This is a genomic window from Bradyrhizobium sp. CCBAU 25360 (genome assembly GCF_028128695.1).
Lineage (GTDB): Bacteria > Pseudomonadota > Alphaproteobacteria > Rhizobiales > Xanthobacteraceae > Bradyrhizobium > Bradyrhizobium ottawaense.
The window spans coordinates 1-115,343 of sequence record NZ_LBJA01000044.1 but is presented as its reverse complement, the minus strand read 5'-3'; the positions used below and the strand labels follow the sequence as shown (position 1 = coordinate 115,343).

General features: G+C 57.8%; 78 protein-coding genes, 7 pseudogenes and 1 other annotated feature (1 of these 86 running past the window's edge). Of the genes and pseudogenes, 56 read left to right on the top strand and 29 right to left on the bottom strand.

Features of this window, described 5'->3' with window-relative positions:
* Together XH81_RS31000 and XH81_RS30995 are read left to right on the top strand one after the other, a co-directional pair.
* A protein-coding gene (locus XH81_RS31000; protein WP_271596586.1) for a prolyl oligopeptidase family serine peptidase crosses the window boundary here: on the top strand, window positions 1-1,550 show its 3' portion. Its footprint begins 574 nt before the window's first position; only the last 1,550 of its 2,124 coding nucleotides appear in the window; its start codon lies beyond the left edge, outside the window; the stop codon is at window positions 1,548-1,550.
* Window positions 1,551-3,576: 2,026 nt separating this feature from the next.
* Complete coding sequence (locus XH81_RS30995) at window positions 3,577-7,011, top strand: Ulp1 family isopeptidase (protein ID WP_271596585.1); 3,435 nt, start codon at window positions 3,577-3,579, stop codon at window positions 7,009-7,011.
* A gap of 171 nt (window positions 7,012-7,182) precedes the next feature.
* Here the strand turns inward: XH81_RS30995 and XH81_RS30990 are convergent.
* From XH81_RS30990 to XH81_RS30980, 3 genes and pseudogenes are all read right to left on the bottom strand, one after another.
* Window positions 7,183-7,613 (bottom strand): annotated as a pseudogene (locus XH81_RS30990) (IS66 family transposase); the annotation flags it as partial.
* A gap of 471 nt (window positions 7,614-8,084) precedes the next feature.
* Window positions 8,085-8,504: an SET domain-containing protein gene (locus XH81_RS30985; protein ID WP_271596584.1), complete on the bottom strand. Its 420-nt coding sequence runs from the start codon at window positions 8,502-8,504 to the stop codon at window positions 8,085-8,087.
* A gap of 1,172 nt (window positions 8,505-9,676) precedes the next feature.
* Window positions 9,677-11,050, bottom strand: a complete 1,374-nt coding sequence (locus XH81_RS30980; protein ID WP_271596583.1) for a hypothetical protein — start codon at window positions 11,048-11,050, stop codon at window positions 9,677-9,679.
* Between the two features lie 1,451 nt (window positions 11,051-12,501).
* On the opposite strand from XH81_RS30980, the gene XH81_RS30975 reads away from it, so the two are divergent.
* From XH81_RS30975 to rpoN, 3 genes are all read left to right on the top strand, one after another.
* On the top strand, window positions 12,502-13,125 hold the full coding sequence (locus XH81_RS30975; protein ID WP_271596582.1) for a J domain-containing protein: 624 nt from the start codon (window positions 12,502-12,504) through the stop codon (window positions 13,123-13,125).
* Window positions 13,126-14,265: 1,140 nt separating this feature from the next.
* Window positions 14,266-15,051 carry a helix-turn-helix transcriptional regulator gene (locus XH81_RS30970; RefSeq protein WP_271596581.1) on the top strand — a complete coding sequence of 262 codons (786 nt, stop codon included), beginning with the start codon at window positions 14,266-14,268 and terminating at the stop codon, window positions 15,049-15,051.
* 2,025 nt (window positions 15,052-17,076) lie between these two features.
* On the top strand, window positions 17,077-18,528 hold the full coding sequence (gene rpoN / locus XH81_RS30965) for an RNA polymerase factor sigma-54 (protein ID WP_271596580.1): 1,452 nt from the start codon (window positions 17,077-17,079) through the stop codon (window positions 18,526-18,528).
* A gap of 397 nt (window positions 18,529-18,925) precedes the next feature.
* Here rpoN and XH81_RS30960 read toward each other — a convergent pair whose 3' ends face one another.
* The 3 genes from XH81_RS30960 to XH81_RS30950 all read right to left on the bottom strand — a co-directional run bounded on the left by XH81_RS30960 (window position 18,926) and on the right by XH81_RS30950 (window position 25,958).
* Complete coding sequence (locus tag XH81_RS30960; RefSeq protein WP_271596579.1) at window positions 18,926-21,181, bottom strand: di-heme-cytochrome C peroxidase; 2,256 nt, start codon at window positions 21,179-21,181, stop codon at window positions 18,926-18,928.
* 72 nt (window positions 21,182-21,253) lie between these two features.
* Entirely contained in the window at window positions 21,254-22,663 is a 1,410-nt protein-coding gene (locus XH81_RS30955) for a hypothetical protein (RefSeq protein ID WP_271596578.1), read from the bottom strand.
* A 70-nt stretch (window positions 22,664-22,733) separates the two neighbouring features.
* The gene (locus XH81_RS30950; RefSeq protein ID WP_271596577.1) at window positions 22,734-25,958 is read right to left on the bottom strand and encodes a hypothetical protein; all 3,225 of its coding nucleotides are present in this window, start codon (window positions 25,956-25,958) and stop codon (window positions 22,734-22,736) included.
* Between the two features lie 720 nt (window positions 25,959-26,678).
* Here XH81_RS30950 and XH81_RS30945 point away from each other — a divergent pair.
* Window positions 26,679-29,846 carry a metallophosphoesterase family protein gene (locus XH81_RS30945; protein ID WP_271596576.1) on the top strand — a complete coding sequence of 1,056 codons (3,168 nt, stop codon included), beginning with the start codon at window positions 26,679-26,681 and terminating at the stop codon, window positions 29,844-29,846.
* Between the two features lie 1,118 nt (window positions 29,847-30,964).
* On the opposite strand, the gene XH81_RS30940 is transcribed toward XH81_RS30945, so the two are convergent.
* The 3 genes from XH81_RS30940 to XH81_RS30930 all read right to left on the bottom strand — a co-directional run bounded on the left by XH81_RS30940 (window position 30,965) and on the right by XH81_RS30930 (window position 32,636).
* Window positions 30,965-31,492, bottom strand: coding sequence for a hypothetical protein (locus tag XH81_RS30940; RefSeq protein WP_271596575.1), 528 nt, complete (start codon window positions 31,490-31,492; stop codon window positions 30,965-30,967).
* Between the two features lie 309 nt (window positions 31,493-31,801).
* The gene (locus XH81_RS30935; protein WP_271596574.1) at window positions 31,802-32,050 is read right to left on the bottom strand and encodes a hypothetical protein; all 249 of its coding nucleotides are present in this window, start codon (window positions 32,048-32,050) and stop codon (window positions 31,802-31,804) included.
* A 196-nt stretch (window positions 32,051-32,246) separates the two neighbouring features.
* Window positions 32,247-32,636 carry a hypothetical protein gene (locus XH81_RS30930; RefSeq protein WP_271596573.1) on the bottom strand — a complete coding sequence of 130 codons (390 nt, stop codon included), beginning with the start codon at window positions 32,634-32,636 and terminating at the stop codon, window positions 32,247-32,249.
* 672 nt (window positions 32,637-33,308) lie between these two features.
* Between XH81_RS30930 and XH81_RS30925 the strand changes: the two genes are divergently transcribed.
* The 8 genes from XH81_RS30925 (at window position 33,309) to XH81_RS30890 (ending at window position 42,046) form a co-directional block, all read left to right on the top strand.
* The gene (locus XH81_RS30925) at window positions 33,309-34,694 is read left to right on the top strand and encodes an ABC transporter substrate-binding protein (RefSeq protein WP_271596572.1); all 1,386 of its coding nucleotides are present in this window, start codon (window positions 33,309-33,311) and stop codon (window positions 34,692-34,694) included.
* A gap of 68 nt (window positions 34,695-34,762) precedes the next feature.
* Window positions 34,763-35,725 carry a carbohydrate ABC transporter permease gene (locus tag XH81_RS30920; RefSeq protein ID WP_271596571.1) on the top strand — a complete coding sequence of 321 codons (963 nt, stop codon included), beginning with the start codon at window positions 34,763-34,765 and terminating at the stop codon, window positions 35,723-35,725.
* Between the two features lie 12 nt (window positions 35,726-35,737).
* A complete protein-coding gene (locus XH81_RS30915; RefSeq protein WP_271596570.1) occupies window positions 35,738-36,598 on the top strand; it encodes a carbohydrate ABC transporter permease in 861 nt (286 codons plus the stop codon).
* Entirely contained in the window at window positions 36,595-37,536 is a 942-nt protein-coding gene (locus tag XH81_RS30910; protein ID WP_271596569.1) for a ribokinase, read from the top strand. The genes XH81_RS30915 and XH81_RS30910 overlap by 4 nt, the downstream gene beginning before the upstream one ends.
* The gene (locus XH81_RS30905; protein ID WP_271596568.1) at window positions 37,533-38,303 is read left to right on the top strand and encodes an SDR family NAD(P)-dependent oxidoreductase; all 771 of its coding nucleotides are present in this window, start codon (window positions 37,533-37,535) and stop codon (window positions 38,301-38,303) included. Before XH81_RS30910 ends, XH81_RS30905 begins: the two co-directional genes overlap by 4 nt.
* Window positions 38,296-39,123 carry an HAD-IIA family hydrolase gene (locus tag XH81_RS30900; protein ID WP_271596567.1) on the top strand — a complete coding sequence of 276 codons (828 nt, stop codon included), beginning with the start codon at window positions 38,296-38,298 and terminating at the stop codon, window positions 39,121-39,123. The genes XH81_RS30905 and XH81_RS30900 overlap by 8 nt, the downstream gene beginning before the upstream one ends.
* Window positions 39,123-40,235, top strand: a complete 1,113-nt coding sequence (locus XH81_RS30895; protein WP_271596566.1) for an ABC transporter ATP-binding protein — start codon at window positions 39,123-39,125, stop codon at window positions 40,233-40,235. Before XH81_RS30900 ends, XH81_RS30895 begins: the two co-directional genes overlap by 1 nt.
* Before the next feature lie 131 nt (window positions 40,236-40,366).
* Entirely contained in the window at window positions 40,367-42,046 is a 1,680-nt protein-coding gene (locus XH81_RS30890) for a phosphoenolpyruvate hydrolase family protein (RefSeq protein WP_271596565.1), read from the top strand.
* Window position 42,047: 1 nt separating this feature from the next.
* On the opposite strand, the gene XH81_RS30885 is transcribed toward XH81_RS30890, so the two are convergent.
* From XH81_RS30885 to XH81_RS30860, 6 genes are all read right to left on the bottom strand, one after another.
* Window positions 42,048-42,668, bottom strand: coding sequence for a hypothetical protein (locus tag XH81_RS30885; RefSeq protein ID WP_271596564.1), 621 nt, complete (start codon window positions 42,666-42,668; stop codon window positions 42,048-42,050).
* 415 nt (window positions 42,669-43,083) lie between these two features.
* Window positions 43,084-43,989, bottom strand: a complete 906-nt coding sequence (locus XH81_RS30880) for an NAD(P)-dependent oxidoreductase (protein WP_271596563.1) — start codon at window positions 43,987-43,989, stop codon at window positions 43,084-43,086.
* Window positions 43,986-44,669 (bottom strand): HAD family hydrolase, encoded by a 684-nt coding sequence (locus XH81_RS30875; protein WP_271596562.1) that lies wholly within the window; start codon window positions 44,667-44,669, stop codon window positions 43,986-43,988. The genes XH81_RS30880 and XH81_RS30875 overlap by 4 nt, the downstream gene beginning before the upstream one ends.
* The gene (locus XH81_RS30870; protein WP_271596561.1) at window positions 44,669-46,243 is read right to left on the bottom strand and encodes a hypothetical protein; all 1,575 of its coding nucleotides are present in this window, start codon (window positions 46,241-46,243) and stop codon (window positions 44,669-44,671) included. Before XH81_RS30870 ends, XH81_RS30875 begins: the two co-directional genes overlap by 1 nt.
* Window positions 46,244-47,345: 1,102 nt before the next feature.
* The gene (gene nodU / locus XH81_RS30865; RefSeq protein WP_271596560.1) at window positions 47,346-49,055 is read right to left on the bottom strand and encodes a nodulation protein NodU; all 1,710 of its coding nucleotides are present in this window, start codon (window positions 49,053-49,055) and stop codon (window positions 47,346-47,348) included.
* A gap of 513 nt (window positions 49,056-49,568) precedes the next feature.
* Window positions 49,569-50,435, bottom strand: coding sequence for a hypothetical protein (locus XH81_RS30860; RefSeq protein ID WP_271596559.1), 867 nt, complete (start codon window positions 50,433-50,435; stop codon window positions 49,569-49,571).
* A gap of 686 nt (window positions 50,436-51,121) precedes the next feature.
* Here XH81_RS30860 and XH81_RS30855 point away from each other — a divergent pair.
* The 3 genes from XH81_RS30855 to XH81_RS30845 all read left to right on the top strand — a co-directional run bounded on the left by XH81_RS30855 (window position 51,122) and on the right by XH81_RS30845 (window position 54,786).
* On the top strand, window positions 51,122-52,273 hold the full coding sequence (locus tag XH81_RS30855; protein ID WP_271596558.1) for a hypothetical protein: 1,152 nt from the start codon (window positions 51,122-51,124) through the stop codon (window positions 52,271-52,273).
* A gap of 10 nt (window positions 52,274-52,283) precedes the next feature.
* Complete coding sequence (gene araD1, locus XH81_RS30850) at window positions 52,284-53,276, top strand: AraD1 family protein (RefSeq protein WP_271596557.1); 993 nt, start codon at window positions 52,284-52,286, stop codon at window positions 53,274-53,276.
* 157 nt (window positions 53,277-53,433) lie between these two features.
* Window positions 53,434-54,786: an aminotransferase-like domain-containing protein gene (locus XH81_RS30845; protein ID WP_271596556.1), complete on the top strand. Its 1,353-nt coding sequence runs from the start codon at window positions 53,434-53,436 to the stop codon at window positions 54,784-54,786.
* A gap of 55 nt (window positions 54,787-54,841) precedes the next feature.
* Here XH81_RS30845 and XH81_RS30840 read toward each other — a convergent pair whose 3' ends face one another.
* The gene (locus XH81_RS30840; RefSeq protein ID WP_271596555.1) at window positions 54,842-56,287 is read right to left on the bottom strand and encodes an aldehyde dehydrogenase family protein; all 1,446 of its coding nucleotides are present in this window, start codon (window positions 56,285-56,287) and stop codon (window positions 54,842-54,844) included.
* Window positions 56,288-56,495: 208 nt separating this feature from the next.
* Between XH81_RS30840 and XH81_RS30835 the strand changes: the two genes are divergently transcribed.
* From XH81_RS30835 to XH81_RS30825, 3 genes are all read left to right on the top strand, one after another.
* The gene (locus XH81_RS30835; RefSeq protein WP_271596554.1) at window positions 56,496-57,707 is read left to right on the top strand and encodes a CaiB/BaiF CoA transferase family protein; all 1,212 of its coding nucleotides are present in this window, start codon (window positions 56,496-56,498) and stop codon (window positions 57,705-57,707) included.
* A gap of 62 nt (window positions 57,708-57,769) precedes the next feature.
* Window positions 57,770-58,549: an enoyl-CoA hydratase-related protein gene (locus tag XH81_RS30830; RefSeq protein WP_271596553.1), complete on the top strand. Its 780-nt coding sequence runs from the start codon at window positions 57,770-57,772 to the stop codon at window positions 58,547-58,549.
* Between the two features lie 948 nt (window positions 58,550-59,497).
* Window positions 59,498-60,838, top strand: coding sequence for an MFS transporter (locus XH81_RS30825; RefSeq protein ID WP_271596552.1), 1,341 nt, complete (start codon window positions 59,498-59,500; stop codon window positions 60,836-60,838).
* A gap of 391 nt (window positions 60,839-61,229) precedes the next feature.
* Here the strand turns inward: XH81_RS30825 and XH81_RS30820 are convergent, their stop codons facing one another.
* From XH81_RS30820 to XH81_RS30795, 6 genes are all read right to left on the bottom strand, one after another.
* Entirely contained in the window at window positions 61,230-62,465 is a 1,236-nt protein-coding gene (locus tag XH81_RS30820) for an NAD(P)/FAD-dependent oxidoreductase (protein ID WP_271596551.1), read from the bottom strand.
* The gene (locus tag XH81_RS30815; protein WP_271596550.1) at window positions 62,462-63,337 is read right to left on the bottom strand and encodes a sugar phosphate isomerase/epimerase family protein; all 876 of its coding nucleotides are present in this window, start codon (window positions 63,335-63,337) and stop codon (window positions 62,462-62,464) included. The genes XH81_RS30820 and XH81_RS30815 overlap by 4 nt, the downstream gene beginning before the upstream one ends.
* 29 nt (window positions 63,338-63,366) lie before the next feature.
* Window positions 63,367-63,690, bottom strand: coding sequence for a MocE family 2Fe-2S type ferredoxin (locus XH81_RS30810; RefSeq protein WP_271596549.1), 324 nt, complete (start codon window positions 63,688-63,690; stop codon window positions 63,367-63,369).
* A 63-nt stretch (window positions 63,691-63,753) separates the two neighbouring features.
* A complete protein-coding gene (locus tag XH81_RS30805) occupies window positions 63,754-64,755 on the bottom strand; it encodes a sterol desaturase family protein (RefSeq protein ID WP_271596548.1) in 1,002 nt (333 codons plus the stop codon).
* A 65-nt stretch (window positions 64,756-64,820) separates the two neighbouring features.
* Entirely contained in the window at window positions 64,821-65,651 is an 831-nt protein-coding gene (locus tag XH81_RS30800; RefSeq protein ID WP_271596547.1) for a 3-methyl-2-oxobutanoate hydroxymethyltransferase, read from the bottom strand.
* Window positions 65,652-65,807: 156 nt separating this feature from the next.
* Window positions 65,808-66,743: a ribokinase gene (locus tag XH81_RS30795; protein WP_271596546.1), complete on the bottom strand. Its 936-nt coding sequence runs from the start codon at window positions 66,741-66,743 to the stop codon at window positions 65,808-65,810.
* 274 nt (window positions 66,744-67,017) lie between these two features.
* Here XH81_RS30795 and XH81_RS30790 point away from each other — a divergent pair, with 274 nt between their 5' ends.
* The 15 genes from XH81_RS30790 to XH81_RS30720 all read left to right on the top strand — a co-directional run bounded on the left by XH81_RS30790 (window position 67,018) and on the right by XH81_RS30720 (window position 88,245).
* Complete coding sequence (locus XH81_RS30790) at window positions 67,018-67,869, top strand: AraC family transcriptional regulator (protein WP_271596545.1); 852 nt, start codon at window positions 67,018-67,020, stop codon at window positions 67,867-67,869.
* Between the two features lie 434 nt (window positions 67,870-68,303).
* Window positions 68,304-69,818: an amidase gene (locus tag XH81_RS30785; RefSeq protein ID WP_271596544.1), complete on the top strand. Its 1,515-nt coding sequence runs from the start codon at window positions 68,304-68,306 to the stop codon at window positions 69,816-69,818.
* Window positions 69,819-69,850: 32 nt separating this feature from the next.
* Window positions 69,851-70,708, top strand: coding sequence for a branched-chain amino acid ABC transporter permease (locus tag XH81_RS30780; protein WP_271596543.1), 858 nt, complete (start codon window positions 69,851-69,853; stop codon window positions 70,706-70,708).
* Between the two features lie 7 nt (window positions 70,709-70,715).
* Window positions 70,716-71,933 (top strand): substrate-binding protein, encoded by a 1,218-nt coding sequence (locus XH81_RS30775; RefSeq protein WP_271596776.1) that lies wholly within the window; start codon window positions 70,716-70,718, stop codon window positions 71,931-71,933.
* An 18-nt stretch (window positions 71,934-71,951) separates the two neighbouring features.
* Entirely contained in the window at window positions 71,952-73,046 is a 1,095-nt protein-coding gene (locus tag XH81_RS30770; RefSeq protein WP_271596542.1) for a branched-chain amino acid ABC transporter permease, read from the top strand.
* Window positions 73,033-73,767, top strand: a complete 735-nt coding sequence (locus tag XH81_RS30765) for an ABC transporter ATP-binding protein (protein ID WP_271596541.1) — start codon at window positions 73,033-73,035, stop codon at window positions 73,765-73,767. Before XH81_RS30770 ends, XH81_RS30765 begins: the two co-directional genes overlap by 14 nt.
* A complete protein-coding gene (locus tag XH81_RS30760; protein WP_271596540.1) occupies window positions 73,760-74,461 on the top strand; it encodes a branched-chain amino acid ABC transporter ATP-binding protein in 702 nt (233 codons plus the stop codon). The genes XH81_RS30765 and XH81_RS30760 overlap by 8 nt, the downstream gene beginning before the upstream one ends.
* Window positions 74,462-75,181: 720 nt before the next feature.
* Window positions 75,182-76,354, top strand: a complete 1,173-nt coding sequence (locus tag XH81_RS30755) for a Tm-1-like ATP-binding domain-containing protein (RefSeq protein WP_271596539.1) — start codon at window positions 75,182-75,184, stop codon at window positions 76,352-76,354.
* Window positions 76,341-77,186 carry a phosphoenolpyruvate hydrolase family protein gene (locus XH81_RS30750; RefSeq protein ID WP_271596538.1) on the top strand — a complete coding sequence of 282 codons (846 nt, stop codon included), beginning with the start codon at window positions 76,341-76,343 and terminating at the stop codon, window positions 77,184-77,186. Before XH81_RS30755 ends, XH81_RS30750 begins: the two co-directional genes overlap by 14 nt.
* Window positions 77,170-78,969: an FAD-dependent oxidoreductase gene (locus XH81_RS30745; RefSeq protein WP_271596537.1), complete on the top strand. Its 1,800-nt coding sequence runs from the start codon at window positions 77,170-77,172 to the stop codon at window positions 78,967-78,969. The genes XH81_RS30750 and XH81_RS30745 overlap by 17 nt, the downstream gene beginning before the upstream one ends.
* Window positions 78,970-79,503: 534 nt before the next feature.
* Entirely contained in the window at window positions 79,504-79,872 is a 369-nt protein-coding gene (locus XH81_RS30740; protein WP_271596536.1) for a nuclear transport factor 2 family protein, read from the top strand.
* A gap of 1,558 nt (window positions 79,873-81,430) precedes the next feature.
* Window positions 81,431-81,955 (top strand): hypothetical protein, encoded by a 525-nt coding sequence (locus XH81_RS30735; RefSeq protein WP_271596535.1) that lies wholly within the window; start codon window positions 81,431-81,433, stop codon window positions 81,953-81,955.
* Window positions 81,952-82,569 carry a hypothetical protein gene (locus XH81_RS30730; RefSeq protein ID WP_271596534.1) on the top strand — a complete coding sequence of 206 codons (618 nt, stop codon included), beginning with the start codon at window positions 81,952-81,954 and terminating at the stop codon, window positions 82,567-82,569. Before XH81_RS30735 ends, XH81_RS30730 begins: the two co-directional genes overlap by 4 nt.
* Before the next feature lie 2,110 nt (window positions 82,570-84,679).
* Window positions 84,680-85,894 (top strand): EAL domain-containing response regulator, encoded by a 1,215-nt coding sequence (locus XH81_RS30725; protein ID WP_271596775.1) that lies wholly within the window; start codon window positions 84,680-84,682, stop codon window positions 85,892-85,894.
* A gap of 1,475 nt (window positions 85,895-87,369) precedes the next feature.
* A complete protein-coding gene (locus XH81_RS30720) occupies window positions 87,370-88,245 on the top strand; it encodes a TauD/TfdA dioxygenase family protein (protein ID WP_271596533.1) in 876 nt (291 codons plus the stop codon).
* A gap of 891 nt (window positions 88,246-89,136) precedes the next feature.
* On the opposite strand, the gene XH81_RS30715 is transcribed toward XH81_RS30720, so the two are convergent.
* Window positions 89,137-89,418: a helix-turn-helix domain-containing protein gene (locus XH81_RS30715; RefSeq protein ID WP_271519284.1), complete on the bottom strand. Its 282-nt coding sequence runs from the start codon at window positions 89,416-89,418 to the stop codon at window positions 89,137-89,139.
* Window positions 89,419-90,036: 618 nt separating this feature from the next.
* On the opposite strand from XH81_RS30715, the gene XH81_RS30710 reads away from it, so the two are divergent.
* From XH81_RS30710 to XH81_RS30700, 3 genes are all read left to right on the top strand, one after another.
* A complete protein-coding gene (locus XH81_RS30710; RefSeq protein ID WP_271596532.1) occupies window positions 90,037-90,309 on the top strand; it encodes a DNA -binding domain-containing protein in 273 nt (90 codons plus the stop codon).
* 163 nt (window positions 90,310-90,472) lie between these two features.
* On the top strand, window positions 90,473-90,667 hold the full coding sequence (locus tag XH81_RS30705; RefSeq protein ID WP_271596531.1) for a transcriptional regulator domain-containing protein: 195 nt from the start codon (window positions 90,473-90,475) through the stop codon (window positions 90,665-90,667).
* Window positions 90,615-91,250 (top strand): DUF2285 domain-containing protein, encoded by a 636-nt coding sequence (locus XH81_RS30700; RefSeq protein ID WP_271596530.1) that lies wholly within the window; start codon window positions 90,615-90,617, stop codon window positions 91,248-91,250. The genes XH81_RS30705 and XH81_RS30700 overlap by 53 nt, the downstream gene beginning before the upstream one ends.
* A gap of 246 nt (window positions 91,251-91,496) precedes the next feature.
* Here the strand turns inward: XH81_RS30700 and XH81_RS30695 are convergent, their stop codons facing one another.
* A complete protein-coding gene (locus XH81_RS30695; RefSeq protein ID WP_271596529.1) occupies window positions 91,497-92,405 on the bottom strand; it encodes a LysR family transcriptional regulator in 909 nt (302 codons plus the stop codon).
* Between the two features lie 152 nt (window positions 92,406-92,557).
* Complete coding sequence (locus XH81_RS30690; RefSeq protein ID WP_271596528.1) at window positions 92,558-92,845, bottom strand: helix-turn-helix domain-containing protein; 288 nt, start codon at window positions 92,843-92,845, stop codon at window positions 92,558-92,560.
* A gap of 2,515 nt (window positions 92,846-95,360) precedes the next feature.
* Here XH81_RS30690 and XH81_RS38800 point away from each other — a divergent pair.
* From XH81_RS38800 to XH81_RS30680, 6 genes and pseudogenes are all read left to right on the top strand, one after another.
* A pseudogene (locus XH81_RS38800) lies at window positions 95,361-95,696 on the top strand (AMP-binding protein); the annotation flags it as partial.
* 18 nt (window positions 95,697-95,714) lie between these two features.
* A pseudogene (locus XH81_RS38795) lies at window positions 95,715-96,446 on the top strand (AMP-binding protein); the annotation flags it as partial.
* 195 nt (window positions 96,447-96,641) lie between these two features.
* The gene (locus XH81_RS38790) at window positions 96,642-96,737 is read left to right on the top strand and encodes a phosphopantetheine-binding protein (RefSeq protein WP_442868211.1); all 96 of its coding nucleotides are present in this window, start codon (window positions 96,642-96,644) and stop codon (window positions 96,735-96,737) included.
* Between the two features lie 356 nt (window positions 96,738-97,093).
* Window positions 97,094-97,483: an E2/UBC family protein gene (locus XH81_RS38785; protein WP_442868210.1), complete on the top strand. Its 390-nt coding sequence runs from the start codon at window positions 97,094-97,096 to the stop codon at window positions 97,481-97,483.
* 169 nt (window positions 97,484-97,652) lie between these two features.
* Window positions 97,653-98,546 (top strand): HesA/MoeB/ThiF family protein, encoded by an 894-nt coding sequence (locus tag XH81_RS30685; RefSeq protein WP_271596527.1) that lies wholly within the window; start codon window positions 97,653-97,655, stop codon window positions 98,544-98,546.
* A 338-nt stretch (window positions 98,547-98,884) separates the two neighbouring features.
* Complete coding sequence (locus tag XH81_RS30680) at window positions 98,885-99,256, top strand: DUF6527 family protein (RefSeq protein WP_271596526.1); 372 nt, start codon at window positions 98,885-98,887, stop codon at window positions 99,254-99,256.
* A gap of 2,909 nt (window positions 99,257-102,165) precedes the next feature.
* On the opposite strand, the pseudogene istB reads toward XH81_RS30680, so the two are convergent.
* From istB to XH81_RS30655, 3 genes and pseudogenes are all read right to left on the bottom strand, one after another.
* Window positions 102,166-103,079: pseudogene (gene istB, locus XH81_RS30670) on the bottom strand (IS21-like element helper ATPase IstB).
* A pseudogene (istA, locus tag XH81_RS38780) lies at window positions 103,079-104,385 on the bottom strand (IS21 family transposase). Before istA ends, istB begins: the two co-directional pseudogenes overlap by 1 nt.
* A gap of 351 nt (window positions 104,386-104,736) precedes the next feature.
* On the bottom strand, window positions 104,737-104,973 hold the full coding sequence (locus XH81_RS30655) for a hypothetical protein (RefSeq protein WP_271596523.1): 237 nt from the start codon (window positions 104,971-104,973) through the stop codon (window positions 104,737-104,739).
* On the opposite strand from XH81_RS30655, the gene XH81_RS38775 reads away from it, so the two are divergent.
* Window positions 104,869-105,255, top strand: a complete 387-nt coding sequence (locus XH81_RS38775; protein WP_442868217.1) for an SET domain-containing protein-lysine N-methyltransferase — start codon at window positions 104,869-104,871, stop codon at window positions 105,253-105,255. The genes XH81_RS30655 and XH81_RS38775 overlap by 105 nt on opposite strands.
* Before the next feature lie 334 nt (window positions 105,256-105,589).
* Window positions 105,590-105,705: a sequence feature (AL1L pseudoknot), on the top strand.
* A 118-nt stretch (window positions 105,706-105,823) separates the two neighbouring features.
* On the opposite strand, the gene XH81_RS30650 is transcribed toward XH81_RS38775, so the two are convergent.
* Window positions 105,824-105,889: a hypothetical protein gene (locus tag XH81_RS30650; protein ID WP_271596774.1), complete on the bottom strand. Its 66-nt coding sequence runs from the start codon at window positions 105,887-105,889 to the stop codon at window positions 105,824-105,826.
* A gap of 955 nt (window positions 105,890-106,844) precedes the next feature.
* On the opposite strand from XH81_RS30650, the gene XH81_RS30645 reads away from it, so the two are divergent.
* The 11 genes and pseudogenes from XH81_RS30645 (at window position 106,845) to XH81_RS30600 (ending at window position 115,233) form a co-directional block, all read left to right on the top strand.
* A complete protein-coding gene (locus XH81_RS30645; protein WP_271596522.1) occupies window positions 106,845-108,719 on the top strand; it encodes an IucA/IucC family protein in 1,875 nt (624 codons plus the stop codon).
* Between the two features lie 785 nt (window positions 108,720-109,504).
* A pseudogene (locus tag XH81_RS38770) lies at window positions 109,505-109,761 on the top strand (DUF736 family protein).
* Window positions 109,762-110,448: 687 nt separating this feature from the next.
* On the top strand, window positions 110,449-110,904 hold the full coding sequence (locus XH81_RS38765) for a CoA-binding protein (RefSeq protein ID WP_442868209.1): 456 nt from the start codon (window positions 110,449-110,451) through the stop codon (window positions 110,902-110,904).
* A 121-nt stretch (window positions 110,905-111,025) separates the two neighbouring features.
* Window positions 111,026-111,169, top strand: a complete 144-nt coding sequence (locus tag XH81_RS30640; protein ID WP_271596773.1) for a hypothetical protein — start codon at window positions 111,026-111,028, stop codon at window positions 111,167-111,169.
* Window positions 111,150-111,314 carry a hypothetical protein gene (locus XH81_RS30635; protein ID WP_333913880.1) on the top strand — a complete coding sequence of 55 codons (165 nt, stop codon included), beginning with the start codon at window positions 111,150-111,152 and terminating at the stop codon, window positions 111,312-111,314. Before XH81_RS30640 ends, XH81_RS30635 begins: the two co-directional genes overlap by 20 nt.
* 38 nt (window positions 111,315-111,352) lie before the next feature.
* Window positions 111,353-111,598 carry a hypothetical protein gene (locus XH81_RS30630; protein WP_271596521.1) on the top strand — a complete coding sequence of 82 codons (246 nt, stop codon included), beginning with the start codon at window positions 111,353-111,355 and terminating at the stop codon, window positions 111,596-111,598.
* Between the two features lie 282 nt (window positions 111,599-111,880).
* Window positions 111,881-112,184, top strand: a pseudogene (locus tag XH81_RS30620) (transposase); the annotation flags it as partial.
* Between the two features lie 310 nt (window positions 112,185-112,494).
* On the top strand, window positions 112,495-112,920 hold the full coding sequence (tnpA, locus tag XH81_RS30615) for an IS66-like element accessory protein TnpA (protein WP_271596519.1): 426 nt from the start codon (window positions 112,495-112,497) through the stop codon (window positions 112,918-112,920).
* The gene (tnpB, locus tag XH81_RS30610; protein WP_271596518.1) at window positions 112,917-113,264 is read left to right on the top strand and encodes an IS66 family insertion sequence element accessory protein TnpB; all 348 of its coding nucleotides are present in this window, start codon (window positions 112,917-112,919) and stop codon (window positions 113,262-113,264) included. Before tnpA ends, tnpB begins: the two co-directional genes overlap by 4 nt.
* A gap of 71 nt (window positions 113,265-113,335) precedes the next feature.
* Entirely contained in the window at window positions 113,336-114,985 is a 1,650-nt protein-coding gene (gene tnpC / locus XH81_RS30605; protein WP_271596517.1) for an IS66 family transposase, read from the top strand.
* Window positions 114,982-115,233 (top strand): hypothetical protein, encoded by a 252-nt coding sequence (locus XH81_RS30600; protein ID WP_271596516.1) that lies wholly within the window; start codon window positions 114,982-114,984, stop codon window positions 115,231-115,233. The genes tnpC and XH81_RS30600 overlap by 4 nt, the downstream gene beginning before the upstream one ends.
* Window positions 115,234-115,343: the final 110 nt, after the last annotated feature.

The window sequence follows — 115,343 nt, the reverse complement described above, 5'->3', positions numbered from 1 at the left end:
AGGTCACTTGGGTCAATAGCGACACGGTCCTGGTTACACGAGATTGGGGCGAAGGGACCATGACACAAGCCGGTTACCCTTTCGTTGTGAAGGAGCTCAAGCGCGCTCAGTCGCTGGCGGAAGCGCACGAGGTCTTCCGTGGCGAGCCGACCGATGTCGAGGCTACACCATTCGTGCTGCGCGACAGTGAAGGTACGGTCCATGCGACCGGCGCCGACCGCCGCATCAGTTCGTTCGAGCATGAGTATGTTCTCTTTGGGTCCAAGCCGATTAAGCTCAATCTGCCAAAGAAGTCGACCATCGGAGGCATCGCGAGTGGTCGCCTGCTGGTGACGCTAAACGAAGACTGGATGCCGCCGTCCGGAGACACGCCCTTCTCAGCGGGCTCAATCATCTCGTATGACCTGACCGAATGGAAGCAGGATCCGCTGCGCGCCATGCCAACCCTCGTGTTTAAGCCTGGGCCTCGACAAGCGATCAGCGGATTCACCGCCACAAGAAACTTGTTAATCCTAACGATTCTCGACAATGTTCAGAGTAGGGCGTTCGTCTACAAGTACCATCAAGGCGCCTGGCAGGCCACGCCGATCCCGCTTCCAGACAATGCGAGTGTCGGTGTAGCTGCGGCATCGGGTCAAACCGACGAGGCGATGTTCACCGTCTCCAGCTTTTTTAGCCCGACGATGCTCTGGTACTTCGACGCCGCAACCGGTCGCCTTGAGACCCTGAAGACGACACCTCCTCGGTTCGACCCCTCGAGACATGTCGTCGAACAGTTCGAGGCAATCTCGCGCGATGGCACCCGCATTCCTTACTTTTTGCTACGACCTAAGAGCGCCCGGTTTGATGGATCAACTCCAACACTTCTCTACGGCTATGGTGGGTTTCAGATTCCGCTCATCCCCGCTTACGCCGGCCTCACCGGACGACTCTGGCTCGAGCAGGGCAACGCGTATGTTGTCGCGAACCTGCGCGGCGGCGGTGAGTTCGGGCCCCTATGGCACCAGACTGCCCAAGGAGCAACGAAGCAGCGGACATGGGATGATTTTATCGCCGTCGCGGAGGACTTGATTCGGCGCAAAATCACTTCTCCCCGCCGGCTAGGCGTGGTCGGCGGTAGCCAAGGTGGCCTCCTGGTAGGGACCGCAATCACCCAACGAACCGACCTCTTCAATGCGGCCATCTTACGGGTTCCGCTGTTCGATATGGTTCGGTTCACGAAGCTGGGCGCCGGGGCCTCCTGGATCAGCGAGTATGGCGATCCCAGCATTCCCGATCAGCTCAAGTGGCTCGAGGCTTACTCGCCCTATCAGAGGTTGGTGCCAGGCAAGACCTACCCGGCCCCCTTCATTCTCACGTCCACCAAGGACGACCGCGTCCATCCAGCGCATGGCCGCAAGGCAGCGGCAAGGCTCGCTGCATTGGGCCAACCGTACTTCTACTATGAGAATACCGACGGGGGGCATAGCGCCGCCGCCAATCTAATTGAACAGGCACGCCGGATCGCTTTGGAATATACGTACCTATCCCAGCGGCTTGTCGATGAGTGATGGCGAGGACTAAGATCTACTTCAATGATGACGCTTGACGGACGACGTTATCGGCAGCGGCGTCAGCAAGCCGGTCTTTGCTCATTCTCGGCGGGAGATGGTATCTCGCTGGCGATGAATGCGACCGATCAGCTACGTCCGCCGTCTATCAGTCCCTGTCGGTCACTCAAGGCCGGGTTCTCGTTAACACCCACGAGGCATTTCCTGTGAACAGCCCTCAGGGCAAAGCCGGCGCTAGCCTCTCAATCCCGTGGCCAACTTCAATGGGCGGATACAGATAGGGATAGCGCCTTTCTCATGAAGTCGTGACAGAACAGCACTGAGCGGTTGCAGGAACTACCGTGGCAGATTGAGCCGGTATTGATAGGCCACGCTTCCATTGACCGATTGCGGAAAGGCCTGTCAGCTTGCGGTAAGCTATCACAGATACAGAGCCCTTGGGGTTAACGGGATGTGGCAGGGACAGCGCTTTTGCTCCAGACGCGATCCGCGCCGAGTCACCTTTCCGCTAGTCTCAACGGCAGTGCGGATGTGGTAGGGACTAGTTGGCCTGGTTTCACGCCCGGGTCGGTTAGTACCGAGCCGCACCCGCACTGTTTTACATCTCGCTGTCGACGGAAGATAGCCGACGCCTTGCATCCCACGAGCAATTTGGGATCCGAGGCTCGCCTCGGCATGGGCGCAGCCACGCATCGAACGGCGCGGCGGCAGCAGGGGGGTAGGCTGGGTGCTTGCGGAGTCGGACATTAACAACAGAACGCGACGGCGGCGCAAGTCCGGTTCTAAGCAATCTCGTTTTGGGTTTGTTGCAATCGAGCGCTCGTGACTCGCACATAACACGCTTGCGCGAGCACTCCCGAGGGAGGCGAGACGGCGTACATAAGCTATTGCAGCGCAGCCGGTTTTGCGAGCCGGACTATAGTGTGCCAAGTGGGGGCTTCTCGTTCTGGGTACGGCTTATCGCGGGTACGGATCCGGAGAGGTTTATTGACGCTGCAAGCCGCGAGCACGATGTGCACCTTACAAATGGTCGGAACTATGGCCCACGAAGTGGCGGTCACATGCGCCTGTGTTTCAGCGATCTTCCAATATCTCTCGTTGAGCAGGGGCTGGAGCGCTTAGGGTAATTTGCATGCTAAACTCTAGATGCATGTGGTATGTTTCAGCAGAGTTTCCCAATCTGACGCGGGGTCGCAACTCCAGCGTCAAGCGCCGACACTTCTGAAGAACGGGTTTACGCGGACACACGAGTCGCTGTCCTGCTTTGTTGCCCGCCGGCAAGGTCGCCTTGGTGCGCTCTAATCGACCCTCCCATCACTCGTCCGAAGTTCGAAGAAATGTTCGAACTATAAGGGGGCGTCGTTCCCATGCACTGGAAGCAAAAGTATACGATCCCGATTTGGAGCAAGAACGGCTCGCGACGAGCCGCTTACTGAAGAGCCGGTCAGGGGCGTCCCATACCACAATCAGTGCAGCGCGAATGGAAGCTCCATACGTCCGGCTTGGCCGCCGCGGTACGGCCGATCCCGATGCCCGTCCACTGACAGTGGTCGGATCGCGTGCTTACGATCTCATCTTGACGGTGCAAAGCTCGTCCAGGATTCATCTCTTATCGCGCCGACCGATGACGCTCGGCCAGGGCTGATGTGATCTCGCACTTTGCGCGCATGCTGATCGTCCCTGCCGTAACGGCCACACCCGTGCGTGCACCTGCGGCGCCGCCGGATGCCGTTTGCGATCCAAAAAATGATGAGTCGTCGGCTCCCATGCCGCCGCAAGACTTCATCGGCCGGGAGGAGGGCGGGTCCTGAAGCCCAAGAAGCCCAGTGACGATCAAGAGCCGCGGGGCCATTTCGTTCTGCAGATGTCGCGATGCATTGCCTCACGAAGCGACGGCCTCGTCAGCTTCTGGAAAGCCTATCCGCAATAGGATCAGCTCAATTGATGTCTTGGACGTGAGGCTAGCGTGGACCCGTACAATTCCGATCCATTCAATCCAACAGCTTGGTCCCAGGTGCAACACGCCATGTTGGAAGAGGACCAGGGGGGCCATGCCAGCCAAGAGGGTTTTGAGCAGCACTTGGCCGAGGCGCGCCCGCCAGATCCGGGTCCTGTCTCCGGTGGCGGCCGCAGCGGCCGCAACTACCATCCCCATCTCTCTGCAGAACATCGGGACATTATCGACAAAGCGATTGCCCAATATGTGGCTCAGAAAAACCCACAACGGAAGACGGTTAACCGCTATACGCAGGCGCTTCGCCGACTTGGAAATGATCTTGGCGCTAATCGAATTACGATTGATTTGGGGGACCACCAGTCCCTGGTCCGTTACGTCAAGACTTACTTCCCGAAGGACGAAGACATGAAGAAAGGGTTGGGTGTCCTTCGTGCGTATCATGATCCGAGCTATGTAACTTCTGGCGGGCGGCCGCGCACGATCCCTTCAGCGGAAGACGCGCCCCTCTCAGAGCGGCTTAGTGCCAGTGGCATGAAGCCGGGCAGTGCTGCTCGTCATGATCGTAGTCTTCGCAGATTTTCTAACGCGCTTAATCTTGCGGGCTACTCGATATCCGGGCTAGACCACGCTACGCGCATTGAATTCGCTCAGAAGTTGTTCCCAAAGGATGAGCATCTATTGTTCGCGTTGGGCAAGGTGCGCGATGACGAGGACGTTTCCGGCGCGGGTGCGTCTCGGGAGCCCAGCGGTTATGCTGTCCCGTCGCCCACATCGCATCTTTATCCCGATGACGCCCGCATCATTGATGGCCTGGAAAAGGCAGAGCTGAGCATGCTCAAACCCGAGGATACTAGCCGGAAAAAAGTTGCTCAAAATCTGGCCCGCAACCAACGAAGATTCGGTGCTTGGCTCCAAAGGGAGGGGCGGGGGAGCATAGTGAGCCGACTCACCGGCACCAGTGAGCAGCAAAAGTCGTTGAACGACGATTACAAGGACTTTAAAAAATCCAGTCGAAGCGCGGACATGGGCTTCGATCGTGTTCGGAACTATTTATTAATCGTCGAGGCGAACGCTGCGCTGGGCGTCTCCCCTGAACAGGCAGGCGGGGAGCCGCGGCGCGGCGGGTCGAACTCAACGTGGTCGCCGCACCTGCCGCATGATTTTGAGGGGCCGGCGGCGGAAGCGGTGCCAGATGGGTCGTCGGCGATCTACCAAGGTCTCGACTCCTTCGTTGATCTGCCATACACGCCGCAGGCGGTGAGAGACGATGCTCAGTCCGCGCCGGTGAGTGGGGCAGCCGCCAGACCGCCTCTCTTCAACGGACCATCGGACGCGCCTGCTCAATCGTCGGACATTTTCCGCGGTCTTCAGTCTTTCGTTGATCTGCCGTACACACCGCAGCAGATGCGAGACGATGCTCAGTCGCGGGCGGTGAGTGGGGCTGCCGCCAAACCGCCGCTCTCCACCGGACCATCGGACGCGCCAGCTCAGTCCTCAGACATGTACCGCGGTCTCAACTCTTTCGTTGATCTGCCGTACACACCGCAGCAGATGCGAGATGATGCTCAGTCGGCGCCGGTGGGTTCGGCTGCCGCCAGACCGCCGCTCTTCACCGCACCATCAGACGTGCCAGCTCAGTCGTCAGACATCTACCGCGGTCTCAACTCTTTCGTTGATCTTCCGTACACACCGCAGCAGATGCGAGATGATGCTCAGTCAGCGCCGATGGGTGGGGCTGGTGCCAGACCGCCGCTCTTCACCGAACCATCAGACGCGCCAGCTCAGTCGTCAGACATATACCGCGGTCTCGACTCTTTCGTTGATCTGCCGTACACACCGCAGCAGATGCGAGATGATGCTCAGTCAGCGCCGGTGGGTTCGGCTGCCAGACCGCCGCTCTTCACCGCACCATCAGACGTGCCAGCTCAGTCGTCAGACATCTACCGCGGTCTCAACTCTTTCGTTGATCTGCCGTACACACCGCAGCAGATGCGAGATGATGCTCAGTCAGCGCCGATGGGTGGGGCTGGTGCCAGACCGCCGCTCTTCACCGAACCATCAGACGCGCCAGCTCAGTCGTCAGACATATACCGCGGTCTCGACTCTTTCGTTGATCTGCCGTACACACCGCAGCAGATGCGAGATGATGCTCAGTCAGCGCCGGTGGGTTCGGCTGCCAGACCGCCGCTCTTCACCGCACCATCAGACGTGCCAGCTCAGTCGTCAGACATCTACCGCGGTCTCAACTCTTTCGTTGATCTGCCGTACACACCGCAGCAGATGCGAGATGATGCTCAGTCAGCGCCGATGGGTGGGGCTGGTGCCAGACCGCCGCTCTTCACCGAACCATCAGACGCGCCAGCTCAGTCGTCAGACATATACCGCGGTCTCGACTCTTTCGTTGATCTGCCGTACACACCGCAGCAGATGCGAGATGATGCTCAGTCAGCGCCGATGGGTGGGGCTGGTGCCAGACCGCCGCTCTTCACCGAACCATCAGACGCGCCAGCTCAGTCGTCCGACATCTACCGCGGTCTCGACTCTTTCGTTGATCTGCCGTACACACCGCAGCAGATGCGAGACGATGCTCAGTCAGCGCAGGTGCTCAGCCCTGCCGGTGAACCCACGTTCTTCGTCGGGCGGTCGGGCGTACTTCAAGAGCTTGAGCACATCGGATACCGAATCCACGAGGATCGGCAGGATGGCTCCCAGCCGGTGTCGGATTTATTACTCGATGTTCTGAACAACATCGGGGTCCTGCCGGCCAAGTTCAGCGGCCCAACCCAAGTCCCCATCAGCGGTGAGACCTACTCGATCACATTGGGACCGCGAGGACGCTCCGGTGCGCAATTCATCGATCATCCTCGCCCGTCTCCTGTCCCGGCTGCTCAGATCGCCTCCTTGGCTACCGTTGCCTCTTCCGGCCACCGCAGCGGACCCGTGTTGGGGCCCACGCAGTGGCTGGGTGACAAGCATATCCAGTGGGACTATCAGCTCCTGGCGCAGGAGTTGCAGCAGAACAATCCAGATCTCGCCGCCCGGACGCGGTTCGTGGATCCCCTGATAGCCCAAATGTTGCGATCTCCCTCCAAGGAAGTCGCCGAACGAGCATTAGGGTGGGTTCGCCATGATACAGCCGACTTCCTATTCTTGCCGGTAAGCGATGCCAGCGCTACGGATAGACATCAGCGCGGCAGTCACTGGTCGCTGCTGCTGGTTGATCGTCGCGATCGTGGTCGGCCGGTCGCCTATCACTATGACTCCACCCAGGGATACAATGACAGGCCCGCAGCGGAGATCGCAGGACGGCTCGACGCTTACGTGCAACAGGCCCCGATAAGACAGCAGCAGAACGGTTACGACTGCGGCGTCTTTGTCGTGGACGGCACCCGGGAACTGGTTAGGCGATTGGCAGCAAGACGACCGGACCTGAACCTCAACAATCTTGTCATCAGTCGGCAGGATCTGCGGGATCGACTAGGCGCTGATGTCGGCTTCAACTGAACAGGTTGCGCGACCGAGTGAAATGCTGTTCTGGCTGATCGAAGATTCGCAATCTGTGTGTTTGCAGACCATCATAGTGTCTCACGTGAGGAGCTGAGTACGCACGACGAAGACCGCCTGATTGACGCATGCGCGCGGGCACAGCGAGCTCTATGATCGGCCGGGTGAAGGTCAGTGGCGTGCTGACCCGGCGCGCTTGTCGGTCTGGCGCAGGAGCTTCCATTCCAAGGCCAGCAGTTCGTGCAGGCGCGACGCGGGACGATCGGCGATCGCGGCCAGGACCTTGCGGAGCCAGCCTTTGGGATCAACGTCGTTGGGGTGACGGGTCGTGATCATTGTCAGCATGATGGCGGCACGGTCGGCGCCACGCTCGCTACCAGCGAAGGTCTAGTCTTGCCTTCCCTGCCTCTCAATGCGCGCTCAGCGCATTGGTCAAGCAGATCTTGCCATCGTCGAGGAAGCGGGCGAAGTCGTCCCAGCGCCTGGGCATGTAGTTCATAGGCTTCAGGACGTCGGAGGGAGCGCGGGAGGGTTTCGCGCTCGCGCAACAACCAGGCGTGCATGTCCTCGAGAAGCGGCTTGCTTTTTTGTCTGCGGTGCGCGCGGACGTAAATCGAGGGGCAAAGATCGAGCCGCAAGCGATCTCATCAAGTGCGTTTGTGAGCAGCACATCTGCGACTCTGACGTTGCGCAATCAGCGCATGCTAATGATACTTATCAGGCTCAGCTCCTGCGCCATCTCAGCAAGAGATTGGGAACTGATCGAGCGTCGTCAGATTCTGAAGTAAGTGCGAGATCAGGGGCATCTGCGGAGATCTTGCCTAGGGTAAGCTCTACAGATGTTGGGAACTCCACGTCGCGGCTACGTCATCGAAGGCACGTTCCGGCCGCGGGCCACCGCACTCCGTGCGCCAGGGATGTCGAACAAGGCTGCGCTCGCAATATCCTTCAGGCTCGAGGAGGCAGCCGCAAAAAGCTGGGTCGGTCGATGGCTGCAATTAGTTCGGCGAAACTCTTCCGTAAATTTCGCCGCCGAATTAAGTCGTCAGAGCGCGAATTCAATCCACTGCCGCCTAGCCCGTTGGGGCATCAACATTCACCGATGGTTCTTTAGCCCACGATAAGTCACACGTCGGATCAAAAAACAAGTAATTGCAAGTCAGTTCTTCACCAGGTTGTACGTCACGCGCGGTTAAAATTCGGCAATGATCGTCCTGATATGTGTTTGGCTGACTGCTGTGGTTCATGAAGCGGGCATTGTCAGCATTGTACTCTATAACACCATCATTAGACTTGTAGTCTCTTGGATAGGCATGCTTATCGAGTAGAGCTCGAAATGTTGGAGCTAAAGCTTCGTACTGCTCAGGCGTCACCGCGATGTCAACGATTGGGTTATGAATCCAAATCAGCGAACCTTTAGGCAAAAGGGCAGCGGAGAAAAGTCCAATACCGCCAAACTGGTCTGGCTTTAAAACAGTTTCGATAATCAACATTGAAGAAGTCTCCCTAACACGCAGCAAACTAACCGACTTGAGCCCCGAAATCTCCTGCACAAATCGGTAGGGTCGTCTAATCGCGCCTCCGTCCCAAATTGGATTTTTTTCGCATTCGTTGCGGCAGCCGCTGGCGGATCGCCTTTCGCGGTACCGCGATCTTGGCGGTGCTGGAAGGGGGCTGCAAGTCAGTGGGATTGCGAGCAAAGATCCGCGTCGATCAAGGCGGCGAGTTCATGTCGCGCGATCGTGACCGGTAAGCCTATCAACGCGGCGATACGCTTACTTTCTATCAGCCGGACAGAGGTCGCTGCTGCTTGATGAGCTTCATCCGGCGCTCAAACTCCTTGAGGCGAGAGGTCATCTCAGGTCGTCGTCTTCGATGGGCAGAGTAGTGCCCAAGGCAGCCCACGCTGAACCGAACTGTCGTCCCGAAGGACGCGGCTCTCATCAAAGCGTCCAAAACTGGAGTAGCGACAGATACGGCACGGTCTATGCATTGCTCTTACAGGTTTCAGCGGCCATCTACGCCGAGAAATGGAAACGGCATTGCTGACCGGCTTTCCGCGGGGACGTTGAGTGCACATGTCGATAGTATAACCAGGACGAGGGCGTTGGCAGCAGCGTCGAGATAGCACTGTGTGACGGAACACGCCAAGCGATGAAGATCGCGCACGGTATCCCGGACCATTGCTGACCCCTGAGATATGTACTGAAAGGCTCGAGGCGGATCGACGAGGTGCTGGGCAGCGCCTCGTTGGCCAGAGGAGCTTTCTGCGGAACGCCACGACCAGGATGTGCATCTGGGACTGATGGACGACCACACCCATCTGCAGCCAGCCAAGCTCAGCCGACGCGTGTTCGATGGGGGCAGGAAGCAGCCTCTTTACTCCGACGATGCTTTCCTGTCTTGGGGCCGCGGCCCCAATCAATGGCAATGCTGTAAAACGCAACGGCGATAACACCGTAGGTGTTCTTCGCAGCTTTGGCGTTCGGAAGATCAAAGAAGATCGCTGTGCGGCTCAACGAGGAGCCGCACAGCGATGATGCGCGCAAGTTAATCGGGCGGGTAGCGCTCACCCGGCCCCCCGGAACCGCGCCAAGCTCGCTGGAGCAAGCTACGCTAGCTTAGCAAGTCCAATACCGGAGCTATGTGGTCGGGTTCCTAATTCTTAGCCTGGGGATTGTCTCTCGGCATCTACATTGCTTGTGTCATGGATGAGCCGAACGTCATTGGGGCCTCCAGGCCCCAAGAGGGCGGTGTAACGTTCGCCGCGAATGTCGTAGTTTATTGCCGGCTGCGCCTCGTTCGGCACCTGGCCCCAGCGGCGGAGCTTCGAGAGCATCGTGTCCGGGGCTGGTTGGTCGCCGTGCGAAAAATTCTCGGGAACGGCGAATGATGCAGCATAAATTTCGCGGGGCGCGGGGGACGTCCCCTCAGCCCTGGAGGAGGACGCCGGAGCGGCTTGCTCGATCGACCGTCCAAGCCGCGATGATGAGGCTCGGTTCGCTGGTTGCGCGCTGGGCTGCGGAGCGTTTTCCAGTCGAAATTGAGGAATGGCAGCGCCTGACGGATTGAGTGGGGTGCTTCGCCTTATCGTTGCCGCGGGCACGAACAGCGCCGTGTAGCGGTCATTGTGAACGATAAAACTGTTGGGTCGGCTGTCCTGGCTCGGCGGGACGTTGCTACGGTCAAGCGCAGCGGACGCGTGCTGGTCGCCCTGCCGGAAATTGAAGGGAATGACGGCCGGTTCTGAACCCAGGCCGTGGTGATGACCCTCGGTTGGCTCGAGAGACGCCGATGGGCCGGCGTTTCCCACCATCGCCCACAGCAGATCCTGATCGTAGCCATCAGGAAGGACGAGCCGATCGCTGGCCTGAAACGGTGCGCCGGCGTCTTCCATCGGCTCGCGAACGACTGAACTGCCGGGCTCGCTCACCTGGCGTTCGATAGCATCCCCTTCCGTATGGCTTAGTGTTCTTTGCCTCTTCGCAGGCCTCAACTCCCCGGTGTAATCCTCACCCGTGAGGACCTCGTGACTTGAAGAGGGAGACCGCCCGGTCAGCTCGTTCCGAGCCGGTTGGTAGCCGTCGCTCCAGTTGAACTGGCGAACGGCTTTTCCGCGATCCGGTCCCTGGTGATCGCGCACGGTTGGGAGAGCCGATGACAGGGCGGGTTCGCCCATCATTCCCCGCAGCGGGTTCTGATCGTGCTCTTCCGCAGGTGGCTCTTTCGGCAAAGTCCAAGCTTCCCGCGGCGCGCTGTGCCAGGCAGCGGTGTCCCCGAGGTGTCTGGTGAGGGCGTCTTCGGGATGAGGACCGTGGGCCCCCTGGTGCCCAAGTTCCAAGGCCTCGATGAGGCTACGCTCTTCCTCAGACAGAGGAAAATAGTAGGGATCTGAAGAAGCAGGAATGTCTGCAACGGCGGGGGCATCAAGCTGCGGCACTCCATCCAAGTACGGCTCAAACTCCGCTTGCTGCTCTTGCGGTTGTGACACTGCGGCGTGGTCACGGTCGAATGGGTTGATGGTGTTAAATGGGTCCATTTCAACTCCAGGTGCTTGAGCGATTCGCAATGCCGAGCCGATAGTGACGCTCTCTCTCGTTCTATTGAGATCAGCTGTCGAAAAGCTGACGCGTTTAGACTTACGGATTGCGATCTCAGATCAATCATTTCGCCGCTCTTGACCACGACTCGTGACGGAACCGAGCAGGCGGCATGGCTTTGCGTCTTCGGGACGAGCACAATCGCGTCGGCACTCTGACGCCGCGACGATCTCGGCAACTGATTGTGGTTCTTCAGTCAACGCAGCGTTTCGACGCCCCCATCAGCTTGCACCATCAATCTTATGGCTTGTGGCGACAACGCTTCCTTGGCTCGCAGGCTCGTGTGCTGCACCGCGGCGGATGCTCTCGATTGGATTGCAGTTCTCAGCTGGCTCTGGTGCTCGGCGGGAAAGTTATAGAAAGCCAATGGGCTCTAGATTGGCCATCCTTGTCCGGTAATCAAGGTCACGCGCATGTTTGGCGCGGCTTTCGACGAAGGTATCAAGTGCATGCTCGGCTTGGCGCCATTGAAATCCTGTATAGCCTTCTTGCCACTCCAAACCAGTTCGGGATGTCCTTGAGCATGTTGACGGTCTTGTGCTGCCGGCGCTCGTATTCGCCCTGCGATTGGTCATTCAGGCCCGAAATCATCGAAGGCGAAAGGTTCGGTGCATCCCCTCCAGCATGGCCGAGAGCGCCTCCTGGATCGCCTGTCGACATAGCGCGCAGCTAAGGGGCGGGCAGCAGAGGATCGAGGCTCCTAGTTCGCCGCGCTCAGACTGCAAAATCATCGAGGTGAAGCCGATCCAACGCGAGCCGCTCGCGCGCCGGTCCTCACGTTGAGCCTGGCAATCTGGATTGCGCCGATATCCGTTGCGATGTTGCGCGCCGGGCCATGGCCGTGCCGCACGGCCCGGCGCGACCATCCGCGCCGGCTTCAGCTCGCCGGCGTCTCCGAAAGGCGGCAATTCCGTCTGGACGGCTCCGACGAACACATCATGCGCTATGTTGCGGAGAATTTGTAGCAGTGCATGATCAACCGCAGACGGCTGACCAAAGGGCAGGATTTTGATCGCCCCGTTCGGGCCGCATCGGCTCCTTGAAGAAGTTCTCGCAGGTTCGCCATCCGCCCTGGATACGCTGACTCTCTGAGCGCGTTATCACCCAGATTGCAGCGAAGCTCCCGCATTCTTCGTATTCACCGCCGGTTCCGTTCAAGACCTCTATGTGCAGAACCCGACAGCAAATGGCAGTTGAGTCGATCTGAATCGCAAAGAGATGCTTGCCTGAACCAAGCTCGCAGTCCTGGCACGTCGATTGCTAAGAACCGCCTGCTACATCATGCCAATAACTAGACGCAAAGCCCGAGACAGATCCAACTCGCCGTCCAAACCAATTCTCTAGCAGACAAGCGGCGCTGTTAACTACCGCTCCGCTAACGGAGCCAGTCATGCTGATCGACGCCTCCAGAATCTTCGATTCCATTCGCATCAACAAGAAGGAAGCGCGCGAGCGCCAGACCGCGGCGCTATGTGAATGGCCTGGTTGCCAGAACAAGGCTACCCATCCCGCGCCCAAGGGCCGCGACAACGCGCGCGAATACTGGCAGTTTTGCATCGACCATGTTCGCGAATACAATGAGTCCTACAATTTCTTCTCGGGAATGGACGCGGAAGCGGTCGCGCGCTACCAGAACGAGGCGCTGACCGGCCATCGCCCGACCTGGAAGATGGGCGAGAACATCAGCGCCCGCAAAATGGCCGGCAGCGCGGCCGATTTCGAGGATGACTGGCATGCCTTCTGCACGCAACTCGAGCTGAACGGACGCGCCGGTGCCCGCCCCCGCGCGGAGGCCAAGCCTGAGGCGCGCAAGATTTTAAATGCCGAGCGTAAAGCGTTGCAGGTGATGGGCCTGAATGCCAATGCGACGCTCGGCGATATCAAGGCGAAGTACAAGGCGATGGTTAAGCAGCACCATCCCGATGCCAATGGCGGCGACCGCTCTACGGAGGATCGCCTGGTCGAGATCATCAAGGCCTACCATTACCTGAAGAACGTGGTGCGGGAGAGCTAGGCCGGCCACGATTTGAACGGCTTCACCCCACTCGCCGCCACGTAGCCCTTCATCGTGTGAAGGCTGCATCCGAGCTGGCGTGTAATCCGCTTCAGACCGCCACGCCTACGCCCGCGAGGCGCAGCATCTCCGCCACGTCAGCCAGAGTCTTTATCAACAGCGCGCCCCGGATCAATCCACGACGAGCCTTCCGTGATTCTTTCCTCTTTTCATTCGCTCGCTCCGCGGCGTTGCAAGGAGAAGGCAAGTCCTCACGACGCCGAAGGGGCGGTTCGCAAAGGCGCGCCACAGCGAAACGCCGAAAGCGCCGGTCCTCATCTGCTCAAAGACGCCGCTAGATCAAACTGCTGCTCCGCTGCTCGAATTCAAGGACGGAAAGGTCCTTACTCGATTTGGCTTGCGCCTTAGGACCGCACTCACAGGCAGCGCTCATCCGCGCTCCGCGTCGATGCAGGTGAGGCAACCGGCCTTTAATCACGCTCTTGATCTATATCAATTCGATGTCGCGCCTGAGACGTTGTCGCATGTTTGATGTATGTCGCATCCGCTCGAAACACCTCAGATGAGACCGTCTTTCTCTGAGTGCCTCTCTCTTAAGGGGAATTTTGCCAAATCGGAAGGTGGTACGAGAATTGCTGTGCCCACCATGCTGGTTCTTGGAAGTCCTGAGGATCGCATGCACGCTGTCGTCCTTATCAAGCAGCTCGTTGTCAATGTCCGCGAGTGGCGGCCCAACATGCGCAAGCGCCTGAGAGGGGCTGCACCGGTCCGTGACCTTAGGTGTGCCGAGCTGCGCGAAGAGTTCCGTGCCGAGCGCACTTCTTTACGTCGGCGCTGGAGACGTTGGTGTGTTCTTACGAGAAGTGCTGACCTTGTCCGCCGCAACCGTTGCTTCATTTGCCAGCCATTCTTTCGAGAGGTCTGGATACGCACGCGACGATTCGGCAGCTCGGACAGCAACCGGACCGGCCGGCAACGAACGAAGACAGCTCCGCCTTGGTTCAACCTGGGGGCGACGCGCATCGGTTTGCCCCACCTATCTGATCGGTGCGCGCCGGGACCGCGTCAAACATTTCGGGCCCGGCGCTTGAGCCGCAAGAAGCAGAGCCAACATCTGCAAAAGTAAAATGGGAAATAGAAATGGATGACCAATCGCACGGCGCAATGCCACTCTCCTCAATCAGACGGGAAAGCCGCGGGCCAGAAATATTCAGCTTCGTCGAATGTGCTACACAGACCAGATCAATCAAAGCGCTGTTCGATCTTCTTGTGAATTGCGCGAGCAATGAAGGCTTTAATAAAGTCGCGTACGGAGCACTCACCTGCTCGAATGAGCGTCGTCTGCTGGACTATCTGCCGCCGCCGCCAACTATAAACTTCCCGTCTGATTGGTGCCAACGCTATGCTGAGCAAGAGTATCGAGCGATCGACCCGGTAGTCCGGCGGACAGCAATGCTGCCAAGGCCCTTTCTTTGGGATGAACTAACCCTTCGATATGAACTTCAGCCCCGTGAGCTGCGCGTCTTACGCGAGGCCAGAGAAGCAGGTCTTAAGCATGGGATAAGCGTGCCATTTTTTGGATCGCAAGGCCGATTGGCTTTCGTTTCGTTTGCCTCTCCCTTCGACGATGCCGATCCACGGGATCGCATGGCTCATCTCACGACATTGGCGTCGGCATTTCACAACGCTGTCGCGCAGATTACACAGCCGCTTGATGAAGATTGCGAGACAGACATTCCGCTAACAGAGCGAGAAATGGAGTGCCTATACTGGGTCGCAGAAGGAAAGTCAGCCTGGGTAATCGGGAGAATTGTGAAGGTCAGCGAGAATACCGTCAACTTTCACATGAAGAACGTCGTCAGAAAGCTAGGGGCGGCGAACCGGACAAATGCTGTACACAAAGCAACCCGACGCCGCCTGATTTAACTCCGCCCCCGTTCAAAGGCACGATCAAAGGCCCCTCCTCGGGCGGGCTCTTCCGTTATTGCCGCCGATCGGGACAACCGATCTCAAGTGGCCTCGACGATGTACTTCAACGGAAGCGGCTCAAACCAGATAGCTGGACAGGCAAGCGCCATCAGGCGCGCGTATGCGGTGGTCCCTCAACACGCGGTGTGGACTTGAGGCGTCGTCGTTGCAGGCAAGTCTCGTTGCGTCAGACTCAATCCGCCTCTCAAGCGATCTAGTGTCGCTAAACAGGCGGCTCAACGAGACGGCGGAAGACGCCGACATGATCTTCATTCTCTCCAGCAACTGTCCCGAGGCGATCGAGACCGCGCCAGCCGTCCCGGCCTTATCGATCAGGCAATCGAGGTGTCGCTGCCTGATGCGATTCGCCGAGGCAAGGTGGTTCGCCGTATGGCAGCGGCTTGCCGGTGGACGAAGCCATGTCGCGAAGCCGTGCGCTACCGCGGGGGGCAGCGCCGCCTTACAATTGTGGCGCGATTTCCATCAACGTGAAGCCACCTGCTCGTGCAGCGAGGTCAATCGCCTATCTAGGCATTGTGGTAAGGGTTCTCCAGCGCAACGACCTTGCCGCATGTTCATCTAGCAGGAGGTGAGCAGCCCAGGACAATATTGCCGTGGCGGCCGCTGATGACAAACGGTCTGATCTTGATCCGCCGCTTGAACTTTTCGTTTGGCCGCTCAATGGTGTTAGTAACCGGTATGAGATCTGCCGGTGTCAACGTTCCGCTGCGGTGTTCTACCAGCGCTGGTGTATGTAGTACCATCGGCGCAGAGGCACGAATTGCGGGTCCGGCGATACAGGCAATGAGCCGGGAGTTCGAGTTGGGGGCTGGCCACCTCTGCGACTCACTGCGTTGTGGCAAGAGCCCTAACTCGCACTTGTCCTCTCGCCGCAGCTCAGATGCCGATGAGACGAGTGATTGGACTCGGCATCCACCGAAGCTTCGGCGGGATGTTTGGGGTGGCGGCAGGCTCCGCCGGCAGCACTGATATGACGCGGAGTGCGTCAAAGCGCTGGCAAGACTCTGCTGGCCAGCGACGAGGTGGTGCTCGAGGTCATAGGCAACAGCATGGCGGTCTACGCGCGTGCGGACGCCTTTCACCCCGTGTGATTGTCGGCAGTCTGCTGCAAGCGAAGCAACTCGCGCAGGCTCTCGACGAACCGACAAGATCGTACCGGTCACGCCGGCCAATTTGGAGGAGAAAGGTATCCTTCCCAGATCCAGATGCGTGAGAGGCCCAGAAGCGACATCGCGAATACGTTGGACGCTTCGCCAGGATAAGCCGAAGCGCAGGCACAATAATGTCCGCTGTTGGATCTTCCGCCGAGGCCTCAGCAACTTGAGGAAGGGACTTGTTTTTGACGCACATGGGGCAGGCGCTGCGCTAACAAGCGGCGGGCTTTAGGCAGCCGAACGCGACGTAACCTCGCAATCTCTTTTGGCGCAAGGCCGATCTCGCGGCCAGTTCAACCCGCCACCTCAACTGTTTTGACTGGCAGCCTTAGTGTCAATCCGTTTGGGCGACGGTCTTTCGTAATTGGCTTCAAAGTTCGTGCCAATTCCGAGCGTGCAGCAAGGCTCTTTGTTAATGGTCTATCAGAGTGGCGGGCAGGCACCGATCCTAAGCCCAGCGCACCTTTTGCCGGTGGTCGTACGGGATGGTGTAGGATCGCGGCTACTCTCAGAAGTCACCGAAACTGCCGCGGACCGCCCAGTCCTTCATCGGAGTGTCGCACAGTGAAACTGTCCTGTTGGTTCATGTCCTCGGGTCAAAGTGCCACCTCCTAATCTCTGGTTCTCTAGTCTCACGGACAACGGAACTTCACGAAGGAGTTTCGCAAGTGTTTCGGTGTCCAGCTGTTGGCTGCCTTCATTAAATATCTCACCTCGCATCTACTTTTGCGCGACATCAAATACGCGTGGATCAGCTCCTGACTAGATGAGCAAAACGCGGGCCAACTTCAGTAAAGGTTCTTGCTTCATGGCGCTCACGCAGAGATTAGAGTTCCGGCAGTCGCAGTCGCTCATCATGACGCCGCAGCTGATGCAGGCGATCAAGCTGCTGCAATTGTCCAATCTCGATCTCACGACCTTCGTGGAAGAGGAGCTCGAGCGAAACCCGCTGCTCGAGCGAGCCAATGAGCATGTAGCTGGCGCCGAGGCCCCGACCGAAATCGATCAGGTCAGCGGCGAACAGCTGGCCGAGGCAGCTTCGCGGAACGCCCAGGATGCCGCGCCGACCACTTATACCGAATGGGGCGGCGGCGCCTCCGGTGACGAAGACTACAATCTCGAAGCTTTTGTCGCGGCCGAGACAACGTTGTCGGATCATCTTGCCGAGCAGCTCTCGGTCGCCTTCACCGGGCCCGCGCAGCGCATGATCGGCCAGTACCTGATCGACCTCGTCGACGAGGCCGGCTATCTGCCACCCGACCTCGGCCAGGCCGCCGAGCGTCTTGGCGCGTCGCAGGCCGAGGTCGAAAACGTCCTCGCCGTGCTGCAAAAATTCGATCCGCCCGGCGTCTGCGCGCGGTCTTTGAGCGAGTGCCTGGCGATCCAGCTGCGCGAGCTCGACCGCTACGACCCCGCGATGCAGGCGCTGGTCGAGCATCTCGATCTGCTCGCCAAGCGCGACGTCGCCGCTCTTCGCAAGATCTGCGGCGTCGACGACGAAGACATCGCCGACATGATCGGCGAGATCCGCCGCCTCAATCCCAAGCCCGGCATGAAGTTCGGCTCGGCGCGCCTGCAGACCATGGTGCCCGACGTCTATGTCCGTCCGGGTCCCGACGGCGGCTGGCATGTCGAGCTCAACAGCGACACCTTGCCGCGCGTGCTGGTCAACCAGACCTATTATTCCGAGCTGTCGAAGAAGATCGGCAAGGACGGCGACAAGTCCTATTTCACCGACGCGCTGCAGAACGCGACCTGGCTCGTGCGCGCTCTCGACCAGCGCGCCCGCACCATACTGAAAGTGGCGACCGAGATCGTGCGCCAGCAGGACGGGTTCTTCACCCATGGCGTCGCGCATTTGCGCCCGCTCAATCTGAAGGCCGTCGCCGACGCCATCCAGATGCATGAATCTACGGTGTCGCGCGTCACCGCCAACAAATACATGGCGACCAACCGCGGCACGTTCGAGCTGAAATATTTCTTCACGGCCTCGATCGCCTCGGCCGACGGCGGCGAAGCGCATTCGGCGGAAGCGGTGCGTCACCACATCAAGCAGCTGATCGATTCGGAGGAGCCCTCCGCGATCCTGTCGGACGACACCATCGTGGAACGCTTGCGCGCCTCGGGCATTGATATTGCCCGCCGCACGGTCGCGAAGTACCGCGAAGCCATGCGCATACCCTGCTCGGTGCAACGCCGCCGCGACAAGCAGTGGTCAATGATCAACAGTCGAGCATCGGCAGGAACTGGCCAGGCGTGACGGTGCACACAGTGCGACACAGTTTTGCGACCCATCTTCTAGAGTGGCCGACATTCGTGTGATCCATTGTTGGTGCGGTCTGCGCCGCAATCGGCCAGGCACTCGACGCCTCCGATGGTTTGACCGTTGCATGGGCCAGCCGACCAGGCACCGGATCTCGCTGGTCGTTGGGAAGCCGAATTCTGCGTCGACGTTCTGAGCGGCAATCGAGCTCTAGGATAGGCGAGGGGCGGCGTCATCCGAAGCCTCGAAATGCTCGGAGTCGATCCAAGCGAAGTCGGCATCGACCTCCTCGCTCTCGCGGCGATGGTGCACGCCGCCGACAGAGGGATGAATCGGTTCGGCGGAAGATCCAACGTAGCTGTGCCGACGTACAGGTCGGCGGGCAACGCCTTGCTCATAGAGTCTTGAGATACTCGACAAGCGCTCGCCGTTCGGCGTCGGTCAATTCTGGTCCGATCACGCCAGGCGGGAGCTTCCTTAAGTCGGTTTCCTTGCCCTCGAAGGAATGTCCACGATTGCTATTCCCAAGCAGCGAAACGTCGAAGTTCGTCAAGCCGGCCGCACAGCTGTCGGCCGACTGTGCTTTCGTAAGAAGTCCAACATTGACCGGGTCGAACGCGCGGCTGCCGACGCAAAACGACGGCGGCCGCTGGCCCTGCGGTGCCAACATGTCTCTCAGCGTCGGAACGGACCCGTTGTGCAGATAAGGAGCCGTCGCCCACACACCGTCCAACGGACGCGCCCGGTACTGAGGTTCAAGAGCGAGAACAACTTCGTCCTTGCCGTTGCGGCTTGCGCGCGCCCCGACATAGACTCGCTGGTTTTGGCAGTTCTTTCTCGGGCCCCACATTTGATGCTTGGTTTCTTCAGAAGTGCCGTTCGCAGTCATCCATTGGTCAATCGTCTTGCCGACCACGTCCATGAGCGCGAGTACAAACAGAGGATCTGCCCCTTTATCTGCCGGAAGGCCACAACCTCCGGCTTTGTTGAGGTCATCTGCAGGATTTAATCCGAGTGACTCGGGTAGGTGTACGCGCCGCGTCGTGAGGACGCTGGATTGTTGGGGGTCGGTGCCGATCGCGGTGATCGGCATCTGGACCACGTTGAAATAATGCCGTCCGCCGATCTCCACCCAATTCTTCTCGTTCTTGGATGAGCGATCGGGGTTTTCTGGGCTCCAGAACGAATCTTCCGGCCACTTCTTGTCGAAGGCGGTATCGTTGACCGGGCCTCGGTGACATTCAAAGCAGTGAGCGCGATAAAGATCGCGACCTTGTTCGACGAGCGTTTCATCAATCGCCCAGGCCGGGTCACCGCGGAATTTCTCCTGCGCGTCCTTCCATTGGGGGGCCACGAGCCCGGTAAATTTTCTGCGGCCTGCATCGCCCGTCGAAAAGGGATCGGCGCCGCGAAGAAGCTCTTCGAACCGCGCGATTTCGGATAGATGTATCGACGAGGCAAAAAGCGGCCGTCCGGGCGCGGCCGCTGTCATATTGATTTTCGCGCTGACACCGAGCGCCTCGCCGGAATTGCGAACCAGTTCGTTGAGAACAGAGGCGTCATACTGTGCCCAAAGGAAATACGGCGTGTCCCAGATTGGCGGAAAGCTCACGGGCGCATCGTGCCGCGCGAAATTGCCCTTGAGGAGTGGATCCCGGAGTTCGCCAGTCACGGGATCCAGTAGGTTCGTATAGAAAACCTGGTTCCCGATACGGTTCAGCGCATCAAGTCGACCGAACCCTTCGTCGAGATCCGCCACTCCCTGTCCCGTCAAAAGTCTGTCGGTCGCCGCCTTTTGATTCTTGATCTTTTGAAGTGCAAGCTCCAGATCAGCTCGAATCTGCTTTCGATCGACGCTTTGCCCTTTGATCCGCTCCAGCTTGCTGGCGAAACGCTCAAATCGCCATGGCAACATCAGCGTGTAGCCGATCGATAGCCCAATGACTCTTTCAACTTCGCCGAGATTGACCATCGCCGGCCCACCGTCGAACCGTATGCTGACATTCTTGTATTCGAGATGCCCCGTATGGCAGGCGGCGCAGGTTAGTCCGATCTGATCTTCATATGGGGCGCCCGTCGTCGGATCGACACCGCCCTTGAGGATGGCAAAACCGACCGGCAAACCGTTCGGATTGTCGGGCGCGCTTGGAGCCCAACCGGACGTCGCGGTACCCCCATTCGGTGCATCGTCGTGATAACCATATGAGGGCGCAGTACCGGCAAAGCCCTTTGAGCCAGGACTCGGGATGAAGCCCAGGCGGCGCAGATAGTCCTCGTCGCTCAAGCTCGTGTAAGAAAAGGACAGCTCCGGGCGTTCCAGGGCCAAGAACCACTGATAGGGGACAGGAATGGTCGCGGTCCCCTGGGACGTGTGGTGAAACCAGTAACGCTGACGGGAGCTCCAGTTTTGCGGCAGCCAATAAGCGCTTTCGATTTTTGATGGCTCCGGCAGGGTCGCAGGCAATAATTGAGCGACCAGATTTGCGTCGTTCTTGATTTTAAGGGCTGCATCTCGAACCTTCTCCGGCGCGAAATACACCAGGCTGGCCGCCACCATCACGACCACAACGATTGCCAACAACAGCCCGGTGATATGAGGCCAGCGCATCACCCGGGAATAAAAACGAGAGCCAAATGAAGGTCTCCCCATAACAAGCACTCCATCAATCTTTTCGTGCGTCGAGCCGAGCCGGCAGACTGCCGCAAACGGCCACGGCGTCTGTTACTTGTTCAGCAGTCGGCTGTTGATGAAGGCGACCACGTCGGCCGTCTCCGCTGCCGTGCGCCGGGTTATTGTCGCCGCCGCCGGGCCCCCATGCAAGAACGACGGGAACCAACCGAAATTGCGAACATTCCAATCTTCTTTCGGCCAGACCGCGCGGTTCACGCCAAGCACTGCGAAGTTTGCAATCTTCCTGGCGAGTGGCTGCGCTGTCTCGGTGTGACAGCTGACGCAATCGGTATTGAAGAAGTGGCTCTTGTTCGGATCGGCAATGGTATTGACGATCTCGATGATGCGGCTGTTGGGCACGTTGCCATCGATAAACTCGGAGGTCGAAACACCCTTGCGATCAGCGGCGGGCAAGGGCGGGTTTTGCAACGCCGCGTGTCGACAGGTGATCGGATTTTGATTGTTCGTACCCGGTTGCGGGAGGACGTGTTTTCCGCCGATGATGCTGAACATCTGTGCTGCGTGCAGGCCATCAAGCGTCGGGCCGGGCACAGGTATCAGGCCTGCTTGCGGGACCCTTAACATCGACACGAAAATCCAGGGCTCGGGCGGTGCGATGCCCATGACCGCCATGGTGTTGAGGCGCTGCGGCGAGAGATGCTTCTCAAGTAAGGTCTTGAGCGCATCGCGAAACGCCTTCGCCGATGCTCCTACAAGACCCGGATGCACGTTCAGATCACCGGAAGTCGAGACTTTGACTTTACCAAAATGTCCGGCTGCAAGCTGATCGCGCAAGGTCGCGACGTCACGAACGATCGCCTTGAAGGCCTCGTCGTCCGGTTGAAATCGCGGGAACGGCGCGCAACCGTCCAGAGGCGGATCCGCCTCGAGAGTGAAACTGAAGATAAGGTGGCCCGCGGTGTCGTGAACTTTGAAGCCGTCCTGCCCATTGGTCACCGGCTGAATGATGAGGCGGATTTGCGGTTGCCGGCCAAATTGGGCGATGACATCCGGCGCCAATCCCGGCGCGCCCGGATCGATACGGATGCCAGCCACGAACCAGGCGTCGATCTTTTTCACTGCATCGGGCAACTGAATGTGACGTACACCCGAATCAGGCACGCCCGGACGCTCCGGATTTTCGGCGTTGGCTATAAATCGCGCGAAATCCGCGTCGGAAAACAGCCGTTGGGGGGATCCCGAGGGGCCGGCGAGATCGGACACCGCGATCAGATTGGCGAGGTCGCCCGCTGACTTCGGCGGAGGGAAGAGAATGGACACATCATTAGGCGCAAGCTGCTTTGATGCGGCTTGCGCCGGCGCGGTTGCTACATCCAAAGCCGATGCGAACATCACTCCCGCCGCAAACAATCGTGCAAGCCGCCGACGAAGCATCGGTCTGTGCATTTCACCCCTCGCCACCATTGGAAGTCCCCCTGTAAGACCAAAAACTTCAAACATCAGCTGTCAAAAGCGGCGGTCCGCCGCTACGCTCTCCGCCACGGCAATGCGAGCTACGGGATCAAACTCCTCATTCCTCACCGTAGAATTGGCTTTGCAAGGTCTTGAGCTTCGTCGGATGCAAGGCCTCCTCGATACAGCCGAGGAACATCTCACTTCTTGTATTGACCCGCGCTCTGTCGACCGGCGCATGTGCCATGTCCGTTTGCAACGCGCGCACGGCCGTCCAGTCGTTCGCACGATCCTTGAGCAGCTCGAACAGTGTTCGGCGATTGTTGGGCGGAGATAATTGGTCGTCCCTATACCGGTGCAATCGGAAGTGGGCGAAAGTGACCTTGGCCGAGATGTTGGCATCCCTGAGCGCGTCGGGAAGCGTCAGCAGATCGAACCCTTCGAGCTCGCCTAGCTGCTGCATTTGATCCTGGGCTTCCTGATATTGCTCGCGGCCGACCAGTTGATACATTCCTCGCGGGCGAAACAGCCAACCGTCATCCGTTCCGGGTTGGTTGCCGAACAGATTGCCGTCGTAGCCAAGGACGAAGTTGGCCAATTCCTTGGGATGGTTGAGTAGTGAACTAATGTCGACCGCGGGCTTGTTTGCGGCCGCAAGCTTTGCGTTATTCTGGTCGATGCGATCGCGCCATTTCTGTGGGAGTTGTGAACCCGCGCTGTACGAGAAATTCTCGCTGCTGCGCGTAAAGTCGGCGCTGTCGTAGGACACCGACCCAAGAATATAGGCCAGGATACGAGAATCCGTCTCCTCGACGCGATCCCATTCCTGCAACAAGGCCTTCACCTGCTCGGCCTGATAATAGGCCATGTAGCTCTTACGATATGGCGGAACAGGTGGAGGAGCCGGTGAATGGTCCTTGCTCGATTCGGCCAGCTGGTGCTCGTAGGCGGCGAGTTTTTCCTGATAGTTTTCATAACCGCGCTTCTGCAGCCAATTGCTCTCATAGCAGGCAAGCAACGGCTGCGGCTTGATCTTTGGAGATGGTTGATATTCCTTCGCTAACTCGCCGGCGTAGGCAGCCCGTGCGAGCTTGGCGTCCTTAAGCGTTTCAAATGCGGACGCGACCGATCCATTCAGAAGATGGAATAACTTTACCTGCAGGCAATCAGCGTTGCTCTGCCTGTCGCGGGACTGATCGAAGTCGTCCTTCGGCACGCAATCCCAAAAGCGACCGCTGCTCAATGAGATGATATCCTCGGTCTTCTGGGACAACGTCCAGCCGAGTGGAAGGCTGTAAAACAGGCCTGTTATGTCCGTCCGGCCGAAAGTCGGAAAGCGCTGCACACTGGGAGTTACTTCGACCTCGGGACGACGATCAATGCTGGTGGCATGATTGAGCGCGACATAGGTTCGGGAGGTTCGCGTGCTCAGAAGCGCGCGTACCGGCTCCATGAGCTCACCGAACAGGAATGACCCATGATCACCGAATTGCCCGCTGACGAGCGACAGCAGGTAAATCCTGAATTTCGGCGCATCGGAGGTACCCTTGATGGTGTTAAGCTTCTCAATCAGGTCGAGAGCGGTCTCAATGCCAGAGTTTTCCACGTATCCGCCGTCCACCAGGCGCGCCTGCGGATGAGAAGTTATGCAGTCATTCTTGACCGAGACGCTCGCCGCCGGCGTCACCCACGGAAATCGGGCGCTCGTGAAAGCGGCTGTGCTGAGCGGAATACGAAGCGAGTGGCTCTTGACCGTTTGGTCGGCCCCGGTGCCAGCGCGTTCAACCGCTGCAAGAACACACAGGTCCGTGTCTTTCGGATGCAGCGGATCGAAATCGAAGGGCGAGATGACAGCCCGTTTGCCGCTTCCGGCATCTGTCGTGTTGAACAAGAGGGCCGGCATGTTGTTGCCGGGCGCCCAATGGGACTGATAGTCGGCTTTTAGCAGATTGGATCGATCGTCCCCGCTGTTGCGGCTGCCAAGCATTCTGTCACCGGCGTTCTCCAAGGTGTGTTCGAGAAAGCGCGCGCGATCGAATGCGGGGATCGCGACCGGTGAAAACATTTGAGTGAAATCAGTAAACAGAAGGCCGGCGACCAAAGGCGACAGAAAATCCGTGGTCAAGACGCTTGCAACGCGCTGCTCGACGGGGCCGGGAGCATCAATATCTTGGACCCGCCCAACCCCGGCAAGGAAATCTGCGATTTTGGGGCATGTCTTTCCGTCGACGGCATTCGAATCAAGGGACGCATTTTCGGCGTGGAGCGCAGCGGCAAAGATTGCCGAACCGACGCTGCCGCCGGACACGCCGCTTATCGCAAACAGATGTTGGCGAAATGCCGGACAGAGATCCTGCAGCCGCGCAAGGAACCGCGCCGCATTATTGGCGGCGTAGATCCCTCCGCCTTGAGTCGCCACAATGAAGACGGGATATTCGCCGAGCCTCTTGGTTTCCTCCACCCGCGGTTTTTGTAAAAGCCACTCGCGGAATGCGGCGGCAGCAGACATGCGCACTTTCTCCGGCGGGCTGTTTGCTTCAGAGACGGTACGCAGTTCGTGGTTGTCACCTCCAAATAAGGAGGCAAGCAGAAACAGGCCGCCAAAGACAACCGGAATAAACGGAAACGCAAATCTGATGGTCAAGAGAGAAAAATGGACCGCCAGACCAAAGACGCAAACCGCAAAGAGAGCGATCACGCCGAACGATCCGAGAAATTGTGCAAGCCTATCCGGCAGCAGGACGAATGCTGCTGTCAATAGCACGATGCCGCCGATCGAGAGCGCGAGAAACCTGTAGCGGATGAAGTAAGCGTTGTTGGCGCGGCTCGCGATATCAATCGAGCGATCTCTTGACCCTATTCGCCAAGTAAATGCCACGAAACAGGCGAGCATGATCAGGATGGCAATCGCGAGGATGAGCAGCATGTTCCGCTCAAACGCGAGCGCCTGGTCCTGAATGCGGAAGATACTGCCGACTTCCTCGACCTCGCCAATCTTTCGCGCCGGTCGCGAGGCGAGTTGACCTGCTGTGGCGGCGATGATCGGCAGTGCTCCAAGCAGGACGGGAGCGAGTCTTATATAGAAGGCGAGGCGCCCTGAGGGCTTAGGGATTTGCGGCAGGGATGCAGTTGTGAGCTGAAACGCACCTGCCCAAATGGCGATGGCAATCACACCTAAGGCAGCGAACTCCTTGAACGTCACCCAGCCAAGGTCGTCCGCGGCTATCCGATAGAGCTCCTGAATCTGATCTGGCAGATAGAGCAACACTGAGATAGCTGCGGACAGAACAATTATCCATCGAAGGTTGCGCAATAGGGTAAACAGCTGCTCGCGCACACTCATCGCGTCATCTCCCTCACATACTTATGGAGCTTGCTGGCAAGCCACTGAAATAGGCTCTGGTGCTAGGCATTCGCGCCAACTCTCGTCGAAATTGTTCAGCCCGTAGCGTACGGGCGGCTTGAAAGAGATTGACTTTTAGGACGCGCTCTTAAGTAGCGCGTCAATTATTGTGCACGTCCCTACAGGAGTGTGCCAGGTTTGTCGATATGTTCTGCGTGGCGATCGCAGAGTTTTCCTCCGGCTGGCGGTTCATCGTCGGGCAAATCGCTTTCCTATGACTCCTCTTGAGAGGGGTGGCGCAGCCTTATCACAGGCGCTGAGCACAAACCGCACCGTTGGCTGTAGGAAGTTACGCGCTTGCCAGGCACAGGGTGCCAGATGGCCCGCGAAGACGCTGCGGTGGAATGGCCTGCGATGGCGACGTCTTGCTGCTTGAAAGAAAGGCCTGACGCTCTTGTTCAGCATGACTCCGGGCGGAAACGCAAAAAAGCGGCGACGCCGCTGCTGTAGTCTGTGAGGCTACGAAGTCCCGGAGTGTGGGTGCTGCTGCGCGCCCTGCCGACGCTACCAGGAGCGATGCCAACCAAGGATTGAGGAGTGCCTGCTGCGACCCGTAGGCCGCAGAGAAATGGCTGACGCTATCGAAAGGCTGTAACTTTCCTCCGGCGTTCCGCGCATAGCTCGCTCCACCCACTCGTGATCGACGGAACCCGCACTGCTATGAAAGTGTTGCACCTTTCTGACCTTCATCTTTCGGCGAAACACCAGCACGACGAGGAAATTGTCCTACAGGCTGCAATAGAAGCAATCGAAGCTCGCCGGGACGAGGCTGGTGCTTTCGATGTTGTAATCTTTTCGGGCGATCTCGTGAATCGCGGCGGGGATGAAAACGTTTTTCAAGCGGCCAGATCCACGTTCATCAAGCGCTTTCTGAACGCTGCCGGCGCTTCTGAAAGCCAATTTGTTATATGTCCCGGCAATCATGACATCGACCGTGATGTCGTCCGAAAAGTCGGCTACATCGAAGCCGGCCTTCTCAAGACACTTACTAATCGGAGTGAAATCAACAAGTTCGTCGACGATCATTGGTCTCACCCGATTTCCTCCGCTCCCCCTCCATTTGCACGGTTGTCAGGATTCTACCGTGATGTTTGGGCAGCCGCTTCAGATAGCTGCATATCGACCAATCTTTTCTTGAAAGCCTACATCATCAAACAAAAAGATGGCGACATAGGTATCGCCTGCTTCAACACGGCATGGCGCTGCACGGGCGAAGCGGGCGACGTTGACAAGGGAAACCTGATTCTTGGCGAAAGAGTCGTCGATCATGCTATCGAACTCTTGCGTTCGGCTCGCATAAAGATCGGCGTCTTCCACCATCCCCTCTATTGGTTAAATGAATCTGACCAAGTAGCTGTCGAAGGGCGGCTCCAAGCTGCGTTTGACTTACTCGCCTGCGGTCACATTCATCGTCCAGGACCCGAATTGCGTAAAACGACGATGGGCGATGCGATACTTTCACAGGCCGGCTGCCTGTATGGAAGCCGTGAGTGGTTCAACGGCTACAGCATTGTGGAGACCGACAGCAGCGACACTGCAATTGTTCGCTTATACGAATTTTCAGATCAACGTCGAAAATTCCTGCCAGCCACGCGAGTTGTAGACGAGGGCATTGTCAGATACCCATTTTCCTCCTCTGGAGGCACCTCTACAAACACACTTTCAACAATACTGCGCAAAGCCCGCCCAAATATCCGAAGGTTAGCAAATGACCAGATAGCACTCGCGGGCATTGCAGAACAAAGTAGAGAGATTGACGAACACTTTGTTTGCCCGCCGCTAAACAGGCTTTCACAGGCAATCCCCACCTCAAAGGTCAATGATTCTCCAGAGAATGACCGCGAGAACTTGTTGGGCATTCTGAAAAGCAAAGAAAACGTCACCATCGTGGGTCGGTCAGAGCTTGGGAAAACGACCGTTGCTCACTATATCGCCGTTAAGGTTTCAGAAGGCTTTGGCGATCAAGCGCGCTTTCCTTTGATTGGAAAGTTTGCTGAGTTCGACTCGAAGGATGGCAGTCTGTGGAGACTTTTCCGCAGTTATGCAAATGAAGTGTCAGATGGTGCCGCGACGAGAGCCTTTGTTGAAACCAATCCGGTATTCGCAATTGTTGACGACGTAGATTTGTTTGACGAGCCCCGCGTCAAGGCTCTCGGCTTGCTGATCACGAAACACAAGAATGTCCGTTGGTGCATATTTGTCCGGGCAGCAGCCGGCACGGAGTCTCTTTCGGCGGCTTCCGGCAATGCCTTTCCAAACACCGAGCAGTACGTCATCGGAGAGTTACGTCGGGGAGCGATCAGAGCCCTGTCTGATACCTACTTCGTAAGTAAAGACGAACAAGATCGGCGCTATCAGAGCCTGATGGAGCAGTTGCAGCGTATCGGCCTTCCCAGAAGCGGCTATGTCGTTTCGCTTATCCTTTGGGCGTTGAAGAATAGGTCCCAGGGCGAACTGCTAAACGAAGCCGTTTTGTTACAGAATTTGATCGATCACATCTTAGGTCGCATGGATTACACGGGAGCGCTTCGTCGTGAATTTGACTTCACCATGAAGTCGCTAGTCCTTCAGAACCTAGCTTTCCACTTTAAGACGACTAATGAAGTCCAATCCAAAAACGACGTGGTCGAGTTTGTGATCGGCCTGCTCAAACGTAAAGGACTTAGATATGACGCAGCCGAAATTATTCGCGCGTTTATCAAGTGCGGCGTTTTGTACGAGGTCTCTGAAACCCTCTCATTCCGCTACCGACGCTTTCAGGATTTTTTCTTTGCTGGGTATCTCCGAGATAACCCTGCTGATATCCAAGATATCTGCAAAGGGGAACGCTGGCTAGAGTACACAAAGGAGCTTGATATCTACACGGCGCGATTTCGTCACGAGAAGCAGTTTCTCGCGTTTGGGCGACAGATAATCGAAGGCATCAACCGCCCCGAGCCGCCTCTCTCCGTTGAGCAGCTCGAAGACTACCTTTCCGAAGGCCAGAACCTCGACTTTACGCAGGCGCAGCTCAGCAAAATGCGCAAAGAACGCATGACGGCCGAGAAAATCGACGAGCTGATGGATAAGACCGACCAGCGCATCGCCGAAAAGCGCGAGAAAGAGGCGCGTGACAAAGCCAAGACTGGGCTCGAAATCCGAAGCAATCGCGTAATCAAATTTTCTATGGCAGTGGAGATGTACAGTGAGTTCATTCGAAATCTTGAGTTTGTCGATAAGGAAGTAAAGACAGCTCATCTGGAACATTGCTTGACGTGCTGGGAAACAATTCTCCGTGGCTTTCTTTCCGGCCTCAAAGAGGCAATCGATGATCTAGTTCACGATATACATAATGGAGGCGAAGTCGCCGCCAAAGTGAGCAAGAAAGGAAGCACGCTCTCCCCTGAAAAGCTGTCCCAGCTATTTAGGTTCATCGAGGGTACGATCAAGCATGTCATGCCGACCATCGTTGCTGAGATCGCTTATCAAAACCTTGGAAGCGAAAAGCTGGTTGATTTTATCGATGAGCAGATACGCAGCGAAAAGACATCTGCAATTCGCACGCTGCTCTGCTCTTTCATGTTGCTCGAGATCGACTCGTCCCTAGCTATAACCAGGATAAGTGAGTTTTACGGATCGGAAGATACGCCACGGTGGGTGACAGCTGTGATAACGGAGCGCCTGTACAGCTATTATCGGCAACGACCTCTGGCGGGCGCAACACGCAAAAAATTTGAGGAACTTGTTGTGACGCTAGAAATGCGCTTGGCCGGTGAATCTCGGCCAAGAGTTCGAGGAAATTATTTATCCGCCTTGAAGAAGAAGGCATTCAAAGAACCAAAGTCCTAAACTCTTATTCAGGATGAAGCGCCACCTACAGTCAAAGATCGAGCCATGTACGCTGGACTTGCGGCGGGATTTGGGGCGGCGGACTCGATCGTGGCCATGGATCACCTCAAGCGTCGCGCATGGCAACCGAAAGGCTACCATACGGCGCCCAGCTGACAATCGTTAGGGTCGCCGATCATGGTTCGATGAACGCCGCTGCGGCCGGATACGTCCCCGCCTGCCTTGACCAGATCGAACCGCCGCTTCAGGTGCGGATGCGCGCACCAGTCGATCCGTCGTTGATCGACCGGGGGCGGGCCCGCGGGTCATATCAGCTATTTGATCATCTGATTCAGCGTCCGGAACGGGCCTCGACGGCGTCCGTCGGCCTCAAGGGTCCCGAGCGCGGCGCGTTCACGCCGAGTATTGCTGCACGATCGCTTTGCCGCGCGCCGAGATTCCGTCCAGCATGGTGTCAAGCACCGGTTCCGTGTCAGGCCCTCGCCGTCGCCTCCTTCACGACCTCGCTGAGCACGTCGGGAATCTTCTCCTCGAGCCCCAAGAATCGCGTGATCGTCTCGTCGGGTTCCATTTTCATCAGTTCCGCCTGGCGTCTCCAGTGCCGCGGCAGGACTTCTGAGAACTAATTGCGCAACCCTGTTTGAGACTGATTTTATTGCGTTTTTCGGTCCGGCGATCCGTTTTTTGTGTCACTCTGGGGGGCGGCGCCCCACGTTCACAGGCTACCAACCAGGATTTTGGGTCATCCTTCCAGCGATGGGGAGCGGATGAACTCGTGCGGGTTCCCGTGAACATAAGGGATGAGTCGGCATCGTTAACGAGAGGTTCGAGCCTTGCGCACCTTAATCCAAGTGTCCATGTGATGGTGGTCGCATAGGGGGTGGTTCCGGGTAGATTTCCAGCCGGAACCCCTGAACCCGAAGCCGAGAAAAGCGTTGCCAAAGGACCGGGGAAGTTGTAATTTCCTCGGAGATCGCTGGATATAGGGCGTGAGCATAACCAGCCCCGCCTAGGGTAAAACTAGGACCATCCGAACGGATGGGCAGCCCTCACGGGTCAAGAGGTTCGCCCCGAGACACTTAGGTGTCGAGCAGGCCCGAAAGGGCCTGTTTCTATTTCTACCATGGCGTTCTGCGCTTTTGATCGTAGATGCGTGGGGGCAGCTTCCCCTTGAGGATCAGCCCGACCAGATTGACGAAGCGGACCTCGCCGTAAGTGGCAACATGCTTGTCGTCGGTCCGGTGGAAACCGGTACGAACCCGCATCAGCAATTTCGCATCTGCCCGGCCCTTCAACTTCTCCAAGCTCAGCGCGATGATGTAGTGCGCGTTACCCAAGTCCACGGTGAGCACTAGATAGCGGTCGCGCTCTCCCATCCACACACGGCCCCGCATCGCGCGCTCGATGTGCCCCCACATCTCCAACGACGCGGCGTACCGTTTTGTGCAGAAGCGACCATCAGTGCGGCTGCATCCGGGGAACACAGGTCGCTCATCGTTCGGCTTTGGGTCTTCCGTGAAGCAGTGATCAGAGAAGGTCACCAAGATAGGAACTTCAACGCCGCCGACCGTAACTGCAGCAATGCGGTCGTCGAGATGGCTTAGGTCGAATGTCTGGCCTCCGGTTTGGAAAGCGCCCCACGGCACCGGTATCGATCCTTCAAATGTTTCAGTTGCGTGAGCTCAGTTGCTAGTCGCAATTATCACGGTCCGCAACCAATCATCTTGACCAGATGATGCGTGGGTCTCACGGTATCGGCCGCTTCTGCAGTTCCTGGCTCGACCATTTGGGGAAGGCGCAAGAATGCCGACTGAGCCAGGTAACGGGCGCCGCGTCATCGAAGATGTGATCACATCCACGGTCCGCGTTGTCCTGCTCCGCTGGCTCCAAATATCGGCGCCCGCCATCGCCCCTGATCCGCGACTGATGGCCTATCCCGAGTGATGTAGGTGCTCTTATTTCAAAGGCTCGAAGTTGTGCCGCAGAGGACCGCAATTCCCATCCGGCGCAAGCGCATCTTCAGCGGACACATCCAGAATAAAACACCACGGCTGATTCTTGTGCTCACTGGCGAATCTGCAACCATCGCACGGATAGGGATCCTCTAGCCATGCCGGACCAGGTGTGTCATCGGCGGGCTCTTCGCGTTTGTCGCGATGCAACCGCCCATGGCATTCGTCGCACACGGCGATCAGCTCAAACAAGAACTCCCGCAAGACGTGCTTGTAGGTCAGATGGTGAACCTGGATCGCCTTTCGCTCTAGGCATCCTTCGCAAAGCCATTCGCTCGTTTGAGTACTCTAGTCCGCTTTTCGCGCCACTCGGGGCTGTCAAGATAGCGATCGTATTCACGCCGAAACCCTTCCTCGTCATTTTTCTGTATACGAACGTGCTTCTGAATTAGGTCGCTATATTCATCACCGCGCGCGCGGTGAAACGTGTTTTCAAGGTCGTCTTGCCAAGGTGGCGACGAGGCAGTTCTGGCACTTTCCTTAGGGCAGAACCGATCGACTTTCCGCAGGTCAGGCACTGGCAGTAGAAATGCATGGCGCCTTCACCGTCCCGCCGTTGCCGAACTTCAGAACTGGAGTGCTCGCAATGACCGCCATGGTATGCTGCTAGATCGGCCTTCAATTCCGGCGTCATGTCCAGGTAATACTGCTTGCCAGTGTCGCGGTCCGTGACGTGCATCTCTGCTGCCGCTTCGAGAATCAATAGCCTCGCATTGCGTGCCCTTCTTTCCACACCAGGCTGAAGATTTTGGCCAACGATCCGGAAGAATGATTCCAAAGATCAGGACGTTCGCTCCCATGTAGGAGCATCACGCGGGGCGGCAGGTAGGCGTCCGACGGCCACGGCCCCTGGTGGTGAGAGATCAGAGTGTCATTAGGTATCTTCATTGCAGCCAGCGCCGCAATTTGATCCGGGCAATGACTGAGGTGATTGCGCAAGCGTGGAGCAAAGCCGCGGCCCCGATGGACAAGCACCGAATAACGAGGCCTACCCGGCCGGACGAGCTAGCAACTGATCGCGAAGTCCACGGTCATCAAAGGTCGGGGTGGTAAATCCGGCGGGCGTGCGGTGGAAGACGGTCGATCTTACCTCGCGAGGTCTGCGCCGTGTCGCGGCAACGGGACTGAGGCCGTAAGGCGACCTGACCGAGGCGCAGAAGTCAGCCGAGGGCATAGTAGGTGGCGGCGCCCGCCGAAGGCCCGAACGATGGAAGTGGTCAGTGGGTGATCTCGCGCGAGCCATGAACGTGGGCCTGCATTGATCATCTCCACCATGTCTTTTGCAACGGGCTGCTGTAACGCTGTTTTCTTGACTTACCCAAAAATACCCAACTTCGATCTGAATGGGTGCATAAGGGCGGAAAATCACGGCTAGCGTTACCAACACTCGCGGCCCTGGAAGACGACAGGCACGTGAATTTGAGGGCCGAAGAGCCCAGAGGAGGGACCAATGCCAAGGACGCTAGCCGCACCGCGCGGCCATTCTTACCGTTTCGTCAAAGCCGCTCTGATTTGCTCAACTCTCTTGTCCGGTGCTGCCGCATCTTTTGGCCAGGCCAAAGCGGAGGATATCAACTGGCGCCAGTTCGAGGGCGCTTCGATCGTGTGGGCTTACGACATCCATCCATATGCTGACGCGGTTGCAGCACAGCTTCCCGAGTTCGAGAAGTTGACGGGCATCAAGGTGACGCCCGAGCTTTATCCGGACGATGCCTATTGGAATAAGCTGACCATCCAGCTGAGCACAAAATCGCCCTCGTGGGACGTCGTCGGCACAGGAATTCAGCCGGCTTGGGATCTTGCGCCCGGTCAACTGCTTGAGCCGCTCGACCGCTATCTGAACGACCCTAAGCTCACATCGGCAAGCTATGACTACAAGGACTTCTTCCCCGCATTGCGTGAAGCGCTGACTTGGCAAGTCAATGGCGGGCAGATCGAACCGGGCCGGGGTCAGGTGTGGGCCATCCCGCACGGGTTCGAAAACATCCAATTGTTCTACCGTAAGGATATCCTTGACAAACACGGTATCAAGGTTCCGACAACCCCGCCGGAAATGTCGGCGGCATGCGAAAAGCTAAAATCTGCCGATCCCGCGATCACGCCCCTGGGTGTGAGAGGAGTGCGCTTTTGGAGCAGCATCCACACGGCCGCGATTTCAATCGCCAAGTCCTATGGTGTACACGACTTCGTCCTCAAGGACGGCAAGTTGGAAACCGGTCTGGATTCTCCCGAGTCGATCGCCTTCCACAAAGACTACGTGGAGATGATCAACAAGTGTGCTGCCCCATCCTTTGCCAACGACAACTGGTACCAAGTGGTCGATGGCATCAATTCGGGTCGGACAGCGATGGCGATCGATTCCAACATGTTCGGGTTCTGGAACGATGTTGCTGGCAAGCCCGCTTCGGGCAAGATTGCCTTCGCTCCGCCACCGCGAGCTCCGAACGGCAAGACTTTCGAATCGAACATCTGGATCTGGTCCCTGGCCATGAATGCTGCTTCCCAGAAAAAGGGTGCGGCCTGGTTCTTCATTCAGTGGGCGACGTCAAAGCAGGTCGAGCTGAACGGTGCCATCGCCGGCAAGCTCGTCAACTCGCCGCGCTCTTCGACGTGGAGCGACAAGGTTTGGCTCGACTATGCGGCTAAACCGGAATTCACAAATTTCGTGGACACCTTCAAGAGTGTTCAGGACAGGGCTGCGCTCGCCTTTACGCCGCGCGTAGGATTTGCCGAGGCCATGAACGCCTGGGCAGTTGCCATGCAGAAAATGGTCAATGGTGCGGACGTGAAGGCGACCTTGGCCGACCTCGCCACCGAGATCCGCTCCTCCATGTAAGGCAACCGGGGAGCGGCATCACCGGATTGCCGCCTCCCTACCACCGCGTATCTTTCGAGAAGTGAGCGATGAACCTTCGAGGCATCGACGCAACCGTGACGCTACAATCATCGGTAGGCCAACTGGCACCGCCTAAAAAAGAGCAGGTGCAAAACGCCGGGCAGCATGCTTTTGACTGGTGGAGCCTTGCTGCGATTGCTCCCGCGATCATCATACTGCTCGGATTTCTTTTTCTGTTTGTCTACGGCGTCTTCCAATCGCTGACCGATCTCAAGTTTGGCCGTCCCCTGGTTCGCTTCATTGGCGTCACCAACTATGAAGTGGCAATCAAGACCCAAGATTTCTGGAACAGCGTGCGGGCGACCACGGTGTATGCCTGCTCCGCGGTCCTCGCGGAAGCGTTCTCTGGGCTTGCGCTCGCTAAATTGTTCGCAAGCCGTGTGTTTCTTGCACAACTGATGCGGCCTGTCATTCTCCTTCCGTTGGTATTGCCGCCAATGAGCGTTGCCTTGATGTGGACCACAATGATGGATCCACAAAACGGGATTCTGAACTATTTGCTTTCGCTCGTCGGGATCGGCCGCTTCGCATGGATTTCGGACGCCGGTACGGCGATGTTCTCGCTAGTTCTCATCGACATATGGACTTACACACCATTTTTTGCGCTCATCATCTTCGCCGGTTTGCAGGGCATTAACGAGGAGATCAGAGAAGCCGCGCGGATCAATGGCGCTAAGGGTTGGGCGACGTTCCTCCATATTGAGCTTCCGCTCATTGCACCGTATATCCTGATCGCCGCAGTCTTTCGGCTGATCGAGTCGCTCAATCAGTTCGATATCATCTTCGGAACAACCCAGGGCGGTCCAGGTGACAGTACCTCCGTGCTCTCGGTTCGCGCCTACATCACGGCCTTTCAAAACCTCTCCTTTGGGCGTGGTGCCGCGCTCATGGTTGTCAACTGGTTGATCGTGCTTCTCGGGACCTTGGCCATGGTAAAATTGTGGCGGTTGGTTCGGCAGCGCGTAAGCTAGAGGAGGCTGGCAATGCGCTTCAATCGCTCAACGCCAGCAAGCGTGTTCCTTAATGGACTGGTTGTTGTCTGTACGCTCATCCTGACATTTCCGCTGGTCTGGATCGTGATGATGTCGCTGAAGCATCAGGCCGAGGTCATGACCTGGCCGCCGCGCTTTGTCTTCACTCCAACATTTGAAAACTTCCGCGTTTTGTTCGATGCTGCTCAGGCCGGGGCGACAAGCTACGGCACCATCAAGGTTGATTTCCTGACGCCGGTTGCCAATAGCGTCGTGATATCGCTTGGCGCGGTGCTCGTATCGCTGATCGCCGGCGTGCCCGCAGGCTACGTCTTGGCAAGGCGTGATATCCCTAGGAAGGAGGACATCGCGTTCTTCATTCTGGGCTTCCGCTTCGCGCCGGCTCTCCTTGTCGTCATACCACTGTTCAGCGTGTTCCAAACAGTTGGCCTTTATGACACCTATTTCGGCATGATCTGGGTTTATCAGGTCGTCACGCTGCCAATGATCATCTGGCTAAGCCGATCATATATCGAGGACATCCCAAAGGACATTGAGGAGGCGGCGGCCATGGATGGTGCAAAGCCGTTCCGTGTAGTCTGGCACATCGTTCTTCCGCTTCTAAAGCCCGGCCTAATTGGCGCTTCATTGCTCATTTTCTTGCTTGCCTGGCACAATTTCGCTCTCGGCCTGATCCTCAGTTCGACGAAAGCGCCGGTCACCGTCGCCCTGCTCAAGCTGCTTAATCCAGGCGTTCAGTTCTATCCGGTCATGGCTGCGGGTTTGGTGGTGACCATGATTGTGCCGGTCGTCCTGATTATCCTTGGCCAGCGTCATCTCGAACGTGGCCTTACCTTCGGGGCCGTGAAATGAGCCCCAGACCATTGATGTTCTTCGGAACGACCAATCTTGACCTCTGCTTCAACGTCGAGCGGCTTCCAACGGCGGGTGAAAGCCTGATGGGAAGCTTAAAGCAGAATGCGGGAGGCAAGGGCGCAAACCAGGCAGTCGCCGCCGCTCGATTGGGGCTTCGGCCGAGCTTCTACACCCGGCTTGGCGATGATGATGCTGGCCGATCGTTGCTGCAAGCGCTGCGTGAGGCAGGTGTCCGCCTTGATGCCATTGAGGTATGCCCGGGGGAGATATCCGGTTCTGCTCTTGTCCTCGTCGGCGACGACGGCTCCAACATGATTGTCATAGACCCGGGCGCCAATGCAAATGTCACTCCGAGCATGGTCGAGAAGGCGGCCGAATTCATTGAGCGGGACGCAATCGTCGTTGCCGAAATGGGCATGCCGGTCCCCGCGCTCAATCACCTTTTTGCGTTGAAGAGCGTCAAGGAATTCGATCTCATTTTCAATCCGGCCCCCGTGAGGGCGGGCCTGTCGCCCGCGGCGTGGAGGAGTGTCGATTTCGTCACACCAAACCAGACGGAAGCTTTCGAACTCACCGGCGTCGAGGTGCATGACTTCGACGGCGCCGCTCATGCGGCTGGAAAGCTTCTCGATCTCGGGCCGAAAGCAGCGCTGATCACGCTAGGTGCGCAGGGAGCCTACTACGCCGATGCCAGCGCGACTTTCGCGCTCCGGGCATTTCCTGTGAAGGTCGTTGATACGACCGCCGCGGGAGATGCTTTTAATGGAGCTTTCGCAGCCTCTCTTGCTCATCGGTTGCCGATACGAGAAGCGATCAAAAAGGCGCTCGCGGTTGCCGCCTTATGTGTGACGCGACGCGGCGCCCAAAGATCGATGCCTAGCAGTTGGGCCGTCGACGAATTTCTGAATTCTCAATCGATCTTGGAGTTGGAATGACCGAACAGTTCTCAGTTGCAGACAGGACCGTGCTTGTGACCGGTGCAGGTGGAGGCATTGGCTCAGCCATAGCTAATGCTTTCCGTCAAGGCGGTGCGAACGTCCTGGCAACCGACGCGAATTTGGAAAACTTGCGAGTCATTCTGACTCGTTTGCCGCACGGCAATGGCATCCTACCAATGAGCATGGATGTGTCACGAGAAGATGATGTCGGCAGGGTGCTTGATGAGATCGCCAAGCGCTTCGGCAGGCTCGATGTCCTGATCAACAACGCCGGCATAAAATCGGCTCAGGCGCTTCTGACCGGAAATGCCGATCGAATCGAAAAAACCATCCAGATCAATTCCGTCGCAGTGCTTCGTTGCGCGAAGCTGGCGATTGAGCGCTTCATGAAGAGCAAGGGCGGCCGCATCGTCAATGTCGGGTCCTCGTTGTCATCTCAAGGTGCTGTTTTCAACTACCAGGCTGGCGGCGCCGACTATTGCTTGTCAAAAGCCATCGTGCACGATGTGACAAAGCTGCTCGCTTATGAATGTGCTCCGTTCAAGATCAACGTCAACGCGATTGCTCCCGGGATTATCGATACACCCATGCACGGGCGTCCGCGGGAGGAAACCGAAGCGCGCCATAGTGGCCGAATTCCGCTGGGCCGGGTCGGACTGCCGGAAGATATAGCAGGGTTTGCGGTGTTCCTGGCCAGCCCCGCAGCTTCCTACATGACCGGGCAGATTGTCCATGTGAACGGTGGGATGCTGATGAATGGTTAGCGTCAGCTCTAATATCAACTGGCCGCCGATTGAAGGGATTATTTCCGATCTGGATGGCGTCGTTTATCGTGGCGGCACCGCAATAGCGGATGCCATAGAAGCCTTTACGAGATGGCAGAAAGCAGGCGTGCCATTCTGCTTTGCGACGAACAATTCAACGCATACCCCGGAGGACGTCGTCGGCAGGCTGAGAGGATCTGGTCTTTCGATCGCACCGTCTCAGGTCGTTACAAGCGCTATCACCGCCGCAGGCCTCGTTCGAACCAATTATCCGCACCTAACACGAATCTATGTCATCGGAGCTCCCTCGCTTGTGACGGCCATGCGGGATGTTGGGCTGGAGGTCACTGACCGAGCGCCTGAAGCCGTTGTGATGGGGCTTGACCGGGATATCACGCATGAGAAGCTGCGAATCGCGGTTGAGTCAATCCTCAATGGAGCGGTGTTCATAGGAACCAATCCCGATCTTCTGCTGCCGACGGCCAGCGGGTTCGAACCTGGCGCTGGTGCGACCATTGCAGCTGTGGCCGCTGCTACGCAAGTGCAGCCTTCGATCGTTGGAAAGCCGCAAGTGCCGATGATCGAGACAGCGCTCTCGCGCCTCGGTACGAAACGCGGGTCGACCATCATGATCGGAGATCAAGTTCCTACTGATATTCAAGCCGGAAAGAGGGCGGGTCTTGCCACCGTGCTTGTTACAACCGGCGTGCCAACGCGTCAGGATCCATCCTTGATGGCTCCCGACTTCATCGTATCGAGCTTGCGCGAGATCGAGGTAAGTGCTGCTCGCGCGGCTCAACCGCGACAGAGGAGGGCATAATGGCCGACGTTCGCCTGGAGGGCCTCAAGAAGACGTTTGGGACAATCGAGATCCTGCGTAACATCGACCTGACTATCGATCACGGCGAATTTGTCGTCTTCGTTGGTCCGTCCGGGTCGGGCAAATCGACGCTTCTGCGCATGATTGGCGGGCTCGAGCCCATCAGCGGTGGGCGGCTCCTCATCGACAATGAGCTCGTCAATGACATCGATGCGGCCGATCGCAACCTCGGCATGGTCTTTCAAAGCTACGCTCTCTATCCGCATATGACGGTGAAAGAGAACCTGGCCTTTCCCCTGCGCATGGCCAAAGCCGCGAAAGCCGAGATCGCCGCGAAGATAGCCAAAACAGCATCGCTATTGCAGATCGACCATCTATTGGAGCGCAAGCCTCGACAACTTTCAGGAGGGCAACGCCAGCGCGTCGCAATCGGGCGCGCCATCATGCGAGAACCAAAAGTGTTCCTGTTTGATGAGCCCCTGTCCAACTTGGACACCGAGTTGCGCGTGCAAATGCGTGTTCAGATCGCCAAGCTCCACAACCAGCTCGGAAATACCATGATCTATGTGACGCATGACCAGGTCGAGGCGATGACCATGGCCGACAAGATCGTCGTCCTCAGGGACGGCAACATCGAACAGGTCGGCAGCCCCCACGATCTTTATCACAATCCGGCCTCGCGCTTTGTGGCGGGATTCATCGGCTCCCCGAAGATGAACTTCCTGGACGGCAAGGTCGAGGCAGCTCACGAAAATGGCCTAGACGTGCGACTGGAGGCCGGTTCTACAATCTTCGTTCCGGTCAAGCCAGACCAAGGCCTGGTTGGCAAGCCGGTCACCGTTGGAATTCGCCCGGATGACTTCTGCTCGCCGGCACCCAGGCAGCAAGAGATCTCTATTGGGCTCGAGGTGGATTTCGTTGAGCATCTCGGTAACGTCACGTACATCTACGGTGGTGCTGGACATGAAACCGTCGTTGCCAGGGCGCCACAATCCGGCTCGCGCAATCGCGCCGGAAAGCTCACTCTCTCAGCTGCTCCAGCCGATTGCCACCTGTTCATGAGCAATGGAAAGGCGGTACGGCGGTTGCAAGCGCCTGCGACTTGGAGCTAGTCTTGACGTCAGCCGTGCAATGAGGCCGGCTCAGGATCGATACTCGGACGGCTGAGGTGAAGGGAGCCGGCATCAGGCAGTTCTTCCGGAATTCCCGCTCGTTTGTGCTTGGAGCAGGAATAGGGTCGGGCATGACCGCCAGGGCCGCCGAACGCGCAGGCGCAGACTTCGTGCTCGCGCTCAATGCTGGCCGTTTTCGCGCGATGGGCGGCTCTTCGCCCGCCTCAATTCTTCCGATACGAAACACGAACGAGTTCGTAGCTAGTTTTGGTCGAACCGAGATCCTCCCGAGCACGAAATTGCCGGTGTTTTTCGGCGCCTGTACCTTCGATCCGCAGCTCGATATCGACCGCTTTCTCGATCGCATCATCGGCTGGGGCTTTTCCGGCGTAACCAACTTCCCTTCCATTATCCATATCGATGACGTCAGAAGAGCACTTCTCGAGAAGTGTGGGCTCGGCTATGAGCGGGAAATCGAACTTCTGGTGAAGGCGGCAAGACGTGGCCTCATGACGGTCGCCTACACCCGCACTCAGTCCGAAGCACGACGTATGGTTGAAGCGGGAGCTGAGGCGATCTGCATCAACTTCAATCTCAATCGGGAGTACGAAGGCGGGACCGACCCATCCATTAGCCTATCGGAGCTGGCTGCGCGGACAAGCGCGGTCGTGCGCGCGGCTCAATCTATCGACAAGGGCGTGATCTGTTTGCTTGGCGGCGGACCGATTACGAAGCCGGATGAATTGCTGGACATATGTCGAGAAACGGGTGTTAAGGGATTCATCGGCGGCTCATCGCTCGATCGCGTCCCACTGGAGATGTCGGTCCTTGAGGTTACCTCCGGGTTCAAGACCATCCACTTGCTGCGCGAGAAAGTTGATCTGCTCGAGCGCCAGCTTCAGTTGAGCGGCTTCACCCACGGCATCGTTGCACAGTCCTCGAGCATGAAGCGTGTGCTAGAGACTGCAAGGCGCTTGGCTGGTAACACCAATCCTGTGCTGGTGTGGGGCGAAGCGGGATCAGGCAAGCGACGCATAGCCAGCCTCATTCATGCCTTCAGCGACCGAAAGCGCACGAAGCCGGCGCTGTTTCAGTGTCGCCGCGGTCCGGCGATCGATACGATTGGTGCGCTGTTGGGTTCCGAGGGCCATGCGAACAGGAAACGACAACTATCGCTTCTGGAAGCCGCGAGCAATTCTACGGTTTTGCTGATGCATGTCGATCAGTTGACCTCGGATGGGCAAGAGCGCCTGGCCGACTATCTCGAGACGGGTAGTTTCACGCCCCTGGACGGCGTATCCGTTCTAAGATCGAATGCCCGCATTGTTGCAACCGCGACTGTAGCTCGCGGAGCCGGCTTGGAGAGTGTTCTATCTCGACGCCTTCTTTCACTCTTTGTTGGGTTAGACATAGAGCTTCCCGCTTTGCCGAACCGGCTGGAGGACCTTCCGCAGCTCATTCAGCATTTTACCGTAGAGGCCAAGGGGGATTCGAACGCTCAGATTTTGGCGATAGAAAAATCTGCGTTCTTAGCGCTGGCAGGGCATCATTGGCCCGGAAACTTGAGAGAATTGCGCCAGATCGTCAATCAACTTGTCGCACAGAAAGATGCTCACATAGTCGCGGAGGTACTCAAGCCGTTATTGAGTAGTGGAGTACACCCCAAGCCGACATCGGCGTTCTCGGAGCGCGAGTGGATCATCGATGGCCTGAAAAGAAACAGGCTGCATCGCGGAAAGACTGCGGATTTTCTAGGACTTTCGAGAAAGACACTTTACAACAAGATGAAGAAATTGCGGATCTTAGAGTAGCCTATTCTCGCTTTTTGCGTCCAGTTTCTTTCGAACTCGTCGCACCCGAGAGCGAGAATTGTGGTGTCGATAATTCCTGTTGGCCACCGCTGACCAATTCCATCTCGTCCTCAATCCTCATCGCAAGATCCTCTTCCCGCACATGCAATATACCTTGCAGACTGGAACTTAGTCGCCTCTCGGCCACCGTAATTTCGGATTCCGTAGTAGCAGCGAACATCGTTTTGAAGTTTAGGCTTGCGAACCATTCCATACGCCGAAGTTCGATCTCCCGGCCTGGACTTAATGGCATGCCAACCGGCGGCCACTCAATGATCGATGCAGGTGGGAAATTAACCACTCCGGAAATTCCCGCACCTTTCAATAAGTCCCGAAAATCTTCCCAGCAGGCGAAAGGGTCTATCATGACCATCGCCGCATAAACGTGAACGCATCCTTTGTCGGACAGGGCTCGCAAGTCTCGCAAAAGGCAGTCGTTCCAGTCAATGACAGGCAACGTTGCCATCACAAGCAACGATCCTTCTGGCAGGCTTCGCAAGGAAGGAGCGTAGATCCGCGGCGGCGAGCCATTGACTGCTGTCGAAACAGCGGTGGCGAGCCTGGAGACAAGTTTAGCCTTCACGGTGTTATCCGATCTGCTCAATTCGGAATTGTACCCCTTCTATAGACGATTTTCGATCTAGTGTAGACTAGCGTTGATCCGAGCGGGAACGGATCGTTTTCGATACTAAGCGCGGCGGGCAACTCAGGCCCTACGCCCGCCGGTGAGTCATTCTTAAGAAAGGCCACAGAGACGCGGCCGCCGGGCGGTGATACAATGACGGCCAGATCCGAAGATGAAATAGTCGCCCAGGATTGCTCTACAGGGCGGGCGATGCCGCGCAATCCTTCGCAAAAAGGAGAGGCTTGCTTTACAAAGACGCGATCGCGCCGGCGCGCCAATCGCTACGAGACGGCGTCTTGAATGTACTCTCGCCAGCCTCCAACCAGAAGCATATGGACAGCGACCTTGCCTCGGGCCCCAGAGGTCTAAGAGTTTATCTGTGAGACAAATGAGGTAACGTCAGTTCGGCTTTTCCGTCCGAGACCGCAGCATTTAAGCTGGCGGCAGCAGCAGACAGGACTGGCACCGAAACTGAACTTTCGTTTGCTAGGCGTACTGCACACTCAATATCCTTTGCAGCATTCGCGATGGAGATCGCCAGTACATCCGGTTTCTCGCCCAACAAGAAGGCAGCGAAGGCTTGGAATATTCCGCTATTGGTGGAGCCACGACTAACCAAAGAGCGAAGCGTCACAAGATCGATGTCGAGACCATTTGCGAATTGGCAGACCTCTCCTGCTACCGCCGCTATTCCCATCGTCATGCTGTTATAAACAAGCTTGAGCTTGTGACCTTGTCCAACATCTCCGACATGGAATACGCTCTCACAAAATGCACTGAGAATGCCTTCAGCAACCGGAAAAACAGCGTCAGTCGATCCAACGATCGCGTTGAGAAGGCCAAACTCCGCTTGCTCGGGGCTGCGAGTTACTGGGGCGTCTATGAAGTGCAGGCCACCTTTTTGAGCCTGCTGGGCTAGAGCGATTGTCGAAGCAGGATAGGAGGTGGTGCAGTCAATTATCAAATCGCCTCGAGACATATGAACAAAAAGCCCATCTTGCGCAAGGCACACTTTCTCAACTTCGCGGCTCGACGGCAAAGACAACACCACAGCACTTACCTGCCGCGCCAACTCAGCGATGGAGGAATGTTCACGGGCACCCGCGCTGGCCAAGCGATCCGCACCGGCACGATTCTTGTTGGCTTTGATATGCAACTCGACGTGCCGACGCAATAGGCTCAGCCCAATTCCGGTGCCCATACGCCCGACCCCGACAAGCCCGACTTTTTGCTTCGCCGTTCTAGCGCCGGCGTTCGGTGGTGGTTCTTCGCCAATCATGATTCACCCTGAAAAAACCCGTGACTTTGTAAGATGGGTAACAATTCATGATAATTGGTAATCGTGTAGTCTGGACGCGCCGCGCGCAAGCGCGCGTCCGAAACAAATCCTCCTGTAATGGATATGCTCTTCAGCCCGAGATCGCGTGCAATGTCCATTTCGACGGGCATGTCGCCGATGATGAAGGTACAGCCAGGGTCTAGTCTGTTCTTCTGCAGGTACAAACGAAGTCGTTCTCCCTTGCTCATGGATTTGTACTGAGTGGCGCGACTTTCAAAAGCCAGCACATCCTTGATGTAGTCGCTGATCCCGAGTCTTATCAATTGGGCCCGAAGGGGGGCAACTATATGATTGCTCACGATTATGGGTAGAGCGGCTTCGCGGTGCGCTAGCTCCAACATTCTGCGCGCGCCTTCGCGCAGAGCGGCCTTTTCCGCAAGAGGTTCGTAGGTGTCATGAAAGACAGCACTCCCATTGCGGCCCACAGCCGCAATCTCTTGCTGCGACATCCCGAGACTACGATAAAGAATAGACAACGGAACGTCGCAGTGTTCCCGAAGCGTGGCCATGTCGATCGTTGCATGGCCAAAGTGGGCGAGAATAGCGTTGGTGGTTTGGAGCAGCGCGGAGGCATCATCTAGCAATGTTCCATTCCAATCGAAAGCGAGGACTGGTTTCACTATTCAACCTCTCGCTCGATTGAGTTCAGACAGCTGCCGACCAATGCTCGCAAATTCCTGTCTGCTCGTTGCTGTCCCGCAGGAGTAGGCATCTTGAATGTAAAGGGAGACAAATCGAAGCCCTCCAATCTGTGGGCTAGTAACGATACCAGGAGGTGGAAGGGCAGATAGGACAGCGTGGCTGCGTTGATGGATGCCGCCATACAATCCTCGATGCTTCTCAGAACTTCGGGCTTCATCCGGTGAAAGCGGAGGCTTTGCGCGCGCTTTTCAGGCGGCAGGCGCTTCCATGTCTGCCAAAATACGAGCTCTTCTAGTGTGTCGATACCGATGCCGTAGTAGTTCGGAGCTACGATTGGTGGCGAACCGATTGCCCAATGTACGGCCGTGGCTCCAGCGGCAAGGAGCATTCGCGTAACGGCTCGGCTCGTATCGCCGCGAATGAGAGCCTCGTCGACCATTATTATTGTTTTTCTAGAGAGGTTAGGCTCCGACACTCGGTACTTTTGAGCAATGCGAGACTGTCGTTCCTCCAGCGTGCCGATAAGGGTTCGTTCAACAAATCGCGTTGCAATGACTTCGCGACGTTCGGCGAAAACGTTGTGTCCAGCGAGCGATGCAAACAGCCCGTCCGCGTACGGGCCCCCCGTACGCGGCATGGAGGACACGATTATAGGCGTTGAGTATGATTTTGTTTGCAGTCGCTGCGAAACAGGTCCGCCCAAGGCGACGCCGATGTTGTAGCGGGTTTTGAAATGTGACTGGCCTTGGATCGTCGTGTCTGAACGTCCCAAATAGAGGGTTTCGTATACGCAGAGTTTGGCCGTGTATCGCCCAGTGCTTACGGAATGATCCTTGCTGCGTCCGGTTTGACCGTCTACATACTGTATGTGGCCGGGCGAGAGTTGCTGCGTCGTACCTTCAAAAGCAGTAAATGCGGAATTTTCGGAGGCAAATAGCAAATACCCGTCACTTGTTCGCATGGTCTCCAAAGGGCGCAGACCGCTTTGACTGCGGTATGCGACAAGGTTTCCTTCGTGGTCCAGAACGAGCGCGCTAATGGCGCCATCAATACGCCCATCAAGCTCGCGAAAGACGGCTTCGTAATTGGTGGGGAGGCCGTGGCGCCAATACGTTTGTTCACAGGAACGTTCAATCCATTGGAGCAGGATCTCAGCGTCGCTATCAGGAACTAACGGTTGCCCTTGACCAAACAATTCTCCTCGGAGTTCTGCGGCATTGACTAAAGCTCCATCCAGAGAGATTGCTAAATGGTGGCTGACGTTGACATTGCTTCTAATTAGGCGAAGGTTGCCGGGTCGGGCATGGATCTGGGCAATTGCGACATGTGGGCGAAAACTCGAGTCCTGTTCAATGGGCTCTATACGCACTGAGGCGCGCAATGAAGGAAGCGCTGTCGCATATCGAATGCCACGCTTGTACATGAACGCAGCAATTCCGACGCCGGCCTGTCCACGAAGTGTCAGTTTCGAAACAATGTGTTCGAGACGTTCGTAGACGGTCGCACTGGAAATTCTTGGCGGACATAAAAACGCACCCGCGACACCGGACATTCACGTTTCCTCTTGGTAGAACTGCCTCGTTGCCCGCAAACGGGCCGACGCATCTGGTCTAAACGGGGCTGGCTCGCCTTAAGCAATCATCGTACCAACGGTTGCGAGCTCGGCGGACACGCCACCGGAGCAATGGGACTGAAAGTTCGTGGAGTGTTTTCCCTGGCGGGATGAGGTTTGTTGTCTGTATCCCGACACTCGTGTCCTGACTGCGACGAGTTAGTGCGAACAGCACAAAGCCAACCAGATGGTGTCGCCGTTAGCGCAGTCTACGGCTAGCTTGCGTGCGGCTTACTTGCGAGGGCGTGAACAAATCCAGCGCGGCCGTGCTCGTGCAAGGCCTGCCTCAGTACTTGGCCGGAATCAGCTACCGACATCATTGATTGATCAAGGCGTGTTGCTGGCAATGATCGGCGGGCGATCGGTGCGGTCAAGCCTATCTGGGAATAGTCGAGCGTACAGAGCGTTGACTCTTGCGGCGTCAATAGACCTGCGGAGGCAGCGCACGCTTGGGGCAGAGTTATCGATTGTATCAATTGCGAAAGCAGCTTCGCAAAGCGGAGCATTGGCAAGACTCACTCCACGTGCCCGGGATGAAGAGACGTCCTTCCGAACGGCCGTGAAACTCTAAGACCGAGTCATTTGTTGCTCAGCCCAATCTCCTGCATCCCTGCGAGGACGACGTCCCGCGCCGCTGGCGTCATCATTTTGGCTGCGACCGGCAGAGCCAGGCAACGAGACGGCGTATACCGAAATCTCGATCTTGAGTCACAGCGACAGTCAGACTGCGTGGTTGTCCGAAGCCGGCTTTGTTGTATGACCGCCCATTTGAGCCGGCTAACGTTGCCGATCTCATCGACCCACCGCATCCAGCCTTTGGCTGTACTGATCGCCCCAGACTGCTCGGCTGCCTGATTACGGGACGTCCCGCCCTCAATTGCGGCCACGAGACACTTGCGCAGGTGGAGAGAATACGGGTTGTCCGTCCAAGTCGACGTCCTATCCTACCAACATAGTGAGCCAAAAATGCAAAGGAGTTCAACTAATCTCCTCCCGCTTACGTCGTCGAAAGATGCCGTAGCGAGCTGGACCGGCATCTCGCTTACGCAGTTTTCGTCCACAAGACGCCGTCAGACCACACGTGCTCTACACGTCCCCACTCGCAGGAGGCCGCCACATGCGGGAAGAATCCACGTCCGTTGTGGTTGGCACTCGTATTGCAAAGCAGCGGAATGCCCGTGAGCTTTTCGTATTCGACGAGAAGTTCGGCGACCCGGTGCTGAGAGTTTCTGCAAACTGTCTGCAGTCGAGCTGACCCATCGAGATGTACAACAGCAGGGATTTTGTCTCGCCATTCTGCGCGCGTCTCGTGATCGAACAACATGTGGGGGTCCGGCGTTCCCGGGTTGAAAATATCAGGCGCGCGATCCTCAAGACATATCGGCGCCACCGGCCGGAAGTGCTCGCGAAGCTTGATATCGTTCAGATGATCCTTCATTTGGGATGAGGTCGCGGCCGCGAGAATGCTTCTGCTACCCAATGCCCGAGGTCCCAGTTCGGCGCGGCCGGCAAGGAAAACGACGGGCTTGTTGCGGGTGAGCATGGTCGCAAGTTCATGCATACTACACGGCGAGGCTTCCCAGTCGGGTGGCACGTCGCTCTTTTGTAGCATTGGACCGCTATATACCGACCATTCCAGCGGCCCAAAGCCGTTGTCGGCCGCCATTGCGCAGCACGCTGCTCCGATTGCCGAGCCGCTGTCATTCGGGAACGGGGGCACCCAGACGGTATCGAACAGGCCTGTCGCACGTAATGCGCTGTTCCACTTGATATTGAGGCCGCAGCCCCCGGCTATGCACAAATGCGCCGTCAAGTGCGAATGCCGCTGCAAAGCAATGGCTAATTCGCGGACGAGCAGACGTTCGAGGAAGCAATGAAAAGATGCGAGCACATCTTGGGGACGTGCGGTCGCCAAGTGTTGCGCGCTCGCGTCAAAAAAATCATGCAAATTAGACAGCGCCGATTCCATACTCTCGATGTCGGTCCGAAAGCTGGCAAGCGTCGTATCGGCCGCAAAGCGCTCCTGGTAGACGTCTTGAAAGATCTTGATGATTTCTTCGTCGACAGACCCGAGCGCGATATAGGCCATTAATTTGCCGGCAACACCCAGGTTGAGCTTGCCGGCACCACCAGGGTCCACTTCGCCAGGGTCACCCAGGTCCCAGTTTGAGCGCTTGATCTGCCTATACGGGCCAAAGTGAAGCCCCGCGACGGCATAGACGTGCCCAACCATCGGGAATAGGCATTCGATGAATCGGGCGCTTCTGCGATCTACATAATAGAGACGTGGAAAGGTGCCGCCGTCCCAGACGAGGCAAAATGCAGGCTCTCCAACTTTGGCGAAGGGGCTGGTACAGTATGCCGACGCCACATGGCTAGCGACATGCGGAAAGCTTCTATAAGGAAAATCTCTGCCGTTGAGCCTCAGGCCAACGGCGTCCCGCGAGGTGAGAAGTCCTTCTGGACGACACTCGACATACGGCCCGCCTTTTAGAGTGACGGGTGCAGTGCCGCTGAAGACCCGGAACTGCGACTTCACTCTTCCCGCCCAACCATCGACTACAAACTTGTCAACTTCCTTTGGATCCAGACCATGCTCCGCCAAGGCATCGACAATCGCATCAAGGTTGTCGATCGTTTGATATCGCGGATTATTGTTGCGCTTCTCCTGCTCGACGCAAAAAATAAGCCGGTCGTCCTGAATCAGAGCAACTGCTCCGTCATGCGACAGCTTGATACCGCAAATGCGCATAATGTCTTCCTATTTGCGCGACATGAGCTGAAAATCGAGCTGGACGCGGAGAGCCTGGAAGCAGGCGCTTTTCACAGTCGATTCCATCTCTTGGCACGCTTTGCTTGTGTTCGACTTCGGTTACTGTTCATGCCGTAACTCGTCTCGATAAGCGTTTCCGGATTGGCGCCCAGCCTCTACCACGGGAGTCCGATCGTAGATGCCGGGCGAGCAGTGCACGATTGAAGTCAATACAAGTGGGAGCAAGTCAGCAGCAGACAGCCGCAGCATGTCGCGGATTTCGGGTTCATTCCTCTGCTGCCGTTGCCCCGGCTCGTCGCAAGGAGCGAAGCCCGTCACCCAAATGTGTGACAGCCGCCGTGATGCCCTCCACAGGCCAGACGCGATCGGTGGGCGAGACGGTAGCGATTGGTCGAAATGCCAGGTCGGGCTTCGTTCGGTTGAGAGTTTGTTACCACACCCTGTGCTAACACCAGATCGCTACTTGATCGTCGGAAAAGCTCAGTTGAGCTTTCAATGCTTCTCAAATCCGACCATTTTCATAGTCCAGCGGTTGACGCCTCCCTTATCGTTGCGATGAACGAACATCTTCCTGATCGTTGTCTCGAGAGTTCTGCGTTCGATTCCGGATAGGAACGGGATGTCAAGCTGACGGGTCTGAGTGAATTTCTCCACGACTGTCTCGGTTGAATCGCAGGGCGGGAGCTGTGAGGCAATCCCGTGCGTGGTGTGGAGATCCTCGATAAAGTAGAACCCTCCCGGCTCGACGATCGGAAACAGCTTCGCTAGAGCAAGCTGCTGATGATAAGCAGCGTGTGAAGCATCATCGATAATGATCTTTACTGGAGGGAGCGAATTCGCAAGGTGTTCCAGGGCTACAGCATCGCCCATATCAAGGCGTTCGAAGCGGAAGCGATCCATTTTGAAGGCGCTGAAATCTGCGATGTCGCAGCCGACGATCTCGGCGTTGGGAAAGAACTCCAACCACATCTTGATAGATGGAATATCGTCAACCTTGCGACCGACCATTATATTAGGATCGAGAGAACCGTTCCCGTGCTGCAATCCAATCTCGACCATCGTGAAGGGTTCGTGCCGGAATTCCTCGAACAAAAAAGAGTAGAAGCTGGTGTAGCCATGGGCGTCGCCAATTTCATCCCCCTTATCGGTTCCTAGGGTATTTGCTCGTTTGGTCAAATTTGGAAAGCTCATTGCAACACTCACCTGGATCATTTCGGCCGGATAGCTTGTTCGTTTCAAATAGAGTGCCAAAAGAGCAGTACTGATTTCGATGGCCAATTTCCATTTGGGAGCTGTCGCAAGCGGGACAAACGGGCGCAAATCCGACAACCTGTTGTAGTCATGATGAAGCTGCGCCATCACCCATCTCTGCGCGATGAACGAATGCGCCAGAGACATGCGAATTAGAAAGTTGCAGTCTCTTGGCCTTCCGCCTTCCGTTTTGACTCAAAAAGCGTTGCTGGCATGCGTATGCGCCATCCTGGATCTGATCGAGACGGGTCTAGTGCATCGCCAAGCGCAGCTCGGGCTTGCTACGTCCTGCGAACTCCCGAACTGCACGATCGATACAAAGAGGCAGGAGCGGCACGGAGTGCGTTCGCACAACCGTGGCCATACCGATCCGCAGCTGGGCCAAAGACTACTCTTGAGCTGTCTCTAGGAAAATTACCGCAGTCGGCCGCCTCTTCATCCAACTTGATCCCGTCTCAACACTGCGGAGCCCAAGCATGTCCTGCCGAGTCTATGCCGATTTCTAAGAATTGAGGTCGGTGCCATCAGCCGCAAGATGGACGAACACTGTCGAGGGGCGGACTGCCGATCAACCTCAACGCCTAAACATCCCCTCTTGCCGCTTGGTGAGGCGGGCGTTCGTGCGCCGGACAAGCCTCAACGGACGGGTCTCTCAAAATCGTTGCTAGCGAAATTTCCCGTCGCCAACGCGATGGGCTATCTCAATTGTGATTGAACTAGCGCAAGACATTGTGCAAGGTGGGATTGCCGTGTGGGCTCCCTTAAGGCCTGGGCAGACAATCAAGAGGACGCAAATGCAAAGAAGCTGGGATGAGGCCGTCAACCTGATGAGAGAACGCATCGAGGGGACGATCAGGCAAGTAAACGAGGGTTTCCCGCACTGGGCCGATCCCCATACCGGGATATGGCGGACGACCGAAAATGGTGACTGGACGGGTGGTTATTGGCTCGGGATGCTATGGCTGGTTTCCCGGGAGGAGGGCGGGGCGCGATATCGCCGTCTAGCTGAGACGGTTTGCGCGCGCCTGGCTCCGCGAATTACCGACGATACGGCCTTCAAAGGGGCGACTTTCTATTACGGTGCAGGACTGGGTTCCCTGCTTGCGGGAAGCGAGTCAGCTCGCGCATTGGGGCTCGCCGCGGCGTCCGACCTCAAGCGACGTTTCAATCCGTCGCTCGGTTTGGTTCCCTTGGGAGCCAAGGCAGAAGAGGGCTCGCACGTCGGCCAGACCGCGAGCAGCATCGACAGCCTCGTAGTTTCCCTGTTGCTGTTCTGGGCGGCGCAGCAATCCGGTGACCTTGAGACCAAGGATATTGCTAAGCGTCACACAGCAAGGGTGCTCGCGCTTCATCAACGCGAGGACGGCGCCTTCATCCAATCCTCAAAACTGGACCCGAAAACCGGAGAACTTCTGGAGCGCTACACTCATAAGGGTTACAGCGCGAACAGCGTCTGGGCGAGGGCACAGGCATGGGGCGTCTTGGGAGCCACGATTAGTTGCCTTTCGGGCGGCATTGACGAAGGCTTCCTTGCCGCGGCGGTGAAGGGAGCGGATTGGTGGATCGACCACGCCCCCGCCGACGGCGTTTCGTACTGGGATTTTGACGATCCGGCGGCTCCCAACACCGAGCGTGACACTGCTGCTACCGCGTTCATGACATCGACTTTGCTGAAATTGAGCTCAATCGTGCCGTCCGAGGGTCAGCGTCGGAAATACCGAGACGCTGCGGAGAAGGCAGCGGCCGCGCTAGTGGGCGGCTTTCTGACGCCGGTGCGCCCTGAAGACAGAAGGCCCGTCGGCATGTTGGTGGAGGGCTGCTTCAACAAAAGAGAAGATTCCCGCCGCGAGGATTTCATCAACAACGCCGAACTTATCTTCGGCAGCTACTACCTGTTCGAGGCGCTGCTCATCCTTAGCGGCCGCCTGCAGCCGTCCGATGTCTAGGAGCCCGGTCATGAGGTTGATTCAATTTAAGACTGCTGAGGGACGTCGGCAGGTGGGCGCCATCCTTGAGAATGGCGCCCCGCCGCTTGTGGTCAGGAATGCAGCGAGCGTCCGCGAACTCGCTCTCGAAGCCGCGCGCGGGAGTGCGTCTTTGGAGCATCTTGTTTTGGCACGCGGGTTTGATGGAGAAGTCGACTACGATGCACTGATCGCCGATCAGAGATTGTTGCTGCCGCTCGATCATGTGGAGCCTTCCCGCTGCCTCATTTCGGTGACGGGCCTTACCCATCTCGGAAGCGCCGAGTCGCGGGATGCCATGCACGCGAAATTGGCTGCGACCGATCTCTCCGATACGATGCGGATGTTCAAGCTCGGCCTTGATGGCGGCAAGCCGAGCTCCGGCACCATCGGGGTACAGCCCGAGTGGGCGTACAAGGGCGACGGATCATGGGCGGTGCCTCCTGAACATGCGTTAGGACTGCCGTCGTGGGCTGAAGATGGTGGAGACGAAGCGGAGATCGTGGGCCTCTACATCATCGGAGATCAAGGAGAGGTGTTGCGCGTCGGCTTCAGTCTCGGCAACGAGTATTCCGATCACGTCATGGAGCAGCGCAACTACCTCTATCTTGCCCATTCGAAGTTGCGGCAGTGCTCGTACGGCCCTGAGGTCCTACTCGGTCCGCTGCCGAATGAAGTGAATGGTAGCGTCCGCGTGAAGCGGTCTGGCTCGACAGTTTGGTCCGGGCGATTCGTCTCTGGGGAGGAGAACATGTCCCACTCGATAGGCAACCTGGAGCATCATCACTTCAAATATCATCAGTTCCGTCGTCCCGGCGATGTCCATGTGCACTTCTTCGGCGCGAGCGTCTTGAGTTTCGCTTCGGGAGTGATACCGCAGAGCGGCGACATCTTCGAGGTGGAAGCTGAGGCGTTCGGTCGCCCGCTGCGCAATCGGATGATCGCCGACGAAAAGACCGAACTCGTTTCGGTTAAGGTCTTGTAGGGGGTATGGTGGGGCGATCGGACGTGCCTGCCACTTCAATCGGGATGCGCCGGTGGGCCGGTTGTCGCAAACCTGTTGAAAATCAATGGTTTCTCGTCCAAATCCGGATTGCGGGCTGGCCTTGCGACGTCGAAGTGCCCTAGGATGACAGACTATAATGCAAAAATGGTACCCCGAAATACAACCCGGCAAGGCCCCAGCCTTTCTCCGTCTGCTTGAGGCGATCGAAAAGGACATTTCGTCGGGGAGCCTTGCGAGCGGGACGAAGCTTCCGACGCAACGCGACTTGGCCGAGCGTCTCGGTCTCAGCGTGGGTACCGTGATCAAGGCATATGCGGAGGGGCAACGAAGGAGTTTGCTGATTGGTCACGTAGGCCGAGGGACGTTCGTCGCGGAACAACGACAAAACTCTCAGTCGCGCGGGCGGGTCGTCGACCTCAGTCTGAACATACCGGGTCCTTCTATCCTGCCGAAGGTCCTTGCCGGCAGCACTTGGACCTTTCCGAACGAAATTTCGGATTACGTCGGCTACCTTTCGCAATCAGGCGTTCTAGACCACCGCATTCAATTTGCCCGGTTGTTGCGCGAGACCGGCTTCGAGACGTCGCCTGATAATCTTGTTATCACCAACGGCGCGCTGCACGGTATCTCTCTTACTCTGAGCGCTATCTGCCAGCCCGGAGACAAGGTATTCGTCGAGGCAACCACCTATCACGGCATGAAGTCCTACGCTCATTTCGCGAGGCTCGATCTCGTCGGGCTTCCTATGGATGAGGAGGGTCTCGTTCCGGACGCATTCGAGAAGGCAGCAGCATCCGGCGCCGCGCGCGTGCTGTTTACGATGCCGACCGTGCAGAGCTCGACCGCCGCGATCATGGGGCCAGCGCGTCGGCAGGAGATCGTTCGGATCGCGCGCAAGCACGATATCCTTATCATCGAAGATGATGCCTATGGCTTTCTCGACCAGGCTAGCGTTCCGCTTGCGTCTCTGGCGCCGGAGCGGACATTCTACGTCAATACGCTATCCAAATGCCTCGCCCCCGGCCTCAGGCTCGGCATGCTGATCGTCCCGGAGCAATACATTCCTCGCATTCATCAGGCCATGCGGGCGACTTGCTGGATGGCTTCTCCGATCTCCTCCATGATCGCTTCGGAGTGGATCGAAAACGGCACGGCAGCGAAGGTTCGTCAGTCCCTGATCCAGGAAGCGAAAAAGCGGGTCAAGCTTGCCTCGCAGATTCTGCGCCCGTACGTCCGTGCCGGTCACCCGACAAGCTTCCATGTCTGGCTCGATCTTCCCAGCGGATCCGTCGAACAAGTCTCCGCACGGGCGCTGCAGCGTGGCGTGATCACCACACCCACGTCCGCTCTCCTGGTCGATCCGACGCTGATCTCCGGTTTGCGGATCTCTATTGGCGTTCCGGACCGGCTCGAAGAGCTCGAATGGGCCTTGCGGCAGTTGGCCGGTGCGCTTGAGGTCAGCCACGAAGCGGATATGTCCATCATCTGAAACCGGAATGCGAGGGCGCATCCCGGTCCGATCGCTTTGTCGCGATCGCGATGGTTCAGGCGGTCTCCTCGAAGGAATAGGACGTCTTCACGGTCGTATAGAATTCAGCGGCGTAGCGCCCTTGCTCGCGCGGTCCAGAGGATGAGCCCTTTCTGCCGCCGAACGGTACGTGATAATCAACGCCCGCTGTCGGCAGGTTCACCATGATCATCCCAGCCTGAGCATTGCGCTTGAAATGGCTCGCATATTTCAAGCTTGTCGTACAGATGCCGGACGACAGCCCGAACGGTGTATCGTTTGCGATTTCGAGAGCTTCTTCATAGTTTTTAGCACGGATCACCGTCGCCACCGGCCCGAAGATCTCCTCGCGAGCGATACGCATTCGGTTGTCAACTTCCGTGAAGAGCGCGGGAGACAAGTAGAAGCCGGGCGTCTCCCGTTTCAGTAACTCGCCTCCGGTGACCAGCCTGGCCCCTTCATCCTGACCAAGGCGGATGTAGCGTAGATCTTGGTCAAGTTGGCGTTGATCGACGACCGGACCGATATGCGTCCCGACCTTACATGCGTCATCCACGACCAGAGATGTCATGCGTTTCGTCATGGCAGCAACAAAAGCGTCGCGGATGCCGTCGGTTACGATCAGGCGAGAGGAGGCGGTGCAACGCTGGCCGGTCGAGAAGAAGGAGCTGTTCACCGCACATTCGACGGCAACGTCGATTTCGGCGTCGTCCAGCACGATCATGGGATTCTTGCCGCCCATCTCGAGTTGAACTTTCTTCATTGGATCGGAGGCCGTGCATGCTTGGGCGACGTGCTTTCCTGTCGCGACCGAACCCGTGAATGAGATGGCCGCGATCTCAGAACTTTTCAGCATCGCCTCGCCGATAATCGAGCCACGCCCCATCACGAGGTTGAATACTCCTGAGGGGATTCCTGAGTGTGCGATGATTTCGGCCAACTTATGCGCCGATCCCGGCACTAGTTCCGCGGGCTTGAATATGACCGTGTTTCCGTAAGCCAGAGCAGGAGCGATTTTCCAGGCAGGAATTGCGATCGGGAAATTCCAAGGCGTGATGAGCCCGATCACGCCCAACGGCTCCCGCGTAATTTCGATGTCCACGCCGGCGCGGATCGAGGGTACTTTCTCGCCTGCCAGGCGCAGACATTCACCGGCGAAGAACTGGAATATCTGTCCGGCACGCGTGACTTCTCCTACTCCCTCCAGCAGCGTCTTGCCTTCCTCACGAGAGAGCAGACGCCCGAGCTCTTCCTTGCGCGAGAGGATCTCAGTCGCGATCGCGTTCAGGCAGTCGTGCCTGGTTTGGATGCTCGAGCGTGACCAGTTGCGAAACGCTCTGGATGCGGCGTCGATGGCTCGTTCAGTGTCGAGGAGCGAGGCATGTGCATAGTCCCCAAGAATGTCGTTCGTGTCTGAGGGATTCACGTTGGGTACAGCATCCGCTGCGGCGGTCCATTCACCGGCGATGTAATTCAAAGTCATCTGATTGGGATCCATGTCGTAGGAGGGGCATTGCGAGAGGGGCCTCGGGCGGTAGTCACATTCACCTTGCAATTCTGATTTCATACAAATTGAGATGTATCAATGCGTAATTGAGATGCACTAATTATTGACTGGTTCGGAGATGTGCAGTAGCGTTGCGGACAGCCAGCAAGATGCCAAAGAACCCGTCCTAAGAGAGGATCCCACAGTGAATGCTCAACCCAATGGCAGACCGGTCACCGCCAAGGTGGGTGCCCTGAATGGCATCGTCGTGCTGGAAGTGGGGATGGTGATGCAGGTTCCGCTTGCCTGCCAGGTTCTGGGTGATCTCGGAGCAGACGTCATCAAAGTGGAGCGGCCGCAGGGCGACATCACCCGCGGTCTCGACTTCGAGGCCACGCGGGTGGGCGGCATGAGTTCTTACTATGCTGCGATGGGGCGCAATAAGCGGCTGCTGTCGTTGGATCTTAAGAACCCGGTCGCGAAGGAGATTCTGCTTCAGTTGGTCGATAAGGCCGATGTGCTCCTGCATAACTTCCGGCCGGGTGTCATGGAGCGCCTGGGCCTAGGCTACGCCGAACTGAGCGCCCGCAATCCGGGATTGGTGTACGCCGCGGGCTTCGGCTTCGGCGAGACTGGACCTCTGGCCGATAGACCAGGACAGGATATGTTGGCTCAGGCTTTCAGCGGAATGGCGCGCGGCGGGCTGGAAGAGAACGACCCGCCTCACCTGACCAATTCGCCCATCGTCGACTACGGCGCGGCCATGTCTCTTGTACAGGGAGTGCTCGCTGCTCTCATCGAGCGGCAGACTTCCGGCCGCGGCCAGGTCGTCTCGACCTGCCTGTACGACGTGGCGCTCGCGATGCAGCTTTGCGAGATAGCGAGCGAGAGCATCTACGGCACGAAGACCAATTGGATCAAGCAATCGATCTTCTTCAGGACATTCGATGGTTGGGTGTCCGTGGTCATGTTGTTTCGGGATAACCCGCTGGGCCTCATGTGCAAGGCTCTCGGACTGCCGGACATCAGCATGCGGCCGGAGCTTTCGACTCTGAGTGGACAGGTTGAGCATCTTTCGGTCGTCAAGGCACATTGTGAAGAGGCGATTGCGGCGCTCACGACGGAAGAAGTGGTACGAAAGCTGTCGGAAGTCGATCTGCTCTGCATGCCCGTCAATGAAATTGCCGACGCGATCGCTCAGGAGCAGACCGCGCACAACGGTATCATGTGGGACGTAGACGTGCCGGGCCGCGGGACCGTGCCTCTCGTCGGCCTTCCAGTGCGTCTGTCGCGAACTCCGCCCGGGGTGCGCATTCATCCGGCGCCGATTGGCGCCGCCACTGACGAGATTCTCTCCTCGTTCGGGTTCAGTGTTGAGGCCATCGCAGAGGCGCGCAGAAAAAAGGCCTTTGGTTGATCCTGGCGGGTCCTTTCAGTACGGCCCCAAATAAAAGTTCAATCGGAGTCCGAGTACGCCAAATGACCATCTCCGACCTCGTCATCGCGACAACGCCGTCTCCGCATGTGCGACAGTTGAAAATGAATCGACCCGCGAAGCGCAACGCACTGAGCAACGAGCTCATCGCCGCGATCGCGGGCGCTTGCCGAGCCGCAGTCGCCGATGAGGACATCCGTTGTATCGTTCTTACGGGCGGCGAGGCGTTCTTCTGCGCCGGTGCTGACATCAAGGAGATGCAGCAGCGCGGATTCGATGCCATCAACAATCCGGCCAGGCGAAACGACTGGAGGGACATCACGAATTGCGTCAAGCCGATCATAGCGGCTGTCGAGGGCATTTGCTTCGGGGGCGGGAACGAACTCGCAATGCTCGCCGACATCATTGTGGCGGGCGATGGCGCTCGGTTCGGACAACCGGAGGTCAACATTGGCGTCATTCCGGGCGACGGAGGAACGCAGCGCCTGACACGCGTGGCGGGAAAATCTTTGGCGATGTTGATGGTCCTCAGCGGCCAACCCATCTCGGCCCAAACCGCGCTGCTGGCCGGGCTCGTTGCGGACATCGTACCAACCGGTTTGGCGACGGCGAGGGCGGTCGAGATTGCCGGTATGATCGCGGAAAAGCCGCCACGTTCGGTCGAGCTCGCGAAAGCGGCGGTGCTGGCTGCCTACCAGACACCTCTGGAGGCTGGCCTGGAGTTCGAGCGCCAAGCCATCCGGGTCGCCTTCACGACCGCCGATCAGCAGGAAGGGATGGACGCATTCTTCGAGAAGCGTTCGCCGAACTATCGGGGACAATAAGCGCTTCAGTGGGCTGCCCTGCGTTCGAGCGCCGAGCTCCCCGTCTTGTCCGCGAAATGGACGATATGCCCGCTGGCCCCAGTAACTCTCGCACACCATCCTGATCTGTACCCTCCGGCTCGCAGTTTGACTTCTCGTTCATCGGCTTCGCGAACGTGTACTTGCCGAGACGGTCTCGCCGACTTCGCAACTCCGCTCACGCCATCGACCGACCAGCACCGCGGCCCGCGAGGACGCGACTGCCCGTCCGTGGCAAGACATACGATCGTTTGAGATGGAGCGGGTGCTAGTCCAGCGGATGTGAGCGAACGCGATCATGTCGTTGCCTGGAAGGGGAGCACTTTTCCGGAAACAGGCGTGCGCAGCGCCGGTGATACCTCAGACAGCCAGACACCCGCTCGGCGCTCAAGCAATTCGCGACTTAGCCCAATAAAATCAGAGCCTTGTACGTTGCGTCGAGCATTTTGTCCCGCTATTCGCCGATAAGAGAGATGGGATGTCTCAATTTCATATTGGTATATTTCAATATTGACATTGGGCTATATGCGTGGTGTGCTCGGACATCGATTGGTCGGCAATGGATCGCACGGCCCTCGAAGACCGTGAGAGCGAACTCCGTTCCCGGATTTCCTACAGCGGACGTGCAGCAGACGCTGCAAGGGGCCGCCAACAAAAAATAAGGCGACGCGACGCGCAAAGCGCGTGAGTAGAGGGAGAGGAACAATGACTTTGGGCGAGGGGCCTGCAGCAGCCCATGCTTTTTGGATTTCCGAATGCGCCTTGATCGCGCTGGAAACTTCTAAAAATTGTCAGGAGCGATGGTACGGCGCGCGGAATGCGCCTCCGGCCGGCCATAGCAAACGTCGCCGACGCTCGATGACCGCTCGGCTCGCATCCGGCTCTTCAATGAGCGTTTTCAATTCATTCTGACAACTGGAAGCAGCATCGATGCAAGCCTCTATACAAGCTTTCGATTATAGCGCCAACGATAACGCCATTGAACTGGAAAAGCCCGTTGCAACAAGGTCGATGACGATTGGCCTTGGCGGCGGCGTCGCTCTCGAGTTCTATGATTGGCAACTATACGGCTTCATGGCGGCGTTCCTGTCTCCGCACTTCTTCCCGGCTACCGATCCAGTCGTATCTCTGCTCGCAGGGCTCGCAGTTTTCGGAGCAGGCTTCGCAGCTCGTCCTATCGGTGCAGCAATTCTCGGTCCCATCGCGGATCGCATCAGTCATAAGACGGTGATGATGGTCGCCGTGTCGGCGATGGCGCTTTCTTCGCTCCTGATCGCACTGCTGCCCAGCTACAAAGACCTTGGTATCACCGCCACGATCATACTGGTCACTCTCCGATTGGTCCAAGGCTTGGCCGTCGGCGCAGAGGCTGGCGTCGCAAATGCGATCGCGATCGAATTGGCTCCGCCCGGCCAGGAGGGGCGATACCTCGGTTTGATCAACGGTACTTTTATCATGGTAGGCTCAATTGGAGCGAGCTTAGTCGCCTTCCTCGTGAGCGCTGCCGTCAGTCCTGAAGTCATGAAGGATTGGGCTTGGCGAGTTCCGTTCGGCGTTGGTGGCGTTCTCGGTTTGCTGATCATCTATCTTCGCCAGAACCTTCCGGAAACCCTGATTGCCCGTGCCATGCATCATGCGGACGAAGGCTCGCGTATTCAGGATACGACCGGAGGAGTTTGGAGGGCGCTCTGGAAGGCGCGCCTGTCGCTGCTCGCGGCAATTCTGGTTGTCGGAAGCGTGCAACTCGCCAACTACACGTACAACTTCGGCCTGCCCAACATCGCTAACGGCGTTTTCAAGGAGAACAGCACCTACGTGTACGGCATCGTGACTCTCATGGGGGCTATCTGGATGATTTTCTCGCCAGCGATCGGTGCCTTCGCGGATAAGATCCGGCCCTCCCGCGCTTTTGTCATGATGCGGCTACTGCTCATCCCCTCGTTCTTCTTGCCGCTGCTCTACGTCGAGAAGAACATTGTGGTCTATTCCGCTATCATGCTTGTGGGCGGCACGCTGGTCGGCTGCAACATGGCGCTATACAATTTCATTGCCACAACCTTGATGCCGAGAACCGTTCGGACAACCGGCGTTGCCTTAGGTTACGCTGCCGGAGCGACGATTTTCGGCGGTACAACGCCATTCCTGCTGCTATGGCTTCAGCGCTCCAATCTCTCTTGGATGTTTCCGGTCTACGGCACGGCCGTCGCACTGCTCAGCATCGCGGTGTATGTGATAGCTAAGAAGCGGGGCGGCGTCTACGTCGGGGACTAGGCGCTTCGAATGAAGCGGGCGCGCCGCACCATCGCGGCGCGCTAGGGCGGTTCGCCTTTGGCCGATCGTCCCAAATTCACATTTGTCTATGAGATCATCAAGTGCGAACAGGACCAACCTGCCCTGAATTCCTCAGAAGAGCCAAGGCTGGGAGCCTGTTGCGCATCTGCGCGGCAGGGAGCTGAATTTGCGCCCGCTATCGTTGCCCATTTCTTCCGCATTTGCGCAACATTCGAGGCCAAAGCAGGATTGGTTTTCGTCCGATGCGACTATCTTCAGCGTGGTGGGCTCCGAAGCGCCGCCGCTTCCTCGCAAGGCAAGCGCTTCCGGGCGTCGACTTCCTTCTGGGATCCTCAGGATTAACTCTTATGCCGTGCCGAACGCTGAATTCCTAGACCACCAGAGTCTTCAGGCTTATGGCGGGGTCCGCGAGAGCCTCTACCGCGGGGCTAAGCCGCCTGCTGATCATCATCTCGGCGAAGCGTATCTCTCTCGCTACGGAGCTCAGGCTGCCAAATCCGCACGCGGCCACGAGGCGTCTGTCGGCGGCTAGGTAAAACGCGATCTGGCCATTTGGGCCGAGATCTCTGATGACTGGCGCTTCTCCCTCAGGAGAGAGGCCGACGATTTGCAGTGTCTCGCCGTATTGATCTGACCAAAACCAGGGGACGTCTTCGTAAGGGCGGTTCTCGCCCATCATGTTTGCCGCGGCCGCCGCGCCTTGCCGCTGGGCATTGCGCCATGCCTCCAGCCTGACCCGCTTTCGGTAGAGGCGATGTGGAAACGAACAGCAATCCCCCGCCGCGAAAACGCTCGGATCCGAACTTGCGAGCGTCTCGTCCACCAAGATCCCATCGTCGACCGCCAGTCCGGCAGCTTGCGCAAGGTCGACATTCGGCGTTGCTCCGATCCCTACGATCACCAAGTCAGCCTCATAGGAGCGACCACCGGCCATCACCACGTTGGACCTTCCTTCGCTGAAATCGATGCGCTCGACAGTGGCACTTGTCTCGATGCGTACGCCAGCTCGCTCATGCTTGGCTCTGATCATTTCGGCCATCGGAGCCGGCACAGCCCGTGTCAGCAGCCGCGGTCCTGCTTCAAGTATCGTGACCAACGCACCTCTTAAGACCGCGCTCACGGCAACCTCAAGCCCGATGAATCCGCCGCCGATCACGACAACCTTGCATCCCTGACCGATCGCCCGGCGGATGCGCGCGGCGTCTTCATACGTCCGCAATGTCGCCACCTTCACTCCTTCGGCGACAGGGACCAGCAGTTTTCGAGGTCGGGCTCCCGTCGCCAGCAGGAGCCGGTGGTACGCTATCCCTGATCCGTCTGAGAGCCCGACCATGTTCGCCGCGCGATCAATTGAAACCGCTTCACTCCCCTGGCGATAGTCGATCTCTAGCTCGGCAAACCGTTCCGATGTCACAATCAACTTTGGCCCAGGGTTGATCTCGTCGATCAGGACCCCCTTCGATAAAGGTGGGCGCTCATACGGAAGCATTGTTTCATTGCCGACAAGGACCACCATGCCTCGCCAGCCTGCCTGCCGCAGAGCGACAGCAGCGGCCGTTCCGGCCTCACCCGCCCCAACGATCACGATTGCCGATTGATCACTCACGCGACTAATCCATTTCCGGCCGGCGGCCGCTCACCGTTTATCGCTTCCTCAAAAAGATTGCGCACCAGTGATTTGAGTAGGAGAGTTTCCTGCCAACGGTCCGTGGTGTCTTTACCATCGCGATCGGTGATTGCATAAGGCTGCGGGCCAAGTTCGCATGTGAAAGACAGACAGGCGTCCGCATGAGCGCGCCGTTGCCAGCTCTTAAATCCGTATTTCCACCACCGAAGGAACAGATCGAGCCACATCTTGTGTTGGGGAAATGTAATCTCGACCTGTATCTGCTCGCGGGACGCAACGCGGCCATGAAATGCCCAGGTGCGGTCGAGTACTTGGCGCACCAGGGCTTCGTCTTCGTCTGAGATCGGATACCAGAATTCGCGGCCCACCAAGAAGTGCGAGAGATCAGCAAGCAATCGCATCTCTGGGACCAGATCCAGCAGGTCGAGCGTAAAGAGAAGATCCGTCGTCATCCTGTTGCGATGCGTTTCGAAGTAGATTGGCATCCCCGCATCCTGCGCCACCCTGATCCAGCCCTCCAGCAGCGGGATACAGTCGGCGAGACGGCGCGGGCGGATGTCCGGTTGGACGTTGAGATGCAGGACGTCGAGATCCCGAGCCAGATCAATGGCGTTTTTCAAGTGGTCGATCGTCTGCGGAAAGCACACGCCCTCGACGGCAAGCCCCGAGCCGGCCAAGGCGCGCGCAACCAGGGCAACCTGCGCAGGATCGGTACAGGAGGTGCTGATGCCATCGAACCCGGCCTCCTGGATCATCGCGATGTTATGGTCGATCGAACGCTCGATTCCGTCGGGCTGGCGCCGTTCCATTGCCCAGAGTGACTGGAGTATGAGCAAACTCCGCTTTGACATCGTCCCGCATTCCCGCGTATTTGGTCCGCTTAGATTTTGACGAAAACGGTGCCGTTCTCGACCTTCACCTCGTAGCTGCGCAGGTCGATGCAAGCTGGAAGCGTCCGGGCCGCACCGGTCCGGTAGTCAAAGGTCCCGAAGTGCTTGGGGCATTCGATAATATTTCCATCGACGATGCCATCCGCCAGGTGGATCTTCTCATGGGTGCAGTGACCGTCGATCGCAAAGTAGGCTCCGTCGGGCGACCGAACGATCGCAAAACTCGCACCTGCATGGTCCCAACGGAGCGCCTCTTCCGGCCGCACCGCCTCGGCCGGACAAGCCGCCACCCATTCACCTGTGGTCGTCACCATGTCTTTTCCCCTATTCCTGAACTTAGAGTGGAGGGCAAATCGCGGTTCTCCCATTCGCTACCCTTATCCACGGGCCCACTTCTTGGCCTTGATACGCTTGGTGAGAGCCTCGTCGGCCTCTGGCGAGCCGTCATGGAAAGTACCAAACCACTCGTCCAGAGGGATGCGCTTCTCGCCGTAGTTCACCTCGAAGTACTTGTGATGCAAGTAGTGATAGTAGTTGTCGGTATCGACGGCATGTTCGTCGTCGAGATACATGCGGTCAAAGCCAACATGGGATTTCGCGGGTGATAATCCGGCGTGTATGAGCTGGAACATTGAATGCAGCGGGTGTGATGGCACGACCAGATGGATCAATACTCCCGTGAAGTAAAATAGAGATTCGACCGGGTGCATGGACAGGCCAGACCAGGGCCCCGGATTGACGTTGTTGTGGTGAATCTTATGGATCCAGTGGTAAAGAGGCCCCATGTGGAGCAGGCGATGGATGAGGTAGAAATGCAGTTCTCGCCAAGCTGGAACAAGCATGAGAAGCACGATGAAGTAGACGGGATGGGTGGCAAACGCGACCCATGGCATGTAGCCATTCGCGTATCCCCACCACGTCACCGCTTCAACGGCAGACCAGATCGGCACCCCGGCGCCCAGCGTGTAGAAAACGTTCTCGGCGGTCTGGTTACCGAACAAGAACGTCGGATTTTCGATGTCGGGCCATTTGGCATTGTATTTGAACTGCTTCTGTTGCCGACGCTGGATGTAGAGGACAGTGTGGAATCCGCCGTAGAGCAGGACCGTCAGTCCTGCGTTCCGGAGGAAGATGAGAGCGATCCACTGCCAACGGAAATCCCGCATTGTCTCGAGCGCGGGCGTGAGATAGAGCCACGAGATAGCGGCGACCGCGCAATAAAGTGCGTTCCAAGGCCAAAGGTATCCCGGATAGCCAAATAAGAATCGTAGAAGCTTCAGCGGTTGCGTAGGCCATACAAAGAGCGGCGCTCGCTTCAGCTTCTTGTTGGGTGTCCAGTGTCCGCGCTTGTCCCTCTTACCGAACAGGGCGTCATCCACAGATGCCTCCTTAGAAGAGATATTTCAGAGCTTAGAACGAACAGTTGGGCTAGCGAAGGGAGGCCCTACCGGGGCGTCTCCTCGAGTGCCGTCATGAATGCCCCGTACTCGTCGTCTCCAATCGTGGCGACCTCGGAAGATCCGGGGAACGAGTTCGCTTCAACGTCCGTCCGAAAGGCGCGAAGGGCGTTGACGCGATCCTGCTTGATGCGCTGCCGTAGCGCGCGAAGATCTCCGTAGGCCCTCGCATGCCGAGGGCGCCGCTCTTCTTCGCCGCAGATGTCGGCGGTGAACAGAAAGATGACGTCCGCACTCGGTCCAGAACCCAGCGAAACCGTGACTAGGCCCGTCCGTGGCTGGATTGCGGCCATGACACGCGCAGGAACGAGCTCGCATTCCACCGCGAACGCACCGGCGTCCTCAAGACGGCGGAAGCGACTGAAAAGCTCCAACGCTTCGTCCGCGTTCTTGCCGAAAGCGCGAAGCTTTCCCACCCAGGTCGATTTCCTTGGAACAAGCCCCAGGTGACCCATCACCGGAATGTCCTCCGCCGCCAGCATGGCGACAGTCGCCATGCCGCGTGCGGTGATCACCGCATCTGCACCGTCGGTCAGCGCCTTCAATGCGGTGCGTAAGATATCGTCCTGTGTTGCGGCATCGGTAAAGCCGAGCGCTGCGGTGATGAAAAGTCGCTTCGAGCCGGCGCGCACGGCCGCCACGTTGGGGGCGCGGGTCACCAGCATCTCGATACCGGCTTCTTCCGCCGCCGCCGCCTCGTCCGCCGTATCAGCGGTTACTTGCGTGTAGCGTTTGCCCGCTTTTCGGGCCGTGCGGAGGTCGGCCACCGTCACTGTGCGCTCAGCCTCGCGCGCCGTCCAATCGTAAATTCGCGGCATCTTGCTAATCAACTCGCTAGGTTCTTGCAAAAGGGATGGTACCCGGCGTTCCGCATCTGCTTTGCTACCGCTTCGAACTTCGCGATTGCCGACGCTTACGATGGTCGAAGCCAACAGGGCAGTCGGAAGCTGTCTGATCAGCCATCCGGCTCCTCATCAACGCGTGGCGAAAATTTTGCGGTACATGTCCTCGACAGCCCTGCGCGTCGCCATACCGGGAATAACCCCGAGTTTGGTGCAGACGAGAGCGCCGCAGCAAATCCCAAAACGTGCGGCCTCGATCACGTCCTTGCCTTCAGCCAGAGCCACAGCGAAGCCTGAGTTAAACGCATCGCCAGCGCCGGTCGTATCCACGACCTCGACTTCGGCGGCCGGGATTGCTGTGTCGATCGTGTCAGTGACAATGAGCACGCCGCGGTCGCCAAGTGTTACAACTACATTGGAGGCGCCCCGCTTGCGCAGCAACTCGACGAGCTCCCGCGAAGGCCGCGGATCGTCCGGCCTGAGGCCTAACAAAATACGAAGTTCGCTCTCATTTGGCGTAAGATAGTCGATGAACTTGAAAATCTCATCCGGAAGCGGCGCCGCAGGAGCTGGATTAAGAATAGTTTTCTTGCCGTGCTTTCGGCCCAGCTCCATGGCGCGCATTGCGACGTCGACCGGAGGCTCGAGGACCGCCATCACGACGTCGCTTTCCCGAATGCGGCTCTCGGCACGATCCACAAAATCCGGATCCATAGCGTTCGTGGCACCATAGTCCATGATGATAAAGTTCTCGCCCCGGTCGTTGAGGATGATGAAGCCAACAGCCGTGGGACTTTCGTCGATTTGCTTGACATAGGCGGCGTCGACGCCCTCGGACTTGTAGAGGTCTGTCGCGATATCGGCGAACTTGTCTTTGCCAATGATGGCGACCAATGATGACTCTGCGCCTAATCGCGCAGTCGCAACTGCTTGATTCGATCCTTTGCCGCCAGGACCCATATCGAAACTGCTGCCCAGCATCGTGACGCCGAAGACCGGAATGTTTGGAGCGCGAATGGTAAGCCCCACTGCGAAGCTGCCGACGACGGTGATTCTTGGCTTTGTCATCAAGTCCTCCCCTAAAATGATGCTTGAAGTCAGCGCTCAAACGTCGGCGCCGTATGAGCTCGGGAATATCAGAAGCTCATCGTGCCGGCGCAGTTTGGGGCCGGTGAGTGTCAGCACCGTCTCCTCCGTGAATCCTCGCAGCGAACTTAAAAGGATACAAAACGTGCGTCCAGGAATGCGGCTGCGAGTTCTTGTTCTTCGTTATTAGCCAGGCTAAATGTGAAATTCGCCGGCGGAAATGGACAAAGTACGCTTGAATTTATATAAAACGCGCATGTCAAAGTTGTTGCAGCGCACGCTTTTTCCTGAGAGCCATCAGTACGTCGTTCCTGACGTCGCGTGGATTCGCTGCGCTTTTACGGTGCTACGAGCTGGTAAAGCTATCACTGCCCCGGACCATCGTATCGCGCGAGATAGCTATCCGGGCCAAGACATTCTGTTCTGCAAAGCGGGTCGTGGTTTCGTATCCAGCGAGGGGAGGACATTAAGTGTTGGCCGCAATCAGTTGATGTGGATCGCCAACGAGACCCCGCATGCGCACTGGCCAGATGAGAGCGATCCCTGGACCGTTCTATGGGTGCGGATCGATGGACCCAATTGTGCGGCCATTCGGCGCAAGGTGTTCGGCGACGGCCCAACCCTCACGACGATCTTGAAGCCGAGCGAGATTGAACGATGGTTCGATGAGTTGTTTGATGTCTTGCGCGCGAGAGATGATAACGTCGATATGGCTCTCAATCACATAGTGTCGGAGCTGTTGCACTTGATAGCAGCGCCTTCACCCAGGCACGGTGAATCTCGTCTTCCCGCCCCATTGCGCGCCATCGTCTCAGAGATGCAGCACGCGCCAGAGCGACCTTGGCATGCCGATGAGCTGGCCTCCGTCACCGGTCTCAGCCCCGGACAAACGCGGCGCCTATTCCAAAAGTATTTGCAGATCAACCCGAGGCGCTGGCTGATCCGAGAGCGTATTATGATGGCACAAAGGCTACTCTTGGAAACTGATGCACGCCTCGGGACTATCGCTGAACGCTGCGGCTTCTGCGACGTCTATCACTTCAGTCGCGAGTTCAAGCGTAGCACCGGCACCGCCCCCCGCACTTGGAGGCGGGCCGAAGGGACTTGAATAAATATCTTTCTGCTTGCCACATTTACTCACCCTTTGGAGCACATCGGGTTCTTCCTGCGGTGGAGCTTGTTAGTCAAGGTCAACGAGCCGGGGTGGGGAGCTTGGGAGTGCATTGGGCTCTGTCAGATGGCTGCCACACTGCAACTCTAAGCTGATCGCGCTGGCTTGCTCGTCCGGCCGCTCGATCGAAAAACAAGACGCTCGCGCTAACCGAGACAGGAAGCGGCAAGGCTTGACGGCCCGGCAGCTCCGCAATGCTCTGCACGAGCAATAGATGAGTGCGAGCTGCTTTACCCAATATTACTCACATCCCTTTGCGCGCCCTCTTTGTGGCGGATGCACTTGCTCCTCAGAATGGCGGGGACGCGGCCATCGTAGAATAATCAATAGGCGGCACGTCTAAATACCAGGATAAATTTTTAGGAAAGCCCATGTCAGTCGCCCTTCCAACCCCCATCCAGCTTCGCAGCATCGCCCAACAGTGTGGTCTCTCGCTGACCGATGAAGACGTTGCCTCCTTCCGGGGGCTGATGCAGGGCACGCTCGAATCGTACAATCTCGTCGCTGCGATGCCCGACGAATTGCCGGCGGTCAAATATCCACGGACCCCTGGCTATAGGCCATCTTCGGACGAAAATCCGCGCAACGCTTGGTACCGCAAGACCACCATCCAGGGGGCCGCCAGCGGAAAGTTGAAAGGCAAGACGGTTGCCTTGAAGGACAACATCATGTTGGCCGGGGTGCCTATGATGAATGGCTGTGCCACCCTTGAAGGCTACGTACCCGATTTCGATGCCACGATCGTGACGCGCATGCTCGATGCTGGCGCGGAAATCGCCGGGAAGGTCCACTGCGAGGCGTTTTGTCTCTCCGGCGGTAGCCACACCAACGCAACCGGCCCGGTACACAACCCACACAAGAAGGGCTATTCGGCCGGCGGTTCCTCCTCCGGAAGTGGGGTTGTGGTCGCGCTCGGCGAGGTCGACATGGCGATCGGCGGCGACCAAGGCGGCTCGATCCGCATGCCGTCTTCGTTTTGCGGCACATACGGTATGAAGCCGACCTGGGGTCTCGTTCCCTACACGGGAATCATGCCGATTGAGGTCTTTATCGATCACACCGGACCGATCACGGCGACAGTAGCCGATAACGCGCTGCTGCTGGAGGTGATTGCCGGCGACGACGGCTACGATTCGCGCATCAAGGCACCAAAGGTGGATGAATACACCAAAGCGTTGGGTGCCGGCATCAAAGGAATGAGGATCGGCATCCTTAAGGAAGGATTCGAGCAGCCTTCGGCGGAGGCTTCTGTCAATGAGTGCGTGCGGGAGGCGGCCAAGCGGTTTAAGGATCTCGGTGCGACCGTTGAGACCGTCTCGATTCCGATGCATCTGTTGGGAGCGGCGATCTGGACGCCGATCGGAACTGAGGGCGCGGTCCAGACCATGATGTACGGCGACGGCTATGGTGTCAGCCGAGGCGATCTGTATCCAACGTCGCTCATGGATTTCCATCGCGGTTGGCGGCGGCAGGCGGATTCGTTGTCCGAGACGACCAAGCTGTTCCTGCTGCTCGGCACCTATATCAACAACACCTTTGGATCCCGCTTTTACGGCAAGGCGCTCAACATCTCACGCCGGCTCGCTGCAGCATACGACAAGGCCCTCGAGAGTTACGATCTCCTGCTCATGCCGACGACACCGATGAAGGCAACGCCGCTGCCGCCTTCCAATGCCAGCCGCGAGGATTACTTCACTCGCGCGATCGAAATGTTCACCAATACCGCGCCGTTCGACATTACGCATCATCCAGCCATGTCACTGCCCTGCGGAATGGTCGACGGATTGCCAGTCGGCCTGATGCTCGTCGGTCGTTACTTCGAGGAATCCACGATCTACCGTGCCGCCCATGCCTTCGAACAAATAGGTGACTGGAAGAAGATGTAAGGCGAGCTGCGCTGGCGCGCGGATGGATCTATATGACTAACACATTCATGGCGGCATTCGACATTCTGAGCTTCAGCGCGATCATGGTCCTGATCGTGCTGGGCCTCGGAGTCATCGCGAGCATGATGGGCATCTTCAATTTTGCCCAAGGCGAGTTCGTGTTGCTCGGTGCCTACATTACTTATCTCGCCTATCATCATGGTCTGCCGGTGTGGGTCGGTATGGCTGCCGCACCTATTCTCGTCGGATTGCTGGGCTTTATGCTCGAAGCGCTCATGATCCGCCGGTTCTATGCGGCACCCATCGTGGCGATGCTCGGCACTTATGCGCTCGGCCTCGTCATCCGAGAAACGGTGCGTGGCCTCATTGGCGGCTTGTATCTGACGGTTCCGGAGCCAATTGGCGGATCTATCGGTATCGCCACCATGCACATCTCGGCCTGGCGCTTTACGATCCTCGTGATCACGGGCTTGGTGTTGGGAGCCTGCTATCTGCTGCTGTCGCGCACGAGCTTCGGCCTCCGCGTTCGGGCGACACTTGAAAACCCGGCTCTGGCGCGCGCATCTGGCGTTTCGACGACGTTCATCTATGGCGCTACTTTTGCCTTCGGTGCAGCGCTAGCGGGGCTCGCCGGTGCGCTTATTGTGCCCGTTTTCGATCTATTTGCCGATCTTGGAGTTCGTTTTCTGATCCAGGGATTTGTTGCGGTCATGGTTGGTGGGGTCGGCTCCTTCATCGGACCAGTAGCAGGCGCTGGCATCATCGGCGCTGTCAGCGCGGCGCTGCCATGGGCTGTGGCACCGGTCGTCGCCGATGTGCTCGTCTTCGTACTTGCTATTATTTTCGTCAAGTGTCGGCCGCAAGGCCTCATCGCTCAAAGGGGAGTGTAATCATATGATTGTGGATCGCGTCCAACTTACACGCCGTCGTTTCCTTTCGAACTTCGCTTTCACGGCTGGTGCGATCGCTACAGGAGCCGGCAGCTGGGTGATCCGGCCCGATTGGGCCAACGCCGCCGAAGGTCCGGTCAAGGTCGGCATCGCGATCGATCTCACCGGCCCGATCGGCTTCGCCGGAAAGGCGGATGCCAATGTTGCCAAGATGGTGATCAAGGAGATCAACAATTCCGGCGGACTGCTGGGCCGACCGATCGAGCTCTATATCGAAGACACCGCCTCCAATGAATCGATCGCGGTGGGTAATGTGCGCAAGCTGATCCAGCGCGACAAGGTGGACATGGTCCTCGGCGGCCTCGCCAGCTCAATGCGCAACGCCATCAAGGATGTCATCGTTTCACGGGGCAAGACGCTCTATATTTATCCGCAATTCTATGAAGGTCAGGAATGCACACCATACCTGTTCTGTACCGGCGCCACCCCGGCGCAGCAATGCGACACATTTATACCTTGGCTAATCAAAAACGGCGGCAAGAAGTTTGCCCTTCCAGGCTCAAACTATATCTGGCCGCGCAACCTGAACGCATATGCTCGTAAACTGATCGAAGCCAATGGCGGGGAGGTCGTGTTCGAGGAGTATTATCCTCTCGACCAGATCGATTTCTCCGCTACCGTCCACGCAATTATCTCGAACAAAGCTGATACCGTCTTCAATACCGTCATTCCTCCAGGCGTCGGTCCCTTATTCAAGCAGCTTTCCGAAGCGGGATATCTCAAGAACGGCGGACGGCTTGCTGCCGTGAATGAGGATGAAAATTATCTCAGCCTCCATGCTGCCAATGAGATGGAGGGGCTTGCAAGTTGTCTCGACTATTACAAAGCAGTCGCAAAGGATGATCCGGTCTCCGCCAGAATTCACGCGGCCTATGAGAAGGAATATCCTGGAGAGTCCTTGTTTGCAGCGAGCAGTGCCGCGCCCAGTACCTACCGCGGGCTGAAGCTTTGGGAGGCCGCCGTCAAGGAAGCTGGAAAGGTCGATCGCGAGTCAGTCGCTGCAACGCTCGATCACGCCAAGATCGCGGAAGGTCCGGGCGGACCGGCCGAGATGGTTCCCGGCAAACGTCACTGTAGGATGAACATGTACACTGCGGTCTGCAAGAGCGGGAAGTTTGAAATCGTGCAACGCAGCAACGGGCTTGTCGAGCCCAGAGAATGCTGACGAACCACCAATAAAGCCATGAGCGCGGTAGAAAGGCCCTCGGTGCCCACACTAGAAGTCAATCTTGCAGCGGCCGAAATCGGTGAAACAGCCTTTGCAGGACGGGTTAGACCCGCGCGACGAGTCCTGCTCATCATCGAAGGGCTAGTGCTTATTGGAGCAATAGTGCTCCCGATGATGCTCCACGACTATCTTACGGTGTTTGCGACCCGCGTCCTGATCTTGGCGCTCTTCGCTCTCTCATTCGATCTAGTGTGGGGGTATGCCGGGATCATGAGTTTCGGGCAGGCCCTCTTCTTCGGCTCGGCAGGCTACGCCGTTGCGTTGCTTGCACGCGACCTCGACATCACCTCGATCCTTCTGGTGCTGCCCGCAGGCACACTGATCGGTCTCGTCTTCGCGTTGCTGCTCGGTGGTTTTCTCCTCCTCGGCAGGCATCCGGCCAGCGTGATCTTCGTTTCGCTCGGGACTCTTACCGGTGCCTATGCCGCCGATCGTCTCGCTCGCGGCTGGTACTACCTCGGTGGCCAGAACGGCATTCCCTCGATTCCGCCGATGACGCTCGGCACTTACGAATTCTCGGAAGGGCCGGTGTTTTACTATCTTGCACTGGGGCTTCTCGTCACTGTCTACCTGGCATGCCGCTTTCTGGTGCGCTCGCAGTTCGGACTCGCGCTCGCCGGCCTGCGCGAGAACGAGCAGCGCATCGCTTTCTTCGGATACAAGACACAACATTTGAAAGTCATAGTGTTCGCGATCGGCGGCGCCATCGCAGGCTTGGCCGGCAGCCTCTACGCTTCCCAGGAGGGTTTTGTCTGGCCCAATATGGTCGGCGTTGTTGTCTCCACCCAAGTCGTGCTCTACGTGCTGTTCGGCGGCTCGGGTACGCTGATCGGCGCGGTGATCGGAACGGCTATTGTCGAAGGCCTATCCTTTTGGCTGTCGGGCAATTACCGGGACATTTGGCCGATCATTTTGGGCCTGCTTCTGCTCGGCGTGATCCTATTCCGGCCCCTCGGACTTATCAGCATGATGCTCACGGAGCGCGAGCGCGTGGGCAGCTTCGCCGCGAAAGCGCAAAAGAAGAAGGCACAGCACCATGCCGCTTCTTGAAGCCGCAGGCATTCGCAAGATCTTCGGAAAACTTACAGCACTCGAGGGGGCGGCGCTCACCGTCGGCGAGAACGAGTTCCACGGATTGATCGGGCCAAATGGCTCGGGCAAGAGCACGTTGATGAAGTGCATAGCGGGGGCGGAGGTGCCAACGCAGGGCAAGGTCAGCTTCATCAATACAGATATTACTGCATTCACGCCCAGCGAGCGCTCCCGAGCTGGCATGAGCCTGAAGTTTCAAATCACATCGGTACTGCCAACCCTCACGCTCTACGACAATATCCTCCTCGCGCTGCAAGGGCATTGCTCGCTGCTTGATCTTGTCTTGTCGCGCAGCCGCAGACAGCTCCACGATCAGGTCATGATGATGTTGACCCAGTTCCGTCTCGCCGATCGTGCGTTCGATGCCGCCGCAACGCTTTCCCATGGCCAGCAGCAATGGCTAGAGATTGCGATGGCGCTCGCCGGCAAGCCACAGCTCCTGCTGTTGGACGAGCCTACCGGAGGCATGAGCCTTGAGGAGCGCCGCGTCACCGGCGAACTCTTGCGGCCCATCAAACAGCATTGCTCCATCGTCATCGTGGAGCACGATCTCGATTTCATCCGCGACATCTGCGACCGCCTCACGGTCCTTGACCAAGGTAGGGTGCTGGCGACAGGGAGCGTGGCCGAGATCCAGGCCAACAAAAGTGTCCAGGAGATCTACTTACGCCGTGCTTAAGAAACAGTTCCTCGACATAAGGCATCTTGACGCTGGGTACGGGCGCAGCCAAGTGCTGTTTGATCTGACCATCGGCATTCCCTGGCGAGGCGGTGTCGCCGTACTTGGCCGTAACGGTGCAGGAAAGACCACGTTGATGAAAGCCATTGTCGGCGAGCTACCAAGCTGGAGAGGCGAGGTGGTCTTTGATGGCCAGGCATTCAACCGTCTTCGAACTGAGCAGCGTGTGCGCGCCGGCATTGGCTATGTGCCGCAAGAGCACTCGGTGTTCGCACGCCTCTCGGTGCGGGATAATCTCGCGGTGGGATCACTCTTTAACACCAACGCTTCAGCGATTGACCGCGTCCTGACGATGTTTCCTAAGCTCGGCCACCGCCTTGATCAGGCAGCGGGCACACTTTCGGGTGGCGAGCGTAAGATGCTAGCGATCGGGCGCGCCCTACTGGGAGACCCAAAACTATTGCTGCTAGATGAGCCGACCGAGGGAGTTTGGATCGGGGTGATCGAGGAGATCACCGAACGCTTGACGGAACTCGCGAAGGAGATCGCGGTCATCATTGTCGAGCAGCACCTCGATCTCGCATTGCGGGTCGCGGACCACGCATACATACTCGATCGTGGCCGCATCGCGCTGCAGGGCGCAGCAGGGGACGTCCGCGGTAATCCCGAACTTCTGCGGTACCTCGCGCCGTAAGTGTCTAACCTCAGTCCTGGATAGAGCCACTTCCAGCCTTTCGCTACGCGACCTGACTGCGCAAGGCCTCGCAGTTCGGGACCGGCCCAAGCGCTGTCCGAGCAAGGCGAGAGTGCCCGCGGAACCCATTGCGGCATCTTACGGCAGCAGCCGAGGTACCCCTCAACCTGCTTGTATCCAATCCATAGGTCGGATGCCTGATTGATTCGCTGATCACGGCCATAGTGAGCACTGTTCTGACGAACCTGGTGCTCAGCAAAGAGTCTCAATTGGTTAGTTGGCTCAAGAGTTGCCAATCGGCGGATCGGCACGATCGCAAGCTCTGCTCCGGCCGCGCTGACTTTTCGCTTGTCTGGAAAGGACAAGCAATGATGTCTGCCAACCGAGCAAATTTTCGCGCTCATCAGCACCGACTTCGCATTGTTCGAGAATGACGACGCAGAAGTAGTGAGGTGCATGGGGGAGCCTGAACGGCTCGCATAGACGCCGCGCCGTGGTCTCGGCAAGGCACTTAGACCTTCGGTGATCTCCAACTGATGCATCTACCCAACTTTACCCAACTCCGCCCGCCTCCGTTCTTATGCTCCGTTTTCAGTCATCCTAGACCACGAGAGATTAGAATGGTCCGGGAGAAAGATCGTGTCTCACCATCGCGCGGACGACCAAGAGGCAGTCCGGGATGGTAACCTATCCAAAAGTCCTGCTTCTGCATCGCCGGCAGTGGCGATTGTCGCCACGCTGGACACCAAGGGTCGCGAGGCCTCTTTTCTATCCGACATAATCCAAAAATTCGGTCGAAAGACCGTCCTGATCGATATCGGCACATCGTCGGGAGGCAAGGCTATCGATTCTGCGAGGCGCTCGCTTTCACCTGCTGAGCTCCTGACACAGATCGCCGCGTCGACCCGTGCGAAGGTGGCTGAGCTTGGAGGCAATGGCATAATCGACGCCATTGTGGCCGTTGCGGGAGGGAAGGGGAGCGCCGCCTTCGGCGAGATCGTCTCCGATTTGCCGTACGGCTTTCCAAAGCTGCTGGTGACAAGTGCGCGGCCTGCGCTTCTCGCTGAACTGGCAACCCATCACGACATCATATTGTACCCGACGCTGGTCGATCTCTTTGGTGTCAATGCCTTCACGGCAAAAGTGCTGGAGAATGCAGGGCGGGCGATCTCCGCCATGCACTATCAATCCAACAATAGCAAACGCGAGCGGAAGATCGTTGCGATCACAGCCTTTGGCGTGACGACGCCTGCGGCAGATCAGTGCGTGTCCCTACTTGCCGATGCCGGTCTGCACGCGATCGTGTTTCCAGCCAACGGAGCCGGTGGCCGGAAGATGGAGCAGCTGATCGCTGCCGGCGAATTTGATGCAGTGATCGACCTGACTACGACGGAGTTGGCCGATGAACTCGTGGGAGGCACGGCCAGTGCGGGCCCCGATCGGCTCAAGGCGGCTGCGCACCAACAGATCCCGCAAGTGATCGCGCCCGGCGCCGTTGACATGGTTAACTTCGGTCCGCCCTCCAGCGTACCCGATAGATTCCGAAACCGGCGCTTCTACTCCCATACGCCCTACACAACTCTCATGCGTACGACGCCGGCCGAGAACACTGATATCGGCGCGCTTACGGCCGAGCGGCTGTCGCAGGCTAAGGGGCCTGCCATTGTGCTTTGGCCGGCTAAAGGTGTGTCGGACTACGACCGGGAGGGTGGCGTATTTCGAGACGCGGAAGCCGACCACGCTTGGCTTGAGGCAATCAAGACCAATGTCCGGCCAGAGATCACAGTCCGCGAGCTCAGCTGCCACATCAACGACCGTGAATTTGCCGAGACCGCCGTGACGTGGATCGTCGAGCAGCTCGGACTCGGAGGCTTTTCTCGTGCAAATATTTGATCGCGCGGAAATTCTTTCGAGGATCGCAGCCCAAGTTGCGGACCGAAAGGCGATCCTTGCCGCGGCCAGCAGCTGTGGGTTGGTCGCCAAATGCGCCGCGCTCGGGGGAGCCGATATGCTGGTCGTCTACAGCACAGGTCTGTCGCGGCTCATGGGCCTTCCCACCAGTCGCATCGGCGATTCCAATGCCCGTACGCTTGAGCTCGCTGCGGAAATTCGAAACGTCGTATCTTCTGTGCCTGTGATTGGGGGCGTTGAAGCCTGGGATCCTCTCCGGCTTGATCTTGATGCCCTTCTAGACAAGTTCTCCGCTGCCGGCTTCTCCGGCGTCATCAACTACCCGACCATCTCCACCATGGGGGAAAAATGGCGTGACCGCCGCGGCCGTGTCGGGCTCGGCTTCGAGCGCGAGCTTGAGTTGATTGCGACTGCTCGCAAGAAGAACATCTTCTCGCTCGCCTACGTCGCAAGCCCAGAAGACGCCAAGCTCATGGCGAGCAGAGGAGCGGACTGCATTGTCCCTCATGTCGGCGCTACCCGCGGCGGTCTGGCGGGCCACGAGGATGGACAGCCGATCCAGGAGGCGATCAGGAGCATCAACGAGATCAACGCGGCAGCCAAGGCGGTTCGGTCAGACATCATTCTTCTCTGCCACGGCGGCGCAATCGCCGAGCCGCAGGACACGTATGAAGTTTATCGGTCGACCGATTGTGTCGGCTTCGTTGGCGCCTCCTCCATCGAACGGATCCCAATCGAACGTGCAGTGAAGACGGCGGCAGAGGAATTTAAGGCCGTTCCTCTGCCCCGGCAAACTGATGTTCATCGCAAATAAAGAAGAAACCGGGATGAAAAAGCCAATCAGCCAATCAGGCATGGAAACCAGGACAGCGCTTCCCCCAGCGGGCAGATCGCCGGAGTATCGCGAAACTGATCTCCTCGTGATCGGTAGCGGTGCGGCCGGTCTGTCCGCCGCTCTCTATGCGGCGAAAGCTGGACTACGGGTGATCGTCTGCGAAAAATCGCCGCGCCTCGGCGGAACGACAGCTCTTTCTAACGGCATGATCTGGGTGCCCTGCTCGGTTCAAGCGCGGTCCGCGAAAATCGACGACTCACTCGCCAAGGCTCGGACCTATCTTCAGCATGAGCTTGGCAATCACTACCGGCCGGACTTTATCGAAGCCTATTTAGAGGACGGTCCAACCGCGCTTGCTTCGCTTGAGCACGGGAGTGAGGTCAAGTTCACGCTGGCCCCAGCGCCCGACTATCACTCCAGCCAAATCGGTGGCGCAGACAAGGGTAGGGCGCTCAGCCCTGCGCCCTATGATGCGCGCCTTCTCGGCAAAGACTTCGATCTCATCGGAGATCCCATTCGGGTTGTACTCGGAGGGATGATGATCTCGTCCGGTGAAGTCCGAAGCTTTCTCAATCCGTTTCAATCCATCTCGTCCCTCAAGCACGTCTTGCGTCGCGTGAGCCGCTACGCACGCGATCGGCTGAGCTACAGGCGCGGTACGGAATTCAGTGGAGGCAACGCGTTGATCGCACGCTTGCTGGTGAGCTTGCGCAAGCTCGATGTCGAAATATGGCCGACGTCTCCTCTTCTTGAACTCATCAAGGAGGATGGGCGAGTCACAGGTGGAATCGTGAAACATGCCGGTTCCGAGGTACGCGTGCGTGCTTCCCATGGCGTCATCCTCGCAACGGGTGGCTTCGCCCGCAACGCACAGCTGAGAGCGGAGCTGAGCGGACCACATCAGCATGACGATACGCTGGCTCATCCCGATGTCATGGGCGATGGCATTGAGCTTGCAAAGAAGGTCGGAGCCGCAGTCGACAAGGATGTCGCGTCCGCAGGCTTCTGGACACCGGTATCGATTCTCAAGACGGGCAGCACCTCACGGGTGGTCCCGTATGGTTGGCTCGATCGCGGACGTCCCGGCGTCATTGCAGTCGCGCCGAACGGGCGCCGGTTCGTAAATGAGTCCAACTCTTACCATGACATCTGCCTGGCGATGTTCGCTAACGGATACCCCACAGACAAGCGGTTCTATTTCGTCTGTGATTCCGATTTCGTTCGCCTCAGAGGCATGGGGCATCTGTTGCCGTGGCCATGGACGATAAGCATCGGCAAATACGCTCGGCTTGGATATATCAAGGTGGGCCGAACAATCCCAGAGCTCGCCCGAGAAATCGGGCTCCCCCCCGACGTGCTCGAGAGGACGATCGAGGAGCACAACACCCATGCCGTCATAGGGATCGATCCACTCTTCAAACGCGGCGAGTCGACCTTCAACCGCACGCTTGGAGATCCAAGGGTCGGAACCAAGAACCCAAATCTAGGACGGATCCGAAAGGGCCCCTTCGTGGCGCTGCCGATTGTTCCGGCAACGCTGGGCACTGCGTTGGGCCTCGCGACTGATAGCTGCGGCAAAGTTCTCGATGGTCAACGCAGGCCGATCCAGGGTCTCTACGCCTGCGGCAACGATATGACATCGCCAATGCGCGGAATCTACCCCGGAGCAGGGATTACAATCGGTCCTGCGATCGTCTTCAGCTACCGCGCCGTGGCGGATATACTCGCCGCCTCAAGCACGAAGAATCGCGTAGCATCCTAAATGAAGGAATGCGATTGCTGTCCTAGCTTCTCTCGAGGTTGTATATGCTCGGTGTCTCGTTCAAGCTGGATGGCTGATGTGGGCAAGGAGCGCCATTGTTAGCCTCTCTGGCTTGATGCCAGGGCGCCAAACAACGAGAGGCCGCCGCGCGCATGGGAATCTCTCGAGTGTTATGTTCTCCGCGCGACTTGGTCTTGGTCGACGAGTGATGATAAAGAGCCGCGACGATCCGCCTCCTCTTCCAATTACCGATGATGCCTGACCTCGGCGCGGCCTGCACACACAATCGGACGATACATTTCTGCATGGCCAGCATCCGCTCCGACACACGCAGCTCGCCACGCGCCGCGGCTACTATCTGGAAGAGACGCGTGCAGCTATGACCGCGGCGACATTGCCGGCTCTTCGGGTGGAAGACCGGCAAAAAAGCTGGCGATTCGGAAAAGGAATTTAACCGTCTGTGGACTACGTCGGGCGAACAACCGGCGCGCTGCGCAACCTGAATGTCTTCCATTTGGGGGGGGCTGTTTGAATATGAACGATGTGACGCCTGACGTGCGCGCATTCTTGGTGCTCTGGGCGCAAGCCTTCAACGCTCACGACATCGAGAAGCTGGCAGCCTTATACGCACCTAGCGCCGTGCTCTACGGTACAACGAGCCCGGAGCTCCATTCGGGGGCAGAAGAGATTCGCACCTATTTCCGTAACACGGATTCGGTGAGTTTTGAGACGTGGCGTTCCGTCAGATTAGGGGATGGCCTCGTTCTGGTTGTGGGCAATTACGTCTTTTCGCAATCTTCGAAAGACGACGTTGGGACGATACCGGCGCGCTTTACCCTCGTACTCTGCCACAAAGACAGCTCGTGCCAGATCTTGCATCATCATTCGTCCCGCAGACCCTGATGGTTCGCTCTGGCGACTTTGCCCCAACCGAAGGGCATGGGATAGTACGTCCAAGCCTTCCCACTACCTGTGATCGCTTGAAATACGGGCGTAAACCCTCTTCGCACCACAATTGTTACTCTGCCTCGAAGGTCAGAATTCTTCCGTGACCGTGGCGTGTTTCGCGACGATCTTAGCCCCGATCGCGGCTGGTTCGATGGCTTCTGGCATGTAGCCTCGGAAAAGCGCTTACGGAATTGGCAAACAATTGTCGTCCCTCATGGTTGGTGCTTGTCCTCGTCAGAGCTATCGTTGTCGCTCACTCACTCTCACTCTCTCTCTCTCTTTCTCTCTCTCTCTCTTTCTCGTTGAGAAATCCTTCCCCGGCGGCCAGGCAGCGTTGCATCGTCGCCCAGCGACAGCAACACGTATTTTGAAACGGGTGGGTGTCCGGCTTCTCCATGGCTGGTTTGGCGGATCACGACGGCCAATTCTTTTGGTGAGCCTTGTGATCCCATTGTTGTGCCATTGAGGGCGAGAAACGCACGATGACCGCAAAGTGCTCTCAGTTCTGGGTGCGGAATCCAAAATGTGTATCCGCCGGTCGGCAAAGCCGAAAGTCCCACCTCGAGGCTGAAACCTCTGCCGCGTAGGCGGCGGATCTTACGAAATTGGCTCTGATCGCTGAGGTCGCTCGTCCGACTTACCCAAGCTTACCCCGATGCTCGCCTCAAGCCCGTGACCCAGGCGAGATCGTCTGGAACAATGGCGACTAGAAGCAAAGACTTCATCCCATGGCTCTAACCATGTTCTAGTCCGCGAACGCGATTCATTCTCCAGACGCGATCGGAAATGAGTCGGCAGTATCAAAAGGGGCGATGACGAGATTCTGTTTAGTTCTTCCGCTCCGCTGGCAGGCCGGTCGTCTGCTTCCTCCCTAGACTTAGCCCGCTGTTGGAGAAATCCGGCAGCGGCCTTTTTTAAAGTGTGCCGGCTGCGCCATTTATTCGTGCGTACCTCACGAGGTAGTTCGCTGAAGTTGTAGCGGGGTGCCATGGAAGTGCGTGCAACTCGCAGCGTTGTTGAGTTTCGTATTGGCACAAATCAGTGACGAGATGGCTCATCTCGAATGAGCGAGTTTCTTTGTAGGCCGTATTACTTCGCCTCCGGGCAGAGAGGCGCCGGAATTGGTCAAGCCATCGCGATAAGTCGACGAAAATATGCCGATGAACTGCGCTAGTGTGCCAGTTAAACTCAATTACTCCGATACAATTTATGAGGTCATAGAGGTCGGCCTGGTACGGCAGCGCGATATCCCTAGTGTGGTGCAATCTGAACCTTAACGTCGCACCGCAGACGTACTTGTTGTCATGTTGTAAGTCCACATTCGCCAGGTTGGTATGGGCTATCCTTTTCTTTCGGGCGGGCTGATAAGCTCAGGGGCGATGCTTTGCTACACGCGTCATTATGGCCACCACAAACCGGAAAATCCGCAGGCCGCAGACTAGAGTTCGGCTGTTGCGCACACCGGTCTTGTAAATCTCTCAACATCTAACAATCAGAATTATTGAGGCAAATCATGCCGTTTACTGACGTCGTGCCCGTTGGCACGTCAGAAGACAACCTTCTCGAAGTCCTGGAAAGGATTAAGGACGAACTCGAGTCGGATTCGAGGCTTGTTGAGCGCTGCCGAAGTCATGTTCCTGCCATGCAGGTCATGTCGCGAGACGAATCAACGATTCTGATCAAAGGCACATTCGACGAGGGGCTGCGAAAAATGATGCTCGCACTCGGCAGGGATCCTTCATCGATTGAGTTCGAGGTATCTATCTCGTTATCGTCCGGCACGACCTTGGTTTACACGGCAAGTGATGCTCGCAGCATGGCTAGTTCTCGGGCAATCATGGAGCATATCGAGCGGGAGCTGGACGGTATTCTCGATAGGTTCTTCAGCAATATAACTTATAACGCGCGCAAGGCCCGCGCGAAGGAGTACATCAAGAAATATCTCCCCAAAAAGCTCGGGCCGATGATCCGTGCGCTGGATCTTAACGGTGAACAGGGAACCGTGAAAAAGGTTGTCACGGTCATCAGCCGTAAATGAACGCATTTCCGAACGATTGGTTTTTCATTCGACGTATGCTCGACACGATCGGCTCGCGAACGCTCTTCGTGTACGTCTACGGTGCCACGTTCATCACTTGGTTCATTGGTGTCGTTCAGAGTTGGGGCTTCGATTTGAGGTTTCCACATCAGTGGATGCTGATGTTCCTCTGCGGCCTTTGCTATTTCGCAGCCGCCCGAATCTACCTGACCTGGGGGCCGGGCGTGGGCAGCCCGGATTATGCTCAGCTTTATCTGCAAGAGACTGACTTTACGTCCCGGATCAAGGCAGCTTTGGAATCGCGTATCCGTGCGGAAACCGAAATAGATGCAGCAGAGTACGGCAGTTTGCTTAGGAAGATTGGCTCCTTAGATCTCGTCCAAGGAGATAGAGAGGCAATTCTGCGCCATGTGAAGGATACTTACATCGGCGCTCGCGTGATTGAGATCGTCGCAAGGGAGTATGGATCGATATTGAAACAGTCGAGTGCGACGGGCCGACTAACGCAGTTTCGGCAGGCCCAAATATTCTGCTATGGGCTTATATACCTTTCCATTGCTCTCTCTGCTGCCAACTACGCGATCACCATCTGGAAGGTCGTCTCTAAGGCGTAGGTGACCATCTTCCTTCAGGCCAAGAGATTCGCGCAGCACACGTGCGAACTCGGCTGCGACCTGCGGCGTAACTTCCCTGGCCCCCACTCTCTGCGCAGCCCGCAGGATTGCCTTGGTATCCCTGTCCATCCGTCCCCCTGGGCTCAATTGTCCCGCAAGTGTTGGACGCAGTACAAATGAAGGGTGAAAGGCGAATCGTTGCCTTGACCTCCCTATTCTGCCACTAAATGTTGTAAGAACTGATTACCTTGGGTGGAGATATGGGGAATGAACAGGTTTTTTAATGTCAAAGCTGCAGGTCGTGCACCAATGCTTCGAGGCCCAGCTCGGGCCAGGTTAGTCCAAGGTTGCAGGAAAGCAGCTCTGGCCCCGCTTAACGTGCTTACGACGGGCTCACGATGATCGACCACGCCCTGGCGCGAGAGACCGATTGCCCTTGGCAGCGCAGGGACGAACCTGCAGAAGCGCACGCAGGTTGAGGAGGCGGCCCGGCTCGGCGGAATGTCGGCGGTAGAGGCGCCGACACCGTCGGTCGACGGCAACGCATCCCTCATAAAGCCTTGGGACACTCGATAAGCGCTCGGCCCATTCGACCAAATTCTGATCGCATGACGGCAGGCCGCCGGCGGCAGCATCATTTGGTTTTCGTTGCCCCGAATGACTGTCCGCGATTGCTGTTGCGAAGCAGCGACACACCAAACTTCATCAGAGCCGCGCAAAATCAAGTACCAAAAAGAGCTCACGGATCAGTCTCGCACAGCCCGCTACCGACCGTTCGTCGCATCTTCGCGCGGTCACCGCGAAACTGGTCATGCTTCTTCAGCGCACGCCCAAATGTTGGCGATGTTCTTAACAAGTACCAAAATGCCGCACCGGCCGGTGCAGTGTGCGGCACCCCGTCGCCGGTTGGCTGCGACGGGGACATCCCACCTGTTATCCACCACATCGCAGTGAGTAGCCGAAGCAGCGGACATCGTGGTGAGGCGGCGCGGTTGTCAGCGCCAATTCGGTCGTATCCGGCGCGGCGGAGCCTATCAGAGCGCATGGCCAAAAGCGAGAATGTCGGCTGCGAATAGCCCGACCTGAGTGTGGCTAGTGCCCTCGGCAGAGCGGACGCGTGAATATCCGCTCGCCAATCTAGCTTGCGGGCTTCAACAAGCCGGCTCTAGGCAGGTTCTCCAAAGGGCATTCTGGAGCTCATTTTTGTGACCGGCATGCAACTTGCTGAAAGATCCGAAGGCGAGCGAGGCTTTGCGACAGCAGTGACATCATTCCCCAATGACGCCAACACGGCGCACCGTGAAGATTGTAAGAGACGGCGCAATTGTGAGGATGCTGACAAACGCTAAACATGCCGCCGCCGGGGTCCGCGACGCGATCGCGCGTTTGGTCCGCCGGGTCCTGCGATTTCTTACTCGGCTTTCCGAGCAAATTGCGCCATTCGGGCCAATCGATCCAGGCCTCGATGGGGCGCGCCGTGAGCCGCCAACAAGCGATCCGGCAGGCGGTCTGAATGGCACACCTGGACCGCAAAGCGCCAAGCTCATCGAAGCAGCCGGATCGAGGGAAGTAAGTAAGGCCAACGACAAACCGTTTCACTCACACTAGGAGTTTCGGATGGATCATCAGGCTTGTCGTGTGCATGCGCCTGTTCAGCTGGTTTTTCAAGATGCCCGTAAGACGAAGCGTAAGTTCGTGGTGGATCTGTTCCGGCAAGTGTTCGCGAGGTAAGAGCGCGATGCTTACGCCCTTTCCATTTTGGCGAACAGAAAGACAAAGCGGAGTGCGGCCCCTTTCCGCCATCGGTTGTAAAGGTGCTATCGGGCAGGCGGCCGCGCTGCCGCTGCCGCCCTGGCTGCTGTGCGAGGGGCAACCTCACAATCGAGGACAGAGGTTGACCAACGGCTAGCTTGAAAATTCAAGGCCGATGAGTGCGTGCGATGGCGCCGGATGGGACAAACGTAAACATTTTGCAAAGCCGGTCTCGACGATTCTACGAATGAAGGCTGCTTTAAGCTTACCTGGACTATTCAACAATCGTGCTGAACCTCTCCATATTTTAGCCGGGCCCGCCGTTAACACACCGCCGCGAAACGGGGAGTGGTTTGCGATGGACAATGTGATTGGTGAGATTGCGGGACCGAGGCTGAAGACGTTCGGGCGGCGCAAGATGACGCCGCGCGTATGCGTGGTGGACAGCAAGCGCCATCTGCGCGCTTTCATGAGCGAGGTGCTAGAGGATCTCGGCTTCGTCACCAGCGGATGCAGTAGTGCGAGCGAGCTGCGAGCTATACTCGCCGCCGATCTGCCGGACCTGATTCTGCTTGGCATTGCCGCCGATCGCGTCGAGCCTGGCCAATTCCTGGAGGTTCTCGTACGCATGGGATTCCAGGGCAAGGTTCTCGCTGTCGGCGCGCGAAATTCGATTGTCGTGAAGGCGGTGCAGCAGGTCGGCGGAGAATATGGGCTTGGAATGTTGCCGCCGCTCACGACGCCCTTTGCGGCCGACACACTCCGCGAGCGCGTTACGATGCTGCTGCCCGAGGAGCCGGCCCCGAGCCCGGCGGTGCATGTCGGCGAGGCGCTACATGGGGGGTGGCTCGAGCTGTGGTATCAGTCGAAAGTTGACACCCGCTCGCTGGTTCGCCGTGGTGCCGAGGCGAAGGTGCGCATGCGACACCCGACCTGGGGCGTGGTCCCGCCAGCGTATTTCATTCCGGAGGGGCATGACCCATTTTTCTGCGAATTGTCCGAGTTCGTGATCGAGCGCGCCCTGCAGGACTGGCATTATCTCTTGGAACGGCAGACCGCGGTCGATCTATCGATCAACCTGCCGGCACCGTATCTGAGAAAGCCGCAGGCCGTCCGCGACCTCTGCCGCCGGATGCCGATGCATCCGGCCTTTGGCGGGCTGACGATTGAGATCGCCAGCAATGAGGCGATCAATGATCTCGAGTTTCTAGCCGAGATCGCTCGCGAGATGAGCTTTCACAATATCGGTCTGTCGATCGACAATCTCGGCGCCAATTGGCCGGAGCTGATGGGACTGGACAGGAGTCCCTTCATCAAGCTGAAAGCCGACCGGCAATTCGTGGCCGGCTGCGGCCGTGACAGGCTAAAACGCACGGTGTGCCGTCACATCGTCGAGCTCGCACAGGGCTACGGCGCCCGCGCCGTCGCGGAAGGCGTCGAGAGCGGGGCTGATCTGGCGACCGTGAGCGAGCTCGGTTTTGACCTCGTCCAGGGCTATCTGTTCGGCAAGCCGATGCCGCTGAAGAAGTTTGCTCAAGCCGCTTTGACACCGACCATGATGCGGCAGGAGTGAGCGGCGGCGGCTTACACATAGCGTAGCGCGGAGAACACGGGAATGATCAGCAGCGTTGCCGCAACGACTATCATGTGATGTAGCGCACACTGAGATCATACGTCCATATGGAATTGGCCGGGGCGCTCGTGGAACAGCTTCTGTTCGTGCGACGGATTGCAGTCTGGAGCCGGCGATCACCTAAAGCGGGATGGAGCTAGTCTGAAGCGGTTTTGGATCTCCAATCAGCGCGTTCCGATTCACCATGCTGGCCAGATAGGAAGCGGGCATGGATGAGCAGGCCATATTCTCTGGATTTTCGAAAGGATGTCGTAGCCGCGATTGAGGACTGTTGTCCCGCAATCGGGCCGCCAAGCAGATTGGGGTGGCCGACAGCACGGCGATTGGCTGCTTGTTTAGACCCGCGCGCTGAAACCGGCAGCGTTGAGCCGGGCCAGATCGGTAGTCACAGGCCAAAGAGGATCTCGGGCGAGTATGCTGAATCGGCGGCTTTGATTTGTTGCAACAGTCAGACCGATAAGGAATAGACCCCGGCTTACGATCTGTAGTCCGGCGTGGCATTCCGTGTCGCGCGCTCATGGCAGGGCAAAATAGCCATCCGAAATTTGCGAGATCTGAAAGCGCAGAGACGAGTTACTGTCTCTTCGTCGTTCTGTTTCCGTTGTGTGGGCTCAACTGCCACGAAGCCAAACAACATGCAGTCCGTAAGGAGCATTTAAGTTTTCAGGCGGACCAAACCAAGGTCATCGCCGCAACAGCCTGAATTGCTGCCGAGTACAAGTTTCGAAAATTGAGGGATTCAGTCCGTGGTTAAGCTGTCTCGGAAGTTGCATCGTTCTCGTTTTGCGCTCCGGCCGATGATCCAAGCCAGCCGTGGCAGCAAGTGATCAAGCTCATCAAACAAGTCGCGCATTGAACAACTCCAAATCGCAAAAAAATGATCAACTACCCGTTGAAGTGACTGTGGTCGCTATATACTATGTTAGGTAGATATCCTCAAGGCGGTGGGTCTTGTCCGCTTCGCGAGCGCATGGAGCGAACCAGTTCCGATCTCTTCTGCGCATGAGGTCGCACGGGTTGAACGGGGACGACGCAGCCGTTGTTCGAGGATCTTCCAAGCATCAGTTCTGAGACAAGGCGAACCTTGCGCAAGCTCGAAAAGAAAGCTGGTTTCGTTTCATGGACTGGACATGGATTGCATCTATGATCTGCACTGTTGATCAGGCTGCAAATCGATGTGGTGGCCTTATGCGAGTATTCTTTGAGAACGGCAATGGCCGTGTCGACACGCAGAGGAACGTTGGAATCTAAAATAATGGTGGTGTGTGTCAGGGGTCGGCCGTTTGATTGAACAGTAGTGAGCACGCTCAGACAATTCGGATGCTATTATCAAGATTTGTCTTTCCGGTTTGTCGCCAACCACCGACGCGGAGCGCGTTTAGACAGCAGAGAGAGGCACCGTCATGAGTGGAACTATGGCTATTGATAGCGTTATTCCGCGGGCAAACATCGTCAAGCACGGGGATCGGCTTGGTGCCGAAATCAAGAACATCACGCTGTCTGACGAGTTGCCTGACGATGTCATCGTAGCGTTCCGCCAGCTGCTGCTAGAGCAAAAGGTCATCTTCTTCCGTGATCAGGGGCATCTCGACGATGCCCAACAACAGCGTTTTGTTCTGCGACTCGGCTCGTTGGCACGGAATTTGACAATGGCGGAGACGATGGGCGGTTTAGCGATCCCGCAGAAGCTGCCTGACCGCGCCTGGAGTCATCTCAATCAGATGAACGATGAGCGCGTCCGCACAGCCATCTCGGTGCTGCGGCTCGCAGCGGTCCCGCCTTCTGGCGGCGACATTGCTTGGTCGAGCAGGGCAGCCGCATATCTTGATCTTCCCTATCCTCTGCGGATGCTCGCAGATAATCTCTGGGCGGTGAGCTTCGGGGTATCTGATCTCACTGCGACAGAGAGAACCACCGAAGCCAACAAGTGGCCTTGGTGCGGCGTATCCACCGGAACGATATACGAAACGGCATATCCGATTGTTCGTGTTCATCCCGAGACTGGCGATCGTATGCTCTCGCTCGGTCGTTCCATACAGAACTTCGTCGGCCTGCAGCGCTATCCCAGCCAAAAACTGTTTGAACGGCTGCACTCCTATCTCATCGCGCCCCGGAATACCCTGTACTGGAAATGGAAATCAGACGACGTCGTCATGTGGGACAATCGCGCGACTGAGCCGTACCCCGTCAGCAAATCCAGCAGTCCTTACTGGACAATGGACCAGCTTGCGATTGACGCCCGCGTACCGCGCGTGAAGAGCTCAAAATCGAGGGCGGCAAAGGCGGCCTGACATTGTCCACATCTCCCGGATCATGTGAGACGCCCGGAGACCCAAGTCCAAGTTGCGGTCCTGCAATGTCACGGAGCCGCCCGTCTTGTGTGCGAGGACGGCTAACGGGCGCAGCTGCCACCTGTTTCCAGCCCTAACTGCAGTAATCTCAGGCATGCTCCGCCGGTCAAACCGATGACGCTGCATTTTGATGATCTGATGCCGTTGGCTCTAGCTCCGCGAGCAGCTCCCTTTCATCGTCTCCGGAATTGTCAGGCCCGAGGTTGCTCACACCCAATTCAGACATATTCGCCAACTGGCGAGGCGCCCGATGTCCGTGATTCACATCGCGCCGCCCCGGCAGAAACCATCCCGTGGCGATCGCGCCGGCGTCTTAGGTGTGAAGAACAAGCCCTCAATCGAGCCTTCCAGGAGGCCCTAAATTGCGCCCCTGCAAGCGCATCGCAACTCCCCGATCTCGGGCCAGCGGAAAGGTCTCATGGTCGAGCCGTACATCAGCTTAATCCTTCGCCCGACAGCTTTTAGGGCGAATCTGCTCCCATGCTCTTACGCACCAAGGTAGCAAGGCCCTCCACGCCTTGCAGAAGTCTTTCAATTGGGCCATTGCGATCACCTAAGGCCTAGCCGGCAAACCGATCAAAGCTCTAACGGGACTCTTCGAAAACTTCGGTTTCAAGCCACCGTCGGCAGGATTACGCGAGCAGCGCAGGCCCTCAGTTCGAAGATGCGTGGCATTATAGCAGGCCGCTCCCAGGGAGCGCCAAACGGAACCCTGCTGGCAGTACATCGGCTGGAGGAGGAGATCGGAAGCATCGGCTGTAGATTGATGAAGCACGTGGGCCGCTCCGGCTCGATTCCGCCCGACCCTTAGCGACGTGGCTCGCTCAACAATTACGTCTTGTTTCGGCCAAGCCGTGCCGGCTTGCGCCCTCTGGACATCGGCTTGGGCGGCATTGCGCCTTTAGCTGGCTGTGTGAATAATTCCGACAAGTGAATACCCAAAGTCGTGGCGATGCGTTCCAAGAGATCGATAGTCGGGTTCTCTTTCTTCTGCTCAATGCGCCCCATGTATGAGCGGTCGATCCCTGCATCATAGGCCAATCGGTCTTGCGGAATGCCCCGCTCTACGCGGATCCGGCGCACATTCCAGGCCACAAGCGCACGAGCGTTCATGCGCAGAGGCAGCCATTCCGATGATTATTAAACCACTGGTTATAGCCAGACTATTACAATAAGCTGGGACCCAGCAGTGGCTGTCCTCCCCAATTGATTCGAGAAATCAGGCAATGGTGAGGTGCTGACGCGGGTAGCGCGCCGCGTCTTTTCGTCGTCCATCGCAAGCGCTCTGGCGCGGGCAATAGCTGGCGACTAGCAGCAGAGAGGGCACCGCGCTTGGAAGTACCTGCGCTGTTTTCGGCGCGCCGCGACTGGATAGGACGAATGTTCAATTAGAGCTCGAAAGGGAAACGAATTTTCTTCAGCTGGGAGGTTCTGGTGATTGCCTTTCGCAGGTCTGAGGGGTCGTCACCACGAAGCACCATGACCTTCCACTAGAAATAGCAGGGACAACCTAGTTACGAAGCGCATGTGTAATCGCTTCCAGTGTGGACTGCGATGAAAAGAGAAAGCGCAGCATGAAGGCAACAGGCCAATGTGAGCCGATATGCGCTTGCGTCTTGGCGCGAAAAGGAGATTGGCGTGCGACCATTGGGTAGGTACCAAAATGACCTGAAATTAGTTATCCTCGCTCTGATTTCGGTAGATTTTTCAGCTGGGTAGGAGTTTTAAGCAGTGCCGGCCGAGCCGAAGATCGCAGAATTGGCGCCCAGCCTCGACGAGCTCACGTCCTATGACAAGGAGCATGCCGTTGCCTACATGCGACTTCTTGATGCCGACGCTGACGAGGCAGATTGGCGTGAAATCGCGCGCATCGTGCTTGGGCTTGACCCGACCGTTGAACCGGATCGAGCCCGACGCACCTTCGAAAGTCATCTGACGCGCGCCAAGTGGCTAGCAGGCAAGGGCTATCGTGATCTGCTACGTAGCGGTTGGCCAAGAAAATGATCAGCCCGCATGTCGAGGTCGTCGCAATCCTCGCAATCGCAAAAGTTGATTGTTCCATCGATTAGTTGCGTGGAAGACGCGCACACGGTAAGCAAGCAGCCGGAAAGCGCCACAATCATCGGCTGCATTTTGCCGCGTCTGAATATTGTGCGGGAAAGGTGCTATGCCGGATACTGACTGGAGATCTGAGGAAGCATACAGCGGGCTCAAGACGGCAGATGCTGCCGACCTGGCCTGGGAGTGGCTGCGCCGGGATCACGACTACCAAGAGGACTATAAGCGGTTATCTCGCCGCCAACGTTCAAGTGCGGCGGCGGGCGAGTTCCGACGCAAGTGGGGGCTCTCGTTTTCCTGCTGATCCGCAAACCACTTTCGACAAGCAAGCCGTCTTTTGGGCACCTGAGGTGCTGCCGACCGTACTGGCTGTGCGGGCGGCTGGCCGCAATGCGCCCAAAACGTATCAGCTCGATTTGAACAATCTGCCCGGCGGCGAGCTTCGCCGTGCTCCGGATGGATGGCATGCGATCGTGCCGCTCGGGGGCACGAAGCATCGCCTTTGGCTGAGAGAGCTTCCGCGGAGCGGATATGCGGTCGCCGTTGATCTGCCACTCGATGCCGATTTCGAGCTTCGCCTTCGGGCCGCACGTGGATTTTGGCTTGCCCTTCAGCGTCGGGCGCTCGGAGATGCCCCACTTGCTTTGCCCGCTTTGAAGCGGCGTCGGCTGATCCTGGCGTTGCGCGCAGTGGACGGATGGCAGCAAGGAAATAGCTATCGCCAAATCGCGCAAGGCCTGTTTAGAAGCCATCGTATTGCCGAGCGCGCCTGGAAAACAGACGATTTGCGCAGCCGAACCATTCGCCTTGTTAAGCTGGGGCAGCGGCTCATTCGCCTACGCTGGCGAGCATTGCTCGCCAAACGCAGGGGCATGGACGACAAATAGTGGGTTGCGGCGCCATAAATGGCCTTAAATTCCGTGCGGCCAGCCAATTCTTCTGCTGACTGGCACGATGGTGGATAGGATAAAGTCTTCGCGTCCCGATATCTCATTGCTGGCGCCTTGATTGCTGCACCAGAGCGGCGCCATGTTCGTAGGCTTTGAAGACGGTGCTCGAATAGTTTTCTTCACCTGAGTGCTCTGGACTTGAAATTGATCTCCCCCTGCCGCGGATTGAGGGACCGTTAGACCTCAGGCCGCCTGCGCAGGTGCTACCTTCTTGCAAAGACGAGCCAGCCATCGACAAAATGAATGCGCGATCTCGGGGTGCGCGCTGCGATCTACGGCATAGGCGCGATATCGCATGCCACTTGGAGTGCGGGTGCCAGGGATGATCTGCAAAGCGCCCCCTCTGACCAGATCTCCTACGATGATTTCCGGCGCGACAAGAAGGCATTTTCCCGTCATGACGGCCGGCAGAGCAAGATAGTTGTGATCATACCTGGCGCCCACTCGTATCTCGCTCGAAGACAAATTCATGGCCCTCAGCCATGTCGGCAGGATGTCGGGACGGGATGTGACGTGCACTATCGGAGTTGAGCGAACGATCGAGAGCTCTCTGCCTCCGACCAGATTTGGCGGGCCAACGCACACGAGCTCCTCTTTGTAGATCTCCCAACTGTCGGCGGGTTCGATGACGGAAAGATCCCGCGTAATCAAAATATCGAAATCATCCGAAGATGTCGGGTGCGCCAGCGAGCTGATGATGTCTACGATAACGCCACCCGCTTCAGACGAGAAAGCCTGCAGATTTGGAATAAGGATAGAGAAAGAAAAGGTCGACAGTGACGTGCGAACCACAATCCGGTTCGTTCCTGCGCCTGCACGGCGCCGCATTCTCTTCGCGGTGAAGCTGACGGTTTCGAGCGGTTCAGATACTGCGTTTGCGAATAGCCTTCCGAACTCGGTTAAATCGCTGCGCCGTCCACGCCGCTCGATGAGATCAGCACCCAGATAATCCCGCAGTACGGCCAAATACCGGCTGACCGAACTTTGCGTTGTCCCCAAAGTGGTGGCCGCGCGCGTGACGCTGCCTTCGCGAGCGACCGTCACAAACGCGCGGATGGCATTTAGAGGAACTTCATCGTCTCGAGCCGCCATTGTCTGCTCCGGCGCCAGAATCAAAGCCCATCACAATATTCGATGCCCATAGCCCGATCGCTGCGTATCAGCGTCCGAAACGCATAAAATCCTCTTGTGAGCGCGATACCTCCGCCGGCAGCGCACGACATCGGTGTCTCAGATAGTGTTTGTCAGACTGAAGTCCTTTTGCCGCGTGTGGGCTTCGGCTTGCGGCCTTTAGGTAAGGTTGCAGGTGGCGGGGCGCCCTTAGATGGCCGAACAAACAGTTCGGAGACAGCTACGCCGAGCGTCTCGGCAAGGCGATCAAGAAGATCGACTGTCGGGTTCGCTTCTTGGCGCTCAAGTCCACTCATGTAGGAGCGATCAACTCCTGCGTCGTAAGCCAATTGCTCCTGCGGAATACCGCGCTGGACGCGGATCCGGCGCACATTGTAAGCCACAAGCGCACGAGCTCTCATGCGCAAAAGCAGCCATTTCGACGGTCATCAAACCACTGGCTATAACCCGCCTAAAAACATCTCTCGGTTGGAGGGTATGCGTGCCACCGGATCGCTTTTCCGGACGCTACGGAGCGGCCCGCACATGCGTTGGTATGTCGACCGTCTTGCAATTCGCGGCAGCGCAGGATTTCGCGGGCGCTGGCCGAAGCTCACCCGAACTGCTGCTGCCTTGGTAGCGGTTCGATTCCGCTACCCAATTCGCATTAGAGGCCTGCAGGCAAACATAACTGACTGAGACAGGCGATGTTCCTCCATTCATCGAAATGGAATTGCAGCTCCGATGATATGAGCCGGCGCTGGTTATCGCGATCGCAGCGACAATTGTTCAGCCATCTTTATAGTGTTCTTCATCCCTAGATCAGCGCAGACGGCGGGTTTCCGGGACCCTAATCTCGTTCATTCTCTGGACTCAGAGAATTTCGTCTACCAGTACAACATCTTTGCGGACGTTCCGCACGCTGCCATCAGTCATGATCCGGAATTTTAGGCTATCCCATCCGCTCAAGAGGCGCGACGGCGAACTCTCTCAGCTGAGGCTCAAGGAACGCGAGCCGGTCGGGTTATCAAGTATAACGGCCAGTTCAAATCGCAGGCGGTACGGCAGGTCGTAACCTCCCTTGGCAGTGGCCATTGACTGCCCAAGAGTGGCGTCCAGAGAGCAAAGTCTCGCAAGCCGACTTGAGACGCGCAGGCGTTAGCGCGAAGGCAAGCGGCGAGACGTCGCGAATTGGATCCGCCATTGTGAAGTCGAACAGATGGCCACGCGTATCGTTAGTCAGGATGTGCGAGGACGAGCCAATTGAGATTCGGCGCGCGGTTGAGATTAGCTGAGAGGTTTCGGCTTGGCCCTTGTCCGGCTAATTCGAGCGCCGCGGGCCAGCATACTCCTTAGGCCATTCAGCTGAGAGATTTCGATGTTGCCCAGCGGAGACCAAGAACGGCGAGGGTGGTGCAGAACACCGAGAGCAGTGCAGACGCGACTGCCGCTGTGGAAAGCATCCGATGCTGCTCCGGCTAGCCGCTATGCTAGCGAAACTAGCGGGTGGCACGGCGATCGGGTAGTGAAACCCTGAACGCGCTGTTCGTGGCCGATGCCGCAAGCCTCTGGGTCGCTGGCCACCTTTGCTTCCGTGAGCGCCAAGCCCCTCGCGATGCTAAGTGTATTGCCGAAAGGTACCGCAGGGCACCTGCCTGTACGAGTGCGCAAGTCTTCAAGGGCGCTGTCCCTACGCTGCCAGCGACGTCAAGTGTCAACGGCGACGTGACTCGGCGCTCAATCTCTGGAACGCGCCGCTAACCTTAGCACCAGCCTTCCCCATTCGGTATCACACCTCGCCCCTCTAGGGTGCCGCGAAGTTGTAGGCTTCGTACGACTGCCAATCACCTACCTGAATTGGTTGGATTGTCTGCTACTTTGCAGCTGGCTGCTACCTTCGCGGAGAAATTGGAGATGTACTAAGCCCCTCCGCTGCATGAAAAAGCGCTTACACGCTGCCGCTTATGACAGAGCCCAAGAATGTTGGCCGGGTAAGACAAGAGGCATGGAAGCGATCGCTTGAAAGACCACGCGCCGTCAAAGCTTAACATCGCGAATCTACCTCGGCGCAAGCGCCCCGGGTTCCGAGGCTGAAAAAGCGTGATGCGGCTAACAGGGTCGTTCTCCGACACCGGAAGCAGCGCGGGCGCGACTCGGCGCCGGTCGATTTTGGGACTGGATCGGCGCTGTCCCTGCCGCACCTGCGCTGCAGATTGAGGGTTAGCAGGAACGTGACTCGGCGCTGTCCCATTCTGGTAGTGGCGCTGTCTCTACCACGCCTCGCTAACCCTAGCGGCTCTGTACCCACGCTAGCTTTCCAGAAGCTGACAAAAACCTGTGCGGTAATTCACAAATGAAGAGCAGCTGCTGTGGCCCATTGCCGACCGCTCCGATGGGGTGGTGGTGCAGGCTCAGGTGCCGAGAAATCGGACATTGCGCTAATCACAAGCTGTAACGAGCGTGTACGCGCGTTGATTGCGGGTACCATGCAGACGATAGCAGGTCCTCTACAAGAGTAGGTAGGTGCCAAAGTGGGCGCGGGATCCTAGCGTCCTCCTGTTCCTATGCCGATCATCGAGCCAGAAGCGAACACCGAGAAGGTCACACGGACAAAACCTTACGACGAGCGGAATCAGGCTGGCTGCCCATGCACACCCGGACGAGCTCCGGAGTTCCGATTTGGGCGCCGAAGGAGGCGACGAATGGCGAGGCGCGTGCCTACGGAAAATCAATCAGTCAAGAAGCAGTCTATGGAACGTCCACCGGTTGACGCGCTCACGGCGATCAATCGTCTGCAGGTTCCGTTCCGGAGAGAGTTGCGCTGAGGCGCGGCGCAGACGAACTCACATATGAGGCGCTACGCTCAACATCGGACGCCCTTGCAAGGACCTTACGTGAGCAGGGTGCTCGCGGCGCGGTCGTGGCCTATTTGGAGGACGGGACCTCGACTGGGCGGCGGCGGTCATCGCAATTTTGATGGCTGGATCAACGTATCTACCACTCGATCCATCGCTGCCGGCTTCCCGCATATCATTTATTATCGAGCAGAGCCACTGCGCTCCGTTGATCGGCCGAGACCGGCCAAAGTCGCTCCGCCTATTACAGGAGAGCAGCAAAGCAGCTCCTCAATTCGTAGGTATAGAGGCGGCACTCGCTCCGGGTGAAGACCTCCTCTGTTGTGCCATCGCCGAACGGGATGATCTCGCCTGTATTCTGTTTACGTCTGGTCGACGGGCAAGCCTAATATATCAATCATCGATGATGCGACACTGAGATCGCCGTCTCCTTCAACCAATTCGACGATGCGGTACCACGGTCGTCCAACTTGTTCCGTCGATGCTGGCAGTGCTTGTTGAATATCTGCAATCGCTCGCCGCGGCGGAACGAGGCATGGACGGCTTGCCGATTATTTCTACGGTGGGAGAGCCGCTAACGCCCGGATTGGCGCGTGCGTGGCTTGCCTTGTATCCCCGCGTTTCGATTCTCAATCATTACGGGCCGACCGAGTGTGCCGACGGGGTGACGCATCATTTGGTTTCAATGCCGCCAGCGCTGGCTGAGCCGTATGTGCCGATCGGCAGACCAATTCAAAACGCTGAGGTTTATGTCGCCGACGGACCACGGCTATGCAAGGTAGGAGAAATCGGCGAAATCTGTGTTAGCGGCGTCGGTGTCGCGGCCGGTTATGTCCATGACCATGTCCGCACCAAGGATGCGCTTGGGCCAAACCCATTCTCAAACGACCTGTCTTTCCGCCGCCTATATCGGCCAGGTGATCTTGGACGCCTCCGTTCCGACGGCCTTTTTGGAATGTCTCGGTCGACGGGATGGTCAGGTCAAAATTCGCGGGCACAGAATCGAGCTGGGCGAATTCGAAGCTCGTTGTCCGCTCATCCATTGGTGCATGGTGCCGTCGCAGTCGCCTCTGTCTGCGCAGGTGCAAAACTTACGGCGCGGAATATAGCTGGGGCGGAGGGACAGGCGGACACAGCGACTTGTCGCGTATGTGTCGGCTCCAGCTGAACTGGCGGAAAGCGACCTTCACAATCTTCTTGCTGAGGCACTCCCGAATTACATACTTCCCGAAAGAATCATCCACGTCGGTATTCCGCTGACTAGGAATGGAAAGGTCGACTTTTCAGCATTGCCCGACCCGGGGAGCGTTCGGCCGGTATTGTCAACGCCTTTCGAGGACCGCAATCAGACCTCGAAGTCCGCTTGCGTCAAATCTGGTCAGGCGTTTTGCATATCGAGAACATAGGTGTGAATGACCAATTCATAAGCCTCGGCGGAGACTCGCTCCGCGCAATCTGATAATGGGGCAGTTGCAGATCGTGCTGTGAGTGAGAGCGGATTTCAGATTGGTCCTGAATGGGGCGATTCGATCTCTTGCCACTTCGGTCGAGGCTCGCGCCGGGCCCGATCCATGCACAGCCTTGACATACCGAAAGCTTAACCGATCACCTCTGACGCGACTCCTCAAGGCGCGAGATGCTCCGGGACGAAGCTGCGATCGAGTCGCGTTCGATTGCGACGTCTTGCGGCCCGAAAACGGGATCTCGTGGTCTTGTTCATCGCGATTCCCGGCTCAAACGCTAAAAACCGACGCCCCCTCTGCTCTAATCTATGGGACATGGAGTCTGGTCAGCGCATGGGCTTTTTGAAAGAGGGTGCGTCCTTCACAACTAGCGCGGGTTTGTGCGGCAGAGAGCGAGACTCCGCCCGACGGTACAGTTCGCAATGGCATTATCTTTCCGGGCTTTCAATTTGCCGGTAATCTGTTTACTCGCGAGGGCGATCGGCTTCTGAGCTGTACGACGTGCGACCTGATGATATTGATCCCGCCGCAGTATGCGACGACTAAGCTCGACAGCTTCTATACTCGTCCGTACTTGACAAGACAGGACGGCAACGGCCCGCAGAACACTACTACCGATCATGAGCTTTTTGGTGCGAAATGGCAGTTTTGGTCGCGTCATCTAGCAAAGGACCAATGGCGGCCGGATATCGATGGCTTGGAAACCTACCTACAGCACGTTCGGGACGCCCTTAAGGAATGACCCGCGTAACATTCACCATCCTTGAAGAGCAGCGTTGGCTCTTGCAGCGAAATATATTTCGGGACGAGAGCGAGTATGCTGCACTTCTTCTCTGTGTGGGCGTTCCCGTTCTCGCGACCCATGGACGGGTGAGGAGGAGGAGCGGATTGTTGCACGCGAGATTATTGAGGTGCCCGAGAGCGCATTCATCAAACGCTCTCCGGTCGGCTTTACCTGGTCAACGGCACCTTTTTACCAGGCACTGAAGCGTGCTGAGCCGCAGAACTTTGCGGTTGCGGTCATCCATTCACATCCCGCCGGGTACCTTCGCTTCTCGAGTGCGGACGATATCGCGGAAAAGGAAATGTTTGAGATCGCGTTTAACCGGCTGGACAGTGGTCGACCGCATCTCTCGCTTATCATGACGCCTGATGGGCGGTTGGCCGGACGTGCCTACGGTCCGAACCTCAAACCTCGCCCTGTCGATATGATCCGCGTGCTGGGATGTCGCTGGCGGTTCACATACTCAGGAGTCAAAACTGAAACTGCGCGTCAGGCATTCGACCGCCAAGTCAGGGCGTTCGGCCAGCAGTCTACCTTGGACTTGTCGCAACTGCGCATCGGCGTCGTCGAGTGCGGAGGGACGGGTTCTGCCGTTGCCGCACTTCTCGCAAGAATCGGTGTGCGGCACTTGGCACTTTTTGATACCGATTTCATCGATGAAACAAACCTGAACCGGCTACATTACTCCACGCGGACCGACGCGAACCTTCGCAGATTGAAAGTCGATGTACTAGGCGAAGCAATCGCTGGAATCGGTCTTCCAATTTCAGTTGCGCGTATTCCGCACCACGGCGAGGACATCGAGGCGCGGGACGCCCTCAAGTCATGCGACGTCATTTTTGGCTGTACCGACGATCACTTGGGCCGGAATGTGCTTAACCGATTGGCGCATTTCTATTTCGTACCGATCATCGACCTCGGGCTGCTCATCGACCCCGTAGCGGCGGGGGCTACGATGCGTTTGACGGACGAGTCACTGTCGTCCAGCCAGGCAGCCCCTGCCAGGTGTGCAGGGGATTGATTAAATCCGACATAATGCTCGACGAGGGTCTTCGGCGCAACGATCCTGCAGTTTACGAGCAAAGAAGGCGGGCCGGTTATGTCACAGACGCGGCTGATCCAAGTCCCGTTGTCGTAACGTTTACCACTGAAGTCGCAACGATGGCCGTCAATGAGTTGTTCCAGCGGTTGAACGTCTTTAGGGGAGACAACGGTGCGGCCTCAGCGCGTACGAAGGTTCGATGAAGTAAAAGAAGCCGATCTCTTGCCTTCTGGCAAATCACGGCCAGGCTGCAAGTTGTGCGATCGGCGCCGCTACGACGGCAGAGGTGATATGGATCCATTTCTGGATACTACCTCATGATACGACTGCCACTCTCCTGGGTTCAATTTCTGATTGATATCGGGCTTCTTCGTCGTTGCCATTTCCTGGTGAAAGATGTGCCGGAGCCCCCGGATGAGTTGAGCGACGGCTTTGTTTTTCGGGAAGTGCGCGGAGGTTACCAGAAATGGCTTCACCTGAAGTGCCCTCGATGCGGCGAGCATATTCACATCCAGTTGGCAGGGGCTCGGCGCTGGACCATATCGATAGATTGGCTGAATAGGCCGACAGTCGCCCCTTCGGTCTGGCAGACGGGAAGCTGCCAAGCCCACTTTTTCATTCGCAAAGGTATTATCGATTGGTGCCGAGATGTTGGAGCACCTCGTCAGGGCGTCTCGCGATATGTCTGACGTCCATTTGCGATGTTTGCACGATCGGCCAGGGCGTCGGCGATCGTGAGCACGGCTGCCTTTTTCAAACTGACGAGGTCGCTGTTCTTGGCAGAAGGTGGCGACGGATGAGACGCTCGCGCTCGTACTTGTATCGTGCAGAGCCGTGGAGTTGTCGGAGATACTCGACTAGACGCTTCTCGGGATCTTGCACGGTCTCTGTCGCATCAGCGCCATCTATGATCGCGAGAGCCGCGAGTCGTGCGCACCTCAGGCTGGTTGCAGGATAGTGGCCTAGCATCTTAAAGCGCGGTCCTATCCGTGCATGACTAACAAGGTTTTTCGGCGTTTGCCAATGGTGATCCCGAAGGGCGAGGCTCCATCAAAGAAGTGGGTCTGGGCGTTAGCTTTTAGGTTCTGTAACGACAGCTGCATGAAGCAGATGATGGGAATTTTAGTCTCCGATCAGTCTCGAGAGCCGCCGAATTCAGGCGGCTAGGGTTAGGCGACATGGGCGCACGAATGGGTAAGCCGTTGAAACGAGGTGTCCATTTGAGGCGACACGTTCGCGCTGAGTCGTCTGATGCACGGACGCATCGCTCCAAAGACATTAACTTCAGTGTGCGCCATTGTCTGAAACTGAACGAGTATCCACGTACCCTCATCTACCTTGCGGATACGTCATGCATTGCAGCTGTTCGGCACCGAGATCATACGCCCATATCAAATTGGGCGACGCGCTCCTGGAAAAGCTTCGGTTCGTGTGACGTCCCCTCAGATCTGGAGCCGGTGACAACCTAACATCCGGATGCCTTGCGCCGCGGCGATCGAGTTTGTCCGGTCTAAATTGCGCGCACTGCCCGCCCTCAAGATGTTTTCCCCGACTATCGGCCGGGTTACCGGCGCCTTGCGTCGGCGCTGCGCTGACCCTCCAGCGAATGCTCTAAGCGTACGCGCGGATACGCAACTTGGGCTGTCTGCAGTTGGTTTTGTTCTCACTGCAAGTCAAACGTCGTAATCGGAACCGGCAGCGAAGGCGCCGCTCACATCCGCGGTCCGCGAGAGAGTCTGGAACAATCTCGATATTATGCCCGCCATGTCCCTGCGCACGTTCTCTGAAGCAGCAAATGCAGCATGACTCGATTCACAAGATCGTTGACGCAAAGTCGTTGCGGCTTGCGCACCTAAAATGGCAAAAAGGCGGTTTGACAAGCGGCTCGCCTCGACGGTACTGAGATCGCGACACCTATGGACCACAACGCAACCCTTTGAGCCGGCGCTCGTCGTGGCAGTGCCCGCGATCAACCGCTTTTGGCTGCCCTGCGAGGGTGTAACACGCAAGTATAGATCCAGCTGCGCCGAAGCACTGTTCGACGAAGCGTGACTTTTGCTCTTCACTCGTAAGATCGGCCGTCTTTATGGCGATCTTCTCAGCCGGGCTAAAGACCATTTCCCACGGCAGTTTCACTACGCTCCCGCCACGCGACCATACGTCACGCGAGGTGAGAAACTTGTAAGCCACATGACTTCGAGGCCGGAAGAACCGAACTAGGCTTGCGTCTTCAAGGCTCGTGCCAACTAGGAGGCTTTGAGTCCTAAAGCGATTGGCTCCAGCGGGCGTGTAGTGGATCCGACAACATGGCGCGAGCATGGCCGTCAGCACTACGGCGACGGTGCAGGGGCTTATTGGATAAATGGCCAGCTGTGCTCGATCATGCCTCGTCGCCTCTAGCATCTATCATTCGGTCCGTCTAATTGCTGCTTGTTGTCAAACGTTCCCCTTGAACTGGCCAACGGCAGGCCGGTAAGCGCAACTGAGTGTTGAGCTTGACCCCCGGCGCCTAATCCAGTGTGGAGTCGTTCTAGTCCAGGACGAGGGCCAGGACATGAAGGGAAATCGTTTCACCGGTGAGACTGGTATTCGGTGACCTTCATCTGCCTATTTCGCCGCGCGCAGCACGTTTTGACTGACGATCATGGAGAGAACCCACCCAAGGAGGAAAGGGCATGATCTACGTCGCACCCCATGTTTCGCTGAATTTTGTTCGTATGTACGGTGCACGAGACCGGAAAGATTATCCGGGAGGGAACGGCGTCGGGGGAAGTGCCATCGATTGTGCAGTACCAGCCATGCCTCTGAAGGCCGATCGCAACGACGCCCGTGGGATCGCACAGGTGGTAAGATCGGGATGGTTCAAGTCTGTTCATGTCAGGAGCATCGGCAGCTAAAGACCGCGGACGTTGCCAGCTGCTCGCAAGCATCTCATCCGCCCCATCGCTGCCGCAGAGGAAGTCCGCCGAGGACTTCCGCGTCCGCTCGGTCTCAAACCGGAATCCTCTTGCGGACTCTGTTCGCGACGGGAGTTCGTGAGTTGGTCGCGATGACGCCATGCTGGAGGCGATTATGTATCCGCTGCTTGCCGACGCGAAGCGCTGATGCGAGAGTACGCCCGACTCCAAAGGCCGTGCGCAGCGATCCGGCTTGCTGGCTCCTGATGACCGATGCCAGGATCGGTCCGGTCTTTGGGTTGACCTTCCGCTCCACCGTGGTCGATCCTTGGCTATTCCCGCATTCCCAATCCGTAGACGCCTACTAGTCTCCGATGAACGCTTGACGGTGCGTGTTGCACACCGGCGAGGAAGCAGTGTGGGAAGGTCGCGCTGGGCAGAAAGATGGCTGTGGTCCTTCACCGAATGTGGGTCGACGGTACCGAATTTCGATGGACGGCGCCCGCGTTAGGACGCCATCGCCATCCAAACAGACGCTCGCCGAGGCGGGTGGGATCGTCGAGTTCGCATGATTTGTCGTGGGTCCTCAAGGCGGCAGGCTACGCCGATGAGCTTGAACCAACCATTCAACCGAATCCCATCATGTGGCGCTTTGCCGACCACGAACAGAAGTAAGGTGCCCGCGGCACGCGCTTTAAGTGTCAAACGCCATCCGGAACTGCCCCCTTTGCGTCATGAAGAACTGCCCCCACCATCGACATTATGATATCGGGGTTGTTTCCGCCGGCGACGGGCCGGAGGGAGGCGGAGCCGACCGCAGGGCCGTCACCGGCGGTCGGCGGCTTGATGAGGCCGCTCTTGCGCTTGGCGCGGAGCCGATAGCTGTTGCCGCGGATCGTCAGCACGTGGCTGTGGTGGAGGAGCCGGTCGAGGATCGCGGTTGCGACCACGGGATCGGCGAACACGGTGCCCCATTCGGCAACGCTGAGGTTCGAGGTAATCAGCATGGCACCGGTTTCGTAGCGCCTGCTGACCAGCTGGAAGAACAGGTGCGCCGCATCAGGTTCGAGCGGCAGATAGCCGAGCTCGTCGACGATCAGCAGCTTTGGCTTCGACAGGGCGAGTAGCTTCTCGTCCAGGCGCCGCTCGCCATGCGCCTTGGCAAGGCCAGCGACCAGCGTCGTCGCCGTGGTGAACTGCACAGTGTAACCGGCCAGGATCGCCTCTCGCCCGAGCGCGATCGACAGGTGCGTCTTACCGACGCCCGGCGGGCCGAGCAGCAGCACGTTCTCACCGTTGGCGATCCATCGTGACGCGGCCAGGTCGCGGATCTGCTTCGGATCGATCGACGGCTGTGCCTCGAAGTCGAAGCCCGCAAGCCCTTCACGGCCGGGAAGTGCGCGAGCTTCAACGCCATGTCGATGCGGCGATGATCCTTGCGCGCGATCTCGCGTTCGCACAGCAGGATCAGCGTCTCACGCGCCGATAGGTTCGCGCGCGCCGCCTCGTCGAGCAGGCTGTCGAGCTGATCGCGGATCCCGGAGAGCTGAAGTCGCGCCAGCATGGCATCGAGCGGATCGGCCGTTGCTTCCATTTTCTTCCTTGCCCGCGCCATCAGAAGCTTCCTCCAACCACGGCTTCGTATTCGGCAAGAGGGCGCAACAACGACGGCGGTGAGGACGGCGCCAGCACCGCCACCGCGATCTCAGCCCGGCGGACCGCGCCGTTGCGACCGGCAACACCATCGAGGTGGGCGGTGTCGATGATCCGCAGCCGGCGACGCTCCGATTGCTTGTGGATCGCAACCTGGTGCAATCCATGGCGGATCCGCACCTCGCCAGCCGCGATCGTTACCGCCACGCGCTCGCCAATCAGGCGCCACGGCACCGAGTAGCTGTTCGTGTCGATCTCTACAGCGCAATCGTTGCCGACGACGCGGGTCAGTTCACGCAACGATCCGAACGAAGGTTGCCCGCTGAGCGGCTTCAACCGATGTATCTCATCACGCGCGAAGCGGATGATCGGCGCCTCGCCGGTCGTGCCGTGGATACGAACGTTCGCAACCTCGCGCTCCCACCTGTCGAGATGCGCCTCGAATGCTTCCCAGCTTGGGAAGGAATGGCCGGCGATCGCGTTCTTCTTCACGTAGCCGACGCCGTTCTCCGTCTTGCCCTTCGTGCGCGCCCGATATGGCGCGCAAGCGCGAGGACGGAAGCCCCAATGTTTGCGAAGGCGATCAGCTTGTCGTTAAACTGAACCGACCGGCTCACCGTGTCATGGCGCACGACAAGCGCCATAGGATTATCCATCAGCACTTCCTCCGGCACGCCGCCGAGGGTCGTGAATGTGCTCTCGAGCCCGGCAAACCAATGCTCCTGCCTCTCAGCCCGGAACGCACGCACATGCAGCCGCCGCGAATGCCCAAGCGTTGCCACGAACACGAATGCCTTGACTCTCGCCCCTCCGATCTCGACCAGACGCTCGCCGAAGTCGATCTGCAGCTGCCGGCCTGGCGGCGTCTCGAACCGCGTCGTCGCCAACGCCTCCGCCTTCAGCGCCTGACGATAGGGCTGCACGGCGCGTTGCAGCGTCCGCCGGCTGACTGCCACGCCTTGCTCGGCCAACAAGTCCTGGCGCACCACGTCGGCATTGCCGCGATGCCGAATGAGCCTCTCGCGCAGCCAACTCCCAAGGCCGTCGAGACGCTTCGGCCGCTCAGGCGACTTGAACGGCTTCACCCCGCCCGCCGCCACGTAGTCCTTCATCGTGTGATGGCTGCAGCCCAGCTGCCGCGCAATCCGCTTCACACCCCACCCGCACGCCCTTAGGCGCAACATCTCCGCCACGTCATCCGGCGTCTTCATCACCTGCCCCCGTGGATTACTCCACGCCGAGCCTTCAGTGATTCGTTCCTGCTTCATTCACTCTCTCCTCAGCTATCCGAGGAGGGGGCAATTCCTCATGACGCCGAGGGGGCAGTTTTCCATGGCGCGCGACACTTGAAGGGATCGAAAAAGGCAGATCGAGCATAGAAGTAGATTATCGCGATATTGAAAGAGCATGAGGTTGGCGGACGGCTGAGCTGGCTCGAAGCATGGGATCTCCGAAGTGACGATCTACAATTGGAAGGCCAGAGTTTCTGCACAACGAGCGGAGACTACCATCATTCGCAGGTTGCCAGGCTAAAGGCAGAGCGCTAGATCGCATGATCATGACAAAGGGAGCATAGCTACCTTTTTCGACAGCTAAACGGGATAGAAGCAAAAGTTGAATCAGATCGGAGACGTGACATCATGAGCCAAACTAATGACGTTTGTAAGCCGCCAGATCGCATCTACGTCGGAAGATCCAAGATAAACGGTTTCGGCTTGTTTTCGAGAAAACCCATAACGAGGGGAAATGTCATAGAAAAGCTCGAAGGCGTGGTCTGTCCCAAGGCAACCAAGAGAACGATACAAATTGATCGCGATAGACACCTTTGTAGTGAATACATAGACTTCATCAATCATTGTTGCCGCCCAAATGCCCGCCTTCAGGTGGAAGGTGGTGGCATTGTCCTGATTGCAATCGAGGAGATTGGTCGTGACAGGGACGAAGTAACGATCGACTACAACTGCTCCGAATACTCTCTCGCTGAGAGCTTCTCGTGTCGATGCTGTGAGCCTCCCAGACTTATCGCTGGATACAGTTACTTGCTAGAAACGGGTCAGGGTGACTATCTAAGTCGAATAGCGCGATTCGTGCTGCCGCATCTGTTGTCGATCTCCTCCGAATCTTTGTCTAACAATTAGATTTTGAACCGCCCCCGGAGTGCCAGAGCTCCAAGCCTGAGAGGAGGGAGCCATGACGAACGAGGCGACAAACAAGTTTTCACCCGAGCTCCGGACCCGAGCGGTTCCTATGGTTCTGGATCACGCCGGCGCACCCTTTCGCGCAGGGCGGCAGTGACGTCGATTGCGGCCAGATCGGCTGCACGCCGCAGAGGCTGCACGACTGGGCCAATAAGGCCGAGGTCGGTAGGGGGCAGCGGGCCGTGTCCCGACCGACAGGCCCGAGAAAGCCGAAGGGGCTGGAAAGGGGGAAACGTGAGCTTCGGCAGGCCAAACAAATCCTGCGCACGGTGAGCGCTGTTTTGCGACGGCGGAGCTCAACCGCCGGTCCAAGCCCATGACCGCCTTCATCGACGATCATCGTAGGGTGCATGGGGCGAGCCGATCTGAAAGTCTTGCCGAGCGTCCCCTCGATAGCATCGAATACACCTTGTTCTTGAGCCGCGTGCGATGCCGCACGACCTTGTAGCGCGTGACAAAAATAGTGGGCGTTCATACCACGCCCATTTCGCCAAGCCGCAAAGCGGAATCAGCCTGAAATGGTCACCAGTTTCTGCGGGCTATTGAACCGGCTGATGTCGCCGATCGCCGCCACGACGACGGCGGCGACCGCCAGATTCGCGCCGGTGACCGTTATCAATCGGTTGACCGCGGAGTCGTCGATGCGCGACCTCGCGGTCGAGCAGGGTTAGGTCTTCCGCCAGCCGCTCGAGCTCGCGGACGTGCCGATCGATCGCCGAGCGCTCATCGTCTGGAAGCTGTTGAGCGGCCACCCACGCCCGGCCGCGAGCGTCGAACAGATCGGTGTGCGGGCACTTCGGGACCAGGTGCGCGTGCACATCATGCACTGGCCGTGCCACGCTCGGCAGGGCATTGCAGAGCGCACTATGTCCGGTTCCAGACCCATACGGTCGAGACTCGACATTCCGCCGCGCAATCATTCCAGCGGGTGGCGGAAAGGCGAAATGTCCCCCTCTTTGTGTCTCTCATTAAGCACGATCGCCCACGGTGTCGTGGCACACCGATTGCTGAGAGACCGCGGGGCTTGTTATCGCTACTAGCGGCGGAGGAACATCCAAATTGATCACAAAGGCCAAACCGTTCGGTGCGGTTCCGATTCAAGCTGTGTCACTCCTGCCTTTGTCGAATGATGACATGGCAGGCCGTTCGTCTATGCCGTACGGCATTGGCGCGCCCTTGCGGAGGTGCTCCCACAGCCATAAGCGCAGACTGGACATTAACTCAGCGGACGTAGAGCTCGAGGGGCATTCTGTTCTCATGCTACTCTCCGCACCGTCAATGGGCTTGGCGCTCGTTATCCTGCTCTGTCACATCAATTTTGGGTTGAAGATGTTTCGAATTCTGGGGCTGATGTCGGCGCGAGGCGTTGACCTCTCAAGTCGCAGCTCATGCAACTGGCCGCGAAGCTCGAAGAGGCCATTCCTGCAAAAACCTAGTGGGCAGCTCAGCTACCACGCCACGTTCTCCACAGAGAGCGCGCCGGCCTGTTTGCTCGCCATTTTGCTGGAGGAAGTGTGATGGAGGAGAGGATGGCTTCTTCGGCAGATGCGGGGTCTAAGGCGCGCACCTCGCACCTTTGGTTGGGCGCATCGCGCAATGCCATCCGCCGGTTGATCCGCTGTCTATTCGCCGAGCGTCTTCTTGACCCAGATGCATTAATGTGGGCTCGGGAAAGCAACGAAGCATGGCTCCCCCTTTGGCGATCACGCGAGGTCCTGCATTTTACCGATTTGCACCGTGCGCCTGCCGGAACGTTTCAAAATCGAGGTTCAATTGAAGTAATAGACGAGACCGGCGCTCGCTACCGGATCGACAATCCTTCCGATCTCATCGGACAGATCGCGCCCGCCTTGGCACTCGCGCCCGCAACGGGCGACGTTCAGCGTCTAATCCGTGACGTCGAGGACAGCATGCGTAACGACGCGCTCGCACGTAGTTACCGGCAACACTGGAGCGCAGAGCTTCGAGTTAAAATAGCCGAAGCAGGAGCCCGGGATTTCCTAGAGTATCTCGAGAATCTGCCGCCGCACCTGGGGGCAATTGCTCTCGATCAGTGGGGGGCGCTGGAGGGTCACCCCTTCTATCCGACATGGAAGGCCAAATCCGGCCTGCCGCCCGAGGACGTCGTTGCCTTGTCTCCTGAGTTCGGTGCTCGCGTGCGCGTCCGAATTGCCGCGTTACGCAAAGAATGGTCCTATGTGGAGAAGATGTCGCATGTCGGCAGCTATTCAGAATGGTTCTCCCAAAACTTCCCGGAACTCTGGTGTGCCTGGGCCGAAAGCTTGAGCAAACGTGGAAAGTCCGCTGAGGACTGGCTGCCCCTGCCTGTCCATATCTGGCACCTAGACAATTGTCTGCGACGTGAATTCGCGTCCGAGATAACTTCCGGAGTTTTCGATCCGAACGGCCCGGAGATTGTAACGCTGCCGTCAATGTCGTTCCGCACAATGCTACCGGACACTCAGGAGCCGAGACCATTTATCAAATTGCCTGTGGCGATTTGGATGACCAGCGAACAGCGCATTCTGCAGGCCAAGTCAATTTACATGGGACCGCGTCTCAGCACTTTGATTTCTGAAATTCTATCAAATGAGCGGTGCCTCTCGGACAGGTTGGAGATCTTCCCAGAAGAATTGGGGGCAATCCTTCACCACCCCGCAACAGGCGACGAGCATCCGGGCCGCTTTCTTTCAGTTGTCTACCGCAACTCTGGTGCATTGACGCGAAATGATGGACTATTACCGGTCACTGTCGGAGCGCTCCTTACGGCGAGCCCGATCGACGGTCGCCCGCTCATTTGCGAATTGATTGCGAGAGACAGCGGTGAAAGCGAAGCTGTCGTGTCTTCGTTCTTCCGAGCCTATGTGGGGACAGTGATCGGGCCGATACTCACCATGTATCTGCTTTACGGAGTAGCCGTTGAGGCTCATCAGCAGAACAGTACAATTCTATTCGACCAAATCGGCCGCCCAAAAAAATTGCTACTCCGTGATTTCGGCGACGCCCGCAGCTTTGTTCCCCTGCTCAAGGAACGAGGGTACGATCTCAAGCCCTTCACTCGGGCGGGGATCTTACCGACGGCCTTTGACGACGATATCAGTATCGTGCGCTCATTCGTCATCGACGCGTGCTTCGTCTGCCACCTTCATGAGGTCGCACTGTGCCTCAACGAAATTTATAAACCGTTAGGCATATGCTTTTGGCACATCCTACGGGAAGAAACCGAGGCGGTCTTTGACGCGCTGAGGCCGCGCATGATGTCGGATGCATTCTGGCTCGAAGAACGCAAGGCGTTTCTTGACGATCCCTGGCGGACCCGTTCAGTGCTAAGGATGCATCTGGAGCGCTATCGGGACTTTCGAGTTGAGCACGAGTTGCCAAATCCGCTGGCGGGAGTGAAATGATAATGCCCCTGCGGCATCGCGTGGCTTCGGACCTGTCACATAGATGCAACCCTCCCTGAACCAACGGTTTCAGGCTTCTTGCGCTCTACGTCCGCTCGAAAAGGAATTGGCCATAAGTGTCGGTGCGGAGCGAGACAAGAAGCGTTTTCCTTCTTCAGAGCAGGATCTATGATGCGCAGGCTAACCCGCGAGTGGAGATCGCCATACGTGCTGCCTTGATCTTTAAGCCTTATTATTGATACCGGAGCCAGTGCCGCACCGGGGTCTCCTGGGTGGAGGGCCCTTCCGGCGTTCTGGTTGGCAGGACGAGGTCGTCCATGATCTAAAACGAAGAAGCCGCCCGTGGAAAGTTTGGTTTGGATGCGTCAAAGAGGATATTTCAGTTGCTTGCCGTCGACGGGGGAGCAGCCGGTCTTGCGGCGCCCTTGAGATGTGGCCAGGATCTGGTGTTCTTCAGTCGTCCGAAGTTGCTCCGGGCAAACAAGCTGGCGCGGATGGTACCTGTTGGTCAGCGGTGAACGGGTTATGGCCCGCTAGTAGAGCCGTATCGATGCCGAACTTAGCATATCTGAGAAATGCAAAGAGCTTGCCGCCAAGTTGGCAGGCCAAACCGTTGACGCGACTTTCTTCCCCTGCGCTTGCCGCCCATTCCGGGGGAGACAAGAAAGTACGTCGCTTATAGTCCTAGATCGAATCGAGGCCGCGGTGGTCGTTGGCTCGAAGCACGACAGGAGAAATGACATGGCTAACATCGCAAAAAGGTCAGCAACGATTTCCAGGGCGAGATCATCACGCTGCGGTTGGCAGGCCGTTCGTATCTCCGGCAAAGTCCAACTCTCCAACGAAAACGGGAGTCGCCGCGTCTATTTGGGTCGGACGAGATCGAGCCTGCCTGGTCGAAGCGCTCGGAGGAAGGGCCCTGACTATCTCTCACTCAAGCTCGATGATCCTGCCTTGACGCACTGATCGACGCCGACCTGTCCGACCAAGTCGTCGAAGACGCAACCTGCTCTGGTTCTGGCCGCGGAAGAACGGTATGTGACAGACTTTCGACACGGCGGTGGTCATTCGGCGGCAGCAGAGTTGTAGTGCGGCCGCTGCATCGGGACAGTCTGTCATCCCTCAGCAAACCGCCTGGATTGCGCTCACACCCGGGCTCGGACTGGGAGTATCGAATGAGAAATCCTCACTTTCGTCTGATCGCGCGGTGAATTTCGGCCATGTGATGGCTTACATCGAAGAAACGCGGCCGGTGAGCCGGCTAGATATACTCGCAACAAAAGAGGTGATCGCCTGAAGAGGGGCCAATAACTCGGTCACGACACCAGGCGTCCATTGTCTCTTGCCCAGACGCTTTCACCCATTCGGCTGCTCGGAGTTCTGATTGTCGTGCTGTTTGCTTTGATCCATCGTTCGATGTGGCGCTGATGCAGCTCCGATGTGCGTTTAGTTGGAATTTTGCTGCCCTTTTTGGCATGTTGATCGACGCGTCTCGGCGTTCACGGTTCACAGAGGGCTCTAGTATTGGACACTGGTGATCCCAGTAGGTTATGGCCAGCGCAGTATGTAAGGATTATCGGTGCGCCCCTCATTGGTCTCACTTCAGCCGTCGGCCCGCGACGACTTAGGGCGTCGAGCAGTGTCTTGAGGTCCCGGCAAGCGAGGGGCGAAAAGTTGAGACCATGAGCACAAAGTCTCGGCGGAAGAGCTACAGGGAAGAATTGGAACTATGGAAGCACACGTATCGAATACCGCCGTTTCAGCGGATAACTGGTCACCAGCGCCCGATGCGAGTCCTATCGTTAGCGGCATTCATGCGATGCTGCACCCCCGCAATATTGTACTGGTCGGTGCCACCGACAAGCCCGGGAATATGCCGAGCGCATTGGAACAATCTCATCAAGTACAAGTATCGAGGCGGGCTCTACCCTATCAATGCACGCAAATAGACGTGGTCTGGGGAGTGACTTGCTACAAGGATTTTGCTTGCCTTCCGGAAAAGCCGGACCATGTGCTTGTGCTTGTTCCGGCGCGTTTCGTGGCTCAAGTCGTGCGGGATGCTGCTGCGGCGGGCGCTCGGTCTGCAACGATCGTCACATCGGGCTCAGCGAGCTGTAGGACGAGGAGAGTCAGCAGCTTGCCGCCGAACTCAACGTCGCGGTGCGTGAGGAAGGAGTTGCAATAAGGGGCCCGAATTGCCTGTGCGAGCGAAAAGCTCTTCACCAATATCGATGACCGGATCGTGACTATGGACCAGGGGGGCGGTCGCGGTCGCAATCGCTGGCCAATCCGGAGCCATCGTGACGATGATTCGTCAGGCGTTAGAGGATCGCGGCGTCAGTGCTGGCTATATGGTCACGACAGGCAATGAGGCCGGGTTCGAGACCTCGGATCTGATGACATGTTTCGCCGCCGATCCTTTCCATCCGAGTGATCGTGGTTTACCTTGAGGGCGTGCGCAACACTCAGGCCTTTCGGAAGGCCTGCAAGCAAGCGCGTGCTGCTGGCAAACCTGTCATTGCGTTGAAACTCGGGACTTCCGAAGGCGGACGCGCCGCCATGGCGCACACCGGCTCGCTGGCGGGCTCCATTTAGTCCTTTCGATGCAATCTCGACGCGAGGGAGTGATCCGAGTGCGTGGACTCGACGAACTTGTGGAAACCACCGAATGTTTTGTTCATGCGCAACTGCGTAAAGGCAACCGCCTCGCTGCGGTGACGCTGTCCGGCGGAAAGCGTGGGCTCTTGATTGACGCATTTCATTCGATGGGGCACAATTTTCCTCCACTTAGCAGGAATGCCAGCGAGAAGCTCGCAAAATGCTCGGGCCGGGCTCGATCATTGGCAATCCGCTGGACGCGGGATTTGCTGCACTGGTAGATCCATCAGTTTACATGAAATCGATCGAAATCATGATCGACGACCCCGATATTGACATCGTCATCATTAACGCCGACTTGCCGAAGATGACTCATGAATTGCGCGAACGCAATTTGCGCATCGTCAACGGCATGGCGAGCAGCGCGACGAAGCCCGTAATCTACATCAGCGCGGTGTCCATGGGCTTTACCGAACATACAACCGCCTTGCGCAAGACATTGCCTGACATCGCTGTCATGCAAGGTATGGACCGCGCGCTCGGCGCAATCAAAGCGCTGATCCATTATGCCGCACTTCATCGCCACCGCCCTTGCCCAGGACGATGCCGAAGCGGCCAGGGCTCAGTGCCGCAAGGTCGCCGACCAGCTCCGTCCCAAACTGCCAAAGCTCTCCGCCTTTATGGATGAGGCCGAGCCGGACGTGCTCGCCTATATGAGCTTCCCGCCTCAGCACCGTGCCAAGCTGCATTCGACCAATCCGATCGAGCGCCTCAACGGCGAGATTAAGCGGCGGACTGAGGTGGTTGGCATCTCCCAAGACGCCATCGTTCGCCTCGTCGGCGCGATCCCTGCTCGAGCAGAACGACGCGGGCGTCGCGGCAACGCTGGGGTCCGAAGTGTAGACAGCAGTCGTGCGGTGCGGGAATGAGCCTCGAAAGGTGGATGTTCGCGGAGGCCGAGTGTGTCCCTAACCACGAAGGCTGCATGAGTATCGTCGATACGCGAGACGATGCCGCTCCGTCGGGGTCGATGGCCGCATCACGCACGGAAGGTAATCATCGGGACATGAGAGGCCCGACCGGGTCCGCTGGATTGGTCTCCAGCGGGGGACAGCGGCGGTATCGCTCCGGGGAGGACCGCCTTGTGCGGTTTGATGGAGGATGAAGACATAGGCGTATGACTGACCATATGCCTATGCCGAAGGTTTCCCGACTTGAAGTCGTCTCGACAGGCGCTCGACGTCGTTGGACATTGGAAGAAAAGCAGCGAATCGTCACCGAGAGCTATGGCGGGCCACGTCTGGTGTCGGTCACGGCACGACGTAACGGGCTGTCGACAAGCCAATTGTTCACGTGGCGCCGGTTGGCGCGGGAAGGCAAGTTGAGCGGGGATGCCGCGCCGGTGCTTGTTCCGGTTGAGATCACGCCTGCGGCGGCTCCGATCTCGAGTGGCGCCCCACAACCGGTGTCTTCACCGCCTGCGCAACGTGCACGGGCCGGCATTATCGAGATCGAGCTTGGCGGCGGCTGTCGCGTGCGCGTTGACCGGGACGTGGACGCGGAGGCGCTGCAGCAGGTTCTTGAGCTTCTGAGACGGCGATGATCCCGATCCCGAGCGGCGTCAGGGTCTGGATCGCCACCGGCCACACCGCCATGCGCCGCGGGATGCAAAGCCTGGCGCTTGCGGTCCAGGAGAGCCTGAAGTGCGATCCTCATGCTGGCGATCTCTACATCTTCCGGGGGCGCCGCGGCGATCTGGTCAAGATCCTCTGGCATGACGGGCTGGGCATGTCGCTCTATGCCAAGCGCCTGGATCGCGGCAAGTTCATCTGGCCTTCGGCGTCGGACGGCGCAGTATCGATCTCGGCGGCGCAGATGGCCTATATGCTGGAAGGGATCGACTGGCGGAATCCGCAACTGAGCTGGCGACCGCAGAGCGCGGGCTGATCCAGGAAAATCTGCGGCTGCTGGCATTTTGGGGAGTCCCATCGCGTCCAATCTGTGATTCACTGCGTCGCATGGATGCCGACCGCGACGCTGTTCCGGATGACATTGCCGGGCTGAAGAAGGCGCTGGCGGTCGAGCGCGCGAAGGGTTTGGAAATCGCCGCTGAACTTGCGGTCGCCCGCGCGAAAGCGTCAGAAGATGAAGCGCTGATCGCGCAGCAGAAGCTGCAGATCGCCAAGCCAAGGCATCAGATCTACGGCCAGCGCTCGGAGCGTTCGTCGCGGCTGATCGAGCAATTGGCGCTGACGTTCGAAGAGCTGGAAGTCGATGCCACCGAGCACGAGCTTGCGGCGGAACGGGCGGTGGCCAGGACGACAACGGTGCGCGGATTTACCCGCAATCGTGGCGAGCGCCAGACCTTCCCCGAGCACCTTCCTCGGGAACGGGTGGTAATCGATGGACCTACGGCTTGTGAATGCTGCGGCAGCAGTCGCCTGCGCAAGCTTGGCGAGGACGTGACGCTGACGCTGGAAGTGGTGCCGCGCCAGTGGAAGGTGATCGAGACGATCCGGGAGAAGTTCTCCTGTCGCGACTGCGAGAAGATCAGCCAGGCGCCGGCGCCATTCCATGCCGTCCCCCGGGGATGGGCTGGCCCGAGCCTGTTGGCCATGATCATGTTCGAGAAGTTCGGCCAGCATCAGCCCTTGAACCGCCAGGCCGAGCGCTACGTGCTGGAAGGCGTGCCGATCGCGCTTTCGACCATGGCAGATGCCGTAGGCGCAGTCTGTGCCTCGCTGGATCCCCTGCTGCGTTTGCTGGAAGCTCATGTCATGAGGGCCGCGCGCCTTCATGCCGATGATACGACCGTGCCGGTGCTGGCCAGGGGCAAAACCGATACGGGACGATGCTGGATCTACATCCGGGATGACCGGCCGTTTGGGGGTGCGGATCCGCCGGCGGCGATGTTCTATTACTCACGCGACCGCAAGGGCGAGCATCCCCAGGCGCATCTGGCGGGCTATGCCGGCATCCTGCAGGCCGACGCCTATGACGGGTATAACCAGCTCTATCTGGCGGGACGCCAGCCAGGCCCGATCCGGGAGGCTGCCTGCTGGTCGCATGGACGGCGCCCGTTCTTTGCCATGGCTGACATCGAAGAGAATGCCCGCCGCAAGGCCGGCGGCAAGAAGGAAATCCCGCTCTCTCCGATCGCGATCGAGGTCGTGCGGAGGATCGATGCACTGTTCGAGATCGAGCACTCCATCAATGGCAAGAGTGCCGAGGAGCGCCTTGAGGTCCGGCAGACGCTGAGCCGGCCCCTGGTCGAGGACCTCCAGGTCTATATGCGGGAGCAGCTTGCCAAGCTGTCTCGGGGGCACGACCTGGCCAAGGCGTTCAACTATATCCTGAAGCGCTGGACGAGCTTCACCTTGTTCCTCGAGGACGGGCGCGTATGCCTCTCCAACAATGCCGCCGAGCGAGGTCTGAGGGGCATTGCTCTTGGCCGAAAGTCCTGGCTGTTCTGCGGCTCCGATCGCGGCGGAAGGCGTGCGGCGGCCATGTACAGCCTCATCGTCACGGCAAAGATGAACGGCATCGACCCGCAGGCGTGGCTTACGGATATCCTGGCCCGCATCGCCGCCCATCCGGCTCATCGGCTGGACGAACTTCTGCCCTGGAATTGGACGCCGGCATCAGCACTCTCCGCTCGAGCTGCATGACCACCCACGTCAACAAGGTCCATCACGTCACCACCATCACCCAGGTCGCGAAAGACCTCGGCGAAGACGAAGATTGGCTGTGGGACATCGCCAACGAAATGGAGATCGAGGACGGCGTTATCTGGGTCTTTGGCGTTGGCGAAGACGGCGTCCAGGCGTTCACCGACTTCAGCATCGAACGCCTCATCGAGCTCATCCAAGTCTATAAAGACAATCCCGAGTTGCTCAAAGGCTGGTCGACCGAATAATCCGCTCAAGCCCGCGGCCTACGCCGGATGCTTACCAGCGGCGAGGCACTGCCAGAGCCGTTGTTCGAGCTGAGGTCGGGAGTCGGACTGGTCCATACTACCTGTGAAGT

Coding starts and splice junctions, on each gene's coding strand:
- XH81_RS30995 (WP_271596585.1), top strand. CDS start 3,577: ATGTTGGAAGAGGACCAGGGGGGCCATGCCAGCCAAGAGGGTTTTGAG.
- XH81_RS30985 (WP_271596584.1), bottom strand. CDS start 8,504: ATGTTGATTATCGAAACTGTTTTAAAGCCAGACCAGTTTGGCGGTATT.
- XH81_RS30980 (WP_271596583.1), bottom strand. CDS start 11,050: ATGGACCCATTTAACACCATCAACCCATTCGACCGTGACCACGCCGCA.
- XH81_RS30975 (WP_271596582.1), top strand. CDS start 12,502: ATGCTGATCGACGCCTCCAGAATCTTCGATTCCATTCGCATCAACAAG.
- XH81_RS30970 (WP_271596581.1), top strand. CDS start 14,266: ATGGATGACCAATCGCACGGCGCAATGCCACTCTCCTCAATCAGACGG.
- rpoN (WP_271596580.1), top strand. CDS start 17,077: ATGGCGCTCACGCAGAGATTAGAGTTCCGGCAGTCGCAGTCGCTCATC.
- XH81_RS30960 (WP_271596579.1), bottom strand. CDS start 21,181: ATGGGGAGACCTTCATTTGGCTCTCGTTTTTATTCCCGGGTGATGCGC.
- XH81_RS30955 (WP_271596578.1), bottom strand. CDS start 22,663: ATGTTTGAAGTTTTTGGTCTTACAGGGGGACTTCCAATGGTGGCGAGG.
- XH81_RS30950 (WP_271596577.1), bottom strand. CDS start 25,958: ATGAGTGTGCGCGAGCAGCTGTTTACCCTATTGCGCAACCTTCGATGG.
- XH81_RS30945 (WP_271596576.1), top strand. CDS start 26,679: ATGAAAGTGTTGCACCTTTCTGACCTTCATCTTTCGGCGAAACACCAG.
- XH81_RS30925 (WP_271596572.1), top strand. CDS start 33,309: ATGCCAAGGACGCTAGCCGCACCGCGCGGCCATTCTTACCGTTTCGTC.
- XH81_RS30920 (WP_271596571.1), top strand. CDS start 34,763: ATGAACCTTCGAGGCATCGACGCAACCGTGACGCTACAATCATCGGTA.
- XH81_RS30915 (WP_271596570.1), top strand. CDS start 35,738: ATGCGCTTCAATCGCTCAACGCCAGCAAGCGTGTTCCTTAATGGACTG.
- XH81_RS30910 (WP_271596569.1), top strand. CDS start 36,595: ATGAGCCCCAGACCATTGATGTTCTTCGGAACGACCAATCTTGACCTC.
- XH81_RS30905 (WP_271596568.1), top strand. CDS start 37,533: ATGACCGAACAGTTCTCAGTTGCAGACAGGACCGTGCTTGTGACCGGT.
- XH81_RS30900 (WP_271596567.1), top strand. CDS start 38,296: ATGGTTAGCGTCAGCTCTAATATCAACTGGCCGCCGATTGAAGGGATT.
- XH81_RS30895 (WP_271596566.1), top strand. CDS start 39,123: ATGGCCGACGTTCGCCTGGAGGGCCTCAAGAAGACGTTTGGGACAATC.
- XH81_RS30890 (WP_271596565.1), top strand. CDS start 40,367: ATGACCGCCAGGGCCGCCGAACGCGCAGGCGCAGACTTCGTGCTCGCG.
- XH81_RS30880 (WP_271596563.1), bottom strand. CDS start 43,989: ATGATTGGCGAAGAACCACCACCGAACGCCGGCGCTAGAACGGCGAAG.
- XH81_RS30870 (WP_271596561.1), bottom strand. CDS start 46,243: ATGTCCGGTGTCGCGGGTGCGTTTTTATGTCCGCCAAGAATTTCCAGT.
- nodU (WP_271596560.1), bottom strand. CDS start 49,055: ATGCGCATTTGCGGTATCAAGCTGTCGCATGACGGAGCAGTTGCTCTG.
- XH81_RS30860 (WP_271596559.1), bottom strand. CDS start 50,435: ATGGCGCAGCTTCATCATGACTACAACAGGTTGTCGGATTTGCGCCCG.
- XH81_RS30855 (WP_271596558.1), top strand. CDS start 51,122: ATGCAAAGAAGCTGGGATGAGGCCGTCAACCTGATGAGAGAACGCATC.
- araD1 (WP_271596557.1), top strand. CDS start 52,284: ATGAGGTTGATTCAATTTAAGACTGCTGAGGGACGTCGGCAGGTGGGC.
- XH81_RS30845 (WP_271596556.1), top strand. CDS start 53,434: ATGCAAAAATGGTACCCCGAAATACAACCCGGCAAGGCCCCAGCCTTT.
- XH81_RS30840 (WP_271596555.1), bottom strand. CDS start 56,287: ATGACTTTGAATTACATCGCCGGTGAATGGACCGCCGCAGCGGATGCT.
- XH81_RS30830 (WP_271596553.1), top strand. CDS start 57,770: ATGACCATCTCCGACCTCGTCATCGCGACAACGCCGTCTCCGCATGTG.
- XH81_RS30825 (WP_271596552.1), top strand. CDS start 59,498: ATGCAAGCCTCTATACAAGCTTTCGATTATAGCGCCAACGATAACGCC.
- XH81_RS30815 (WP_271596550.1), bottom strand. CDS start 63,337: ATGTCAAAGCGGAGTTTGCTCATACTCCAGTCACTCTGGGCAATGGAA.
- XH81_RS30810 (WP_271596549.1), bottom strand. CDS start 63,690: ATGGTGACGACCACAGGTGAATGGGTGGCGGCTTGTCCGGCCGAGGCG.
- XH81_RS30800 (WP_271596547.1), bottom strand. CDS start 65,651: ATGCCGCGAATTTACGATTGGACGGCGCGCGAGGCTGAGCGCACAGTG.
- XH81_RS30795 (WP_271596546.1), bottom strand. CDS start 66,743: ATGACAAAGCCAAGAATCACCGTCGTCGGCAGCTTCGCAGTGGGGCTT.
- XH81_RS30790 (WP_271596545.1), top strand. CDS start 67,018: ATGTCAAAGTTGTTGCAGCGCACGCTTTTTCCTGAGAGCCATCAGTAC.
- XH81_RS30785 (WP_271596544.1), top strand. CDS start 68,304: ATGTCAGTCGCCCTTCCAACCCCCATCCAGCTTCGCAGCATCGCCCAA.
- XH81_RS30780 (WP_271596543.1), top strand. CDS start 69,851: ATGACTAACACATTCATGGCGGCATTCGACATTCTGAGCTTCAGCGCG.
- XH81_RS30770 (WP_271596542.1), top strand. CDS start 71,952: ATGAGCGCGGTAGAAAGGCCCTCGGTGCCCACACTAGAAGTCAATCTT.
- XH81_RS30765 (WP_271596541.1), top strand. CDS start 73,033: ATGCCGCTTCTTGAAGCCGCAGGCATTCGCAAGATCTTCGGAAAACTT.
- XH81_RS30745 (WP_271596537.1), top strand. CDS start 77,170: ATGTTCATCGCAAATAAAGAAGAAACCGGGATGAAAAAGCCAATCAGC.
- XH81_RS30740 (WP_271596536.1), top strand. CDS start 79,504: ATGAACGATGTGACGCCTGACGTGCGCGCATTCTTGGTGCTCTGGGCG.
- XH81_RS30735 (WP_271596535.1), top strand. CDS start 81,431: ATGCCGTTTACTGACGTCGTGCCCGTTGGCACGTCAGAAGACAACCTT.
- XH81_RS30730 (WP_271596534.1), top strand. CDS start 81,952: ATGAACGCATTTCCGAACGATTGGTTTTTCATTCGACGTATGCTCGAC.
- XH81_RS30725 (WP_271596775.1), top strand. CDS start 84,680: ATGGACAATGTGATTGGTGAGATTGCGGGACCGAGGCTGAAGACGTTC.
- XH81_RS30720 (WP_271596533.1), top strand. CDS start 87,370: ATGGCTATTGATAGCGTTATTCCGCGGGCAAACATCGTCAAGCACGGG.
- XH81_RS30715 (WP_271519284.1), bottom strand. CDS start 89,418: ATGAACGCTCGTGCGCTTGTGGCCTGGAATGTGCGCCGGATCCGCGTA.
- XH81_RS30705 (WP_271596531.1), top strand. CDS start 90,473: ATGCCGGATACTGACTGGAGATCTGAGGAAGCATACAGCGGGCTCAAG.
- XH81_RS30695 (WP_271596529.1), bottom strand. CDS start 92,405: ATGGCGGCTCGAGACGATGAAGTTCCTCTAAATGCCATCCGCGCGTTT.
- XH81_RS30690 (WP_271596528.1), bottom strand. CDS start 92,845: ATGAGAGCTCGTGCGCTTGTGGCTTACAATGTGCGCCGGATCCGCGTC.
- XH81_RS30680 (WP_271596526.1), top strand. CDS start 98,885: ATGATACGACTGCCACTCTCCTGGGTTCAATTTCTGATTGATATCGGG.
- XH81_RS30655 (WP_271596523.1), bottom strand. CDS start 104,973: ATGATTGATGAAGTCTATGTATTCACTACAAAGGTGTCTATCGCGATC.
- XH81_RS30645 (WP_271596522.1), top strand. CDS start 106,845: ATGGCTTCTTCGGCAGATGCGGGGTCTAAGGCGCGCACCTCGCACCTT.
- XH81_RS38765 (WP_442868209.1), top strand. CDS start 110,449: ATGGAAGCACACGTATCGAATACCGCCGTTTCAGCGGATAACTGGTCA.
- XH81_RS30640 (WP_271596773.1), top strand. CDS start 111,026: ATGATTCGTCAGGCGTTAGAGGATCGCGGCGTCAGTGCTGGCTATATG.
- tnpA (WP_271596519.1), top strand. CDS start 112,495: ATGACTGACCATATGCCTATGCCGAAGGTTTCCCGACTTGAAGTCGTC.
- tnpB (WP_271596518.1), top strand. CDS start 112,917: ATGATCCCGATCCCGAGCGGCGTCAGGGTCTGGATCGCCACCGGCCAC.
- tnpC (WP_271596517.1), top strand. CDS start 113,336: ATGGATGCCGACCGCGACGCTGTTCCGGATGACATTGCCGGGCTGAAG.
- XH81_RS30600 (WP_271596516.1), top strand. CDS start 114,982: ATGACCACCCACGTCAACAAGGTCCATCACGTCACCACCATCACCCAG.